The following is a 115,343-nucleotide window of genomic DNA, read 5'->3' on the forward strand; positions in this document are numbered from 1 at the left end:
GCTTCGCGTACTGTATTTCTGTCCGTAAAAGGCTGCCGAAATAAGCAGGCATGCTACACAAATTATAATTTCAAGATATCTGTTCATAATGCCTTTATTTTAATTTTCCAATAATCCATCTTCATACCATTGCACGATAACATCTACTTTTGACTGAGGCATCCTGCCCGTTTGCGGCATAACTCCTGCCTCACTGTTTTCGCGCTGTACACGGCTAAGAAGATCTTTTGTTGCCATAGCATACTTCACTTCTTCATAAGTAGTAAGCGGTGTATAACCTGCAACTTCACCAACTGCATGACAACTCACACAATTGCTGTTTATAATAGATTTCACGTTTGCCTCGTAGGTTACCTTGCCTACAATTACCTGTTGTTCTTCGATCTCTTCATATGTATGAGAATCACAACTATAAAAAGCTGTTACCATTACTGCAAGACCTATGTATATTTTCGTTCTCATATTAAAATACCCTGTATAAATTAAACCCAAAGAAAAAATCTCCTTTACCCCAGTCTCCCGCTGCATTTGTTATGTAGCCACCTTCTGTCATTGCCTGCGAGTTTGTAAACAATAACTGAAAAACGTGTCCTCCGGTTTCTATATCCAACCCTACAGATAAAGGATTAACATAAAAATCAGGCTTATCAAAATTGTACACATATTCCATATTAAGGGAAAGCCTTTTAGTAAGTTTCATTCTTCCACCTGCTCCCAATGAAAATTGATTATCATTTTCAAATTCCGGCTGATACAGGTTTTTATGTATATAAGAAGGTACAATCTCGAGTGAAAGTTTTTCTGTAACCTTTCTGGACACCAAAAGCTGTGTTATATAAGTAAGCCTGTCTGAAAATTCCATTTTCGGATAATCGTCTTTATCCAGAAGCGAGTTTACATCAATAGTATTATAACCAACTATATCTACCGGAAAATCGTCGCTTTGCCGCACCAGCCTGTATTTTGCTCCCACTTCATATACCTTTAGCAGGGTATGTCTCGAAGCGCTTACCGAAAGCCAGTCGGTAACACCATATACAGTCCCGATTTTTGTTGTGGCTTTATCAAGTCCAAAAAATTCAGAAATACCGTCTTTTACAGTTCCAAAACGGTGGGACACCACAAAATAAAATTCATTGGCAGCAGCCATCTTAGTACTTTGCAGGGTTACTACCTGTAATCCTTTAAAGGCTGCCGTAGCATAAGAATCCGCTACTTGGGTAGAGTCAAGTTCAGAAAGCAGATCTTCCTGGCTATAGGCAGTTGCCATTCCAAAAAAACATGCTGTTAAAAGTAATAATCGCTTCATGTATCTGTTATTGTTTAATTGTGCACTGATCGAGTTTCACTTCGCCAAAAAGCTCGTCAAACCCAATACATCTTCCTTTTACGGTTATAGTTTTATTCAGGATAATATTGGCAGGTTTTGTATCAAATCCGCAAACTACTTTTGTATCAAGCAGCAGTAAAGAATCTCTTATTTCAGTTACATTGCCCTTTACTTCCAGTGTCTGGTTAAGATATTTAGAGTCTGCCGCAGCAATATTTACAGCATACTCATCTGCTATAGCATTTGCAGATGTTTTATAAGCAGATGTTTCACTGCTTATATCTCTGCCCTGTTTATATAAAAAACCATAATAGCCGTACAATACTCCCGATAAAATTACCAGCAGCAGCAGTACCACTATTTTAAAATTTCTCCTTTTCATTATTTTGGGGTAAAAAAATGATCCTAAAACTACATACGTGTTAATACAATATTTGTATTTACTCTTTTTAACAAAAAAACAAAAGATTAAAAATACGAAGCTTATTAAAAAAACGAAATTAGTTATAAATTCACCCTTATTTTTAACGATTTAGAATTCGGCAGGTTTGATTGAGAATTGGTATTATACTGTCGAGAAAAAAAATAGTTAAAACCCGTTTTAATTAAAAAACCCCCTTTTCACTAATGGAAAAGAGGGTTTTTTGATTAAACTAAACCTACTAAACTATTTTTATCTTTCTATTTATCTATAAGCAATATGTTTTATGTTATACCTGATTTTGTTGTAGCGAAAATATGACACAGGTGTAAAGCATACGTTACCCCGCCATTATCCTTACTTCAATACAACTAAAAGAAAATGTTATTAGGACTTTTTTTATGTTAACAGCTTTTTTATAAATGCAAATCTTTCTGAATTACATTATTTTAAAGCAATATTAAACACTAATAAACAACACTTTACAGGCAAAAACAGTACTTTCATCTGCTATTTAGAAAAAAATCAGGTAGATGTACCTAATCTAAAAACTGGTATTTATACGCGATTTTTTCACCCTTATTATTTATAGCTTGCAATAGTCAATCGATTGATATTATAAGTGGAGACAGAAACCACTTTAACAAACGTGGCGTTTTCTGAAAAGCCTTACGAGTAAGAAAATCAACTAAAAAAACTTAAAATTATGTCAACTCAAAATTCAGTAGAAGCTCCGGTACTTGGAGGATGGACAGCTTATCACAAATTAACACCACAAGATCAAAAAGTGTTTGATGAAGCAATGAGAGGATTTGTAGGAGTAAAATATACTCCCCAGTCAGTTTCAACACAGGTTGTTGCAGGCACAAACTATCGTTTTAAATGTACAGCTTCAATGCCGCCATCAGAAGTAATGTGGGAGGCCATTGTGGAAATATTCCAGCCATTAAATGGTAATCCGTACATTACAGGTATAGTAAGATTATAATATTTACATAATCACTTAACTAAAGGAGGCGTTTGAAATAATTTCAAGCGCCTCCTTGTTGTAATGTCTGGTCTTATAACTGATTTATATTGTCTTCCACCACAATTCTTTCCAGTCTTTCTGCTCCTGTTTCGAAAGAAATGTCCAGGCTACAATACGTGTAGATTTATTTCCGGTTCCCATAGGAATGGTTTTTACCTGATGAGCCTCCAGCTTTTCCAGTGATTTATAAATTCCTTTAAGGTTAGATTGTTTAGATACCAGAGTAGAAAACCAATAGCAATTTTTAGCATTTTGCTTGCTTTCTGCAATCATAGCATGAATAAACGCATGTTCTCCACCCTCATATATAAGTTCATTACTTACTCCTGCAAAATTCAGCTCGGCAGTTTTGTTCCTTTTCCCCGACAGGTTATTTACTTTTCTCTGGGTTCCCTGTTGAGCATCTTCAGCAGAAGCATGAAAAGGAGGATTGCAGATAGTAACATCTATCTTTTCTCCCTCATTAATTATACCCCTAAAAATAAATGACGGATTTTTTTGTAACCTTAATTCTATCTTATCCGTAAGTGACTTATTAGCATTTACAATTTGCTGTGCAGATGCTATAGAGTCAGTATTACTATCGACACCAATAAAACTCCAGTCGTACTCTGTAACACCAATAACCGGATAAATACAATTAGCCCCTACCCCAATATCAAGGCAGGTAATTTTATTTCCTTCCGGCATTCTTCCAAAATTACTCTCCCCTAACAGATCGGCAATGTAATGAATGTAGTCTGCCCTGCCCGGTATGGGCGGACATAAATTCTCATCGGGAAAATCCCAGTGTTTTATTCCATAATAATGATTAAGTATTGCCTTATTTAAAAGTTTTACGGCTACAGGATTTGAAAAATCTACAGAATCTTCACCTGATTTATTTGGCTTTAAGTAATTTGCCAATTCATGATTTGAATGTAGTAACGCAACAAGATCATATCGCTCCCTGTTTTTATTTCGGGGATGCAGTTCTGTTTTAATCTGTTTTTTTTCTGACGACATGATGTATTATGATTTCTATAGAAATGGGAAACTTCTACAATTTAAGAAGTCACAAAATTCGTCAAAAAAATGCTTTAAAGCTAATACCTTATTAATTCTTAGAACTAAACTCTTAACATACCGCGAAAACCACGTGCAGCATAGTACGATTCTGCACCATTGTGATAGAGAAAAACAGTATCATAACGGCGATCGCAAAACACCGCTCCCCCAAGTTTTCTTATAGCATCGGGAGTTTTTATCCAGCTTGAAGTTTTAGTATCAAATTTACCCATTGTTTGCAGTTGCCTGTACTGTTCTTCCGTTAAAAGTTCAATTCCCATCATTGCAGCAGCATCTACAGCATTATCTTTCGGTTTATGTTCTTTTCTTGCTTCAAGTGCTGCACGGTCATAACAAAAACTCCTGCGCCCTTTAGGACTTTCTGCTGCGCAGTCATAAAAAATGTATTCGCCTGTTTTTTTGTCATAGCCTACAATATCAGGCTCGCCACCAGTTTCCTCCATCATATCAAGCGACCATAATTTTTCGGCATTGCCTTCCAGCTTAGCCTTAACATCAGCCCACTTAACATCCTTATGCCTATTCATGTTTTTCTCAAAACGAAGCGCTAATACTTTAAGCAGTTCTTCAGCCTGTTCCTGAGATAATTGTTTTTTATTACTCATGTTGTTATACTATTATATTACAAGTTTTCGTGTCCGTAGTCTAAATGTAAGAAATAAAATTGTTGCTCTTTAATAACAATGTAAGTTAAGGTTAAACATTTATTGTTATAGCTATGATTTTTAATTAATAATAATCGTAAGAAAAATAAAAGTCCCATAAGTAAGTTATTGTAGTACATCTTTAATCCTATTATGAAATCTGCACTTATACTTTTCATCTTTTTATTTATGTACAAAGGAAATTCTCAGGAAATCTTCAGCTATGAAAAGAGAGCTGACAGCCTGCGGATTTATAATCATAAAGAAATTGTTTTTTTTAATGATATCAGTAAAATTAAACTATCAGGGACTTTAATCGAACCAAAAGAAAACTATGAGAAAGTAGTAATAATTGTTCCCGGTAGTGGAAAAGATACAAGGCATTCACATTTTATCTTAACGGAAAACCTATTAAAAAATGGAATAGCTGTATTTCGTTTTGATGAGAGGGGTATTGGTAAATCAGAAGGAATATATTCTGAACTGGCTGGTGATTTATCTCAGGATTTATGTTTCGGTTATAAATATTTACACCAAAACCTTAAACATAAAAGCATTGGATTTATAGGGCATAGTTTAGGAGGTATTGCCGTACTCGAAGGCATGCAAAAAGGTGAGATAAAACCTGATTTTCTGATCTTAATTGAAACCCCAATTATTAAAAACGGGGCTTTTGTTTTAAATCAAATTAAGATGGACTATAAAAATAGTATCCCTGAAATTATGAAAAAAGGGAAAACAAAAGAAGAAGTTATGCTTTTTCTGGAATCATATTTTACAACAATTTCAAATGGCTCTTTAAAATCAAAAAAAGAAATAAAGAAATTTATAAAGGAAAAAGGTTTTAATAGTAAATTCATAGTATTAATGAATGACGATTTTTTAATGGAAATGATTAATCTTGATATTGAAGAAACATTAAAAAATATAACTACTCCTACTCTTTATTTATCAGGTACAAAAGATAAAATAATCAATCATACAGAAGAAATTAAGTTAATTACCCGGTTTAATAACAATTATATTGATATAGAAACTTTCGATGGGCTGAATCATTGGCTAACAAAAAAAGATGCTCCTATTGGAACATCTCTCTATTTAATGGATGATCTTGCAATGAAGAAAATAATAGAATGGACACTTTCAAAATAACTTATTAATATTCTGATACTTATTTTATAAGCCGAATAAAAGCATTCTAAATATAAAAAGGCAACTTAGTTAATCCTGATTATTGCCATTGGGATCAAATTCAACAATCCACTCAATGCCATACCTGTCCCTTAACATTCCGGCGTATGTACCCCAAGGACTGTCGCCAATAGGCCCTTCAACATCTCCGCCTGCCGACAGGCCGTTAAATACTTTATCAGCTTCTTCACGGGTTTCTGTGCTCACTGCTATTTTTGACCTGTTTTCATTTTCGTTTACACGTCCCATAAAATCCGGAACATCATTAGCTATTAATACATTATTCTTTCCTATGGGCAGGGAAATGTACATTATTTTATCAGTCTCATTTTCCGGTACCTGCAACTCATCACTTGCCAGGTCTTTGAAACGTACAACCTTTATGAACTCTCCGCCGAAAACCGATTTATAAAAATTGAATGCTTCCTCGGCATTTCCATTAAAGTTGATCCACGGGTTAATTGCTTTCATGATTTTTAGATTAATTCATTTATTAGGCAACTAATATATAAAAAAACAAAACGTAGGTATGGATATTTGTACAAACGTAAGTTTTGGTTAAAAACAGTTATTACTGTAATACATGTAAGTCCCTTGTTTAAAATTGTTGTTATAAATCAATTATTATATTTGCAAATAAACCTAATAATACCATGAAACTATTCTTAAAAACTTTTGTAGTCACTTTTATTGTATTCTTATTTTCAAATGGTGTAGCGGCTCAGCAAAAGAAAACTATTCAAACAGCAACAATTAAAACAGCTATATATTGTGACCATTGCAAAGCCTGTGAAACTTGCGGACTAAAGTTTAATCAAACCCTACTAAAAGAGAAAGGTGTGCAGATGGTTGTTCTCGACGAGAAAGAAATGACAATTAAAGTAACCTACAACTCTAAAAAAACAGATCTTACCAAAATAAAAACAGCAATAAGTAAACTTGGTTATGATGCTGATGATGTGAAAGCCGATGCCGTAGCTTATGAAGCATTGGACGGGTGCTGCAAAAAATAAATATTAGAATGATTAGCCAATTAATAGCCAGCTATTTCGGGCTAATTACTCATTTCTATGGGAGTCGTAAAAAGATCCTTATCTAATTTAACCCCATTCTCATCAAACAATGGAATAATCCTTAAAATTTCAGACTCAAGCATTTCTTCAAAAGAGTTCCAGCTATAAAGTGAAGTAGCATCCCATCTGGCACAAAAATGGACTTTCCCATCCGCTTTATCAATGTATAAATGCGAACCATCCCAGTTGTAGCCTCCAATAAAAAAATAACTTTCTTTGGCGTTCTTAGGCCGTTCATATAGATTCACTGTATCTAAAGAATAAGGTTGACGCGAAGCTTCTATTGAACGCCCTATATTTTTCCTAAGTCCGTTTAAATAAAATGTTGAAACAAAAAAACTTAAACCATTACTATATTCCTGCAAAAATACTTTATAGCTTTCAGGAATATCGGTTTTTAAATCGTTCGAAAGTTTACTTATTTCTTCATCTGTTAATGGTTTGTATATTGAGTGTGACCATGCAAATTTAGCAATATGAGGAGCCCTCCCGATCAATACAGCGCCATTTTCACATACTTCAGAACCTAAATATTCAAATTTTCTGATTTGTTCATCTATAGTTTTAAATCTGCTCTTTTCAAATTTTTTAATTAATCTGCGAAGTTTACTGATAAATTTTCTATCGTTCATACGAGAAGTATAATAAAAAACCGCAGCTATTTACAGAGAAATAAGCCACGGTTTATGTTTGTGGAGAAGATGGGAGTCGAACCCACGACCTCTTGCATGCCATGCAAGCGCTCTAGCCAGCTGAGCTACATCCCCATTAAGTTGCAGCAAATATAATATAAATACCATTCAACAAACAAGTGCTAAATATAATCTTTTAAAAAAATGCTGTGCTTTTTTTGGCAATTGCATTATTTTTATACTCTAAAATAACTTTATGACAACTACTACAAGGCCAAATGGCTCTTTATATACAAAATACGAAAATAATATTGCAATTGTAGAATTCGGTCACCCCGCAAGTAATTCTTTCCCTGGTGAGCTATTACAGCGACTTACAGATGAATTAAACACACTAAGCAATAATCCTCAGGTTAATATTATTGTTTTAAAAAGTGAAGGTAATGGAGCGTTTTGTGCAGGTGCTTCATTTGACGAATTACTGGCTGTGCAAAATCTGGAGCAGGGCGCAGTATTCTTTTCCGGATTTGCCAATGTTATAAATGCCATGCGTAATTGTTCTAAACTAATTGTAGGACGCATTCATGGTAAAGCTGTTGGTGGAGGCGTAGGCCTTGCTGCAGCATGCGATTACGCCCTTGCAACTGTAAACAGTGCCATAAAGCTTTCAGAACTTGCCATAGGCATAGGCCCGTTTGTAATTGCGCCTGCTGTAGAAAGAAAAATGGGCAAAGCAGCGTTATCTGAAATGACACTTGCCGCCCACGAATGGAAAAATGCTTACTGGGCTCAGGAGAAAGGACTTTATGCAAAAGTTTTTGAAGATATCAAAGAACTAGACAAAGAACTAGACATTTTCACACAAAAACTTTCAAACTACAATCCTGAAGCATTAGCCGATATGAAAAAAGTTTTATGGGAAGGTACTGAAAACTGGGACACAATTTTAAAGGAAAGAGCTAAAATATCAGGGCGTTTGGTATTGTCAGACTTTACCAAAAACGCGTTAGCACAGTTTAAAAAATAGCTTCACCTCTTGTTTTCAGCCAGCCGGTAATACTTAAGCGTTCCCTTTTTACCGGCTTCACTTCGTGTTCCAGTATCTGGCTTTCAAACACAACCATCCTGCCCTGAAGCGGATAAATATTTACCGTTTTTTCAGTTCCATTTTCATTTAAATATATGGCAAGCTCACCACCATATTCAGGCTGCCAGTCTTCATCATTAAGATAACAGACCATAGATAGTTTACGTCGGCTGTCATTTTGAAAAGTATCCAAATGGCGTTTGTAAAATGTCCCTTCAGGATATACCGCATAATGAAATTCTTTTTCATTAATACCCATAAAACAGGTACGGTTAAGGTAATCTTTAAAGTTGTTTAACTTAGAAAAAAAGCGTGCTTCCGCTTCGTCAGTATTTTGCTCATCCAGCCAAAGTATAAAATCACCACGAATAGCACCAATAATCTTCTCGTTAGCCTGATTGCCAATAGCCGATTTTTTAAATTCATCCTCTTCATATTTTTGCAAAAGAGAAGCTCGTAGATCCAGCACCTCTTCCTTCGTAAAAAACTCATCAACAATACTATATTGTTGTTTCATAAGGTCATATATAACCTTCTCATATAACGGATTCAGCAGATTATCATCCATAGTGGTGCGTGTAAAAAAGCGGTCAAAGATAGTTTGAAAACCAATACGTTTACAATAAATCGATACGATGCATAATATTTAGTAAATTTGCACCCTAATACATCTATAATGAGTAAGATCAGGATCACTAAACAGTTCACTTTCGAAACCGGCCATGCGCTTTATGGCTATGATGGCAAATGCAAAAATGTACACGGCCATAGCTATAAACTTTCGGTCACGGTTATCGGATCTCCTATAACAGATTCTAATAATGTAAAGTTTGGGATGGTGATTGATTTTGGCGACCTGAAAAAAATTGTAAAGGAAGAAATAGTTGATATTTTTGACCATGCTACTGTATTTAATAAAAATACTCCTCATGTAGAACTGGCACATGAACTCGAGCAACGCGGACACCATGTAATACTTGTAGATTACCAGCCAACGAGTGAAAATATGGTAATAGATTTTGCCGGTAAAATTATTAAACGGCTACCTGACAGTATTACACTCCATTCTCTAAGGCTTCAGGAAACTGATACTTCCTTCGCCGAATGGTTTCAAAGCGATAACATATAGAAGGCCTCCTTATCGGAGGCTTCTTTTTGAAATAACTTCTTACTACTTTACGTATGCTATAATTATTGAATAAACAAGCCTAAATAGCAAATAGAGTTTCTATGCCGCATTAATTGCAAGATAACAGAGGGGTTACTTGTAAAAAGAAAATCCTGCCCAATGGGCAGGATTTTTAATATAGATTGGTTTGTTAAGAAACGCTTAATGTTATTTCTTCACGATAAGGAATTCACTCCTTCTGTTTTGTGCATGCTGCTCTTCTGTACAGTTGTCGCCACAGTTAACTTTAGGCTCGCTTTCACCGTAACCCTGACCTGAGATACGCTCTTTAGCAATTCCTTTAGAGATAATGTATTGTACTGTAGCTTTAGCCCTGCGGTTAGATAGTGCCATGTTGTATTTATCTGAACCTCTGTTATCAGTGTGAGATTTCGCCATGATAACCATTTCCGGATTAGATTTCATTGCTTCAACAAGTTTATCTAACTCAAATGCAGCCTCTTTTGTAATGTTGCTCTTATCAAATTCGAAGTATATAGCATTAAGTACAACTTCAGTTGGTTTAACAATAACTTCAATCGGATCAAGATTAGCCGCAACATCAACCGTACCACCGTTAGTTTTAGCTATCGGGAAGCTGCCGTTTACATATCCTTCCATAGATGCCTGAATAGTATAAGCTCTGTTACAATCTACACTGTACGTAACTTTACCATCTGCACCTGCAGTTCTGGTTTCAATAACGTTGTTTCTGTCATCAAGTATAGCAACTCTTGAACCTGCAAGAATTTTACCTGTTTTAGCATCTCTCACAGCTACTACAGCCTCTACGCCACATACCGGAGTTGCAAGGTAAAGTTTATCTACACCGCTGCGGTTACTTGAGAAGAAACCAATATTTTTAGTTGTGTTAAAGCTAAATGCAAAATCATCATTAGCAGTATTTACAGGAGCACCAACATTTTTAGGCTCTGTACCTTTATTTTGGTCAATTACAAATACATCAAGTCCGCCAAAACCATCAGGTCTGTCTGAAGAGAAGAATAACTTGTTATCATCAGTAATGAAAGGGAAGCTTTCTTTACCACCTGTATTTACTTTAGGACCAAGGTTTACAGGCTCGCCATAGCTGTTGTTGCCTTTAACTTCTACTTTCCAGATATCCTGGCCACCTAAAGTACCGGTTCTGTCAGAAGAGAAATATAACCATTTTCCATCTTTGCTTATTGATGGATTCTGAGTAGACCACTCTTTACTATTGAAAGGAAGCAGTACAGGCTCACCCCATTTGTCACCTTCTTTAACCGATTTATAAAGGAATACCTGACCTAATTTAAGGTTCATATCCCTGTCTCTTTCAAATTGCTTGTGCTCGTTAAAGCTTTCGCTGTTAAAGTACATTGTTTTCCCGTCTGCACTCACAGCAGCAGGCCCATCATGCCATTTTGTATTCAGGTCTGATACCGGAGTAGGCTCACTGAATGTTCCATTAGCATTGTAGGTAGAGGTATAAAGGTCCAGGAACGGCTGTTCGTTTGTTCCGTATTTTTTTCTTGCCGTGTTTCTTGAACTTGAAAAATAGAAACTGTTATCATCAGCAAGTACTCCGCCGAACGATCCGTATTTGTCATCATTGATGTCAAGTACTTTCTCGTCATACATTTTTGTTTGATTTCTAAGCTTAGGCAGGTAGTTAGGATCCTGGTTAAACTGAATTGCTCTCTGGTCCTGTGGTGCCATAGAAGCAAATTTCTTCATTTGGGTATTAGCCTCTTCATACTTGCCCTCAACCTTAAGCATTTGTGCATAGTGGTAATACACTTCTGCTTCCTGAGGGGTAGCTGTTGCTTTTGCATACCACTGCACCGCCTCTTTTGAGTTGAATATGTTGTAGTAGCTCTCTGCTATCTGCTTGTAAACATAAGGGCTGCCATCCAGTTTCTGGTATTCTTTGGCTGCATCTATATAATCAAGCTTAGCATAAAGTTTGTCTGCTTTCTCTGTTTCCTTGGTCTGAGCTGTTACCGCCATAGTGGCAAGCATAAAGCCTAGGGTGATATATAAGTTCTTCATTTTCTTTTAGTCGCTTTAGATTAGAAATAACGTGGTGAACGTGATACTTTTTTAGGGAAGTTCAAATCAAACAACAATATGATCTCGTGAGATGCAGGTGTTGTTACATTAAGGTCTGATACAATGTGGTCATAAGCATAACCTAATCTCAGGTTAGGAGTTATAGCATAGTTTACCATACCGCCAAAGCTGTCATCAAGCCTGTAGGTAGCTCCTATCTCAAAGCGTTCGAAGAATAAAAAGTTAAGTGACCCGTCTATAGAGGGGGAAACACCAAATGCCGACTTAACCATAAATGATGGTTTCATCTTCAGGTTGTCGTTAAGCTGGAATACATATCCACCGGTAATAAAGTAGTGTGATTCCTCTGATCCGAACTGCTGGCTTGCCGGCTTGTAATCAAGGTGCTTGCTTTTTAGCATATTCGGTACAGATGCTGCAAAATAGTATTTGTTGGTGTAGTAGAAAAATCCTGCTCCAATGTTGAAAAACGTATTATTTACGTTAGAAGAGAAGGCAGGGTCGCCTGGTGCTGGTACGTGGCCATCTCCAATATCGCTGTATAAGCCAACATTATGAAAAGTAGCACCGGCTTTTAAACCAAGAGCTAAACGGTGTTCGCCACCAAGGTTTAGTGTGTATGAGAAATCCGCATAGGCGTTAGTCTCTTCTACAGGCCCTATCTTATCATTGATAACCGATAATCCCAAACCTACATTCTTACCTACAGGGCTGCTCCCTGAAAAGGTCATCGTAGTTGGAGAATCTTCAATATCTACCCATTGCTTACGGTATAGCAATCCAAAAGAAAGGTTTTCTTTTGAACCCGCATAAGCAGGGTTAATAACATTCATGTTATACATGTACTGTGTGTAGTGTGGGTCCTGCTGTGCCGTAGCATCTGCAAGGCCGCCCAGAGCCAATAATGCTGCAAGGTAAAGTTTCTTCATGTAATGTGTGTTGGTTAATTTGCAAAAAAATAATAGGGCAGATTTTTTAAATACAATCCCTGAAAAATCATTTACTAAGTGGTTAGACTTTAAAAATCGTAAAAGGTTTAATCAGTAATTGAAAAAATCTGCCCTATTTTATAAAAAAATTATTATTCCTGTCTATTTATATAAACCCATCCGGTTTTAGTTTCTCCGTTAGAGCGTTCTATCATATAGAAATAAGTTCCTGTAGGTAGCTCGTCGCCGTTGCTGCCCTGACCAATCCACTCATTAGTATAGTTAGATCTGCTGTAAACTTCCTGTCCGTAACGGTTAAATATTTCAAGTTTTTTAACATCTAATGTAGTTAAATCAAACTCGTCATTCTTACCATCACCATTAGGAGATATACCACGCGGAATTAAACAGGTTGTATTATCTATCTGAGCTTCAACCGTAACCGGACAATTTTTATCCTGTCCTGCTGGCGTCACTGTCAGATAGTAGCTTCCCGGATCTGTAATTGTAAGTGTAGATTCAGTTCCAAGAGAAGTACCTGAAGCATCTGTCCATTCAAATGTTACATTATCAACATTATAAATGTCGTCAGCATCGAATACAGCTTCTAATACATAATCGTTACCATGACACATTTCAGAAACAGATACCATAGCTGTTGGTATAATAGTTACTGTAAAGCTGTTTTGAGCAACACAATCTACAGATTCTGCACTTTTAGCAACTACATATATTGTTTGAGATGTTGTTATAACATCACCAACGCTAAGCTGAGTTCCTGTTCCGCCCTCACCTGTAAAATAACCATTATTTTCGCTAAGCGCAGGTAGTGTATAACTTGTACACTCAACAACATCAGCAGGATCATCAGCAACAGGAGTTGGAATAACTGTCATCACAACTGAATCTGTAGCAGTACATCCCTGGTTGTTTACAGTAACTTCGTAAGTACCTTCAGCATCTACCGTAATAGAAGAAGTTGTATCAGGCATTACATCACCATTAAATGTCCATGTGTAAGTAACTGTTGCAGGATCGTAATTAGCAGGATCTGTTGTAGGCGTAGCACTAATAGTTGCTGAAGTATGCTCACAAATAGAGAAGTCTTCATTAACTGCAAACGCCGGTGTAAGATCTTGTACTACAAGACTGAATGACTTAATACCCACACAACCTTTAGCATCTTCAATTCTTACATAAATTTCCTGTAAGCCCTGAGTTTCATTTTCAAAATCAGTTTCAGGGAGAGCATCAGCATTATTCTGAGCATCTTCTTGTGAACGGTGATATGAAATTGTATAATCAGAAGGATTAGATACTCCGTCAAGGATTGCCGGTGTGTTATCCGAAAGATTAAATGTAGCAAATCCGTCAGCATCACAAATAATTAACTGTACAGGATCTCCGGTTACTTCTTCTACAGGAGGGTAGAATTCTACAAGAACTGAATCTGAAGTTTCACAAACTCCTCCGAATGAAGCCACAACTGAATATTCACCTGATTCAGTTACAGTAAGTGTCTCACCTGTTTCACCAGGAATAGGGTCTCCACTACCATCTTTGTACCATGTAAATGTATAATCTCCAGCAGGAAGATTACTTTCAATAGTGTAAGAAGCATCACTACATACACCATTACCATCTGCAATAGTAAGGTCAACACCAAGATCAGGATTACCGATGTCAAATGCACCAATAAATACGGCAGAGTCCATACTATTATCATTTCTGTCAGCAATAACCAATTTAATATGGTACGTAGTATTTGGCGTTACTGCAGATTCAGCAAACATTTTTACTGTTGTACCTTTAAAGTGTACTGGTGCCAGCATAGGATCTGAAGCTGCATCCGGGTTTTGTATATCATCATTACCATAGTAAGCATCAAAATATGCTTCATTGGCAGAAGGACAAGTATCGTATATAGTATTAAAATTATCATCTCTTATAGTGATAACCGATACCGGAGCATTTGTATCTGGCACAACTGCAAGATTAGTTGTCGCTCCTACAGGATTTCCATCAGCATCAAGCTCTGTAAGGAAGAAAGCAAATGCATCAGAATAATTACACTGATACTGACCATACTCATCAGAAGCAAAAACAAACGGGAATCTTAGTTTATTAGCAAGTGGTGTAAAATCAAATTCCAGAATAGTTGCATCATTATAATTATATAAGTTAGGATCTATACCTAGACCTGTGATATAATCAAATAATTGCTGATCTCCAGGCCAGTAGCCATCGCTGCTAGCCCCACCAAGGTTAGGACCGGCAACCGTAGCAGCATTACCTGTTTTTAATACCACACCTTTTTCTATACCAAATGTAGAAAGGCCTTTTTCGAAGTATGCGATACCATTATCATATCCAAAATCACTACCTGTACTTGAAGTAATATTTTGAATATTCGCACAAGTTTCAACAACAAGGGCATTATTAACTATGTCTTCAACACTCATAGTAGCATCAACAATAATTGGCGCAGGAGTAGATATACAAACACTAAAGCTTGAAGGCTCAGATGGGTTTGGCATATAAGTAGCGTATAATTGTACGTAATATGTGTTACCAACTGTTAAACCGTGAACAACGCCTTTAGCACCTGAATCAGGGTAAACAGCTGTTGCACAGGCAACCTCAGTTAAACTTCCACAATCAGCACCTTCATACACTGCATAACCCGCTTCAACTCCTGTTGCATCATTTATTGCTATTGCAAGATCTGTAGATGTAGCAGTAAATGAATACCAAACATCATAGTCAGGAGTAGACCAGTAACAACTTGGAGCCAAGCCCGAAGAAGTTGCACCTGTAAGAGTACCTGCAACACTCTCTGTACATTCAAGACCTGCATTAACAGGAATATCTATTGCAGCATCACAATTGTCATTTTCTATAGCTGTAACAAATGTACGAGGCTGAGAAATAGTACTGTAACCATCTCCGTCACAATTTGCTCTTACATAATATACATACGGTGTACCTGATACTAAGTTCTCCCACACATATGGATTAGTAGTTACTACAGTTCCAGGCGTAGTTGCAGGATCCGGAGCAGGTGAGCCATAAGGCAATACCCAAACTTCCCAGCTGGTAGCAGTAGATCCCTGAGCATTCCATGATAATTCAACTGAATTAAGCTGAACATCAGACACAACAAGATCAATTGGCTTAATACAAGCAGGAGGATCACATGTTACAGTACCAGAGAATATTGTATCTCCCTGAGCACCTTCACCAAAGTCTTTTACAAATACATCTTCCCAGTAAGGAGAATATATATGAAGTCCTTTTTCGTAATCATCCCATCCGCCTACGTTCCAAACAATTTCAATTGGAAGGTCCGGACATAAAGGAACATCCATTATATATGAATACATATCTGGCGCACCCCAGGTAAATTCAGGGCCTAAAACGGCAACAGGAACACCTGATTGGTAAACTGTCATAGTATTGTCTTCATAACCCCATCCGTTTTGGCTTAACAGTTCAAAATGGAATACACATTTATCTGCTTCCTCACAAGCCTCAGAGTGTATTGCATACGGACCTGCCCAAGTACTTGTAGGCTCACTTGCACCTGTACATACTACTCTTACATAGTATTCATAGTTTGTTGCAGGAGCATCAAGAGGTACAGCAACCGCAGGGTTTGTTGTAGTTGCAACACCAGGTGTAGAAGCTGTTGGTGCAGGACTGCCTGCAGGAAGTACAATATATTCCCAGTCTCCAGTTGCAGGGCCATCCCATGCAAGATCTATAGAAGTAGTAGTACCGTTAGATGCGGTAAGACCAGTAGGAGGCAAACATGCAGGATGCTCACAATCTACATCAGCAGAGAATATTACAGTATTTACTAAACCGCTTGAATAAATAGGAAGATCGAAAAGGATCTGGTCAAAATTATTTTTAACCTGAAGACCTACGTTACCTTCCCAGCTACCACCGTCATTCCAGAATATTTCAAAAGGAACACCTGAACAAAGAGGCACTATAACTGTCTGACTTGTACCACCACTTTCAAAAGATGAACCTATAGTAGCAACATTAGTTCCGTCTTGTCTGATAGTCATTTCAGCTCCCTGCCAGCCATCCCAGCTAGCATTCATTATAAATTCGTATTCACATTTTGTTGCAGGATCACAAACTGATGAACTAAACGGAAATGCTTTACTCCACTCACTTACATCTGTACTTGAGTTTTCACAATGCATTCTAACATAGTACTCATAGTTGGTTGAAGCCTGTAAAGGACCAGCCGCTATAGTAGGATTAGTAGTTGTAAGAACACCAGAATCAGAAGCTGTAGGAGCAGGATCGCCTGCAGGAACTATATAATATTCCCACTCACCTGTAGCGCTACCTTCCCATGCTAAATCTACAGTAGTTTCTGTAGCATTGGTAGCAGTAAGTCCGCCCGGAGGTAAACAGTAAGGCATATCACAATCAACTACTACTTCATAAAGAAGTGTATTTTGCGTTCCTTCCCCGAAATTCTTAACATAAATTGTTTGTCCAAAAGAGTTTTTAACGCTCACGGCAACTTCGCCTGCAGCCCATGAAGAACCGCCTGCATTCCAGTACAATTGTACCGGCATACCGTTACAAACTTTAACAACCTGATCTACAGGATCTCCTGTAAAGTCCGGACCTGTTAATGTAGCAAGCGTTATACCATTTTGCTTAACATCCATTGTCTGTCCATTCCAGGTGTCATACATATCCCACATTGTAAATGTAAATTCACACTGAACATCTACATTACAGATCATAGAATTAAATTGATAAGGACCTGCCCATGCACTAAACGTACCGTTACCACAGTCTGCCCTTACCCAATATTCATATGGAGTTGAAGCTGTTAAGCCAGTCCATAAATAGTCAGTATTGTCAGTTACAGTAGTACCTGCACCTTGAGGTACACCTGTACCCTGAGGCTGAACTACAACACCCCATGAAGTTGCTCCCGTAGGATTATCCCATGATAATTCTGCAGAAGTCATACCGATATTATCGGCTGAAAGGTTAGTAGGCTCATCACAAGCTACAGCCTGTATAGTAAGCATATAAGGAGTAGTAGGATTACTATAGCTTGAAATTACTATATAATAATCTTCTCCGTTAACAACCGGAAAATCTTCAAGCGAAACAGGAAGGCCGTCAAAACCTGCCACACCACCCGCAAGACATCCTGTACCTATATCTGAACATTCATTATATACAAATACACCTGAATACTGTCCGTTTTCAGTAAGATCTATATTAATTGCGCCTGTAAATGTAGCTGTGTATTGATAAACAACATCATTACCGGAAAGATAATCTTCCCAAGGACTGTTACCACAGCCCGTACCCGGCATACCATTATAGTTGTCGGCATAATTTACAGTATTATCCAACCCTGAAGTATACGGAAGAGACGCAACAGGAATCGGAGCAGAACAAGTATCTCCTAAACCTTGCGTACAGAAATAATATGCACCTACCCAGTCACTCTTACCTCCGCCGTCACAAAGTGCACGAACGTAATATTTGTAACAAGTATCTTCATCAAGATTTGCTACATGATAAGGAAGAGTACCTGTATATGTTACACCAGTACCTGTAGGAATATCTTCATCCCCAACAATCTCAATTTCCCATGAAGTAGCGCCACTTGGGTTTTCCCAAGAAAGATCTGCTTCAGTAAGGGTTACATTAGCAACGGCAAGAGTTGCAGGCTCAACACATTTAGCAACAACCTTTACATTGTCAATTAACCAACGGTCACCATTATCACCTGCCATCATGAAAGCAATACGAACTTCTGAACCTATATAAGTTTCAGGAAGCTCGATAATTTTTTCAATATAGTCCGTGTTAACCGGGTTAATTTGAAGTTCAGTCCACGACTGAAGTTCCGTGTAAGAAGCCGGTGAGTTTAAATCTGCCGTAGGGTTGGCAGTAAGGTCAAGGATAAACACCTTATAAATACTTCCCTGATCTCCAGCTTGTGTAAGGCGCGAAAAGAACCTTAACTCCGGTGCATCAGGAACCGTAAATTGTGGTGTTACCAAATAATCTTCAGGTATTCCTGAAGATACATTCTCTTTTTGAAGGTAAGCCGCCCGCTCACCCTCATAAGCAGGCTGGGTAGAACTATTTGCAGCTCCCTGTGCCCACTTAACGTTCAGTCCCACGCCGTTTTGCATTTGAAACCAGCCCGTGGTGCTTGTGCCTGTATCGGCAAGCGTCCACCCTGTTTCAAAACCTTCCTGGGCAAGCTGAGCAAAGCCGCAGAAAGATAACAACGACATGAAAATTACTAAGGTAATTTTTTTCATAGACGAATAGTTAATTAGTAGTTTATGTTTAATGTGGGGAAAATTACTAAAAATTTTTATTCAATCCATACTGATTATTGAAGATAATTCATTTTTTTCTTAAAAAAAACAAAATCAAAGTCAATTGTTATGAATATAAAAATACACAATGCATTTTTAGCTTAACATTCTCATAAATAATTGAATCCGGAAAATAGTTTTATCTTTGCAGGGTCTTAAAACTATATGAATACAAATCAACGCATATATTTTGCTTCAGACCAGCATTTTGGAGCACCAACCCCCGAATTAAGTTTTCCGAGAGAACAAAAGTTTGTTGCATGGCTTGACGAGATTAAGCAGGATGCCACTATACTTTTTCTTTTAGGCGATCTTTTTGATTTTTGGTTTGAGTACAAAACCGTTGTACCTAAAGGTTTTATACGTGTGCTTGGAAAACTGGCAGAACTACGCGATAGCGGTATTACTATATATTTCTTTACCGGCAACCATGACCTATGGATGAGCGACTATTTTGAAAAAGAGCTTAACATACCGGTATTTCATAAACCTCAGCAATTTACTTTTAATAATAAAGTTTTCCTGATTGGCCATGGAGATGGACTGGGCCCCGGCGATAAAGGCTATAAAAGAATGAAAAAAGTATTTACTAATCCTTTTTCCAAATGGCTTTTTAGATGGCTTCACCCCGATTTGGGCGTAAAACTGGCACAATACCTTTCGGTAAAAAATAAACTTATATCAGGTGATGCCGATGTAAAGTTTTTAGGAGAAGAAAATGAATGGCTGGTTTTATACTCAAAACGCAAACTGGAAACAAAACATTATGACTATTTTGTTTTTGGACACCGCCACCTGCCTATGACTATTAAAGTAGGAGAAAATTCAACGTACGTTAACCTGGGCGACTGGATAGGCTATTTTACCTACGGTGTTTTTGATGGCGAAAAACTTGAGGTTATAGAGTATAAAAAATAATGCAGTTATTTAATTTCTGCATACATTATTTATATAGTTATGCAGGTCCATATTAAAGAGTGTACCTTCAACGAGATCTTTTATAAGAAAAAGTTCGCTTCTGGATACCGCCAGATCTACTTGCTGTAGTGGTGTTTTAAGCAGATACTTATAGCATTTGCTACGAAATGAACAACTATTACAGATCATTTCTTCACAAGTGTTATCTATTATTTGAGCAAAAGCCTTTATTTCATCATACGAAAGATAAAATCCGGTTTCTTTAAACACTATCTGAACTTTATGTGTCAGTACCCTATCATTTTTCTTCCAGTGAAAAGCTACACCAAAATCATTATAATATATTTGTTCTACTTCTTTCATAGTACTTTTGGTTTCAAACAAAAATAGCAATTATTTAAAATCATTCTAAATTAATAATAGTAAATTTAACCGAAGTTTTCAACAATGAAAAACACAACTATTCCTCACATCGTATATCTCTTAACCGCAATTGCAGATTAACCTGACCGTTCCATTCATTTTCATCAATAGAATAGGCAGCGTCAAAAGCTTTTCCATCGCAGGCAAGATCCATCTTTTTAGCAAGACCGAAACCAATAGCTGCAAAACCTTCCGACTCACCCTGTTTAACAAACAATCTAAGGTGGGTTTCATCAGCACCAATAGGTTTCCCGTAGCCGGTATCTTTAATATTGCGCGACATGAATACAGGCGACATATTACCGGGGCCAAAAGGCTCAAATTGTTTTAAAAGACGGTGAAATTTCGGTGTTATATCAGCAAAATCAATTTCAGCATCAATACTAATCTCGGGTATAAGTAATTCAGGAGTTATGGTTTGCCCAACTACTTCTTCAAATTTTTGCCTGAAAAGCGGATATTGCTCCTCTTTCAAAGTTAGTCCTGCAGCATACATGTGCCCTCCAAATTGTTCAAGATGTTCAGCGCACGCCTCAAGTGCATTATATACATCGAAATCTTTTACCGAACGTGCTGAAGCTGCCAGCTTATCACCGCTTTTAGTAAAAACAAGCGTTGGCCTGTAATAGGTTTCAATGAGCCGTGATGCCACAATACCTATTACCCCTTTATGCCAGTTCTCCTGATACACTACCGTAGTATAACGATCATGATCGTTATTTCTTTCAATCTGCAACAGAGCCTCAGCAGTAATTTGTTTATCAAGATCTTTTCGGTCTGCATTCAGGCCTTCAATTTGCGAAGCAAATTCCTCTGCCTGTTCTATATTAAATTCAGTTAAAAGTTCAACTGCATAATTACCATGCTTAATACGTCCCGCAGCATTAATTCGCGGTGCTACTATAAAAACAACATCACTTATAGTAAGCATTTTCTTTTTTACATTCTGAATGAGTGCCTTAATGCCCGGTCTGGGAAAAGTATTAATAACATCAAGTCCGAATTTAGCCAATACGCGGTTCTCTCCGGTTATGGGTACAATATCGGCAGCTATAGCAGCAGCAACAAGATCGAGATACGGAACAAGGTTTTGTATGGTTTGCCCCCGGCGTGAGGATAATGCCTGAATCAATTTAAAACCTACCCCACAGCCACAAAGCTCATCGTATGGATAATCGCAATCGGCACGTTTAGGGTCTAATATAGCAACCGCATCCGGCAATATATCGCCCGGGCGGTGGTGGTCGCAAATTATAAAGTCGATACCTTTTTCATTGGCATACGCTACTTTATCAATAGATTTTATACCGCAGTCTAACGCTATAATTAAAGAGAATCCGTTATCATCGGCAAAATCAATTCCGGCGGTAGAAACCCCGTAACCTTCATTATACCTGTCGGGAATATAAGTAGCCACATTAGGATAATACGATCTTAAATAGGATGACACTAACGACACTGCCGTTGTACCATCTACATCATAATCACCAAAAACCAGTATGTTTTCCCCTGCTGCTATAGCAGCTTCTATACGCTCTACTGCCCTATCCATATCTTTCATTAAAAAGGGGTCATGCAAATCTGAAAGCACAGGGCGGAAAAACGTTTTTGCCTGCTCATACGTTTCAATACCACGTTGCACAAGTAGTGTAGCAACAACAGCATCTACATTGAGTACATCAGCAAGGTGTTTAACTTTAAGAGGGTCGGGTTTTGGTTTTAGGTTCCAGCGCATTTATAATCAATTCTATTAAAAAACTCCCTAATATATTCACTATAAATCATGATTTTAGAACTTCAGAATATATTCTATTTCTATAAATATTCGCATAAGGTAATTTAGCATTTTTTAATTCTATCTCTTCCCTAACCAATGGATAACTATTAAAAAAATGACGTATTGAACGACCATTTCCTCCAGGTGAAGGTAAGATAGAAGTATTATATCTTTTGTTATAAATTATAATATCTTCTGTTTTTATGTTTGAAAAATTTAAGTCTATTATCTTGCAAAACATTCTTTTTGCCAGCACACTAGTAAATATAATATGATCAAGATTTTTCATATTCTTAATCCAAGTGATTAAAGATAAATTATATTCAGGATTTTTTAAATCCTTATCACTAGAAGAATATTTTTCTCTAATGATCTTAGAATACACATCTGTAATAAAAATATTATTTCTATTAAGATATTCTATTGCTTCAAATTCATCGTTAGGAATATTATTCTTAAAACAAGAAGCTAAATAATTCCAAAAGCTATTTAAACGACTGCCATAAAAAAATTTAAATCTTGCTTTTTCCAAATAGTTTTGACGCAATTCAATCCCTTCTTCTTCTACAGGATTGGAATCTGCAATACAATAAATCGGAAATGTGCCAACAATCATTTTATTAATTAAGTTCGAAGAAAAGCTTTTAGAATTAGATTGTAATTGTAAATAAGGGTGTATTTCAACTTCTTTTAAAGGCATAATAATATAAAATATTTAACTTAAATATACAAGCAACCTTTCTAAAATAAAATTTGATTCGTATTTATTTTTCTTACAAATAGTATAAGTATTGATAAACAGCTAATTAATCCAATCTTCCTCTTTATACTTCTTCTTCGAAGCTTTCCCCTCCGGTACAAACCCTCCAACAATAACCACGATTTCCCCTTTAGGCTCCTTCTTTTCAAAATGTGCCAATACTTCGGTTGCAGTACCGCGAACGGTTTCTTCATGTAGTTTACTTAACTCACGCGATACAGAAACAGGACGGCTTTCACCAAAGTAATGAATGAATTCGGCTAAGGTTTTTACCAGTTTGTGTGGCGATACATAAAATATCATGGTACGGGTTTCTTCGGCTAAAGCCAAAAAACGCGTCTGTCTGCCTTTTTTGTCGGGTAGAAAACCTTCAAAAACAAACTTATCGTTTGGCAGTCCGCTATTTACCAATGCAGGCACAAAAGCAGTAGCACCCGGAAGACATTCTACCGAAATATTGTTCTCTACACAGGCACGTGTAAGTAAAAATCCGGGATCGGATATTGCAGGTGTACCCGCATCGGATATCAAGGCAATGGTTTCACCATTATTAAGCCGCTGAATAATGCTTTCCACCGTTTTATGCTCATTGTGCATGTGGTGGCTATGCATGTGCGTACCAATATCAAAATGTTTTAATAGTTTGGCACTGGTACGGGTATCCTCGGCAAGTATAAGATCTGCTTCTTTAAGCACTTTAATAGCACGAAAAGTCATATCTTCAAGATTACCTATAGGTGTAGGAACTATATATAGTTTAGACATTAATCAAATTTTTTCTCAACGATCTCCATAAAACGCTCTTCATACTCCTCTTTATCTTTCCAGTCGTTATAGTCAGGTTTTACTAATTCATTAATAAAGTCTTTAGCCTCCTTAAAAGTATGTATGGTATTAAGTTGCGACAGCACACGGTTAAGATCGTCGGCACTGCCTCCAAAAAGATGTTTCTCAAATGCTATACGGTCATTAAGCCCTAATGAAATACTTTTCCCCAAAGCATCATTAAGCGATCTTGGTTTTTCGAAATCAGAACGCGAAGCAATATTGCCTTTTACTGTACTTTCCTGCTTTGGTTCTTCTTTAGGCGTTTCCTGTTTAGGTGGCTCAGGTGTTTTAACCTCCGCCTTCACTTCCTCTTTTGGCGCCTCTTTTTCTTCAGATTTTGCCGGCTCCCAGTCGCGCCAGTCCCTATATCTTGAATGTTTTTCTTCTTCAGGCTCTTTTACTGCTTCCGGTTTAGGTTCCTCTGCTTTGGCGGGCGAGCCGTTATCATCTTTTTTTACAAATTCAGGCTCTACATAATTATGATAATCTTCAAAAGTTATCTCTTTTTGATTGGCAGGCTCTTCGGGAGCTGCTGTTCTTTCAAAAGCAAAATCAAATCCCAGTCCTGAATCTTCAGTCTTAGTTTCTTTATCTGGTTCAATAGTCACAATTGCAGCATCGGCAGCTTTTTCCTCTTCTTCAATAGTGCTGTCTTCTTCTTTTTCAAATACAGCAGTAGCCGCTTCTTCCATTGCCTTAACCTCTTCAGCAGGTTTTTCAATCTCAATTTTAGCTTCAGGTTCTTCTTCAGCATCCTCTTCTTCAGGCTGTTCTTCGGCTTTTTCTTTTTCAGATTCCTGTTTTGGTTCTTCAGCTTCCGGTTCAACAGGTTTTTCTTCAGCTTTAGGAGTTTCTTTTTTCTCCTCTTTCACTTCCTCTTTAGCCTTTGCCGCTTCTTTTTCCTGTTTTGCCGTTTCTTCTTTGGCTTCTACCTCGTTAGCCTTAACTTCGGGCTGCTCTTCAAGTCCGTATATTTCTTCAAGCGCTTCTTCTGCCGAAACTTTCCCTATAGTAGGTTTTACATCGCTAAAATTATCTTCCACAAATCGCAATACCGAAATCTTCTCATATAATTTCAGTGTTTCCTGCTGAAGCTGATCAAGCTCTGCCCTGTTCTTTAATTTAAGTATCCTATGGGCGATGCTTATCAGTTCGGCTTCTAATTTTTTCTTCATAACTTTTAGAATTATAGGGAATAGCGCAATACTTTTTTAATAAATTTGTTTTATACAAAGTAAAACAAAACATTTGTGTTTTACATCCTGAAAATTACAAAATGTTTCTTGAAAATACAGTAAATCATAAAGAACAATTCGGGTGGATAGAGGTTATCTGCGGGTCGATGTTTTCGGGAAAAACCGAAGAACTGATACGCAGGCTTAAAAGAGCACAGTTTGCCCGGCAGAAGGTTGAAATATTTAAACCCGCTATAGAAACCCGCTACCACGACGAAATGGTAGTGTCTCACGATGCCAATGAAATTCGTTCTACCCCGGTAACCTCATCGGCTATGATGAAGCTGCTGGCACAGGGCTGTGATGTGGTAGGTATAGATGAAGCCCAGTTTTTTGATGATGAGATTGTAACCGTATGCAACGACCTTGCCAATAGTGGAATACGTGTTATTGTTGCCGGACTGGATATGGACTTTAAAGGCAACCCTTTTGGACCAATGCCTGCACTTATGGCTACTGCCGAATATGTTACCAAAGTACATGCTGTATGCACCCGTACCGGAAACCTTGCCAATTACAGTTTTAGAAAAGGCAACAGCGACAACCTTGTACTGCTTGGCGAAACCGAAGAATATGAACCTCTGAGCAGGGCAGCATATTATGCAGCAATGAGGGAAGCTGCACCTAAGACACACAATAAAGAAACGTCTGTACCAAAAGACGACTTAAAATAATAACCCTTGAGCTTAACAACCCATACTATAATTCCCGCGCTGCATTCCCGCTTTGATGGGATACAGCCCGATATGGAAATAGATAATGTTTCTATAGACAGCCGATCACTGCAAAACAACAGCACAACATTGTTTTTTGCTCTTCACGGGCAAAACCACGATGGGCATCAATATATCACGGAGCTTATAAACAAAGGGGTGCTTAATTTTGTAGTGACCCAAATTCCTGCCGGTGCTAAAGGTAAAGCCAACTTTTTTATTGTAGATGATACTCTTAAAGCGCTTCAGGATTTCGCTATATATTACCGTGTTATTTTTCAATTTCCGGTAATAGCGATTACCGGCAGCAGCGGAAAAACCATAGTTAAAGAATGGCTTAACTATTTACTGAGCCCCGACTATAATATTGTTAGAAGCCCCAAGAGTTACAACTCACAAATTGGCGTGCCGCTATCTGTAATTGGCATCAATCAAAAACACAACCTGGGTATTTTTGAGGCAGGCATTTCACTTCCTGGTGAAATGGATAAACTGGAAGCTATAATACAACCCGAAATAGGCGTATTAACCAATATAGGCAGCGCGCATGATGAGGGGTTTAGCAGCCGCGAAGAAAAAATACGCGAAAAGCTGAAACTGTTTCGAAACGTAAAAGTACTTATCTGCCAAAAGAATGATGTTGTTGCTTCTCTATTAAGTCCGGACATTAAAACCTATACCTGGGATTATACTACCGGTGCCGATGTTACTATTACAACGAGCCAAAAACAAGGTACAACAACACTTACTGTAAAACAACCGAAGGATAGTTTTGAAGCCGAAATACCTTTTACCGATGCGCCATCTGTAGAAAATGCCATAAACAGTATGATGGTAATGCTATATTTGGGTTATAGCCACAGCCTTATAAAAGAAAGGCTGGCAGGGTTGTACCCTGTTGAGCTTCGCCTACAGGTAAAAAACGGTATTAACGGCTGCACTATTATAGATGACAGTTTTAGCTCCGATTATCAGTCGCTTAAAATAGCCCTCGACTTTTTAGAGCAGCATAAAACACACGCCAAAAAAACGGTAATATTATCAGATATTTTTCAGAGCGGATTTGAAACCGATGAACTTTATGCCAAAGTAGCTAAATTATTGTCGGGTCATAACATCAGTCAGGTTATTGGCATTGGCGAAACCATAAGCAAGCAACTGGCAGACTACCCTAACTTTTTCTCTTACAATACTACGCAGGAATTTTTAGCACACTCTAAAGCCACAACGCTTGAAAACGAAACTGTACTTATAAAAGGAGCCAGAAGTTTCCGCTTTGATGAGATCGTGGCTTTTCTGGAAGAGAAAACCCACGAAACAGTTTTAGAAATCAACCTTAATGCTATAGTACACAACCTTAACTTTTATAAGAGCCTGCTAAAACCCGAAACCAAAATTATGGTTATGGTTAAGGCCTTTGGCTACGGTAGTGGCAGTTATGAAATTGCCAAAGCACTATCGCACCAAAAAGTAGATTATTTAGGTGTAGCTTTCGCCGATGAAGGCATAGCCCTGCGCAATGCAGGAATAACCACGCCTATAATTGTAATGAACCCCGAACATAGTGCCTTTGCTGCAATGGCGGCTTATAACCTTGAACCTGAAATATATTCTGCTAAAGAATTAAAAGCGTTTATAACAGTAGCTCAACAAAAAAACCTGTCGGACTACCCTATACATATTAAGCTGGATACCGGCATGCACCGTTTGGGCTTTATGAAAAACCAGCTTGATGAGCTTATAGACCTGCTTCGTAACAATAATTTTGTTTCGGTTAAAAGTATATTTTCTCATTTATCGTCAAGTGATGTACCCGACTACCGTGACTTTACACTAGGGCAGATAGAAAACTTTGAGCAGTGGTCATCAAAACTGATTGCTGCACTGGAAATAAACCCTATCCGTCATATACTAAACACATCCGGAATTTACAATTTCCCCGATTCACAGTATAACATGGTACGCTTGGGTATTGGGTTGTATGGTGTAGGCAATGATGAAACGGAACGCCAAAGCCTGCAAACGGTTGGCACTTTAAAAACGGTTATCCTACAGATAAAAGATATTGAACCCGGCGAAAGCATTGGCTACAGCCGACGTTTTATAGCCGATGAAAAAATCCGTATAGCTACCCTGCCCATTGGTTATGCTGATGGGATTCCGCGTGCATGGGGCAACCAAAAAGGCTATGTAACAATAAACGGCAAAAAAGCCACGATTACCGGAACCATATCTATGGATATGATGATGGTAAATGTAACAGGCATAGACTGTACCGAAGGCGACAGGGTTGTAATATTTGGAGAAAGCCCCACAGTTACCGAGATGGCAGCGTTATTAGGCACCATACCCTATGAAATTTTAACAAGCATTTCGCAACGTGTTAAAAGGGTTTTCTATAAAGAATAAAATTGTTTTTGTATATTAGCTTATAACCAAAACATTATTCAAAACCTAAAAATTAAGCTTATGGGATTAATGAAAGAATTTAAAGCGTTTGCCTTAAAAGGTAACGTATTAGACCTTGCAGTGGGTGTTATTATCGGTGCTGCTTTCGGGGCAATTACAAAATCTTTAGTAGAAGATATTATAACGCCGCTAATACTTAATCCGGTACTTAAAGAGGCTAATCTTGAAAACATTAAAGACCTTACCTGGGGAGCCGGGGTAAAATACGGCAACTTTATATCAAACGTGCTCTCCTTTTTAATTGTAGCCTTTACATTATTTTTAATTGTTAAAGGTGTAAATGCTTCACGTAAAAAAGAAGCTGCCGCGCCTGCTGCGCCACCAGCACCTACAAATGAAGAAAAACTGCTTATGGAAATAAGAGATGCCCTTAAAGCAAGGCCATAAACTATAACTGTAACACGCTTGTTATAAAATACGTACCCGCTACGCTATATATTCTATTGTTTAACAAAACCGCTCTTAAAGGCGGTTTTTCTTTGTTATATTTTTGTGTTTTGAAACACTTTTATAACTAATTTTGCCCAAAACATTATAATTAATAACATCTAAATTTATGAAAGTTGCTGTTGTAGGCGCTACCGGAATGGTAGGCGAAGTAATGCTTAAAGTACTGGCAGAAAGAAATTTTCCCGTTACGGAATTAATACCTGTTGCTTCTGAGAGATCGGTAGGTAAGGAAATTGAGTATAATGGAAAGAAGTATAAGGTGGTAAGCCTGGATACTGCTGTAAGCATGAAGCCGCAAATAGCGCTTTTTTCTGCAGGTGGAGACACCTCTAAAGAATGGGCTCCTAAATTTGCAGAAGCAGGCACTACTGTTATTGATAACTCAAGCGCATGGAGAATGGACACTACTAAAAAACTGGTGGTTCCTGAAATTAATGCAAGTGAGCTTACTAAAGACGATAAAATTATAGCTAACCCAAACTGCTCTACCATACAAATGGTACTGGCACTGGCACCGCTGCACAAAAAATACAACATTGAACGCGTAGTAGTTTCTACTTACCAGTCGGTTACAGGAACAGGTGTTAAGGCTGTTAAGCAGTTAGAGAACGAATATGCAGGCATTGAAGGTGAAATGGCATACAAATACCCTATTCACCGAAATGCTATTCCTCAGATAGACGTTTTTGAAGAGAACGGCTACACCAAAGAGGAAATGAAAATGACGAAAGAAACGAAGAAGATATTATCTGACGATTCTATAAAAGTAACGGCTACAACGGTACGCATACCAACCGTAGGCGGACACAGCGAGGCGGTTAACGTAGAATTCTCTAACGATTTTGATATTAAAGAAGTGCGTTCTATTCTTGAAAACACACCGGGTATTACCGTTCAGGATGATATTAGTGCATTCTCTTACCCAATGCCTCTATATGCAGAAGGTAAAGACGATGTTTTTGTTGGGCGTATCCGTCGTGATGAAAGCCAGGACAATACCCTTAATATGTGGATTGTTGCTGATAACCTTCGTAAAGGTGCTGCTACAAACGCGGTACAAATCGCGGAGTACTTGGTGGCTAACAATCTGGTTTAGAACAAAAATATAGTATATTTGAAACCCGCAGCCGAAAGCTTTGCGGGTTTTTTAATTATATATTATGAAATTTTTTTTCTTTTTGACTTGCATTTTATTATTTCTTACAAGCTGTAAAGAAAGTACTTTGCAACCCAAGAATACCTCAGCCGAAAAAGGTTTAGCTTTAGACAAAACCCTGTTGTCTGTAGATACTACTACAACAGTTCCTCTTAAACATGATTCAAAATGGTTGGCAAAAGATCTATTTGATGCTGATGATGAAAATTACTTATTACAATCTGTTGAAATTTTCAGGAAAAGGTTTGATAGCATTATGAAACATAATGAATGGGATCTTAGGTTAGGAAAAGGAGTTTATGAAAGCAAAAACACTTACGATATATTTACCATACCTTTAGATAAGAACATAAAAATAATAACAAGATTGGATAAAAAATATCACAGAATAACAAAGGTCTTTTTACTTGCTGAAGGCTATGGAGAAGATAGGTATTACAGTGTACTAATAAAGGTTATGAAAGGATTAATACTTACAACACTGAATTCCAATTTTGACACGGAAGATGCTGAATTAATAATTCATCAAATAAGCTTACTTAATGAGGGTTTCTCTGGCCCTGGAGTTTTACAACTTGATGGACATAGGTATGAAGCGCATAAATATGAAAATCTAATGTATTTTGGCATTCGCACTTAGAAGCATTTAACGCAACACAATTGCATTTAATTAAATTCTTTTTATACCTTTGCTGCAATGAAAAGAAAGTTCGCCATATTTAACCTGGCTCTGATGGCATTAGTGCAGCTCACTATTGCCTACCAGTCTTTTCATGCCTTTAGTCATACCCATGAGCCGTTTGCGCATCACGAACTAAAGAAAGAAACCAAACAACTTACAGTAGGCACTAACCATCATGAAGATGACTGTTCTGTCTGCGATTTCCATTTTGACTACTTTATTCAGTCACAGCAGTTCTGCTTAAGGCTTGACTTTCCTTTTTTTGAAATCCCTTACAGCTTTAACAGCGTAGAAGGTACTGCGGCATTCGCCGGAAGTTTATTTTCCCATAGGGGTCCGCCTTTAGCTTAAGGTCCTCTCCCCGAACCCCTCTCCAAAGGAGAGGGACACTCAGCATGCTTAATTCTATGGTACAAGATCATTATACAAGCTATAATGTAACTAGTCCAACCCACAATTAAAAATACAATTTTGCTCAGGCCCCCTCTGCTTTGGAGAGGGTTGGGGTGAGGATTTATTAGTTGTTTAAAGCATTCTGTTTTGGGGATTTTGAATATTCTATTCATTTCAGAACAACATTACTATGCGATTTTACTATTTAATCCTGTCGGTTTTTATGGCAGGCAGCCTTTGTGCGTATTCCCAAAATACCATTAGCGGAAACGTAACTACAAACAAAAATGCTCCGCTTGACGGCGCGCACATACATATTGAACAACTGCATGCCGTTAGTAATCCGGACGGGACGTATGTATTGCATAATGCGCCTTCGGGGCAGCACCGTGTGGTAGTTACCTATGTAGGCTATAAAAGCCTTGATACCTTACTTACCATAGCAGCCCCAATGCGCTTTGACGTGAAGTTGAAACCCCAGGCAGAACAACTTGACGAAGTAGTGCTTACCGAAAATAATGCTATACCTAAAAATGCCATATATGAGGAGAAGCTAAGAACCGAAACCATAGAAAAATACAGCAATGCCAGTTTGGGCGATGCTTTAAAAGAGGTTGCCGGAGTATATAGCCTTAAAACGGGAAATACTATTGTAAAGCCTGTTATAAACGGACTTCATAGTAGCAGGGTACCGATAATATCTAACAATGTGCGAATGGAAGACCAGCAATGGGGAACCGAGCATGCGCCAAACCTTGACATTAATTCGGCAGGTAAAATTACGGTTATAAAAGGGGCTAATGCTTTACAATATGGTGGCGATGGTATTGGCGGAATGGTATTGGTAGATCCGGTAAGTGTATTAAAAGACACTTTGTTTGGAAAAACAATTATGAATTTAGCTTCAAACGGACGCGGAGGCAGTATATCATCAAGCCTGCATAAAGGAGCCGAACAGGGCTGGGCATGGAACGCCACGGGCACTTATAAATACTTTGGCGACAGGCAGTCGCCCGATTATGTAATTTCTAACACCGGAAACCGCGAAAGCAATTTTGCCGGAGATGTTAAATACATTGGAGACACTTATGATATTACAGCATCGTACAGTTTATATAATGCTACTATAGGTATTGCAAAAGCAACACATATTGGTAATACATCCGATCTGGTTAACGCTATAAATAGCGGACAACCCGCCGTTATTGAACCTTTTACTTATAAAATAGGTGCTCCGAGGCAGGAGCTTACCCATCATTTAGCCAAAATTAATTTTACTAAACGGTTTAATGATAATTCATCATTGTCTGTGCAATATGCTTTTCAGCACAATAGCAGGCAGGAGTTTGACATAAGGCGTGGAGAATTTAAAAACAAACCGGCACTAGACCTTACCCTGATTACGCATTCTGCACAAGCCGACTGGAAGAAAGAAGTTAACAATGTAACCCTAAAGGCAGGCGCAAGTACAGCTATACAGAAAAATACGGCCGATCCGCTAACCGATATACGTCCGCTTATTCCTAACTATAACAGGTTTGATGCAGGTGCTTATGGTATTGCCAGCTATGCTTTTTCAAATACATTAACTGCAGAAGCAGGGTTGCGTTATGACTTTTCTAAAATGGATGCCTCTAAATTCTACCAGAAATCAAGATGGACAAGCCAGGGCTATGATGGGGTTTTCGACAAATTTATAGTTGCCGATTACGGGTCGCAATGGCTTACGAATCCTGAATTTACATTTCACAATGTTTCTGCAAGCCTTGGTATAAGAAAGCAGCTTAACAGCACAATGCAGCTATTAGTAAATGCAGGGCTTGCAATGCGTAACCCCAATCCGTCGGAGTTATTTAGTGACGGACTGCACCACTCAAACGGAACAATTGAACTTGGTGATCTTCGCACACAAAAAGAAAAAGCATACAAGTTTTCGGCTACGCTGCTAAAAACAGATGGCAATTTTACATTTGAAGCAACACCATACCTTAACCTGATAGACAATTTTATATTTCTGCAACCTACAGGTATAGAATACACCATAAGAGGTTCGTTTCCGGTATATAATTACCGCCAGACCAATGCACTTATGGCGGGGCTGGATTTGCATACCACATGGAAAATAAACAGCCACTGGCAGCACAATTTTTCGGGTGCATACATTTACGGACAGGACGAGACGAACAACCTGCCTCTTATAGAAATGCCTCCGCTTAATATTGTAAATACAATTCGCTATACAAAAGAAGACTGGCACAGCCTGTATTTAGAACTTCGTAGTGAAGCGGTGTTTAAACAAACCCGATATCCGGACAATAACTTTATGACCGACATTCCTGTTAATGGCGAAACAGTATCTACATTGGTAGATATAAGCACACCGCCCAAAGGTTACCATATGTTTCATTTTTCATCGGGCATGCAATTTAAAACTTCCGAAAAAACAGGACTCGCCGTTGGCTTTACTGTACTTAATATATTCAACACAAAATATCGCGATTATCTTAATCGCCAGCGATTATATACTGACGATATAGGCCGCAATTTTCAACTGCAATTAAAATTCAATTATTAATCCATTTAAATATTCATCAAAATGAAAAACTTAAAAATTTCTGCATTTGCATTACTAACCGCTATCACTTTTGCTTCATGCAGCAGTGACGATAATACGGCTACTATAGTAAACGAAAATGAAGTGATTACAACCGTAACCGCAACTTTCACTCCACAGGATGGTGATTCAGCTATCGTATTAAAATCTCAGGATCTGGATGGCGACGGCCCTAATGCTCCTGTTGTTACTGTTTCGGGTAATTTTACCAGCGGTAAAGTGTATAATGGAGCAATCACATTTTTAAATGAGCTGGATAATCCTGCCGATAATATTACTCTTGAAGTACAGGAAGAAGGTCATGAACACCAGATATTCTTTCAACAGTCAGGTCTTGGCACTATTGCCTATGCAGATACTGATGTGAACGGAAAGCCTATCGGGCTTAACTTTACCTACACTGCAACTGAAACACCTAAAACAGGGAACCTTACAATTACATTACGCCATGAGCCTAATAAAGCCGGCGAAGGTGTAAACCAGGGCATTATTACCAATGCAGGCGGCAGTACCGACGCTGAAGTAGTATTTAATGTAAGGGTAGAGTAAATTTATTATGCCACGAATGAGAGGGAACACTGAAATTATAATTATAAATTCCTTTATCATTCGTGGCATTTTTCATAAACAGAATATTTAAGATTTCAATTTCTTAAATAAAATCTTAAAACATTAATTATAAATTCATTAACTTTAGGGTAAACATCATTTTTTCTTAAAATTAAACCCTATTGCCTATGAATTCAAAATTTACTCAAATTGTAAGGATACTGCTTGGGCTTATCCTTATTGCCTTTGGCGCAAATAAAATATACTCTTTTATTCCGTTGCCACAACCCCCTGAAGAAGCCGCAGACTTTATGGCTTCTATGGCTAATACCGGCTATATACTTACACTGGTGGCTATATTCGAAATTATTATCGGTTTATTGCTTATCCTTAAATTGTGGGTTCCGTTTGTATTGCTGCTGCTGGTTCCTCTGTCAGTTAATATACTACTGTTCCATCTTTTCCTGGATATTCCGGCGATAGGCACGGCACTGTTGGTAGTGGTACTAAACGGCATAATGCTTTATAAGTACAAACAGAAATACAGGCCTTTATTAACATCTTAAAACTTTGGTTTTGCTATTTTTGTGTATCTAACCCCGCAGAGATGAAAAAAACTATAACATTTATGGCTGCTGCCTGCAGCCTTACCATTAACGCACAGATGCACGAAAATAGCAAAACCTCTATTAAATATCCTGAAACAAGAAAAGCAGACAATACTGATACCTATTTTGGAACTGAAGTACCCGACCCTTACCGCTGGCTTGAAGACGACCGTTCTGAAGAAACAGCAGCATGGGTAAAAGCCGAAAATGAAGTCACCTTTAATTACCTTTCTAAAATACCTTTTCGCGATGCTATTAAGGCAAGGCTTGAAAAGCTATGGAACTATGAGAGGATAGGCGCACCCTTTAAAGAAGGCGACTATACATACTACTATAAAAACAATGGTTTACAAAACCAGTCGGTACTATACCGTAAGGACAAAAACGGCAAGGAAGAAGTATTTCTTGATCCTAATACCCTTTCTAAAGATGGCACAACATCTTTAGGCGGTACAAACTTTACCAAAAAAGGCGACCTAATGGCGTACTCCATCTCTGAAGGAGGAAGCGACTGGCGCAAGGTCTTTATTATGGATACCGAAACTAAAAAACTGGTAGGCGAGCCTATTGTTGATGTGAAATTCAGCGGAGTATCATGGAAAGGCAGCGAAGGCTTTTATTACTCCAGCTATGACAAGCCCGAAGGCAGTGAGCTTTCAGCAAAAACAGATCAGCATAAACTATACTACCATAAACTGGGCACTCCGCAAAAAGAAGATAAAGTAGTATTTGGCCTGGATCAGAAAAGGCGTTATGTAGGCGGCTATGTTACCGAAGATATGCATTACCTTATTGTTTCGGCAGCCAACTCTACATCAGGCAATGAACTTTATATTAAAGACCTTACAAAAACCAATAGCGATTTTATTACTATAATAGACAACTTTGAGACCGACAGCAATATTATAGATAATGACGGTAGTACACTGTTTATTGTTACCAACTACGAAGCCCCTAACAAAAAAATTATTACGGTAGATGCTGCCAATCCGCAACAGAAATACTGGAAAGACCTTATTCCGCAAACCGATAATGTGCTTTCTGCTTCAACAGGTTCAGGCTACATTTTTGCCGAATATATGCAGGATGCCGTATCGGTAGTAAAACAATATGATTATGACGGAAAGCTTATACGCAATGTATCGCTGCCCGGCATAGGTACCGTGGGTGGCTTTGGCGGCAAAAAAGAAGAAAAAACACTATATTATTCCTTTACCAATTATATTTCTCCGGGTACTATTTATTCTTACGATGCCAAATCAGGAAAATCGGAAGTATATCAAAAACCAAAAGTAGATTTTAATAGCGACGATTATGAATCACAGCAGGTATTTTATACTTCAAAAGACGGAACTAAAATACCAATGATAATTACACATAAAAAGGGAATTAAACTTAATGGTAAAAACCCAACTATACTATATGGTTATGGCGGGTTTAACATCAGCCTTACCCCAAGCTTCAGCGTACCTAATGCTGTATGGATGGAAAACGGCGGAATATATGCCGTAGCTAATCTTAGGGGCGGTGGTGAATATGGTAAAAAATGGCATGATGCAGGTACTAAACAACAAAAACAAAACGTATTTGATGATTTTATAGCTGCCGCCGAATATCTTATAAATAACAACTACACTTCGTCTGACTATCTTGCTATAAGCGGAGGTTCTAACGGCGGACTGCTTGTTGGTGCTACTATGACACAGCGACCAGACCTTATGAAAGTTGCTCTGCCGGCAGTAGGCGTGCTTGATATGCTTCGTTATCATACTTTTACGGCAGGTGCCGGATGGGCATACGATTATGGCACAGCCGAAGACAGCGCAGAAATGTTTAATTACCTGAAAGGGTATTCGCCTGTACATAATGTAAAACAAGGCATCCACTACCCTGCAACATTAATAACAACAGGAGATCATGATGACCGCGTTGTGCCGGCACATAGTTTTAAATTTGCAGCAGAGTTACAGGCTAAGCATAAAGGTGACAACCCTGTACTAATAAGAATTGGGGTAAAAGCCGGACACGGAGCAGGAAAATCGGTAGCGCAGATGATTGACGAGTACAGTGATGTGCAGGCATTTACACTTTACAATATGGGCGTAACTCCTAAAGTAAAAAAATAATTCAGTCCGGATTTTATAAAAGGCCTGTCTCATGAGTAATTCCTAATATTACTCTTGAGACAGGCCTTTTTATTTTAAGCAGTATAACTACAGTAAATAAGAAATCTGGATAGACCCGTAATAAAATCCGGTTATTACATTATTGGAAAGCTCTTTACCGCGATAGTTAAATGAGTAGGAATAATTCCAGTTATTATAACGATACTTTACACCTACTTCGGCATTAAACCTGAATGGTATAAGCGGATAAGTTACCGGGCTGGTATCGTTAAAATGACTGCCCTCTATAGTGGCATCATACTGCATATACTGTACATTAGGGTTCAAATACAAGAAAAGTTCCCTGTGCTGTTTATACACTTCTTTATCATGACTAAGTACTGCATTATGCAAACTTGAATTATACATAGGCTGAAGCGGTCTTTTAAGGCTTATGCGCATCATTGCCCCTGCACTGGCACTATTCCATATTGTTCCGGCATTAAGTTCGCCCAGCAAATGAAAATCTACTTTTTCTTTAAAACGATTACCCAGTACCTTATGTGAATAATACGCTCCTAACTGTGCCGCAACCGAAGTTGTTACCTGATATTGCCACCCCTGCACAGTATGATACCCAATAAGTTTATGAAGACCTTTCTGCACGACTTCCGCCTGAGCTTCCGGCCCCATTACACCTCCCTGAATATTTAGTTTGAGTACACTTTCATTAGTGTAGTAGTAATTGATGCCAAACTCACCGAAAAGGTATCCTGCAAAAGGCCTGTCGTTCACATCAATATCTGCTGCACGGACTGACTGCGGATTATAAATATATTGTCCGATACGGAAATCGTATATTTTTTTAGCAAGCTTTTCAGACTGATGATCACTCAGGTAGCGATAAAAGAATTCCATACCTGCGGTATAGTACTGATCGTTTATAGGAGATGTATAAAGGTCATTATCTGTAATAAGACCAATTTCGGCAGGCTTTTGTGCATAAGAAAGCGTAAAGCACAAAAGTGCAGTTATAACAATTATTTTTTTCACTGTTCGTAATCAAGCTTAACGTAACGCATCAGTTTTATAATTCTGCCTTTACGCCTTTCGGTATAACCTGATGAGCGTGTAGCCCTGAACCTGCGCGGATTAGGTAATATTGCCGCAATTCCGGCAGCTTCGTATTTAGTTAGGTCTTTGGCATCTTTACCATACCAGTGCTGCGCAGCAGCCTGAGCACCATAAACGCCATCGGCCATTTCTATACTGTTTAGGTACACCTCCATAATGCGCTCTTTGCTCCAAAGCATTTCTATTAGCACTGTAAAGTAAGCTTCCAGGCCTTTACGAAGATAACTTCTGCCCTGCCACAGAAATACATTTTTTGCAGTTTGCTGACTTATAGTACTGCCCCCTTTTATTTTTTTACCTTTTTTATTGTTTTTGTATGCCTTATACATGGCATCAAAATTAAAGCCGTTGTGCGTAAGGAAAAGGTCATCTTCACTGGCAATGACTGCTTTTTGGAGATTAGGTGATATTTCTTCCAGAGGCACCCAATCGTGGCTTGAAGTCATTTCTTTACCATTTTCTTTTTGCTCAAAAGCTCTTGATATCATTAACGGTGTAAAAGGAACCGGTACAAAACGGAACACGAGTACAAAAAACACCGACAGGGCAATGAACCATAAAAAAGCCTTAAATAGAAAACGGAATATTTTTTTGAACATAAAGCAATTGGTTAATAGACACCAAAATTACGAATTAGTTTGAAAGGCAAGTAATATGATTCATTAACAAATAGAAAAAATGTCAATTTTGATAAATGCCCAAAATAATAATTGAGCACCATTTAAAGTTATTATAGCAAATCACCAACTATGAAATTAAAGTTAGTATTACTATTTTGTAGTCTTTATACTATTGCATTAGCACAAAAACTTCATAGAACAGCTATAGATACAACTCTTGTAGTAAATGAATATGGAGGTTTTTGGGACGATATGCAGCTATTGTATGCAAACCTTCCAAGAATTAAAAACTCACCTTATAAATATCATTTTAGGTATAGGGAAAATAATCAGGTAGCAGACATTTATAGCAATGACGGCATTAATTTTAAAGGACGTATTCTTAATAATGTCATTTTAGAAAATAGTGACACTATAAAAAGAAAAGAAAATCTACGTGACACTTATATATTTCGTTATACCAATGTAAAATCAGATAAAGCATCGCAAATTGGTCAATTCATAATTCGCAATAAAATAAACACAATTCCTTCAAGGGAGAACTTTCCTCAATGGAATATATACTCTATAGGTGGCGGAGGTATTTCATTTGATTTCAAAGCCGATGAAGCTATCACCCACACAATTTACGATTGTCCCCGATGCCAGGACAATACACATGAAGATGTCCTAAAAATTAAGAAATTATATTTTGATCTTCGGTCGATTTTAAACTGGAATCAATTGTTCGTGAATTTTAATGATAAACTCGAACCTGGAAGATATTATTATGATGGTTTCTTTTCCTGGGATAGCCCAATCAAAGACAAAGTACGCAAATGGAAAAAAAGACGGAGAGCCGAAGGAAAGATAGCACCTTATATAAAGGTTATTGAAGAGCACCTGACAACCGCACTAAAAAACACTAACCGGTCAGAGTTACCCGCAGATGGTCGCTATAAGATCTATTTTAATAAAAAAGGGAAAGTAAAAAAAGTAGTTTATGATGCTGACAGGTATATAAAAGTTTCTTCTTATAATGCCAAAAAAATAAAAGCCATTTTTAAAAATAATGGCATTAAAAACCTGAATTTAAAATATGGATTTGTTCAGGTTCTGTACACTTTTGCAAATAGTAACCCATTTATGAGTCGGTTTTATGGTGGGGGCTACTATCCAAAAGAAGAACATTACTAAATTTCATATTAAACCAAGTCCGCCAGCTCAGCACCAATCATACTGCCTATTGCTACACCCATACCGCCAAGGCGAACGCCACAATATGTATTTTGCGATAACTGCTCAACAATAGGTTTTTTATGGTTGCCCATACCCATAATACCACTCCAGCGATGGGCAATAGTAAAATCGGTAGTTGGTAAAATTACCTCTCGCAGCATTTTTTCAAGTTGCTGCTGAATGATGTCCGTTTCGCCAAATTCAGCAGTAGTTTCACCTTCAAAGTCAAGATTACGCGCGCCGCCAAAAAGTATGCGGTCATTTATATTCCGAAAGTAATAATACCCTCTGTCAATATGGAAAGTTCCTTTTATATCCAGATTAGGAATTGGCTCTGTAATAAGCACCTGAGCACGCGCCGGCCTTACGGCATCATTGGTTAATTTTGAAGCAAAACCATTAGTAGCAAAAAGCAGTTTTTTAGTAGTAAAAGTAAATTCGCCCAGAGCAACTTCTACTCCGTCAGCTTTTTCATGATGTGCAGTAACTGTCTGACTGTTAAGGATAAGAATATTATTAGCATAAGCCTCTTTGAGCAATGCCTGCATCATGTTACCTGTATCAATCTGCCCTTCAAACGGATTGAAAATTAGATATTCATGAATTCCTTTAAAATCAAACCGATCTACTTCCTTAGCAAACACATCTGTTTTAAAAAGTGGCTTAAGCACTTCATTTACAAAAGGCATCCGGCGAAGGCACTCTTCATAGCCTGCGGTATCATTTTCAAGAAAAAGCTCATAGCCCCCGAAAGGTTTAAAGTCTATAACAGCATCACCAAGACGTTTACGTAATAACTGCAGTCCGGCCCAGCGTTTGTTAATCAACTCTAAAACTTCTTCTTCGGTATGAGTCTTTAGGTCGTCGTTAATTTCAGAAAGGCTGCCAAAACAGGCAAACCCTGCATTTTTAGTGCTTGCTCCCTGCGGAAGCGATCCACGTTCTAAAACAAGTATTTTACTGTTCGGAAAACGTTCGCGAAGGCGTAATGCGGCATGGAGGCCTACAATTCCGCTGCCTACAATGGTGTAATCTACACCGGAAAACCAGTTCTTAATTTCCCAGTAGCTAAACATTACATTGGAGGTATAATGTTAGAATCGTCGTCATCGTCAGCCTCTCTCTTAGCTTCTTCCTCAGTTACCTTTTTACCTTTTATAGCATTCAGCACCAAAGGAACAGTAGTAATAAGCACAATACCGATAATTATTATTTCGATATGCGATTTAAGGTCTATTTCAAATTTATCAAGGAAAAGCTTATACAGGTAGCGCCCTGAAAATATCAGGGTAAAAGACCAAAGGAAAGAACTGATGATATTAAAAAGCATAAATCTCTTTTTATCCATCTTAACAATTCCTGCAATGATAGGAGCAAATGTTCTTATAACCGGAAGGAAGCGTGCAAAAATGATAGCACGCCCACCATGCTTTTCAAAAAACTCATGCGACTGCACCAGGTATTTTTTCTTGAACCAGAAAGAATCTTCTTTAGTGTAAAGATAGGTTCCGCTTCTTGACCCGAACCAATAGCCAAAAGTATTGCCTAAAATTCCGGCAAGCCCAACAAGCAATGATAATGACAGTACGTTAAAAAAATCGCCTTCTATTGAAAAAAGCGTAGCCATAAGCTCTGAGCTGTATATCCCTGCAAGGAATAAAAGGCTGTCGCCCGGCAAAAAGAAACCGGCAAAAAGCCCGGTTTCGGCAAAAACAATAAACAATACAACGTAAATACCTACCGGTACCCCGCCTATGTGGAGATTAATATAAAACTCTGGGTTTATTAACTGCGTCCAGTGAAAACTGTCCATATAAAATGTATCTTTTTTTGATGATGAATTTAGTCTCTTTTAGCTTCCCATTTATCAACCGCACTGGTAGCAAGTGCGTTGCCCAGTACGTTGGTCATACTGCGCGCCATATCACAAAAGTGATCAATAGGCAATATAAGTGCAATGCCTTCAGGCGGAATGCCAAACATGGCACAGGTAGCCACAACCACAATAAGCGAAGCCCTGGGAACCCCCGCCACACCTTTACTGGTTAACATAAGTACCAGCAACATTAAAATCTGTTTTTCAATAGGCATATCTATACCATACACCTGTGCAATAAATAAACTTGCAAAGGTCATGTACATCATACTGCCGTCAAGGTTGAAAGAATACCCCAATGGCAATGTAAACGAAACTATTTTTGGGTCGCATCCAAAACGTTCAAGCTCTTCCGTAAGTTTAGGAAAAACCGCCTCGCTGCTTGTAGTAGAAAATGCAATAAGTAAAGGGCTGGCAAGCCTTTTAAGCAAAGCCCATAACCTGTTGCCTAAAATAAGGTATCCTACAGCCAGCAATATAACCCATAAGCATAATATACCAAAGCCAAACGCCACAAGATAATTGGCATACAGTTTCCATATATCAAAACCATAAATAGCCACAGCTCCTGCTACCGCACCAAAAACACCAAAAGGCGCTACCCACATAATATAGCTAACCATTTTAAGCACCACGTGCGATACTGTTTCTAATGTGCTTATTAACGGTTTTGCATACCTGCCAATTGATGAAAGTGCAATACCGAATAGTATAGAGAAAATAACAATTTGCAGTATTTCATTGGTGGCCATAGCCTCAAATATACTTTTAGGCACAACATGCTTCACAAACTCTTCAAGCGAAAAAGAATGGGTATTTTTTACTAAATCATCCGCAGATTTTACATCTGCCATAGAAACAGAAGCATCTTTACCCGGCGCAAGCCAGTTTACAAGCATCATACCCAGCATTAGTGACATTAATGATGCCGAAAGAAACCACGCCATTGCCTTACCCCCTACGCGGCCCACCATTTTCATATCGCCCATTTTTGCAATACCTACCACAAGGGTAGAAAATACCAATGGTGCAATAATCATTTGTACCATACGAATAAATATAGTACCTAACAGCTTTATATTTTTGGCAAAGCCCTCACCGCTTTCAGGATACTGATAGTGTACCAGGCCACCCAAGGCTACCCCAAGAACAAGTCCTGCAACTATAGCAATAAAGAGTTTATTGTTGCTTTTCACTAATATGAGTTTTTTAAGTGCGTGAAAATACTCATATTTTTTCAAATGTGGGTTTCCTTATTTTTTTTACCTGATTATTTTGCAGTATTTACAAACATTTAACACGGTATGTCAAAATAAAATCATTTCTATAACAAAAATCTGCATACATACACTAATAATACAAATCAAAGAAAATCATTACTTTTAGGGCCTATTAAAATTGTGCAACAATGAAAAAACTTTTACTACTAACGGTAAGCATCATGGGATTAACAGCTTCGGCACAGCAGGTCATGTCACCCGAACTACTTTGGAAACTGGGCCGTGTAAGCGCGCTTGGCATTACCAAAGACGGAAAAAATATTGTTTATAAAGTATCTACCCCAAATATTGAGGAGAACAAACTGGCTTCAAAATTTTACACTATTCCGGTAAATGGAGGCAATGCAACAGAAGTTACCGAGTACAAAGAACTTCTTAACGATAAATATGTTTCGGCTGACGGAAAATGGATGCTTACTTCTAAAGAAGTAAAAGTTGGCAAGGCTCTGGGTGAAGATTATTACCCGGAACTGGACAAAAGCAATGTAAAAATTTATGATGGGCTTGATTACCGCCACTGGGATACCTGGAACGACGGGACTCATAACCATGTGGGCTATACTCCTGTAGGGGATAAAGACAACTTTACCGACATAATGCTTAATGAACCGTATGACTCACCTCAAAAACCTTTTGGCGGAGAGGAAGATTATACCTGGTCGCCGGACGGAAAAAGCATTATATATGTAAGCAAGAAAAAAGAAGGTACAGCTTATGCAACAAGCACAAATACCGATTTATATGAATATAACCTGGAGTCTAAAGCAACGGTTAACCTGACACCAAATAATCCGGGTTATGATACTCAACCTGCTTATTCGCCACAAGGCGATCTGACGTGGCTGCAAATGAAGCGCAATGGTTATGAGGCTGACAAAAATGATATTATTGTTCGTTTTAAAGGAACAGACATTAACCTTACTGCGGGCTGGGATGGCACAGTTGACAGCTTTAACTGGAGCCCGGATGGTAAAAAAATATATTTTCTTGCGGCTACAGATGGTACAAAACAGCTTTTTGAGGTTAACTTTCCTGGGTTAACAAAAATTGCAATTTCTGTAAGGCAGCTTACCGATGGCATTTTTGATATTAATGGTATTACAGGTTTTAACGGCGACAAAATAATTGTAGAACGTACCGATATGAACCACGCCAGCGAAATTTACAGCTATGACCTTAAAAAGAAAAAATGGGCTCAGATAACTAAAGTAAATGATGCGGCTTATGCCGGAATTGCCCTTAGTAAAACAGAAAAACGCTATGTTAGCACTACCGATGGCAAAAAAATGCTGGTATGGGTAATATTACCTCCAAATTTTGATGCTTCAAAAAAATATCCTACCCTTTTGTATTGCCAGGGAGGACCTCAAAGTGCATTGACACAATTTTATTCTTTCAGATGGAATTTCCAGGTTATGGCAGCACAGGGTTATATTGTTGTTGCGCCAAACCGTCGTGGCATGCCGGGCCATGGTGTAGAATGGAATGAAGCAATAAGTAAAGACTGGGGAGGACAACCAATGGACGATTACCTTTCAGCTATAGATGATGTAGCCAAAGAATCTTATGTAGATAAAGCAAGGCTTGGTGCTGTAGGGGCAAGTTATGGCGGTTACTCTGTTTTCTATCTTGCGGGCATTCACAACAACCGTTTTAAAACATTTATTGCACACGCCGGGGTGTTTAACCTGCAGAGTATGTATGGCACTACCGAAGAAGTTTTCTTTACCAACTGGGACAGCGGCGGGCCGTACTGGGAAAAAAATAATGCAGCAGCGCAAAAAACTTATACGCAATTTAACCCCATAAATAACGTTGATAAATGGAACACTCCCATCTTTGTAATTCAGGGAGGCATAGATTACCGCGTACCTATAGGGCAGGGCCAGGAGGCATTTCAGGCAGCACAGCTAAGAGGGATAAAGAGCCGTTTTATGGTTTTTCCTGAAGAAAACCACTGGATACTTAAACCGCAAAATGCTTTAGTATGGCAAAGGGAGTTTTTTAAATGGTTGAAGGAAACTTTATAGAATTTGCAAAAAAATGAGCTATTTTGTAAATTTTCAGTATTTTAGCGCTCACAAAAAAACAATAAAAACTAACAGTTTAAGAATGTATAATTTTTCAGTTAAACCACTTGTAGCAGCAGCGTTGCTATTTGGGGGAATGCAGACAGGAATTGCACAAGATTATCTTGTAAATTCACTTAAAAATAACCAGAGCGCAAACAGCGCAGAAGCATTTAAATTTTCAGATGTTATCAATATCGAAAATACTCCGGTAAAAAATCAGGGATCATCAGGTACTTGCTGGAGTTATTCAGCAAACTCTTTCCTTGAATCAGAAATGATACGCATGGGTAAAGAGCCGGTTGAAATTTCTCAAATATATACTGCACGTAACGCTTATATAGAAAAAGGTAAAAATTATGTGCGTATGCATGGTGCTATTACACTTGGTGATGGTGGCGCACTACATGATGTAATTAATATGTACCGCCAATATGGTGCATTGCCGCAAAGTCTTTATACAGGCCTTAACTATGGCACTACAAATAACAAATTTGCAGAAATGCAGGCAATGGGACAGGGTGTTCTTGAAGCAGCGGTAAAAAACCCTAACGGAGAGCTTTCACCAAACTGGATAAAAGCTTATACATCTGTTATAGATACTTATCTTGGCGAAGTACCTCAGTCTTTTGAATGGAAAGGTAAAAAATATACTCCGCAGACATTTGCAAAAAATGTTATAGGAATTAATGCAGACGATTATGTAGAGCTGTCTTCATTTACAGACCATCCTTACTACTCTCAGTTTGTACTAATGGTGCCGGACAACTGGTCGCTTGACTTAGTATATAACGTAAAACTAAACGATCTTACAGATATTATAGATAATGCTCTTAAAAAAGGTTATACTGTAGGATGGGCCGGAGATGTTAGCGAAAAAGGATTTAGCTGGAAAAATGGTGTTGCTTATGTTCCGTCAAAAAACTTCAGCGAAATGACTCCAGAAGAAAAAGAAGGAATGTTTATCGGGCCAAAAGAAGAGCTTGAAATTACTCCTGAGCTTCGCCAAAAAGCTTTTGATAACTACAATACTACAGATGACCACGGTATGCACATTGTAGGGCTTGCAAAAGACCAGACAGGTAAAGAATACTATATTATAAAAAACTCATGGGGTGCATCTAACGATTATAAAGGGTACATGTACATGACTAAAAACTTTGTAAAATATAAGTCTACAGCTATTTTGCTTAACAAAGGTGGTTTACCTTCTGCAATAGCTAAAAAACTTGACATAAAGCAGTAAAAAACGCTTTTCATCTTAATTAATTCATAAATCCCGAAAGTTATACTTTCGGGATTTTTTATATCCGCTATTTATACTCTTTCTAGCATAAAGGCGCCAAAATACTTGCTATCTTTGTTAATCAGAGTATATTTCACAACAAACTAATTGTTTTCAACTCAGGAAAACACAATACTTAGCTGCTAATTATGAGAAAAGTATTTATTCTTTTTACCATTACCTCTTTATCAATTATTGCCCTGCTTACTTATATTAACTGGAAATCAATCCTTTTACTTCTCATCTTCCTTCCGCTGATAGCTATGGGATTTTATGATATGTATCAGTCTAAAAAATCCATAAGGCGCAATTTCCCTTTATTGGGCAGGATGCGTTATCTGCTTGAATCTATAGGCCCGGAAATACGACAGTATTTTATTGAAACCGATTTAGATGGAAAGCCGTTTAACCGTTTACAACGAAGCCTTATTTACCAACGCAGTAAAAAAGAAAATGACACTACCCCTTTTGGAACCCAGCTTAATGTGTATGACATGGGGTATCTGTGGATAAACCACAGTATAAGAGCCTTGCCTTTAAAAGATATAAATCATGACCCGCGAATAATGATCGGGTCTGAACAATGCACCAAACCTTATAGTGCGAGCTTATTTAATATTAGCGCTATGAGCTATGGCTCATTAAGTAAAAATGCCATACTTGCACTGAATGCAGGTGCTAAACAGGGAAACTTTTATCACAACACAGGCGAGGGCGGATTATCTCATTATCACTTAGAACCTGGAGGTGATATTGTATGGAACATTGGTACAGGTTATTTTAGCTGTAGAGATGCTGATGGCAATTTTTCTTATGAAGAATACGCTAAAAGAGCCGTGCTTGATAAAGTAAAAATGATAGAAATAAAATTCTCGCAGGGTGCAAAACCCGGACATGGAGGAATTTTACCAAAAGAAAAAGTAACTGATGAAATTGCAAACATCCGTATAGTAAGTAAAGGAAGGGATATTATATCGCCTGCTTATCACTCTGCCTTTACCACTCCGCTTGAGCTTATGGATTTTATAAAACTATTGCGTAAAGGGTCGGGAGGCAAACCTATAGGAATGAAGATATGTATCGGCAATAAATCTGAATTCCTATCTATCTGCAAGGCTATGGTTAGCACTAAGACCTATTTTGATTTTATTACTGTAGACGGCGCCGAAGGAGGAACCGGAGCAGCACCACAGGAATATTCAGACCATGTAGGTATGCCATTGCGCGATGCGTTAGCCTTTGTACATGATTCATTAGTAGGTTTCGGTGTCCGCGAACAGATTAAGATTATATGCAGCGGAAAAATTGTTACAGGCTTTGATATTATTAAAACGCTTTCAACCGGAGCCGATCTTTGCAACTCTGCCAGGGGAATGATGTTCGCTCTGGGCTGCATACAGGCGCTGGAATGCCATAAAAATACATGCCCTACAGGTGTAGCCACACAAGACCCAAAACTTGTTAAAGGGCTTGTTCCTGAAGAAAAAAGTGTTCGTGTATTCCGCTTTCAGCAGGAAACCGTTAAAAGTGCTATGGAATTAATGGCATCTGCCGGTATAGCACACCCTAATAAAGTAGACAGAAGCGTAGTAAGTATGAGGGTTGACAGAACCAGAATAGTGACTTTAGAAGAAACCTATCCTGAACTTGAAAAAGGCTGTCTTATACATGAACAGACAGTACCTGAAAGATGGTCTTACTTCTGGAAGAAATCATCTGTAGAAAAATTTTAAATAAAGCCAAAATAAAAGCCCCGGTAACGGGGCTTTATATTTATTACTTATTGTGCTTTTTCTTAGCAATATCAATAAACTTTTTAGCATCTTTCTTGTTGTCCTTTGCAACATTGATCCTTGTTTTAGATCCATCATTCATATGAACTAAAATCTGGTAATTCTTTTCGACCATTACTAAAGACAAAATAGTAAAACCAAGTGCTATTAATGCAATCAGGGAAAAGATCCATCCTTCAAGATTTCTTTCTAAATATAGAATAAAGAAAAATGAAGAGGATATAAGTACCCATAAGAGCGATTTTATACTAACCTTGGTTACAAATTCCAATTTCTGAACAGACTCAAACTTAACATGGTTTTCCCGGTGTGGAGAAGCTAAAATTATCCTATCGTTAAATATCTTCCCGCAGCTATTGTTAAACAATGGCATCATATCCATTTCCATATTCAAAACAATTTTTTATGTAAATTAATTTTTTCTCTTTCGTACACAAAATAACAGTTACCAATTAAAATACCCTACATTTTATTTAAGATTTTTTTCACAAAAAATTAAGAAAAGAGTCATTGATAAAGCTAAATATCTGTGTATAAATTTCTTACATAAAAAATTTTAACATATTGAATTACAGTACTTTTATAACGCAATGCATTTCATCGGATTTAAATGCATTTAAAGTGTTAACGAAATCTTAAAGAAAAGATAAGACAGCCATTTTTAACAATACAATACAGCACTAAAATGGCAAAAACTTCAGAAATTCAACTCTGAGGACAGTTAGAAATAGAAAAAGCCCTGCTTACTTAGGCAGGGCTTTTAAAAAATTAGATCTTATACTACAATCCTGCAACATCTTTTAGCTTACGGATATTATTTGCTCTTGCAGCTGCATATTTTTTATATTGTGTAGCCGTTAGTACAGACTTTAGCTTAGTATCTCTCTCTTCATTTATAGCATGTGTTTTTTTTGCTTTAGCCGAAGCATTATCTGCCGATTCATTACAGTCTTTTACTTTTTTAAGATATGCCTTGTTTACTTCAACAACCTGTGTATACTGTGTATCATTAAGTCCCAGCTGATTTTTCATCTGAGCAGCAACCGCTTTAGAGCTTTCCGATATTTTATCTGTTTCCTGAGCTGCAGCTGTGGTTGTTACAGCAATTAATAATACAGCTGCTCCTAATATAGTTTTTGCAGCGCTAATAAATCTTTTAATCATGATTTTGGTTTATAGTTAATAAAATGCGGAAAAGCCGCTATTAGCAAATATAAAAGAAAAGTGTTTATATGGGTATAAAAAAATCCCCTGCTGGGCAGGGGAAGAAATTATGATTTTTTTACCGGAGCCGTCTGAACTTTCATTTCTTTCCTGTCTATTCGGCTTTGTTGAAATCGCTGTGTTTTTTGTGCCTTGTTATCAAGATAAGTTTTAAACTGCTCTTCAGTAAGTACAGCTTTTAATTTTGCTTCTCTTTCTTCATTAAATGCTTTAACTGCCTTAACTCTTTCTGCTCTTGCAGACTGATCTGCATTAGCCTTTTTAGTTTCCATGGTTTTGCTGATAAATTCCTTATTAATTTCATGTACCTTGGCGTACTGGTCATCATTTAAGGTCAATTCAGTTTTCATTCTGTCTGATAAACGTTTTGCGCCCGTTTCGGCACGGTCCTGAGCAGATACCGTATTAGTAACTGCAATAAGCAGTACAATAGCAGCGGCCATTGTTTTAACTGCAGAAATAATCATTTTTAACATCTTTAAATATTTTTTTGGTTTATTGAATTTGAGCAAAACAACTATTGTACCATTTTTTTGCCGAAGGCTAATATAATAAAAAAAGCCTCTGAATACAGAGGCTGAATTTTTATTGTACAGGATCTTTCATTTTAAAAGATTCCATGAATTTTGTAGTGTAATTACCTTCTACATAATCCGGCTCATCCATTAACTGCCTGTGGAAAGGTATAGTTGTTTTAATACCTTCTATCACAAACTCATCAAGAGCACGCTTCATTTTATTAATAGCTTCTTCCCTTGTTTGGGCAGTAGTTATTAATTTAGCGATCATTGAATCATAGTTTGGCGGAATTGTATAACCAGAATAAACGTGAGTATCTAAACGCACCCCATGTCCGCCCGGCATATGCAGTGTAGTGATTTTACCAGGAGACGGCCTAAAATCATTATATGGATCTTCAGCGTTGATACGGCACTCTATAGAGTGTAGTTGCGGCAGATAGTTTTTACCCGAAATAGGCACACCTGCAGCCACTAATATCTGCTCGCGTATAAGGTCATAATCAATTACCTGTTCTGTAATTGGATGTTCTACCTGTATACGTGTATTCATTTCCATAAAGTAGAAATTTCTGTGTTTATCTACAAGAAATTCCACAGTACCTGCTCCTTCATATTTAATATATTCAGCAGCTTTAACAGCAGCTTCACCCATTTTAGTACGAAGTTCATCGGTCATGAACGGAGAAGGCGTTTCTTCAGTAAGTTTCTGGTGGCGTCTTTGTACCGAACAGTCCCTTTCAGAAAGGTGGCAGGCTTTACCAAAAGAATCTCCCACAACCTGTATTTCAATATGGCGAGGCTCTTCAATTAGCTTTTCCATATACATACCATCGTTGCCGAAAGATGCTGCAGCTTCCTGTTTAGCACTTTCCCATGCTTTTAAAAGCTCATCCTGTTTCCATACAGCCCTCATACCTTTACCACCACCACCGGCAGTAGCTTTAAGCATTACAGGATATCCGAATTCTTTAGCCAGCTTTTCTGCATGCTCATAAGAATCAAGAAGACCGTCAGAACCCGGTACACATGGTACACCGGCAGCTTTCATGGTAGCTTTAGCCGTAGCTTTATCTCCCATTTTATCAATCATATCCGGCGAAGCACCAATAAACTTAATACCATGCTCACCACATATTTTAGAGAATTTAGCATTCTCAGACAGGAATCCGTAACCGGGATGTATGGCGTCTGCATTAGTAATTTCAGCAGCAGCTATAATGTTAGATATTTTCAGGTAAGAAAGATTGCTTGGCGGCGGGCCTATACAAACTGCCTCGTCGGCAAATTTTACGTGAAGGCTTTCAGCATCAGCAGTAGAGTAAACCGCTACGGTTTTAATACCCATCTCCCTGCAGGTTCTTATTACACGAAGTGCAATCTCTCCCCTGTTTGCAATTAATATTTTTTTAAACATCTTTTCGAAATTATAAATTTTGAATTATAAATTTTAAATCTTCCCGATACTAAAACAGTATCTGAAATTCATCATTTAAATTCCTTATGATGGATCTACTAAGAATAAAGGCTGATCAAATTCTACCGGAGAAGCATCATCAACTAAAACCTTAACAATTTTACCCGATACTTCAGATTCGATCTCGTTGAATAATTTCATAGCCTCGATAACACAAACCACATCTCCTTTAGAGATAGTGCTTCCAACTTCTACAAACACAGGTTTGTCCGGAGATGGTTTTCTGTATAGTGTACCAATAATTGGCGACTTAATTGTAATGTATTTTGAATTATCATCTGCAACAACCGGAGCTGCGGCAGCTGGAGCTTGTGGTGCAGCCGGAGCAGCTGCCGGAGCCATTGCCTGTTGTACCGGCTGTCCCATAGGAACGTGCTGAACATAAGTTGTAGTTTCGGCAGCTCCTGCTTCAGTTGTTTTTATGGTGATTTTAAAATCATCCATCTCCAACTTAACTTCTGTAGCTCCGGATTTTGCTACAAACTTGATTAGGTTTTGAATCTCTCTAATATCCATAATTTCCGTTATTTTGTATAGTTTGTTTGATTATTTTTTATCGTATGCCCATTTAAGGTAAATAGAACCCCATGTAAATCCGCCTCCAAAAGAAGCAAAGATAAGATTATCTCCCTTTTTAAAAAGGTGCTCGAAGTCATTTAACAGTAATGGCAGTGTTGCCGATGTTGTATTACCGTACTTTTCTATATTAACTAATACTTTAGCTTCGTCAAGATTCATTCTTGAAGCAGTTGCATCAATAATCCTTCTGTTAGCCTGGTGTGCAATAAGCCAGTTAACATCGTCATTATTAAGATTATTGTTTTGCATGATCCTTTCACTTACATCTGCCATGTTGGAAACCGCATATTTAAATACAGTTTTACCATCCTGATGAACAAAGTGCTGGCCATTATCTATAGTTTCGTGGGTTGGAGGCAGTAAAGAACCTCCCGCTTCAATTTTAAGGAATTCGCGGCCTATACCGTCACTTCTTAAAATTTCATCCTGCAGGCCAAGACCTTCTTCATTTGGCTCAAACAATGCTGCTCCGGCGCCATCGCCAAAAATAATGCATGTTGCCCTGTCAGTATAATCTATAATTGAAGACATTTTATCTGCTCCGATAACCAGTACTTTTTTATATCTGCCCGCCTGAATGTAAGCTGCCGCGGTACTCATACCATATAAAAAACTTGAACATGCTGCCTGTAAATCGTAAGCAAAGGCGTTTACCGCGCCTATTTGTGATGCAACATAAACTGCTGTTGCCGCAACCGGCATATCCGGAGTTGTGGTTGCTAAAAGCACCATATCAATCTCTTCAGGATTTGTGCCTGACTTTTTAAGTAAGTCTTCGGCTGCTTTTATTGCTAAAAAGGAAGTTCCTTTGTCTTTATCTTTAAGAATGCGCCTTTCTTTAATGCCTGTACGGGTAGTAATCCATTCATCGTTAGTATCTACCATTGTTTCTAACACCTTGTTAGATAACACAAAATCTGGAACATATCCCCCTACTGCTGTAATGGCGGCTGTTATTTTACTCATAGGATAAATTTTTCAATCTCAGTTGAGGAATTTGAAAAGTGGTGGAAATTACAAAAAAAATGCAAATTGAGATGTAATAAGCCCCGTTAAATTAAAAAAAATGGGTATGTAATAAAAAAACTCTCACGCTGTGAGAGTTTTTACCCTATTTTTTACTGCAATTATGCTACAGCTTCTGCTTTGTCTATTACAACCTGGCCTCTGTAATACATTTTGCCTTCATGCCAGTAAGCTCTGTGATATAAATGTGCTTCTCCTGTTACAGGACATGTAGCAATTTGAGGAACAGACGCTTTATAATGTGTCCTTCTCTTATCTCTTCTGGTTTTCGAGGTCTTTCTCTTAGGATGTGCCATTTTACTATATTATTTATCCGTTAATAGTTTTTTTAATTCGTCCCAACGGGGATCTGTATCTTCTTTTTTATCTTCTTCTCTTTGCTTTTCCTTTGGGGAAAGCTCGTTAAGTTTGTCTAATATGTCGGCGGCGACGGTACCGTCCTTAACTCCCGGATGTATTCGTTTTGAAGGAACCGACAGTACTATCATCTCATAGATATACTGCGATACATCTACCTGAAATTCGCCATGCGGCAGTATGAGCATTTCATCGTTATCATCATTATACTCATCACCAAATTTCACTATAAGGTCAAGCTTGCCTTTTACGGGCAGGTCAAAATCCTCATTAGTAATATCACAAGGCACATTTACAGTACCTTTATGCTTAAAGCTTAACTCAAGCATTGTGATTTTTTTCTCCAAAACAAGATTCACTTTGATGTTGACATCGTTATACTCATCAAAACCAAAGTCATCAAAGAACGCTTTATTAATCTCAAACTCAAACTGGTGCTTACCTTGTTTCAACCCCGCAAAAGGAATCAAAAATTCTTTGTTCACTTTCATTTCCAGTCGGTTTTTATTTTGTTAAACTCGATAATTACGGCTTAAAACACCGCAACTCATTTCGTTACAACAGTTTTGAGCGTGCAAAGATATAAAATTATTGCAATTCCAAAACGGTTATCAACATTTTTTTGTTTATAACTGTTTTTCCTTGATTTTCAAGGGATTTTTAGTTATTTCTGCATACTCAGTCCTCGAATGAAATATATCAAGTGCCATATATACAGCTTCTTTAAACGAATTAAAATCGGCTATTCCCTTACCTGCTATATCATAAGCCGTGCCATGATCGGGCGATGTTCTTATTGCCTCAAGGCCTGCTGTATAGTTAACTCCGCCGCCAAAAGCCAGTGTTTTAAACGGTATAAGTCCCTGGTCATGGTAAGCAGCTATTACCGCATCATATTTTTCATACTGTCCGCTCCCGAAAAAGCTGTCTGCCGAATAAGGCCCGAAAACAAGCACACCTTCTTCAAATAATTTTTTAAGGGCCGGTTTTACAACTGCATCGTCTTCTTTACCAATTACTCCATTGTCTCCGCTGTGTGGGTTTACCCCTAATACTGCAATTTTAGGTTTATTTATTCCGAAATCCTGTTTAAGCGAATGATTTACAGTAAGCAGTTTTTTTCTTATAAGTTCTTCTGTTAAATGTGCCGAAACCTCATTTACAGGGATATGATCTGTAAGCAGGCCTACCCTAAGATTATCCTGAACCATAAGCATTAATGCGTCGCCTTCCAGTTCTTTATCCAGATAATCAGTATGTCCCGGGAATTTAAAATCTTCAGACTGTATGTTATACTTATTAATAGGAGCTGTTACCAGCAGGTCTATTTTATGCTGTTTTAATGCTGCAACAGCTTCGGTAAACGATTTAATAGCATATTTACCTACTATCTCATCGTTTTTACCAAACTCAATATTTACACTTTCGCGCCATATGTTAAGTACGTTTATTTTACCAATAACTAATTGGTCAAGATTGTCTATACCATGAAGATTGCAGTTAAGCTCAAGATTTTTCTTGATGAAAGACAGCACTTTTACGTTACCAAAGATAACAGGCGTGCAAAACTCCAGCATGCGGGTATCTTCAAACGTTTTTAAGATTACCTCCGGTCCAATGCCATTAAGGTCGCCTATAGATATCCCCACGATTACATTTTCTGCCTTTTTTGTCATAATGCTGTTTTATTGTACTTTTGAAGCTACAAATTTAGCAAAATAAATCAGCATGTTTACAGGAATTATTGAAACTCAGGGAACGATAAAAGAAATAACTAAAGATAATGACAATATTAACATTGCTATAACATCATCTATAACCCACCAACTTAAAATAGACCAGAGCGTAAGCCATGACGGAGTATGCCTTACCGTAGTAGCCATTAATAACGACACCTATATTGTAACCGCAATTAAAGAGACGCTTGAAAAAACTAATCTTAAAGAATGGAAAGTGGGTGGTATTGTAAACTTAGAACGCGCAATGAAGCTTGGTGACAGGCTTGACGGGCATATTGTTCAGGGGCATGTAGATCAGACCGGAGTTTGCAAATCGGTAAAAAACGCAAACGGGAGCTGGTATTTTACTTTTGAATATGACAAAAACGCTAACAACATTACCATAGAAAAAGGTTCTATTACTGTAAATGGTGTAAGCCTTACCGTTGTAAACTCAAAAGAAAATGAATTTAGCGTTGCTATTATTCCTTATACTTATGAGCATACCAACTTTAACACAATTAAAGAAGGCACTACCATAAATCTTGAATTTGATGTTGTAGGCAAATATGTAGCCCGACTGCATGCCTTAAGAAATTAATAGTTGAGCCTTACTGTAAAGTGAGGCTTTTTTTATAATTCTTAAACCCACTTTTCCAAAAACTTCCTTCGTACATAGAACTTTTGTATTAAACAACTTTTCAACACCTCTCACATTTAACAATTGTTCAGTTTCAGCAGGAATGGTTATTGCTTATTTTTGTAGAAACACTCCTCATTATGTACGACAGGATTAGAGAGAAGCTTGGCATACTTGCCGATGCAGCAAAATATGATGTGTCCTGTTCTTCGAGCGGAGGCACCCGCAAAAACGACAACAAAGGTATTGGCGACAGCAGCAGCAGTGGTATTTGCCATACCTATACTGAAGACGGCCGATGCGTTTCGCTGCTCAAGATACTTTTAACCAATCATTGTATTTACGATTGTGCTTTTTGCGTTTCACGAAAAAGCAACGATGTTAAACGCGCCGCTTTTACCGTAGATGAAGTGGTAGAGCTTACCATGAGCTTTTACCGCCGTAATTATATTGAAGGATTGTTCCTTAGCTCCGGTATTTTTAAAAATGCCGATTTTACTATGGAACGCCTTGTGCGTATTGCCAAACGGCTGCGCCTGGAAGAACGTTTTAACGGATATATACATTTAAAAACCATTCCGGGGGCAAGCCAGGAACTGCTTACTGAAGCTGGTTTGTATGCCGACCGTATGAGCATTAATCTTGAAATGCCTACCGAAACCGGATTGAAACTTCTGGCGCCCGAAAAATCGCATGATGATGTAAAAATGCCTCTTGGTTTTATTAAAGATACCATTACCCAGTTTAAAGACGAGAAAAAAACCGGACTTATAAAAAGCGTACCAAAGTTTGTGCCAGCCGGGCAAAGTACCCAGATGGTTATTGGTGCTACACCGGAAACCGACATGGAAATTATGTACAGTGCCGATGAGTACTACAAGAACTTTTCGTTAAAAAGGGTTTACTACTCCGGGTATATACCTATTAGTTATGATAATCGTATGCCGGTAATAGGTAGCCAGCCTCCGCTGCTGCGCGAAAACAGATTATACCAGACCGACTGGCTGATGCGTTTTTATGGCTTTAATGTAAAAGAGCTTTTAAACAGCACAAATCCTCATCTGGATACTGACATTGACCCTAAGCTTAGCTGGGCACTTCGTAATCTTGACCAGTTTCCTATAGACATTAATACAGCCGATTACCGTATGATTTTGCGTGTACCGGGTATAGGTGTGCAATCTGCTAATAAAATTGTACAGGCACGTAAGTTCGGGAAGCTACGAAGTGATCAATTGCAGAAAATAGGTATTGCCTACAATCGCGCAAAGCATTTTATCCGCTGTGCCGATAGCCCAATTATTCTTAATGAGCCTGATGCACCTCATTTAAAAAATATAATACTGACTGAAAGCAGCAGTAAATATTTAAAAGTACCGCAAAATCAACTGAGCCTCTTTTAGGTTTACAAAACCTTTGTAAAAGATGACAACTTATATCTTCGACGGTTCTTTAGAAGGACTGCTTACAGCAATTTTTGAGTTTTACGACCGAAAAGAAAAGGCCGTGCAATTGATATGGAATAAACATTATCAGCCATCAATGCTTGACGAAGCACTGGAAATAATAAATGATGAAACCAAAGCTAAACGTGTATGGGAAGGGCTTAAGAAAAAATTAAGCCCCGAATGGCGTACCCGTTTTTATAAAGCCTACCTGTCTGAAGATCCGCAGACATTTCAGGATCTGTTCGATTTTGCCCGTTATATTTTTAATAGTGCAGCAGGAGCCGAAGCCAACTTTGGAAATCCGCATGTAATGGCTGTTTCTAAAATGGATAAAAAAGTTAATCGGGAAAAACACCGCATGAAGGCGTTTATCCGCTTTCAGCAAACGGCAGACGGAATTTATTACTGCCCCGTTGAACCCGACTTTAATGTACTTCCCCTAATTGCTTCATTCTTTAAGAATCGTTATGCCGACCAGCAATGGATTATTTATGATATAAAGCGCAAATATGGCTTGTTTTATGACCTCAACAAGGTTGAGGAAATAACCTATGAATTTGTTTCTGAAATAGACACCAAAAAAATTACACTCCCGTCAGCACTTACCGATGCTAAGGAAGAACTTGCCTCTGTTTTATGGAAAGATTATTTTAACAGCACTAATATTCCTGCACGTAAAAACATGAAGCTCCACATTCAGCATGTACCAAAAAGGTATTGGAAATACCTGAATGAAAAGGAAGGAAAGAATTGATCTGTTATTTATGGATTTAATTGTTCAATATCAATAAATGTAAGATTTATTGATTCACTATCAGGGCAAATAACCAAATCCACAAATAGACAAATTCACAATAATTTGTAATTTTGCCCACTTATATTACTATTATGCTTGGATTAAAACTTTTAACCGACCCACGCTGGGCAAACATTGCAGAATCTAACCTGGAAGAAATACTTACTGACCACGCATGGTGCGAACAAAAAGCGGCAGCCAACGCCCTTTATATAATTACAAACAATTCTGAGCATATAGACCTGGTTGAAAAAATGGCAGAGATAGCCATTGAAGAAATGGATCATTTTAAGCAGGTCGTTGAAATTATAAAACAACGCGGTTATACTCTTGGCAGGGAAAAAAGAGATGATTATGTAAATCAGCTCTTTAAGTTTAGTAAAAAAAATTGCAGCCGTAATACCTCATTTATAGACAGGCTTCTTTTTGCGGCAATGATAGAGGCCAGAAGCTGTGAGCGTTTTAAGGTGCTTTCACAAAATATACAGGATAAAGAGCTGGCAAAGTTTTATTATGACCTTATGGTTTCGGAAGCTACACACTATACTACCTTTTTAAATTTTGCCCGAAAATATGCTGAAGATGTAGATGTAGAGAAACGATGGGCAGAATGGCTTGAGTTTGAAGGAGAGTTAATTCAGAGCTACGGAAAATCGGAGGCCATACACGGGTAACGCTTACTCTTTTTTACCACCCAGTTTTACCTTAACTTTTCCGTCTTTATCATCTTCTGCAGTAAGGTGTACTACTATACCGCGATTACGCCTTTTGGCAAGTTCTTTTTTATCGGTTATATCTTCATCTTTTTTCGGATTGCGCAAAGGTACATCTACATATAGTTGCGTACCGGCACCAAAGGAATAGACCCCTTGTAAATCCATATTAAGCACGCTGGAATTAATCTGCATTGGCGCTATGGTAATTTTTTCCCCTGCTACTGCAAAATCACCCTTAAGATTATCAAATTCTATGGTATTCATATCCCTGAAAGGAAAAACAAATTTACCTACATTCCGAACCGGGTCAAAATTAAGAAGCTTACCGTGTTTCAACTGAAAAGATAAATTACCATACATAGATTTTGAAACCAATTCTCCTTCATCGGTTATACTGCCGGATATATCAGCTTTAGCAGATACCCTTCCTTTAAGATTATCAGATTGTAAAGACTCCATACCAAAATTATTAAAGGCGTAGAAAAATTTACCAATATCTACATTCTTAACCATGGCATTAACTTTATACTTATTATACCTGCCATTTTCATTCATACTTCCGCTTACTGTTAAAGCTCCCCCTGCATGGCTTAATCCTGCATTTTTCAATAAAACACCGCTATCAGTCATTAAAACATTGGCCCTGACATTTGTTGCTAAAAACTTTTTATAATAAAGCTTGTTTACATTAAGATGTATGTCAACATTGGTTTTAGCAAAAAAATCATTCATTTCTTTGGTAAAATTACCCTTCCTGTTTTTTTGTATTGCGGCTTTAGTTGTTTTGCGGCTGCCTAAAAACTGCATAAACTCGCCCACATTAAGCTGTGAGCTGTTTACATTCCAGTTTAATACTATCTTTTCAGGATCGGTATAATACAGGTTCATGAAATTTTTAATATGCCCGTCCATGTTTATAGTGCTATGTTTTGTTTTTAGCGCTATAGTACTTATGGTAAGATCTTCACTTGTAAAATTAAGCAGTACAGATACATCTTTAAAAGTCATTTTCCTTGGCATATATGTTATATCAGCATCTTCAATGTCAATTTTACCTTTTATATATGGCCTTGTAATTTTATAATCTACAATATCTGCCCTAAAATCTACTTTTACATTTGCAGTACCCGATGAAAAAGCAAGCAGGTCATCATCAATAATACTTTTAAGTTTAGGCATCTCAAATTGGGATGAGAAATCGCCAACGGCAACAGGCTTATCTAAATTAAGTATATATACCTTTTGCATGGCAACGGGCAAGCCTGCATACAAGCCTTTAAAATTATTAAGTTTAATAGCTGAATTTTCATCGCTAAGTCCTTTGCTCTTTATATAGTTGTTAGTAAACACACCATTAAAACTACAGCTGCTTACTAATCCGCCGGGTGTTTCCAGTTCATTGTCTTTAATTTCAGCATTAACCAGTATGAGCGGATCACCTTCTGCATTAAAGTCACCTACAAGATCACACTTTACCTTAATTGGTTTACTAAGATTAAACATACCCAGCTTTACGGTAATATTAGGAGAAAGTAAACGGGCAGCATTACTCCACAAAATACTCTCATTAGCAATGTTTATTGTAAATTTTGCAACTTCATTGTAAAAATAAAATTTACCGCCTATAACAAAATCATCTCCTCCAATTTCAAGATTATTAGGTTTAACTACCAGAGAGTGGTGTTCTTCGTTAAAAATTGCTTCAAACTTACCTTTAAGGGTTTTGTTTTTAATAAAGCTTCCTCTTTGGGTATTAAAGGCAAGGCTATAGGCAAGGGCATTAAGTTTGGCATCTGCCTTAATGCCGGATGACAGGTATTTAATGTGTCCGTCAAGGGAATTTACCCTGAATTTGTATAACTTATTTTTTTGACGGTTATCTATAATAAGTGTTACATTTTCCAGTAAAATATTTTTTAGTTCAGGAAAGCTTCCTGCCTCATTATCATTTTTATCCGTTTTATCTTTTTTAAAAATATTGGTATTGCTATATCCTTGTTTATCTGTAAACATATCTATAACCGCATTGTTTATAGCTATCTTTCTTATAGCAATAGTACCTCTAAGCAATGCCATTGTGTTAATGGTAACATCAAGTTCTCCTGCTTTAAGTAATATATGATTGTGAATATTGATGTGGCTGTCTTTTAAAACTACTTTTTCCAGCCTGAGTGAAATATTAGGAAAGCCTTTAAGAAATGTTGGATCCATTTCTTCTAACGTAAGCGATCCGCTAAGCCCTCCGTTAAGTTGTTTCAGCAAACTTGCCTGAACTTCATTTTTGTTTGAATTTATGTACCAGGCTAAGCCAACATACATAACTATTGTAAGTAAAAATAGTATCAGAAATATGCGAAAAAACCATCGCATACCTTTTGAAAAGTAGAATTCAATAAAAAACTGTTTAATTTTATTATCCATATTTTAATGATTAATCTACCTTATAAATAATACATATTCAATTATTAAATCTACACCTTAATTTTCACAACTTTTGTTAAATTTCAATATTAACCCAATAGTATAAAGTTAATTAACAAAGCTTTAAGCTTTACAGGGCTTTGTTATATAAATATTTAAATATTAAATAAAGTGTTATACATGCAACAATTTTAGCTCTAAATGTTATTGTTCAAAAAGCCAGTAATAGCAGGTGCTTTCAGAAATCTCTATTTTACGGTTTTCCTCATTAGCATTTCTTTAACAAATTGTTATACAATAATTTAGGTAGTTTTAAGAATGTTTAACATTTAAAAAAAACCAATTTAACCATGAAAAATTACCTTACACAAAAAAAAATACGGTTTTTACCGTATTTGTGTTGCCTTTTCTGGCTATTGTTATTTAACAATTTAAATGCCCAAAACATTTCCCTTACATGGGATGTAGAATCGGGATGTCAAATCTATAAACCCGGAGAGCGTAAAGACTTTCAGGAAGATATAGGTAGTGGCGCCTGCGTTAGGGTATGCGAATTTAGTGCTGTAAAATATACCGTAAACAACTCAAGCAGTTCCTGGCCGGCTGTATGGTCTGTTACAGGCGGTACAATTACATCGCAGAACAATACTAACTGTAATGTTACCTGGGGAGCTTCAGGATGGGGCTTTGTATCAGTTACTGTAACTACCCCTGACGGGCCACGAACTGAAGAAGTTTGTATTGAAATTATAGAAGGGCCGGAAGCCCAGTTTACAATTTTTCCGGAAAGTCCGGGTGTTATGGATTATAAAGCCTGCCTTGAGCAGGAGTTATATTTTACAAACCTTTCTACAGACGGAGGCGGTACAGAAATAGTTTCTTATTTCTGGGATTTCGGCGATCATGAGTATTCATCAGAATTTGAGCCTTCACACGCTTATACACACCCTGGTGACTATACTATTATTTTATCGGTAACCAACGCGTGTAACTGTACACAGTATATTAAAAAAGAAATTCATATCTCAGATATGGTTTCTTTTCCAATAAGCTGTAATTCGGTGCTTTGCGAAGGCGGCTCTGATGATTATACTATCCCTGATTATATCGCACAGCAATGTAATGAGTTTAACTGGAAGGTAGAAGGCGGAACCATTACCTCAAACTATCCTTACGGGCCAAGCATTAATGTAGTTTGGGATAATGTTGACAGTACAGGTTTTGGCTATGTAACTTTTGATGGCTCTGCCTGTAATCTTGATTGTTCGGCAGTAACTATAAAAGTACCTATAGTTCAGTCTGTAGGCGCTATAGTAGGTGATGCCGTAGTATGTGCCTACAGCCAGTATAGGTATAAGCTGCCGCAATGGCCAACAACCGATTTTATCTGGTCTGTAGTAGATCCGGGAGGCACAGGAGCTACTTTTATTAATACCGATCAGCGTAATGAAGTTATAGTACAAACAGGTGGTGCGGGTGATATTACACTACGATGCACTTACCAGAATACTATGCTAAAATGTGGTGGTTCAGCAGAATTTAATATTCATATAAGAGATATGGGTGTTGTATCTGGCCCTACTGCCATTTGCCAGTATGACAGTGCAACATATACTATGAATAATGGTTATTTTGCCAACTGGACATTAAAACGACCTGATAATTCTACAGCTACGGGTTCAGGAAGCAGCTTTACAAGCACTTTTAACATTCCGGGTAAATATACACTTACTGTTACAGGAAATGATTTCTGCCAGCCGGAACAGCCTTTTGTAATAAGGGTTGACAAAATACCGCCGCCGCCAAATGTATCAGACATTGTAGGACCGGATAAAGTATGTATGTCAACTCCGGTAGAATACAGCCTTGTTAACACAGAACCGGGCACCGTGCTTGCATGGCAGGCTATTAATGGTACTATAAGCGGTTCTAATTACGGTGAGCATGTTACTGTGCAGTTTACTCCTGGTTTTAGTTCTTATGGAATTAAAGTATGGAGAGAAAACACTAAAGCCCCTCATTGCCCTTCGGCTGCTGTAACAAAAACAGTTATGGAGCATGTTGTGGTGCTAAACATGAGCGGCCCTCAAACTAATATTTGCCCAAGCTCTGTAAGCGGGCCATATACGGTAAGCTATACAGAAGGTGAAACGTATGAGTGGACTGTTACCCCTGCAGGTGCAGGCAGCATTAGTGCAGGTCAGGGTACCAATAGTGTAAGTGTACAGTGGAACAGTATTCCTGTTGCAGGTACTTCGGTAAATGTAAAAGTGCGTAAATGTAATGCTTACCATACGGCAAGCCTGCCAATTACAGTAATACCAATACCTACTTTAAGCATAATTAATGTACCTGCCAATATATGCCCTAACACTTTTGTTACGCCTTACTTAAGCGCTACACCGGCACTTTCATCAGGTACAATAGTTTGGGATTTTGGAGACGGTTCGCCTACAGAAACTGTTCCGCTTGGAGGAGTTCCTACTGCGCATCAATACAACAATCCTGCAACAAATACAGGATATACTATAACAGCTACAGTGCTTAACCCTAACGGATGTACATCTCCTATATCTGTTACACAATCATTTACTGTAATGCCAGCCCCGGTAGCATTTGTATCACCTGATGCAAATCGCGTATTTTGTAGCACGGTTACCCCTTTCACGCTTACAGCGACAATTAATATAGGAGGTTCGGGCACATCAACAATACAATGGTATAATGGCGGCTCACCAATATCCGGAGCCACAGGATTCACTTATAATGTAACAGGCTTTGGAAGCTACAGTGCCTATGTAGCAAATGCCAATGGTTGCGGCAACTGGACAAACACAGTATATGTAACAGATAGCTGTGGGCCGGGATGTAGTATAGTGCCGGCTCCGTCTGTATCTTTAAATCTTACACAAACAGCATGTACTGATGTTTTAGCTACTGTATCTGCAAGCCCGGCACCTGCATCTTATGCATGGAGTATTGGTAATCAGGGAGCTTTTGTAGGAACTAATACATCTACTACAGCTAATATAGAATACAGTAAAGCAGGAGAGCATGTAGTAATTTATTATGCTACTTATAATACCCCAAGCGGGCCTTGTACAAAACAGGTATATGAAAGCATAATAATTCCATTTATACCTAAAATTAAGTATGATGTTGTTTGTAATGCCTCATCGGGTACTTATGATATAGTAATAAACGATTTCTCTCAGTACTACCCTGCTGCTCCTGCCGATACAAAAACTTTCTTTGTAAATGGCACGCCATATTCTGTTCCGGTAAGCCAGTCATCTTACACAGTGTACGGAGTTCCGGGTGGCAGTTATACTTTGGGTATAGAGCTAACAAAAGCAGGCTATCAGACATGTAGTTATTACTTATCAGACTACCTTCCGCTTATACAGCCTGTAACTATTACTTCACCAACAAGCGCGTGCGACGGCACAGGCTTTACATTCAGTTCTAATGTAGCTCCTTCTCCGGGACTTTATTATGACTGGAATTTTGGGGATGGTACGCATAATAATAACCCTACGCCTACCAAAATATACTCGGCACCGGGAACATATACGGTAACCCTTACTATTTATACACTTGGCGGATGTTCGGTACAGGATACTCAGGTAATAACAGTAAATCCTAATACTCTTGATGGTAACCTTACCTCAACGTCACCAAACTGTGAAGGCGACCCTATTATTATAACATTTAATAATACAGGTACAGCTCCGGCTCCATCATCATATACATGGATGAAAGATACCAGTGTAGTAGGTACAACTACTACTCCTAACTTCTCGGTAAACGAATCTGGTGCATATTGGGTAACTTTAACCAACTCTAACGGATGTATTAAATACATTGAAACTACTAACGCAGAGTTCATTATGACTCCTGACCCTGTTATAGAAGGTCCGGACGGAGTTTGTGTTGGTGTACCATTTGAATTATCAGGATACGCAGGAGGCGGCAGTCTTCAATACAGATGGTTAAGAAATGGTGTTCAGATAGCCGGATGGAGCAGTTCATCATTATTAAATTATACTGCTACAACTCCGGGTGCTGCTACTTATAAAGTTGAAGTAAGAGTATCAGACGGTTCGGGTGGTTACTGTGTAAGTTCTGCAACATATGTTGTTACAGCTTATACCAACCCTCCTATTCCATCCATTTCATTTAATGTAGTGAACTGTGATCCTTATACTATAAAACTTAATGCAAGTACCGGTGTAGCGGGTACATACAACTGGAGCAACGGTATGAGCGGACAAAGCATTATAGTAAATGCAGGAGGGCCGTATATGGTAACCTTTACAAACCCTGGAGGATGTACATCTACTTATCAGATCGATGTTCCTAAAGATCCTGAAGTTTACTTATGGATTTTCCCTAGCGGATGTTATGATTTCTGCTTTAAAAAAGGAGAACAAAACGGACCGTTTGATCTTCTTGGACCTGCCCCTACAGTTTCATTTAACCATTGGAACTGGATCAAAGACGGATCTTCAGACCTTGCAGGCTCAGGCTTGGTAAGCAATTATAACGTATCTCAGTCAGGCACTTATGAATTGGAACTTGATAATGGTTACTGCCATAAAATTTCTGACAAAATGGAAGTTAAGATCACTGACTGCAGATGCTCTGTACGATTTGAGATTAAGAGTATAAAAATGGATACTAAACCATTCTGCCATTACATAATAGATATGTACATTGATAACCCGTACAGCTATCCTATTACTGTAAATGTTGATGGCGGTATTGGTACAGGTGTCTTCCAGCCAGGATCTGTTACTGTACCACCGGGCGGCGGAAACTTCAGCCTGAATTTTGTTCCAATTAACTTTAACGGAGGTCTTCTGTCAATAACACTGACTACCACAACCGAAAAAGGTGAACTGTGCAGAACGGTAAGACAATTTGAGTTCCCTCAATGCGGACAGGTAAAATCACGTAATGGTGAAAATGACGAGTTTGATGCAAACGGTATGGCAAAAATGATGAACAGCCTTGTTGTTTCTCCAAACCCTACTACCAGCGCAACAGGACTTAATTATACTTTTGAAAATGAGACTGCACAAAGCAGAACTATTGAAATTTACAGCCTAATGGGTGTATTACTTGAAAAATATACTCCGGAAAACCAAAAAGGTGTCTGGAATGTAGATATGAGTAAATATGCTTCAGGCCAGTACATTGCTGTAATGAGGGAAGATGGCACTGCCATAGCCCAAAAAGCAATAATGGTAAAATAATTCATTAACCTAAACCACTAAAGGGATGCAGATTGCATCCCTTTTTTTATTGCATTAAAAATGCGGCTTCAGCTGAAGCCGCATTCCCCAAAAAATAAATAAAACCCAAACTTACATTTCAGTAAGATCAACCTCTCTTTTCGTATCTTTTAACTTCGTTTTTAATAGGCTTAAGCTGGTGCAGATAAGCATAAATTGCTTCAAGATCTTTTTCTTTCATACCTGCATACATAGCCCAGGGCATGGGTGTATTAATATCTCCCTTCTTTAGTGCAGCAGGTTTATAACCGGGCTTAGTGTACATTTTAAAACGGGCTGTAAACATTTCCTTTGTCCACGATCCTATTCCGGTTTCCGAATCAGGGGTGATATTTGGTGAGCGCACTATGCCCCCCGGCTGCGCAAACTCCATACCACCGCCAAACTCAGTACCCGGTATAACTTTTCCTTTATCTATTTTGCTGTGGCAATCAACACATCCGGTAGCATTTATAAGATACGCACCATAATTAACCACATCTTTTTCATTGGGTATTTTTTGATAATCTGCCTTAAGAGGCATAGTATTAATTAAAATATTTACCGGAAAATCAGCTTCAGATTTTGCTATATCTTTTTTCACAGGCTGCAGCGTTCTTAAATATGCTACCATACTATATACATCTTCTTTATCCATTTTGCCAAAACGATGATAGCCCATAATAGGAAACAACGCCTTTCCATCTTTATTTACTCCTGTAGTAATAGCACGCAGCAACTCTCCATCAGTCCATTTTTCAAGGCTGTACGGAGTAATATTTGGAGCATAAAATGTACCCGGGAAACCCATTTCATGATTAAATACTTCACCTCCCGAACCCAAAGTGGCAGGATCCATAGGGCCGGCATATAATCCCCAGTTTCGTGTACTATGGCAATCCATGCATACAGCAACGTGATTAGCAAGATATTTACCGCGCTCAATACGCTTCGCTGTTTTCTGGATAGTCAGGTAGGGTGCCTGTCCGGTATTTGGCAATGCAATTTTTATATAAGCAATAGCGCCAATTACAAAAAGTACAATTACAGCCAGTATAATACCTGTAATTTTAAATAGCTTTCTCATTTTACTTTTATTTTTGGCAAAGATGGGCTAACCTATATTTATACCATTGAATAAAAGCGACATAGAAAATAAATATTTAAAATATGAATAATTAGTAGTAAACTGCTTTAATCAGATAATCAGGTTATTATGCGCCTGTAAATTCAAAAGGTTTTTTATAATACTGATAGGTATTATTAGCAACACGCCTTGGTGCCTCACCTGCAAACTGCCTGAATTCTCTAATAAAATGAGCCTGATCGGCATAGCCGAGATCATACGTTATATCAGCCCATTCCGGTACTTCTTTAAGGCAGGTAAGCGCATTGCGGAAACGTATTATCCTAACATACGATTTTGGACTTGTACCCATATTTTCTTTAAAGCTACGCTGAAGCTGGCGCATACCTACTGCTACAGTGTTGCTAACTTCTTCTATAGTAATATTACCCTTGGCATTGCGAATAAGATTAGCAGCAGCAACTATATAATTATTCCGCTTTTCCATCAGCGTAAGCCTTTTTGAAAGAAACACCTCGGTTTGAGCTATAATAGCAGTTATATTTTCTTTATCAAAAAGGGCATGTATCAATTCGTCTGCCTCTTTACCTAAAAAATTTTCCAATTGCACATAACTGCAGTATAGCGATGCGGCCGGAGCATCAAATAATTGCGAAAACGTCTCCGGTTTTAGGCGAATGCCAAAAAGCCTGCCGCAACCAGGCATTTTCCATTCCACCGACTTATCATAAATACCTGTGAAAAAATTACGCGGAAGCGGTTCCCATATACCATTGTTGTAGATTAAGCCTATGTTTTCATCAATAAAAAACAGCATTTCATACATGCCAATAGGCAGGCATTTCTGTACAGGCGACTCTTCGTTGCTGCCACCTTCAAAAGAGTGCATCCAGTAACATTCTACATAAGCCTTAAGGTCCGGCGAGGGTTTATATTCATGGTAATCTATTTTCATTTTTCTTTAAAGCAAATTTAAATTCTGCGCAAAATTAGCAGGCTTATAAATTCAAAAAATACCTAACAATAGGTAAATCAATTGTTTAATTTAAAATTACTTCCAATAAACAGTATCAACAGTAAATCCCACACCAGCAATGCTCATTTTATTCCATGTACCCTGGCTAGTTTCGCGTGCAATTATAGGGGTTGCAAATAATGCTGCCGAAAACCATATGCGTTTACTGTTTGGCGCATCTTCAATCCATTCCAGACTTACCAGAAAATCATCTTCAACCATTATATTGTAAGGCGTAAGATCTACCACCAGCTTACCCGAATTTTTGGGCGTATCAACAATTATATTTTCATTAATCAGTAGTTTATCGGGCATGCCTTTTTTATCAAGGCTGTAAAAATTAAGGCGCATTTTTACGGGAGGATTATCATCTGAAGCTATAGATGCCGAAAAAGTTTTCAGCAGGGCGATATCGCCTTTAATCTTCATTACCGTACCTACCTCGTTACCCAGTTTGTTAGACGTAAATGCAGCCGTAACACTTTTAGATTCTGTTTTGTTGCCCAGCAGTTTTTCACCCGATTTACGATTAGATACTACAACAGGTTTAAGCTCTGTAGCCTGCTCTTTCATTTTAATTTCATTATTATCTGCAAGGCGGGCAGCCATATCGTCAACAATAAAATCACGTGTAGCATACCCAATCATAGATATACGCACCGTATCTGAAGAATGCCCTTCAGGAACAAGTAGTGTAAAGCGGCCGTCCTCGCCAGATACTGTACCTATATTTTTATTAAGTACACCCACATTTACATAAGGGAGAGGTTCACCGGTGGCTGCATCTTTTAAAACACCTTTAAGCGTTTGTGCCTGTAGGGCAAAAGCAGAAAACAGCAAGGTTAAAAGCAGAAATAATTGTTTCATTGGTAAGGTTTTAAGTGTAAGACGAAGATTTTACATAAATGTTACACACCTCCTTATAAGTATCTGCTATCTTTGTAAGAAACAATGCCTTTTTATCAATGCCGCAAGAGAACCTTTATTTTATAGCGCTTATTCCGCATGATACTGTTGCGGGTGAAGTAACCGGATTTAAAAACGATATTGCCCAAAACTATAACAGCAGTAAAGCACTTAGAAGCATGCCGCATATTACGCTTAAGGCACCCTTTAAGCTTGCGGCAAGAGAACACAATAATTTACAGCTTTGGTTTGATGGCATTCGCCCGATGACAGAATCTTTTATTGTAGAGCTTGAAGATTTTGGAAGTTTTGACAATAAAAACAACCCCGTAATATATGTAAAACCGGTTATGACACCGTCTTTAGAACGATTGCAAAAACAGATACTCTCTTCGTTTGAGCATACGTACCCGCATATCAGCATACCTTATACCGAACGCACTTTTCATCCGCACATGACTATTGCCTACCGCGACCTTACTCCAGAACAATATGCCCGCGCTATAGATGTTTATCAGCATAAAAAGTACAGCGCATCCTTCAGGGCAGATAAATTTTATTTGTTACAGCACGATGGCAGCCAGTGGAATGTTATTGCAGAACATGTGCTTAGTTAAAATATGAATGAGTTGCTAAACCTAAAAAAGTGGTTGTCTCAAAAGTACTTAATTACTTTTGTCATTCTGACGCAGGAAGAATCTAATGAAATTTAGATAGCAGAGATTCTTCACTTCATTGCATTTCGTTCAGAATGACACTTTTTGAGACACCACTTTTATTTTCAATTGCAGATTGCTTATATAAACATTCCTCCCGATACTTCTATCCTTTGGGCAGTAACCCACTTGGCATCATCGGTGCAAAGAAAAGCCACAACGCCGCCTATATCATCAGGAAGTCCTACGCGGCCAAGAGCCGTTTGCGAAGCTAAAAATTTATTCATTTCGGCATTATCGCGCACAACGCCACCGCCAAAATCGGTTTCTATAGCACCCGGTGCTACAATATTACTGCGAATACCCCTTGCACCAAGCTCTTTTGCCTGATATTTGGTAAGCACCTCCATACCGCCTTTCATAGAAGCATAAGCGGCAAATCCGGGCGAACTGAAACGTGCCAGTCCGGTAGAGATGTTTACAATTCCACCGCCGTCATTCAGCAATGGCAATGCCTTTTGTGTAATAAAAAAAGGTGCTTTAAAATGAATATTAACCAGTTCATCAAACTGTGCAATAGTAGTTTCAGCAAAAGAAGCATGAACGCCAACACCCGCATTGTTTACCAGATAATCGAATTTAGCAGTGCTAAAAACCGAAGAAAGTGTTTTGGTTACCTCAGCAAAAAACGGATCGAAATTAGCTGCATCAGAAACATTAAGCTGTAATGCCGCTGCCTTTTGCCCCATTGACTGTATTTCTGCTACTACAGCATCGGCTTCATCTTTTTTACTGTTGTATGTAATAATTACATCGAGTCCTTTTTTAGCGATCGCTATCGCCATGTTTTTTCCAAGTCCCCGGCTACCGCCGGTTACAAGTGCTATTTTATTTGACATCGTATTGATTTTTAATATTTAACAATACAAAGTTAACCACTATCCGTACCGCAAAAATGGTGAAGACTTCAGTTTTTGGGATGAGATTTCCCCTATCATCGAAATGACAAGCATGATGTCAATACTTTCTGTCATTCTGAGCGAAGTGAAACGGAGTCGAAGAATCTCAAAAGACTATATTGGAATATGAAGAGATTTCTACTATCATCAAAATGACTACTACAATACAACTTATTTCTTTAAACCCTTTCTGTACTGTAATGGCGTAACACCCGTCATGCCTTTAAAAAATTTAGTAAAGTTAGTTGCTTCGCTATACGCAAAACGCTGCCCTATGTCGGCTATAGAAAGATCGGTTTCTGTCAGTAAAATATGTGCTTCTTCTATTATACGGCGCTCCATGTAGTCGCAAACCGAAGCCCCCGTAGTAAGTTTAAGCGTAGTAGTAAGATGGCGCGGATGGATAAACAACAGCTTGCCAAAGTCTGACGCGCTTAAACGCTTGGTGTCTTTTCCTGCCATAAGGTTGGTAATATGATTTTCGGCGGAAGCAATAAAATCGGCAGTGATTTCGTCTTTTCGCGAAAGTACTTTTTGGGGGAGTGTATTTATAGTTTCAGCTTTCAAACCGGCAAATGTTTAATGTAGTATTGCTAAGGTACAAAAAGATTTTCAAGGCCATTGTATTGTGATACCAGCGATGTATTAAAATTAAAAGAGATTTCTACTATGTCTAACCAACCACCCCACCTTTCAGGCACCCCTCCAACGGAGGGGAATGTGCCGGGTTCATAAAAATGAGTTAACCGTTACTGACAGCCAACAACTAAAACCAAAAAAAACTATTTTTGCAGTCACAGAAAAAACAATGGCCAAAAAGAACAACACGCAATTAACCCTTTTTAATGAGAACGTGTACGAGTACTTCGTACTGCTCTCCCCTTCCGATACTGTTAAGGAAGCGGTAGATGCTTTAAAGGAACAACTGCATGCACTTATTGGCCTTGAAGATTACAACCGGAAATCGGTGGCGCATGTATCGTTGTTTAAAACCCGCGCCACTACCGACAGCCAGGTACTTAAACTCATAAAAAAAGTAGCTGCTGCACAACAGCCCTTTACCATAAAGCTTGCCGGGCACGAGGTACTTAAACACGGTGGCGCCTCGCGCACACTGTGCCTTAAAATTGAAGACCCCGAACCTGTAAACAACCTTATGGCACTGCTAGACCCTAAGCCCATAGCCAAAAAAAGCTACCGCCAGACAAGTATTTTAGATAAACCGCAACGCGCCAAAAAGGTAATACACCCACACGTTACCATTGCCCGCACTATTGCTACGGCCGACTTTGACCGTATTGAAGATTTTACACCGTTTGATTACCACGACGAATGGCTGTGCGACCGCATTACTGTTTTACGACGCCTTGAAGGTACCACCGGAATTTTCAGTCCGGTGAAGGAGGTGATGTTGGGGTAGGGTTTGATTTGATTTCTTCAAATTTAACAATAAGTTCTATTGGAAAGAAGTTTAATTTCTTCAAAGCTTTATAAGTTGTCCCATAATTTACGGCACTATTAAAAGACCTATTGTAAAGATTATTTAGAATATGTTTTCCCTTTCTATGTAATAGCCATTTAGGATACATTAATTTATTTCCAGTTGTGAATAATACTTCTACCTTTATAGTTTCTTCACTTCTTATAAAATCTGGAAACACAGTTTCTAAATTCGAATCCACTTCCTTAAAAATATAATCCGCTATTTTCTGCATATCTGAATCACAAAGAGATTTCAATTTATATTCTTCTCCAATATGAAATTTTAAATTCTCAATTTCAGGATTTCTTTCCTTTTCAATTAATGCTGCATATACAACAATTGGATCTGATAAGTAATTTTCAATACTATATCTATCAATTTTGTATATTCCTTCTGTTATAGGATTACCATTATCATTATCAATTAACCCATGTATTATATTTGTTAGACCAGAATTCTGCAATTTATTTACCCATGATGAAACAACCGTTTTACCCCCCGATGTTTCTTTATTTGAAGCAGGTATAAATACTAAAGGTATATTTGGTTCAATTTTATTATCTAATACTAATTGATCATAAATGTAAGTATAGAAATCTTTGTCGTCATTATCTTCTACTAAAATATATTTTGTTCCTTCACCAACATATACCAATCCTGATGTCAACAAACTAACAGCATGATTTTTACTTATTGCCTTATTAATCCTTGGTTTTTCCCTAGACATTATATAAATTGATTCATCAGGCGATAGAATAACTGTAGATGGAGAATGCGTCGTCATAATAACCTGAACTCCATATGTCTCAACTAACACTTTATTAATTACATCTATAAATTGTTGCGCCATAGCTGGATGTAGATGAGCATCAGGTTCATCGAGTAATAATATTTTTGGAAAAACCTTTCTTTCAGATGAATTGTATAAATAAAACACTAAAGACATCAGAACTTTTTCGCCTGAAGATAATTCGCTAAAATTTATTTCTTCATTAGAATGGATATCTGTTAGCTTTAATTTAAAACTATCTCTAAAACCTTGCTCACTCGGATCATTTATATCGAATGGTAACTTTGATGTTTTAATAATTTCCCTAACAATTAGCCAGGGTTTTTCACCTATTTTAGATTTTATTTCTGCATTAGAATATTTCTTCGCTAATAATTCCATTTCATCAAGTCTATATTCAAAAAATAATTCGCTGATTCTTTTAGCCATCTTATCTTCAGCTTCATAGAAGTTGGAAAAATTTTCGAAAAAGTTTTTTTTATCTGGATATTTTTGATAGAAATGCCTTAAATTTTGTAAATATAATTCATGCTTAAAGTGCGCGTCAGACAGTGATTGCCCCTCTCCGAAATGACCTTGATTAGAAATTTGGTTAAATATATTATTTTTGTTGTTTAGTAAAACTGATAGATCAACATCTTGAGTATTTTCTAATTCCCATTCACCTTTTAAATAACCAACACTATCTGGCTCAAAATTATTAGTGAATATTACTTTTGATTCATCATTTCGGATAAATGAAGACCCAGATCTTTCTTGTACAATGCTTTTATATATAAGCTCAAGAAGTTGACTTTTTCCTGATCCATTAGGTCCTGTTATTACGACGAATTGTGGAATATTTAACCATTCAAAATCAGTTATTGATTTATATTTGCCTTTAAACGTAATATCCATAAAAATAAATTTTCTATCAAACCTAATAAATTTTCTTACAAAGTAGTTACGGAAAACCACATTATCACAAAATAAATTAGGCTTGTCTATGGTTTGTCTATACCTGATAATGAGTAAGATGTAAATTTAACCGAATCTAAATTGCATTTATTACAGTCGTATTTTCAGCAAAAGCTTGGTAAACCACTATTTTTATCAACAATAACCTTTTCGTAACCATCTAAACTGTAATTTTATATATTACATTAAAATATTAGTGTAATTTTGCAGCATGAAATTAAGTTTACTACCGCTTGCACTGGGCGGGCTTACCATAGGCATTACCGAGTTTGTAATGATGGGGCTGCTGCCCGACATTGCCCACGACCTGAATATATCAATCCCACAAGCGGGGCACCTTATATCGGCTTATGCTATGGGTGTAGTTATTGGCGCCCCTGTGCTGGTTATAGCGGGGCGCAATTTCCCGCCTAAAAAAATGCTTCTGGCAATGGCACTTATGCTTACGGTATTCAATGCACTGTCTATCATCGCTCCGGGGTATAATTTGCTGTTTGCCTCTCGTTTTCTTTCCGGGCTTCCGCACGGTGCGTTTTTTGGTGTGGGTGCTGTAGTTGCCAGCCGTCTTGCCAATAAGGGTAAAGAGGCGCAGTCTATTGCCATAATGTTCTCGGGGCTTACTATTGCCAACGTTATTGGTGTACCCATAGGTACTTACATAGGGCATAATTTTAGCTGGCGTTACACCTTTGTACTAATTACTGCCATTGGGCTTATTACCCTTATTGCCTTATTGTTATGGATGCCTAATCTTGAATCTAAAAAAGTTGACAGCATTAAACAGCAGCTTAAATTCTTCGGCAGGCTCGATGCGTGGCTTATCATCTCGATAGTAGCCATTGGAACAGGCGGGCTGTTTTGCTGGATAAGCTATATCGCTCCGCTGCTTACCGACATATCACACTTCTCAGCAGAAAACGTTCCGTATATCCTTATGCTTGCAGGCGCAGGAATGGTAGTAGGCAACTTTGTTGGCGGCCGCCTTGCCGATCGTTTTTCACCAACCACCACTACACTGGCGTTACTTATTGTAATGGCCATTAACCTGCTGGGTGTATATTTTTTATCGGGCAACCAGACGATATCTCTTATACTGGTTTTTGTTACGGGCAGTCTTTCATTTGCCGTTGTTGCGCCCATACAAATGCTTATGATACAAGCCGCCAAAGATGCCGAAATGATAGCTTCGGCTTCGTTACAGGCAGGTTTTAATATTGGCAATGCGCTCGGGGCTTTCCTGGGCGGACTCCCGCTCGTTATGGGTTACAGTTATGCATCGCCCAATTTAGTTGGCGTTGCAATGGCGCTAACAGGGGCTTTAATTGTGGGCATTATTATTTCCAGGTCCCGAAAAACCGTGACAATTAACACTGTGTAACTTTTCTTTAATTATAAAAGCACCAAAAGTCCTGCAAATTGCAGGACTTTTATGTAATACTAAATGGCAGCCATTAAACACATCTATAATAAATGTTAAAATATGGTTTCCCTCATTATAAAATTGTACAAAATTTGTTATAATATGTGGTGTTTGGCTTATTGTTAACTATAAAATGGTTTACATTAGCAAATTACTAGGTAACCCCCATGCTTAGATCACCTGCTATGGAAAATAATAAAGAAATGAATATTACAGCTTCACTAAAGCTTACCGCTTCTTTAAAACAAGCGTTAGAGCACTATATACATGGTAGTGGAAATGCTATTATAATTTCTGATTACCAAATACCTTATGCTTCTTTTTTCAGCGACAGCCAAAAAGAAATGTATGGTGAAGATATAAAAACACTTGAAAAATGTGCTGATGATGTATTGCAGTCAGCTACCCGAATTATAGCGCTTTATGATGATGGCAACGTTGCTGAAGCGCAAAAACAAAAAGAGTATTTTGATCTTAAAGCCGATAATCTTGGCTTACAGATTCAGCTTTTAGACTTCAAAACAAAAAGCAATACTCCTGAAAAACAGGCAGAAACCGAAGGCAACGGTGAGTGGGAACATCATTCCGATCTTACCAACAGCATAAAAGATATTAACAGCCGTTATGCAGAAACCGATGAAAAGCTGCCACTGCTAGATAATTACTTTAAGCAGGCACCTATAGGTATATGCATTCTTAGCGGCCCTGAATTTATTGCTAAACTTGCCAATCCGCTTTATCTTGACCTTATACAGAAAAGCAGTGGTGATTTTGTAAACAAACCTTTACTTGAATCATTACCCGAACTGAAAGGCCAGCCCATTGAAGGTATTATCAGAGATGTTTATATCACAGGCAAACCTTATGTGGGCAATGAGCTTGGTGTTTACCTTGTGCGCAATGGTAAACGTGAACTTACTTACTTTAACTTTGTATATCAGCCTATATTTAACGAAGATAGATCGGTTAGCAGCATTATTGTTATTTGCAATGAAGTAACAGATATTGTAATTGCAAAAAAAGAGCTGCTTTATAAAAAGAAAGAATTCCGCAATATTGTTATGCAGTCACCCATTGCCATAACAATACTCAAAGGAAAGGATTTTATTATAGATATAGCCAATGAGGTTATGCTGAACCATATCTGGCGTAAAGATTTTAAAGAAGTTGTAGGCAAGAGCCTGCTTGAAGTGTTTCCTGAACTTTATGAACAGGATTATGTTAAGCTTTTAAAACAGGTAATGAATACGGGAGTGCCACACCGTGCTTTGGAATCTCCGGCTTATATAGATTCTCATGACGGGAGGAAACTTTATTATCTTGATTATGAATATGCACCGCTTTTTGACACCGATGGCACTATTGACGGTATTATGTGTACCGTTAACGATGTTACTGCGAGTGTAAAGGCACGCGAAGCTGAAAAAACTGCCCAGAAAAGACAGGCACACCTTATAGAAACCCTGCCGGTAGCCATGTACACCATAGATGCAAATGGCTATATAGATCTTTATAACCAGGCAGCAGAAACACTTTGGGGGCGAAAACCGGAATTAGGCAAAGACCGCTGGTGCGGATCGTATAAAATAACCACTCTGGAAGGTGTTCCGGTACCACATGATAACTGCCCTATGGCAAGAGCCTTTAAAGAAGGCAGATCTATAGAAGAAGAAATTTATATATACCGCAGCAATGGTGACAGAAGGCATGTTATAGTTCATCCGCAGCCATTGTATGATGAGAACAAAAATATTATAGGAGCATCAAAAGTAATGATAGACATTACCGAACGTAAAGCTGCTGATGAAGCCCTTCGCCAGAGCGAAGAAAAATTCAGGCTGCTTTCTGCTTCTATACCTCAATTTATATGGACACTTGATGCCGAAGGCCAGCTTGATTATTTTAATGATTCTGTACTGCACTACTCAGGATTAAGCGAAGAAAAGCTAAGAAATGGTGGGTTTTCAGAAATGGTGCATCCTGATGACAGGGAAAATAACCGTGCCAAGTGGAAACATTCATTTGCCACAGGCGAAGAGTTTAACATAGAACACCGTTTTTTACGCCATGACGGAGAATACCGCTGGCACCTGTGCCGGGCTTTGGCACAAAAAGATGAAAGCAGCGAAATACTTCAGTGGGTAGGTACGAGTACCGACATTCATGACCATAAAACATTTCAGAAAACACTGGAGAAGCTTGTTGAAGAACGTACCAACGAACTTAAAAAAGCCAATCATGAGCTTGAAAACATGAATAAAGAGCTTTCGTCTTTTGCCTACATATCAAGCCATGACCTACAGGAGCCTCTTAGAAAAATACAAACTTTTGGAGGTATAATAATGGCCAACGAATTTGAGAACCTTTCAGAAACAGGCAAGCGTAATTTTACACGTATGCAGGTAGCCGCAGGCAGAATGACAAAACTTATTCAGGATCTGCTAACCTACTCGCGCTCTAACGCTTCTGAAAAGACTTTTGAACAAACCGACCTTAATATCATACTAAGAGAAGTGATGGCAGATTTTGCCGAAACAGTGAACGAAAAAAATGGTGTAATATCTATAGGGCCTATGCCTGTTATAAATGCTATTCCGTTTCAGATAAGGCAGATGTTTAATAATCTGGTATCTAATGCGCTTAAATTTACAAAAGAAGATGTATCGCCGCAGATAACTATATTATCTGAAAATATTTCAGGAGCAGATATTGATAACCCTAATGCAGTACCGGAAAAAGAATACCTGCATATTTCGGTAGCTGATAATGGTATTGGCTTTAGTCCGCAGTATGCATCACGTATATTTGAAGTTTTCCAGAGGCTGCATGGCAAAGGCGAATATGAAGGTACAGGTATAGGCCTTGCTATCTGCATGAAAATTGCCGAAAACCATAATGCTATACTCAACGCTTCATCACAACAGGGTAAAGGAGCAGTGTTTAATATTTATTTTCCTTTAAATTAATTTTAGTATGGATTATAGAGTTAAGCCATAACTCTTATATTTGCTATATCCTATTAATCTTACTTTATTGAAAATGAAATTAAAGCAATCCATTTTACTACTGCTTCTTGCCGGTAATGCCGCATTAGCACAAACTATAGCTGTAAATACTACTGATGCTGCAACAGGTACAAAAGTTATTATTACAAAAAACCATAAAGGCAAAGAAATAGAGGTAGATGACAGTATTGCAAAAAGCGGACTGGCATTTTTTTCGGCCGGGTACCAAAGTACAACTGTAAAAGGCAAACCTGTTGAAACGTACTTTATAGACCTTGATATGTTTCATAACAACAATAAACTAGGCTGTATAGAACAATCAGCCAACAATCTAGAACTTACACTTGAAGATGGCAGCGAAATAAAATGTTTCCAGATGTCTGATACTGAATGCGGACAGGAGGCCTATAAAGCAGCATTTGTTTTATGTTCAAAAGACGGCAGTATGGCCCAAATGGAAGATAACTTTAAAAAACTGAAAACTGTAGGTATTAAAAGAATTAAAGTAACAACTACCGAAGGAGTGCTTGATTACAAAATAAAAGGCAAAGCATCTGACTACATAAAGTCTCATTTTGCGCTTATTGACAAAACCATTAAAGGGTAGTTATTTTACCGGAAGCTTAAGTAAAATATCTTTTTGCTCATCATTACCCAGCATAAACATATGGCTCCCAAATGGCATAAAACCATTTTTAGCATAAAACTGACGGGCATTACTATTCTTATCCCAAACGCCAAGCCATAAATATTTAAGGCCGGCCTGCAAAGCTATATTCAGGGCAGCATCCAGAAGGAACTGCCCTGCTTTTTTACCCTGGTGTTCCTTCAGTATATAAATGCGCTCCAGTTCAAGACTTTCAGGATCATTTATATCGGTTTGTGCGGCAGCATAATTCACTTTTATATAGCCAATGGCAGTGTTACCCTCCATAGCAAAATAAAACCCGGAATAAGGGCTGTTAACACCCTCCGCCAATTTATCACTAAAAAATTCAGATGCAATATAATTCTGCATGTTCTCTTCGGTATTATATTGGGCGTAGGTTGTTGTAAAAGTTGCAATGCTTAACTCCCTCAGCATTTCAAGGTGCTTAATTTCCGCTTTTAAAAGTTGTAAATTATACATACTATAAAATTAAGAGTATTATTTAAACTGCTTTTTCAGCTCTTTTAAATTAATAAGTACTACAGATAATATAATTATAGCTATACCAATCCATTGCAGCCAGATTACTTCTTCACTAAGCAGAAAATAAGCCATACAAACCGACACAGGTATTTCTATAGAAATTAGTATAGAGCCAAGCCCCACACCTGTTTTAGGCATACCCATATTAAAAAGTATAGGAGGCAATATGGTACCAAAAAGCGCCAGAGGCAAACCCCATTTCCAGAATACAGAAATATCATAATGCAGCGGCATATTAAAACAGCCGGCAATAAGCACAGTAATAACACCGCCAAGCAATATCCATAAGCTTTTTTTATGCGGATGCATAGTAAGTGCCAGTTTGTTAGACACTAACAGCATAATAGTATACATTACTGCCGCAGCAAAACCCCAGATTATTCCCCTAGCATCAAGCTTATTTATATTGGCAATAGCATTCGTGGCCATAACAGTTCCTGCAAGTACCATAATAACGGCGGCAGTTTTAAAGGCATCGGGCATTTTCCGGGCTAAAACAGCTTCGGCAACAATCCCCATCCATATAGCCTGCATAAGCAGCACTACAGCCACCGAAACAGGTATATAAATAACCGAGAGATAATAAAAAAATCCGGTTAAACCAAAGGCACATCCTCCCAGCATAAGCTTTAGATTTATATATTTATAAGTTGCAGAACTGTCATTTTGCTTGGCTTTATTATTAAATAAAACCAGCATACCAATTGCGGCAAGTCCTATAAGATATTGTGAAGTTACAACTTCGGTAGTGCTAAAGCCCTCACGGTAGGCTAATCCTACAAGTGTGGCAAGTATGCCATAGCTTGCAGCCCCTATTCCAACCAAAAAGATTCCTTTTATAAGAGAATTATTCATTAATGCTTATATAATTCCGGCAAAAGTAAGGCGAATAGCGGTATGAAAATTTATTATTATAGAAATAACTAAAAAAACAAAGGCTCCGCATTGCTGCGAAGCCTTACTATCTTTTCACTAATCTGTAGCTTAAAGGGCACTAATAGTATATTCCTTAAAACCTGATTAATAAAGGTCTTAAGATTCTACAGTAACATTTACTGCATTTAATCCTTTTTTACCTCTTTCAACTTCATAAGATACGTTATCGTTCTCTCTTACTCTGTCAACTAAGCCAGTTGTGTGTACAAAAACATCATCTCCACCAGCATCTGGAGTAATAAAACCGAAACCTTTTTCTTCGTTGAAAAATTTAATTTTGCCTGTAGCCATACTATTTATTATTTATTGGGTGCAAATATGTAACAATAAAATGATAAATAGCTCTTTTTCAGCATTTATTATTTAAAAAAACTTAAAAAGCCTTTGTTTATTGATAAAAGACACCTACTGCCAGCGCCAGATTTTGTGTAAAACACTTGTTTTCAAACAACTATTAAAATAAAAATGTAAGAAATAAAAAATAGTACTGTAAGATTTTTGAATATTAAAATGAGTGATATGTACTAAATACTTTCTTTTATTCCATTTTTAAAATTTGATAGACTGCGGGCATTAACTCTAACCCTGCATGAGAATGCAGTCTGAACATAAAAAAAACCTTCACATTGCTGTGAAGGCTTTTGTAAAACCAGTGGTCCCACCTGGGCTCGAACCAGGGACCACCTGATTATGAGTCAGAGGAATATATTTTTCTTTTATTTTCATATTCTTTCAAAACCATTGAAAAATAGAGGATTTACAAATTTGAATTTTCTTTTACTTTCCAATTTTTTCTCATTTTATCTAAATTTGTTGTACCTATGTTGTACCCAAAAATTATACGCTATGATTAACACTAAAATAGTTCAAAGAGCAAAACCGCTTTCTAATGGCACATATCCTATTTATTTAAGGGTAACTAAAGATAGAAAAACCAAATTCATTTCCCTTAAGCTATCCTGTGAAAAATCACAATGGAATGAAACTAAATCTGAATTAAGGAAAAGTGCTTCAAATTATTCACAACTCAATAAATCTCTAGATGAAATAGGTAAAAGAGCAGAAAAAATAGTTTCTGATGCTTTGGGCAAAGGAGATGATCTAACACTTGATGAATTTGAAGCACAATTTTTCAATTTTAAAACAGACAAGAGAATCACTGTAAATGAATTCTGGGATGAGCATATCGAAGATATGAATAAATCCGGGCGTACCGGTAACGCAAGATTTTTTAAAGATTCTAAAAATAGTTTTTTTAAATTCTTAGAAAACACTAAAATATACTTTAAAGACATTACACCCGCACTACTAGATAAGTATGAAGTATTCCTAAGATCTAATGGAGGCATAGATAGTGGAATAGCAGTAAAAATGAGAGCTCTCAGAGCATTATATAATAGTGCTATAAAAAAAGGCTATGCTCAAAAAGAAAACTATCCTTTTGATGCCTACAAGCTATCTAAACTTAAAGGAAAGGGGAATAAACGTGCTATAAGTTCTGACGATATAATGAAAATTAAAAATCTCAATACTGAAGAGCATCCTACTCTATTGAATACTAAAAATTATTTTGTCTTCAGTTATTATACAGGAGGGATGAATTTCTTCGATATGATGAAATTGACCTGGGATAATATCGTTGGGGATAGGATAATCTATATCCGAAGTAAAACTAAAGGAAGGTTCACTATTAAAATACTTGAACCAGTTCAGGAAATACTGGATTATTACAAAAAACAGCAGCGTGATACAAATTACGTTTTCCCTATAATCTTACGTGATGATTCCACACCAATTCAGCTTGAATACAGGAAAGAAAAAACTTTAAAAAGGTTCAATAGCGATTTAAAGAAAATTGCTGACATATGCGAAATTGAACATAAAATAACGAGTTATGTGGCTCGACATAGTTTTGCTACCAATTTAAAACAAAAAGGGGTTTCTACTGATGTAATTTCTGAAGCAATGGGACACCAAAATTTAGCTATTACACAGGCATATTTAAAAGAACTTGAAAACGATGTCATAGATGATGCTTTTTCAAAACTCCTTTAAGTCCTTAAGTGCCATTTTATTCGAAAACTTTTTTCTAAAAACTAATCACTAATAATCCTTTAAAATTATTCAGAGTAATCTGAATGTAAAATAGTAAGCAGCTAGTACTTCAGCGTATTAGCTGCTTTTTTCATTTAAATATTAATCATTTTAAATATTAAAATTATGAAACTTAGACCATCAGAAAGAAGGCAGGTAAAGCTACGCTTAGGCATAAGCGGAGCTTCAGGCTTTGGTAAGACTAAGTCAGCCTTATTATTAGCCTATGGTATGACAAATGACTGGAATAAAATTGCAGTCATAGATACAGAAAATTCTTCTGCCTCACTATATTCAGATTTAGGCAGTTATAATGTACTTGATTTATCTCCTCCCTATAGCCCTGAGAGATATATAGAAGCTATTACACTCTGCGAGAAAGCTAAAATATCAGTTGTTATTATTGACAGCATCACCCATGAATGGAATGGTTCAGGAGGATGTTTGGATATCCATGAGAAATTAGGAGGTAGATTTCAGGATTGGGCTCAAGTTACTCCAAGACACCAGGCATTTATAGATAAGATACTTCAATCAGACTGCCATATCATAACTACAACTCGTAGAAAGATAGAATATGATATTGACAGAGATGCCTCAGGTAAACTTAAAGTACAAAAGCTTGGCACAAAAGAAATCACTAAGGAGGGTTTTGAGTATGAGCTAACTGTAAACTTTGAACTTATCAATGAGAATCATCTTGTAAGAGCAAGTAAGGACAGGACTGGCTTATTTATGAATAAACCTGAATTTATCATTACTTCTGCCATAGGTAAGATGATATTAGAATGGTGCAATAGTGGCACTAATCTACAGGATGCTAGGAACAAGATTAAAGAGTGTGATAATCTGGATGACCTTAAGATTCTCTATAATAACTATGCACAATGGAGAGAACTGTTGGAGTACAATTTTAAGCAACAAAAAGATGCTATTATATCACAAGAGTATACGTTAAACCCACAAAATTTTAATAATAATGGAAAATCCCAATATCAATCCTAGTAATAATTCTGCTATGCAATTAAAACCTGTTATAAGACAGAATAATTATAATATACCTACAACGCCTCTGAGCCTTATGCAAGCTACAACAGAAGCTCCGAAGGAGTTACGTCATACTCAGGAACCAATAAAGGTATCTACACCTAAAAGACCTTTTATAGAATCTAATACTTCACAAGTGGAATTGAAACATTTAAGTAATGATTGTATAATACCTGTGTTTTCAAAGGATAATGAAAAGACTATAGCTCATCAGGAATTTATTGAAGCAGTACAGGAAGCTACTTACAGAGCATTTCCTAATGCAAGGTTTGAAACATCAGAGATAAGAGTTAGCCACCAAATCAAAGGCAGAGTGCCAACAGCAATACATAAGCCCGTCAAAGAGTTACTAGAGTATGAGAAAACTATATATTATGAAAGGATGGCATTTATAATGAAATCTAATATATCTCAGAAAATCGGAGGTAATGAGTTACAGCTTACAGTAGGAGGAGTTAGGTCACTTAATCAAGAAAATCTCTATAGTAAAAAGTCTGCTGAAAAGTTTAAATTCTTTATTGGCTTCCAAAATCAGGTTTGTTTAAATCTTTGCATAAATACTGATGGTTTATTAGAGAATCTAAAAGTAATGCATACAAGAGATTTGCAAGAGAAAGCCTTAGAAATAATGCAAAGCTATAATGCAGAATTGCACTTAAAGAAGATGGAACAATTTACAAATTATACTCTTTCCGAGAGTCAGTTTGCAACCCTATTAGGAAGAGCAAGGTTGTACAATCATATTCCTAAAAAATTAAAATCTGAAATACCTAATTTAGATTTCAATGATGGACAGTTTAACACAATTGCTAAAGATTATTATCAGGATGAAAGTTTCTGTAGGGATGATTCAGGAAACATCAACCTTTGGAATGTATATAACCTGTTTACACAGGCTAATAAGAGTAGCTATATTGATACTTTTCTTGAAAGGAATGTCAATGCCTTTGATTTTAATCAGGGTATTGTAAAAGCACTAAGTGGTAGTTCGCACTATGCTTGGTTTTTGAGTTGAATTAATCCTAGCTCTGTGAGAGAGCTAGGATTATACTAATTTATCCAAATCATTAATATATAAAGAAGAGATTCCTCCTTTTTCAATCTTATCATTTTTATGGCCTATATCTTTTCTAAATTGTTTCATTAAGTTTTCTTGTTTAAGTATAAGAATCTTCAAGTTTTCATTTGAATTATTTTCTGAAAAGAAGCTTAATTCATTTTTCCAGTCAATATATGACTTAAGGATTTCATTAGGAAACCAAATTATTGCCTTTTGATTGAATTTTTGAAAAAAAGCCACCATCTCATTGTGGCTCATTTTTTTCCATTTTTTGTGCCAAATATTACCTTAAAGTAGAATTCGAAAAACTCTTCATAAATTGGAATTTTCTTATTTCTTATTTGGAATTCAATTTCTTTTTTTCTCTCAAGATATCTGGTCACATAATAGCCTAATAAGGTTACTGTTGCACCTATTATTGCAACAATTAAATTGATATCTAATTTCATATGATAAAATAATTACTTATTGAATTTTGGAGCATCCATTTAATCCTAACCATTCTGATAATATAGAAGTTAATTCGTCTATACTATATCCCTCTACTTCCGTAAAAAATTTCAATTTAATACCATTATATTTTTCTTCAACAGCATTACCATTTAGGTACTGTCTCAATATGCTATTGTCAACAAACCAATATTTATCACTTGATTCGTGACCTAAGATCCATCTCAGATTTGTCTCAAAATAGTCAATATTTGTTTTTAGTACTTCAGGTTGAAATCCACCTCCTTTGCTATGACCAAAGCCTAATCTACCATGATTAATTTTGTGATATTTAATTTCAAGAAAAAACAAAGCAGGATTAGTATTATTACGCGCAATAAGGATGTCTACAGCTTTCTTAAAGTCAAATATCTTATAATTCGGATTATTAGAGACGAGATTATTTAAAATGTCTTGACGAATATGCTTTTCAAAATCAGACTCATTTGATATACCTATCATTTTGCAGTTTCAGATTTTTCAATTAGTCTATTAATACGTGCTTGTTTTCGTATAATTTCTAAAAATACTTTATTACGAGCTTCAGCATCATAGATTAATGTTTTAGCACTTACAACATAAATGGAAATTCCTATTTTATCGTAGTGTCTATGATAAATTGGAGCCTCAGAAGAAAATAATGGTACATAATCATCTATTTCTAATCTGTCAGCAAGTTTTTTATCAATATCAGTAATTAAATAACCATATACTTCCTGAATATTCTCCTTTTTTTTAAATGCCTTAACATAATCAATTAGCTGTTGAACACCATTAAATTTTTTTCTATCTGATTTAGTTGAAAAGTCAAATGGTTTTATTTCAACCATTACTGATTTTAGTCTTTCAGGATTATTTGGATTATGAGAAAAGAATAATGATAAGTCAGGTTTGTCATTTAATATGTCAACATCTTCTAATGTTTCCTTTATATCAGTCAGTACTTCTATTATTCTTTTATCACTTGCTGCATAACTATAAGTGGTAAATCTATCATCTAAGAGCCATAAGTTATTTTTGCCCACACTGAAGTAATTATCCTTAGTGTATTTCTCCATAAACAAATTATGTATTATAGACTCAACACGCTCACTTTTATCAACTAATGCTTTAAGTCTTTCAATTACAATTACTCGATCATTAATATATGATACTAATTCATTTTGGGCTAGCTGTATAGCGTCATTCAATTCATCATCACTGTATTCTTCTTTTCCGGCATTAATTAAAACCTTTTCTTTAGCTGTATCAAAGCGCTTTTTTGCTTTTTCAATTATAGCTCTTTTATCTAAGAAGCCAGCCATTTGGATGTCTTCTTCCTCAATGTATTGTACTAAATAAGGCCTCTCTTCTTGGATTTGTTGTATTTTTTCAGAATTGATTCTTTTTGTTTCAGGAACTCCTTCTTTAACTATTTCGCTGAAGTGTTTTCTCAATTCAGCATTAATCATTTCCCAAGAAAGTGTAGAAAATATATCTGTTCTAACCGGATAAATGTCAAAGTCATTTCGCTCGTTATTTACCTTCTGATTGAAATATTCAGATTCTAAAAGCATAAAGCCTGAATATCCATAAGGCATTGATATTTTGAAGTCTTTATCTTCAAATTGGCAAACGGTTCTATTATTTGCACAATAATAAGTATAAAGTAAGCCAGGAGTATTTTCAACTTTATAGTTAAGTAGGAATTTAAATGCAATTCCATCTGAATTTTTAATTTCAAATGGTTTCTTTAAAAAATCAGGAACATCATCGGGCTTAATCTGTACCGATAACTGATGGAATTCATCTATAAAATCAATAGTAATATTTGTTCCTTTTTGTTTGTAGAAAAATAAAGTTGGTATCAGATTCATTAATACCTTTTCGCGAATATTATGTAGATCTAGCTCAATTCTTTTGTCCTGTTTCTTGTCATTTTCACTATCAAAATATTGCTTGGTAAGATTACTTAAGAATATTTGTGTTTCATTATCTAAAACTTCTGCTTTTTCTTTTTGTAAGTTTTCAGTATCAAAATCAAAGTCAAAATTTATTGATCGTTGTTCCTGAATAGATTTTATTTTGCTTGTGTAATTTGCAGATTGATATACTTTTAAGAATACAAATCTCCCTACACCTTTACACCCTAAAGCTTTTTTAAACTCTGTTCTGTATTTTGAAAATGATTTATAGTTTTCATCAGTTAATCCATCACCATTATCAATGATTTTAATAGTGTCAACCCTAATAGAACCAATCTCTTTCTCATCATCTGTGAGTTGGCTATCATTAGAGTTTAAATAGCATTTAATATTAGTTGCATTTGCATGAATTGAATTTGTAATAGCTTCAAACAACACATCGTATTGAGTAACTCTATTACTAATATCTTCAGTTACAATCCTACTAATTTCGGCTAACATTTGACTCATGATGTATCTTTTTAAATAATTGTTTCTAATTTCTCTACAATACTTCCAATATAATACAAACGCATATTCACTTGAGTAGAATAATAGTTATCCTAAGAGTTTTAAGCTAAACTGAATAATATCTTAAAAGTAACACTCGGTGTTTTAAAGATGTCCTCAATTATCTTTTTATTTGGTTGAGACCATGTTCCTTGATGTAACATGAATTTTTCCAGGTCCTAATAATGTATTAATTTATTCATTAGCCAATGCATTTATTCTGCTTTGTATTGTTGAACCATCTCTGTTATATGTCATTTCACTTTCAATAGAGATTTCATTTTTAATTTCAAGTTCATCACAAATTTCTTGAACTAAATCTTTAATTGATCTTTTTTCGATTTTTAAATTTTTTTGCTCACTTCCATTATCACTAATATATGAAATATATGCCTTGCAAAAATTTGAAGCTCTTTTGAATTCACCTTTTTTTTCTATTATTTTGATGTGATCCGTAATTGTAATACCAATTATATAATCATTACCATCTGCTTTTTTAAATTTTAAAGTAAATGTATTTTGAGGTTTATAGATTGATATACTTCTTTCATATTTTTCTAATTTTTCTAAAACATCTTTAACTTTTATTAACTCTATTCTATAAATTGGAGAATTAATGTCATTGTGAGCTAATGAGTTTAATATTACACTTTTATATGTTTTTAAATCTTTAAATTCTGAATAATCAATGCCTTCTTGATTACAAAAAAACTCTAAATTTGATATTTTATCATTAAGGCTTTGTAATTGCGTTTCATATATTCCTTCATTATTTTGTTTTAATTTATATTTTTCTTTATCTGGATATAAATTATCAAAAATCTCTTCACATCTAATTCTTAAATAAATGCCTGCAGCTGGATAGTCGTGGTTTAATATAAAATAATCTGCTTTTTTGAGTTTATTAGGTAATGAATTAATGAAAGGTTTTTTATTTGCACTATCTGCATAAATCTCTTTGATTAACCATTCTTTTTCAAAACCAATATTTTTTATTTTATCAAGGGTGTAATTAAAAAAACCTCTTTCGTGAGTAAAAAAGTAAATCTTAAATCGTTTAGAATAAATATTTAATATGGCATCAAGTACAACATCTCGATTGCTCATGTCCAAACTAATTAATAAATCGTCTAAAGCTAAAAATTGCCCAGGGTAATCTGGCTTAATAGTTTTATGAAGTAAACTAAAACGAATGGATAAAGCTATTTGTGTAATTTTCGCTTCGTTTAAGTAGGCTTGTGGCCTATGAATTAATGAAAAGGTACCGTCCTGATTTTTTCTCCTAATATTTAGTATTAATTTTGGATTATTAAAGCCTGCATAACCTGTTCCCTGAATATAAGTTATACTATCTTTTACAAATTCGTTATTTTTATAATGTTCATAACGAAACGGTTCTGAGTATTGAATATATATTAGAATTTCATCTTCAATTTTAAGCTCATTTTTATAAACATCATTAGCAATAACATTAATCCTACCTATCCAATATTCAATATCCTCGTTTAGCTTCTTAATTTCATCACTGATCCACTTTTGACGAGATTTACTTTTAGAGCGCTTAAATCTTTTAGTAGCTATATTTATATTAAATGGGGGATTATTTTCTATTTCTTTTAGTTTTTGCCATAAGGTAAGATCACCCTTTCCCCTATCTATGCGCAGAAATGGAAAAAAATCCCGTACAAAAACTTCCCAAAGATTGATTTCTTTGGAGTTTCTGAAATTATAAAAATTAACCAATAACCTATGAGTAATAAAGTCACTGTGGCGGTGTAAGTCTTGTATTTTATTAATTATACTTTCATAAATGCCATCTTTATCAATTTTTAGTGAAGTACCATCTTCTAATAGTACTTCTACTTCTGCATTTTTACCTATATCAGTCGGATTTGTAATTTTACCATCCGCATCAGTCTTGAAGTCAGGCCTATGATTAAGGTAATTGAAATTTAGTAGTTGTTCATCATGAGTAGGAGTAAAATATTTTGCAATTTCCTCAGTAGATTTTGTTTCAGATTGAAATAAAGTGTATAGTGCCCAGTAAATTGAGCTTTTACCACTACCGTTTTCTCCATACATCAGTAAGTGTTTACCATTCAATACAATTTCATCAGGTTCTGTACTGGTATAAAAAGCTTTAAAGTTATGTATCCTAATTTTATTTATCGCACTCATATTAGCTCTGTAAAATTGGTTTCAAAATTTCAGGACTTTTGGTTACAAAGTCAGTCATTTTTATCTGTACAATTCCAGTGCTCATTTCTTTATATAACTCCCAAATCTTTTGTTTTTTAGTTTCTTCATTTATTTTTTCAAAATCTTCTGTTAGACCACTTTTCTGAAGATAATTTTTAACATCATCAATTATATTAATGTCTTTCTCCTCCATATGTTCTTCAAAATATAACTCAAAAACACATCCATCAATAATTTCTTCGAAAAAATTAGAAATGAAATTGTTTTTAATTACATTGGATATTTCTGTTTTAAGTTCATTATTGAAAAAATGTATTATTTGAGATAAAATATCAATTACTGATTGATTAGCTTTAGTCATTTCAATCAAGGGGAATTCTTCAATAGTAGATTTGTTTATAGCTAAATAACCTCCGGCTAAGTGCTTGTCTTTAAATTTTTTTCTAAAATAATAACTATAAAATTTACTATTTAAAAGTCCCGTTAAACAGTAAGGAGAAAAGTTTCCAAATTCATATATTCCGTATATTCCTACACCCAGTCCTAATTCGCTTTTGACATATACAGCTTCAATAACTTTAGTCATTCCAGCAATTACAATTTTTGGTCTTTCCCAAAATGCAATTTTGGTGTTTGCGATTGCATTATTTTTTTCAATATAGGCTTCAATATATGTATCTCCCATATATTTTACTTTTTTATTATTCCATTTATAACGGTCAATATTTCCACTTACAGTGAAAGGAATTGAGTTTTCGGTTGGATTATCATAAACAAATTGTTTTATTTCTTTTGCTTGAAACCCTGTTGCTCCTGAATTTATTTTTAAATTAAAATCTTTAAATTTTTTGTAATCAGGGAGTTCTTCCACTTCTTCAAATTTTCTATATAATAGGTCGGAAAATTTATTGATTTTTAATTCTTTATAATTGTTTAGTTGATTTGAATTTCCAAATAAAATGATTGGATAGACACCTATACCTTTAAAAACGTCAAAATTTGAAACATTCAGTGAATACTTCAAAGATTTTTGAATTAATCTCTCTTTTGTTTTTTTCGAATAATTTGCTATTAAAAACTTATTAGGAATAATCCAGCAATAAATTCCATTTTCTTTCATTAGTTCTTCGCCTCTTAAGAGAAATAATAAATATAAATCATAAGATCCGGTAGCTTCAGGGTATTGCTTTTTAAATTCGCTTTTTTCCAAATCAGTTCGTCTCATATTTACAGCAGAAACATAAGGAGGATTGCCGATTACGATGTCAAATCCTGTAAAATCTCCATCTTCATTGAGAACATCTGGGAATTCAAATCTCCATTCGAAAGATTCTTCAAAAAGTTTCCCTTTTTCCTTATCATCACGTTGAGTTTCTAAATATTCTAATCTTTTTTTTGCTTTTAAAACATCTTTTTTATTTCCCTTTTTTTCACCAAAAAGATTATCTCCAATTAAATTTTGATATTGACCTCTAGCAATTGAGATATTATTTATTTCTTTGTTGCTTAAATTGTACGTAAAAGCTGATTTTATTTCATTGATTAAATGCTTGAAAACTGTTTTTTGGTGAGGATCTGTAGCATTTAAATATTCTTTCATTAAGTTTTTATAGTGTGATATATCAACTTCTTCTTTTTTTTCTTTTTTTCTTTTAGAATTTAAGTCTTTGAAAACATTATTAATCGAATCTCTGACATTGAAACGGCTTAAAATAGAATTTCCATGTACAATTTTAAAATCAAGATTAGGAAGGGGTTTAGGTATGTCTTCATCTACAACTAGCGATAACCAAAAACGTAAACGTGCAATATCTACTGCGTCATTTTCTAAGTCTACTCCAAATATTGAATTTTGAATAATCTCTTGCTTAATTTTAGCAGGCTCCCATGAACTTATATCTCTATCAAGTTTGAAATGAATCAAAGCTTTAAGAGCAAAAATTTCTTGAAGCAAACCCATGGGAAAGGCACCAGATCCAATAGCAGGATCACATATCTTAACCTCATCTATTAATCTCTCAACTTGTATTAAATGACTATCTTTAAAACCAATTGAGTTATGATGTTTAACTAAATTTTCTATATTTTCTCGTGAATGAGGTAGATTTATTTTTAGATATTCTATTAAACTTTCCTGAGTCATGTATTGCACTATCTCTTTTGGTGTGTAGAAAGTTCCTTTATCTTTATTATCTTCTAGTAAATTCTCAAAAATACGCCCTAACATTTCTGGATCAACCGCTATAGTATGGTCTTCGGGACTGTTTTCAAAAATGGTAAAATTGTAACTGTTAAAAAACTTAAATAGTAGCTCAAATAGTTTAGGTGGAAATTGAATTTCACGATGTTTATTTGGTTCCTGATTTTCTTCAAAAAGTCCACCATTAAGAAAGGGAATCCATACATAGTCACCATGAGGTAATTTAAAGCTATCATTTAATCTATTAGGTGTATTGAGAGCATTAAAAAACAACTCACTCAACCATTTATTGTAAAAATTTATTCTACTTTCATTATCATGATTAAATAAGTTATATAAAAAATTAGTGTCACCGTCATTGTAGTTTTTATTTGATGCTCCCAACCAACGTTTCTTTTGTAAAAAATATAGGAATACCAAACGACCTAATAATCTTTTTACAAAATTTCTAATGTCTTTTTCCAGTTCTTCAATAGTAATGCCTTCTTTTTCAAAGATTTTTCTGCTTTGTTTGTTATTGCTTAACTCAGAAATGAAATCGTGATAAAAGTTATTATATTCTTTAAAGAAATTATTTGATACCGGTTCTACATTGAAAGCCTCAAAGAAATCCTCCAGCCTAAAACGAGATTGTTCTAAATTGTATAATCGTTCTAAAGCTGTACGATGCTCTTCGGGTGTTCCGAATATATAGGTGTATTTTTTAGGGTTGGTTTCTACACTTTCTAATTCTGCAAAATAATCACTGCCACCAAATTTACTGATAAAGGAAAAGCGCCATTCTTTCTTACTGTATTCTTCTTTGTAATGAAAGGTAACAATCGCTCCTTTGATAGCATCTTTTAGAATATGCTTTTTAAGCAAGTCATTAACGCCAACACGATTATATTCTATTTTAATGCCATCTTGCAATGTAGTATCGTAAATAGGTAAGGAAATACCGTCTATAGTTTTTAAAGTGCCTAAACGAATTATGTCAAAAACAATTTCCTTAGCTTTTGCCGATTTTATTATCTCTGGTTTTGGTTCTAATGAAATAGATAATAAATTTTTATTACCAGAAAGGAATTGCAGGGTTTTGATCCATTTTTCACGACTATATGCACCTTGTAATACTTCTTTTAGTTCTTGAATTTTCATTATGCAAAGGTTTCTGTAATTACAATTTTTGGTTCTTCAAATTGATTATTTTGCTCTTTTTCGTTTTCCCAACGTAAACTATCCATTCTGGCAATCTGTTTAATAGGATAATTATTCATGATGTTATTTAACTCCTGAACAATTTTTGCTAATGGATACCTTTTCTTCTTTTGTCTTGCTGCCAAACTTGCTATTTCGTTACGAAACTTTCTGAATACACCCATGTAAATTATTTTGAGTGTTGTTTGTATTAGTTCTTCAAAATCATCAGAAATTTCATTTGGAAAGTTTTTCTTTAAATCAATAAGACTATTCAGGAATAAAACTGAGTTTCGTTCCTGAACCGAAAGGTTAGAGGTGTCATATTCTTCCGTAGTGAAAATGGTGTTGTATACTTTTTTAAAGTGTTGTGTCGCTAAATTAACAGCATCAAAATGATTTTCTATTAATGTCGTGCTTTTTTCTTTTGATGTTGCTTCAAATAATTTTACTGCCTGAATAAATGTAATTTCCACACAGTTTTTATTGTTACAAATGTAGAAGCCTTCTTTTATATTATTTCTCAAATAGCACAAAACCCCGTTTTCAATACTCTGACCAATTACTTCCTCCGCTAAATTATTTTTTATAATTGCAAAACGACCTACACGGCTTTTCATGGGTAAATCGTGTAGACGTTTGTATTCTTTATAATTGTCATTATAGAGTTCTCTAACAATTTCAAGGTACTGCAAACGCTCATCAACTTCTTCTTTGGGTTGTAAATTACCTAAAGTTCCTTCAATTAATTCTTCTTGCTCAGAGTAGATTTTACTATCTTCACCAAAAGCAGTATGAAAACCCTGTAGCTTTTTTAAGGCTTTTTCATTTAGTTCAATTAAGCTGTTTGATTGTGCGGTAGGATAAAAGTTATATACTAAAATTTCTTCAGCTTTGGTACCAATACGGTTTACACGACCTATTCGTTGCATCAGTCTAGTAGCATTCCAAGGTATGTCATAGTTTAAAATGACATTACTGCGATGTAAATTGATTCCCTCAGCCAATACCTCAGTAGTAATTATTATATTGAATTCATTCTCATGCTTTTCCGGATAATTGGCATCAAAGTTTTTACGAATAGTATTATAGCGTTGTTTTTGGTTTGCGGCACTAATAGCTAAGACATCTTTACGACCTGTTTTTTCAAGTTCACCAGCTAAATAGTTCACTGTTTCTTTACTTTCTGAGAAAATAACCAGTTTTTTTTCAAGATTTTTTTCTCCTAATAAAGTTTCATTTAAGGAGGCTATAAATTTTTTAGTTTTAGGGTCAGTTTCAATATCATGCCATTGATTATATAAATTGGCAAGAATTTCTTGGTCTCTTTTTAAGCCTTCTAGCAATTGTGAATCAAAATCTTCAGCTTTATATACTTTATTATTAGGTGAATTCTCGTTTAATTTATTGATTTTGTCTTCAATCTCATCTTCTTTACCCTCATCATATAATTTGTTTAAATCCAAATCCGGGGCAACAAAAATTTTCCCGTTTTTAAACATATCAATCATACGTTGATTTGAAACATAAAAACGATTTAAGGAGCTTTTGAAAGCAAAAAAACTACTTTCCAAACGTTTTACCATTTGGGTTTTCATAATCATTGAAAGCTGACGAGAAATTAATTTTGCATTATCATAGAGGTCTGCATATTCATCATTAATAAATTCAATTGCTCTATAACGGTAATATCCCAAATCATCAATCAGACTAGTGACAGTATTAAAAAATAATTGCTCTAAGTTATCATCGAAATGATATTCAATTTTTTTAGGGTCATTAACTTCAGGAAATGACATACCCTGTGACTTGACATCTTCGTTATATCGTTTGATATTTTTAATATCTGCTCTTGTTCTGCGAATTACCAGCTCTGTGAAAATCTTATCTCTAATTGGTAAATAAATATCTTTAACTTTCTGAATAAGTTCTTTATGATCACTTATTTTATATAATTTTTTATATTCTTCAGCTTTATGAGAAAAGAAGGATTGTAAGTTTGGAACCCCTTCAATAGTTGATTTGCGAGAATCTTGAAATAAATATATTTGGTTAGCAATATCATCAGGGCGATTATTTAGAGGAGTCGCGGTAATTAACATAACTTTTTTCTTTCTATTTATGTCATTACCAACAGTTATTCTAGGTGTTTTACATATTAATTCTAATAATCCATACATATTAGAACTTGAGGTTCTAAATTTGTGAGCTTCATCTACAACTATTAAGTCATAATCTTCTGGATTGTGATAGTTAGCATTTTCGCCATCAATAATTTTATGTAAACTGCCATTTGAAACAAATTGGATATAATTTCCTAATCCAAAGTCTTTGACTGTATTTTTCCAGTTTATTTCCAAAGCATTTGGATATACTACTAACACTTTAGTGTTGTATCCGTTTTTCTCAATATATTTCTTGATAATTCTCGTTGCAATAATAGTTTTGCCAAGACCTACTACATCGGCAAGAATAAATCCGTTATGTTTCATGAGTTTATCAAACCCTTCAACTACCGCATCTGCCTGATATTGTAGGTTTGTATAACCTTCAGGTAGATCCTTTCCTGAAATTTTATCTCTAATAACAGCATCGCCAAAGTACTCAATGAGCATTTTTATATATAACTCATATGGAGTAATATCTTCATTAAGATAAGTTTTCTTTTTTAACCCTTTTATATCAACGGGCAACAATTCTGTAGCCTCTGCCCACAACTCTTCGAATTCGTTTGTGGCAAACTTTACATCTTCATAGTCTTTCAATAATACATTAAATTCATAATTCGAATCCTGGTTTGTGCCTAAACCTGCTTCAGTCAAATTTGAAGATCCTGTAATTACGCTTCCTGTTGTATGTTCATTAAAGGGGTTAGGGCGGAATATATAAATTTTAGCGTGTAAAGCTCTTTTCCCATGGGCTTTAATCACAACTTTTTTTGAAATGATATCTTCTATAAATTGTAAAATACCTTGTTCAGTCTCTTTTTTGTAAGATGCTTTTGCAATATCCTCAGCTATAAAATTTAAATATTCCTCTTTAGTTTTGTCAGTATTCTCAAGATATAATTGTCCTTTACGTTTTGCTTCGGCAGATAATTCGTCAACATTTATACCTACTAATATTCTTATTTCAGAAATATTGTCAAGAAATGGTCTTAAATTGAAATAACCAGAGGCTCTAAAGTAACCAATTAGTGCATCGAAATAATGAATGTTTTGATGTTCAAATACACCTTTAAACTTATTAATTAGGCTGTTAGAATCCTTGTTGGTGAAAAATTTTGTTGACATTTAATGGAATATGATAAAACTCAAAATTACTATTTTATTCACTATGTTACCTCGATTTGTACTTTTATTCCTAAATGGAATAAGATGGACCTTCTAAATTTTTTAAAAAAAAAAATATACATGCGTATACTACCTTATAAAACAGCCCCGTTGTCTTTTTAAAAAGGAAATTCCCCCCGTACCTTTTTTATAAAGTATATTTTTCAAAGCAGATATATTAATCTATGCAATTTATTTGAAGGTTTTCTCTTTACTTACATCCACAATCTTAGCCTTAAATTCTACTCCACTTTTCTCGGAAAAATATAAATTATACATCTTATGGTGTCCTGAGCATAACGCAAGCAATCATTCAAACTATAATGTATTTCTCTTAGTAAACCTCAGCAACACACAGCACCACACTAAACACCCCCACTTATTTGTGCAGGCTATGCAGCCTGCCATTATGGATTAATGTTATTCCATAGTGTTATTATTAAACTCGAAAACCTTTAAGTATTATGGTGCGAATTGTAAACTACAAACAGAGACAGGCTGAAGATGGCAAAGAATTCTTTGTATTAGAAATCACTGGTGGAATTGAATTAGTTCCCAGCCAAAGTACAGGCCAATTTTATGCAACAGCTAAGAAAGCCTATATTGCCTCAACCTTTGATGAAGAAACCTGTAAAGCTCTTGTTGGCTCAGAAATGCCAGGAAGTATTATTAAAGCAGAATGTGACCCGTATGAGTACACTATTCGAGACACAGGAGAAGTAATTACCTTAAGCTACAGGTATGTGTATCTTCCTGAGGAAATGAAGAATTTACATGCAAATGTAAATGCCTTTTCCAAAAATGGACATTATGAAGAACTTCGAGAGCAACAAATCTAAAGTGCAATAAGTGCTAAAGTGCCTTTTTATCCGAACATTTATTTTGGTGGTTTTTAAAAACTGCTGAAAAATAGTTTCAGATACAAGCGGCACTTTGGCACTTTTTAATTTTAAAATTATGCAATTAGCAGAAATAAAAGTTTCCTATACTAACCAAAGTACTCAGAGACAAAAGATAATGCATAGTAAAGATATTTACAAAGCAATATTACCCACATGGAACTTAGAGACAATAGAATATATTGAAGAGTCCAAAATAATACTTCTTAACAGGGCTAATGAAATCCTCGGGGTATATGAATTATCCAAAGGAGGTATCTCAGGTACTGTGGTAGATATACGTGTAATCCTTGGAGTAACGTTAAAGTGTAATGCCAGTGCTCTGGTACTGATTCATAACCATCCTTCAGGTAATTTACAACCTAGTGAACCAGATAAAGGAATTACAACAAAACTCAGGGAAGCATGTATGCTATTAGATTTAGCACTTCTTGATCATCTTATAATATCTAAAGAGTATTATTACAGCTTTGCTGATAATGGTACTTTATAAAATTAACCTTTATAGTATCTCTGCTTATATCTTATTTATCAACTATTATTACTCCCTACTATCTCTTTACTCTACTATGTTGCCACTTTTATATTTCCCTATTATAGTAGTAGAAATTGTAAAATGTGTTTAAATATGAAGGAATGGATTAAAGCCTGTATTTAATCTAAATTCTTACTGAATTAAAAATTCAAGATATAATAATATAGCGAAAAGTTGATATAAAACAGATTAAAAAAGGTCTTTCTAATAATCCTGTTCTATTCCTTAAGATAAAACTCAGTAAATAGGCTTGTAACTAACAAATAGCCAAATGCTACAGTTCGAAAGTAAAGAATTCCTGCAACGAGATTTCTAAAGCACTACAAATTTTATATAAAGTAAATGTATTTATACTTGTATTTCCTACTTCTATTCTATTCATATTAGATTTTTCAAAATTGCATAGATGCGCCAATTCAACTTGGGTAATGCTTTTTGATTCCCTAAGCTGTCTAATTCTATTACCTATCTTATTTTGAAAGTCTTGTTTGTTCAACTTTTGAAAATATCTCATTCAAAAGTTGTCATATTTGATAAATAAAAGGTTATCAATATTGATAACCTTACTATATTTGTTTCATTAAAAAATTAAATTATGAAGTATATATATATAACAATCTCAATATTATTCGCCCATGCTTCTTTCGCTCAGTCTGGGATAAATGAAGAAGATATAAAAGCTTTTAAAGATAAAAGTCCATTTAAAGGGGGATTATCCAAAACCAAAGTTCCATTAGATTATAGCATTCAGAAGGAATCAAAAGTCAATGTTGATACTCTTGAGGATAACCCTTTTAGAGAGCAATTAAACAGTTGGGATAGGGTTCATTCAACATCAGAAGCCCAAACTTTAAATGATAATGATATTCCTTACCAAGCAGGAGAAGATAACACTCCACTATTAAATAGTTATAGTAAACAAAATTCAACTGATTGGTCTGGTATTATTATTACAAGTTTATTACTTGTTATGCTTTTACTTGCAGGAATCTTTTTATAAAAACTTTTAAAATAAATCATATGGCATTTATATCACGATTAAAACAATTATCTCAAGGTACTTTAAGACTACTTGTTTTTATTTCATTCCTTATTCCTATAACATTTTTAGTAGCTGCTATGGCAGTAGAGAGACCTGATGTATTTATATTAATATCAATTATAAGTTTCTTTATTTTCTGGATTATAGTGAGGACAGTATTATGGATACAGGATGGCTACAAAGAAGATGCAAAAAAATAGTTTCTCTTTATCACTTCCTGAGGATAACAAACTTTTAACAATTAAAAACTGGATTGCTGATAATAAAGGCTGTTTTCAGTTTGCTATTAAGGAAACTATTTGCAGAAAATGGGATAAATGGCACCAATTTAAAGCTACTCCTTATCCATGTGTATGTACTCAGAGAGATAAATATTGCATTGAACTTGAGTTATACTATGAATTACAAAGGGTAGTTGAAATTTGTGAACAAGGCACCTATTTTGAACAAGCCATTGAAAAGTTTAATTCAATAAATAAGCATGATAAAAATGCTGTATGTTCTTGGGTAAAGAAGTATAAAATGGTAGGTAGGAAATTATTCTTTAGTTCAACTATCACTATTTTGTGCAATGCTGAAGAAAATAACAAACTAATAATACAGCTTAATCCTGATGAGTTTGACGCTGTAATTCGGTTTCACGAGATATTTAATACAGTGTATTACTCCGAAGAATTTCAAACCAATTTTAACCAATAAATATTTAAACATGAAAAAAGTTATTTTACTTCTGATGCTAACAACATCTTTATTTACAATTAGTTGTAATAATGATGATTCAACAACTAATAATAACAATGAAGTTTACCAAAAGTTACTTGGAAAATGGTATCATGGTGAGCCAAGTCCTGATTATAATAGTGCGCTGACTTTTAATTCTAACGGAACTGTTAAATATACATACTGGACAGGAAGTGGCAATAATTATGACAGTGAAACTGGAACTTTCAGTGTTGAAGGGGATGTTATGACAATGGTTTTTCCTGAAACAGTAACATTAATCTTTGTGCAAAAGGTAGTTTTTGTTAATGCTGATAAGGTAGATTTTCAATCTACAGGGAACCCTAATGAAGAAGCTTACGAAGGTTTCTGGTTTAGAGCTGAGGAATAATTATTCTAACTCTATTATTTAATACCACCTTTTGCAGGTGGTATTTTTTATAAAAAATGAAAGAACTAAATCTACCCTTTGAGTTAGGAATGGATTATGAAGAGTTGGAGTTGTATTTAGGAGAGTTTAATAATTTTCTGAATTATATTCCATGCAGAAATGAGTTATTATTCAGTATGGATATACTCAATGGAATTATAATTACCCTTTCAAAAATACAATCTGAGAGTATCACAAACCTACTGTCAGGTTTATTGGGTAACTTCCAAACAATTTCAGAATCAGAATATACTCTCCACACATATAAGACAGGAAAGTTCACTCTTTGTGTAATAATGATAGGAGATGAAATTAAAATAGTCCTATCGAATAAAATACAAGTTATTCAAAAATTACTACTGAGCTTGATTTAAAATAATGGGCTGCTTAAAGCAGCCCTATTATTCTTTATGAAATTAAACAGCACTTTAGCACTTAAGCCCTGAAGAACCTAACCAAAGCCTGAGAATTACTTTTATAATGATAGGTGTTTAAACCCCTGCATACAGCCCAAGTATCAAGCCATTTTTTAAATCTTATTGTGGAAATATTCCTGGATTCTACAGGATATTCACTTCTAAAAGTCTCTATCAAAGTGGTTTTATTTTTTACTACCTGATTACTTTCATCTAACAGAATATTCGCATCAGCAAATTCAACAAAAGATATATCTGTCTCCAGTTTTAGCTTGTTTTCTTTCAAATTTATAGGATTAGAATATAGGATCCCTTCATTTAAATAGTTTTGACAATAGCCTATCATATCCCTATAAAACAGAGACCATTCCTTTAAATCCCAATCATCAAAAAATCTTTGACCAAATTCATCTTGAGGAGTAAAATCACTATCATAATATGGTGCGATTTCTATTTCAACCCTTCTCCTATTGTCTGAGTTTCCACCAGAGCCCTTTACCATATAATTTGAAGTGATAAATAATTTTGGGCTTAAAGTAAATGGAATCGTATATGATGCTTTATACTTTTCTTCTACAGTTAAATCACCAGTCACAACAGAATAAAAATCTTCAAAATTAAATTCAACATTTACGTCATCCAAATAAAGTACCCTGTGAGATAACGACAAATCTTGATAAAAAAATCTATTCCCTTTATGAACCAATCCTTTTCCATCTTTTTCCAGTACAGATGTAACTTTAGATACAGCTTTTCCAATTAGTGACTTACCTGTACCTCCATTAGCCTCACCACTAAAATCTAGTACTTCATCCACTAAAATTACTGCTTTTGTTAAAGTAGAATCTTTGTAACCATGAATAAGATAACCTAATGATGTAGCGAGATAGTTGTATCTGGATGTTTCATTACCTGATACATTAAATAAAAATCTATCAAAACAAGAGGGGACAGGGATATCTTCATACTCAAAACTGTAGTCATGTTCTATTATTTGTTCCTCAAACACATATCCATTGTAGTTTTGATACGATAGAAGTTCCTTTGAATCTTTTGTAACCTTAAGAACCCCGTTTTTAAAAAATAAATAAGCTGTATTTGCATCACAAATATTCAACCTAATTTGTCTGATTGTATCAAATGCTGAAGTGCTTTTTTTACTAATAAAATCCTGTTCTATAAAAGTTTCCCAAACATGATTTTTCCTATCTATATTAAGTAGTTGGTGTTTTACTTCTTGCATAAGTTCATCCGGGAAAGCTCTACTTATGATACTGTTTTGTTTAATTTTGACAAGTTCATAACCCCCTTTAGGCATTTTCAATTTTCTATAACCTTTGCTTTCCCAAAACTTAATCACGTTAGCAAGTTTTATCCTTACGCTAATTCCATTTTCAGTTTGAGTTTCTGTATAGAATGTGGAATTATTTGTTTGTGTTAATTCATTTACATTATTTATTTCCATAAGTTTTATTGTTTAAATAATCAATTTCTTTTTCTCCATATCTGTAAGCAGGGTATTGCCTGATTTTGAAAACATCGGGATACCTCTCACAGTATTTTTCCCCTGACCAATCTTTAACTTTAAATTCATGGTCATGGTAATAAGTTCCTAATTGTTTAAAGAAGATTGGAATTTTATAACTTCTCAGTTGATACATTAAAGATAGGAACCATGTCTTTTCGGTCTTTTCATACTTAAATGGCCCAGAAGAATAACCCGACATTCCGCCTATAACACCCCATTGTATTATCTTCAATTCTTTTTCTGTCAGGAATACTTCTCCAAACAATGGTTCAAATGATACCCATTTTACTTCACAAGGAATTTCTCCAAGTGTATGTATCCTATGAACTGTTTCCTGATATTCTACAGTTACACCAAGCCATACGTGCTTATATTTTTCTCTGCACCAGTCTTTAGGGAGATGGTCTTTTATCCTCTCAGGCCTTTTGGTTAGTATCAAATACGTATGCTGTGGGGTATTTTTAATAACCTCCCAGGCTGCATCTCTCCACTCATCAGCTGCATGATGGAAAAAATCACTCATTGAACAGGTGAAAATCTTCCTGCCTGACCATTGATAAGGTCTGTTAAATTCAACTTCTTGTTTGACAACAACTCTTGAATTCTGACCATCTCTTGTCATAGCTCTATCCATATAACAACCATCGCACGCTTTTGAAACTTTGTTACAGCCTTTCCATGGATTCCATGTTGAATCAGTCCAACTAATTTTTGTTTGTTGAGCCATAATTAACTTTTTAATTTATTTAAGAAATCAGAACTTACTTCATCATTGGATGGTTGTTTATTGCTCAGCATCCAACTAAGTAAATCCTCTTTTTTGAAATAGATCAGTTTGCCATTAGGCTTATAAAAACTGATAGCTCGTTGATGGGTTAGCTTGTACAGCATACTGGCAGAAATATCCAGCAGAGCTAATGCTTCCTTGAAACTGAGAACTTCTTTGGCAAGCCAACCCGGAGTGAGTGTAATTTTTGGAGTATCTTCGATTTGCATCGTAATAGTTTTTAATTCTATCAACAGGGCTTTCCTGTTTTGTACGATGCAAAGATGTAATAGAAGAGAAGCTATAATTCTTTACCATACCTATACGGTATTGTATAGGTATTGATATTGCCTACCTAAAGAATTATAGAATTTAAAATATCATCTAAACGTTCTTTTTGTGAAGGTTTTTCAGAAAAGGATTGTTTAGATTGACGAATGTTTTTAAATAATTTCCCTGAATTGTCACGGAAAACATATTCAATCATTTTATTAATTTCTGTAGTATGTTTACTCTCTAGAAATCCTTGTTCCATTAAAGCATTGATAAAATAGAATAATGATACTTTAGAAGATATTTTATTTTTACCTAGTACTATCCACTTTATACCATCAATAACTTTTCTCTGCGTGAATGCAGCAATGAAATCTTCTTTGGATGATTGAATTAATGCAGGCTCTTCTATTAGTAATTGATACAACAATTCAATTGCAGGAAGAGCATCTTCAGGATTGAGTGCATCCCATTTGAATGAATAAGGAGAGAAGTCCTCAGACACCGATAGAAGAGGAAAGTTTTTATCTCTGGTGTTTCCTTTTATTTCAAAGTATTCAGAATATTCATCCGTAATAAAGTTTACTATAAGAGCTACAGCTTTGGCGAAAATGATCTTTTCAGGATATAAAGAAATAATTTTTGGTTTAAGCTTTAAAAGTGTTGAATATTGTAACTGGATGAATTCTTTCGGGCTACTACCATTCTTAACTATTGAAAGTATTATTTCATTTATGGTATACTTGTAATTTGAAATTTCTTGTATAAGCCTATCAGTTAGAAATTTTTCAAAAGTTAGGGTTATATCTCGTTCATGTGCTGTGCCTTCTTGGTCAAAAAATACAACATTATATATTACAGTGTCGGTTAACGTATCTGTAGATATTACATCATGTTGTGACATTATCTCGTAAAAACTACTTCTGAGAATTTCAATATGATTAAAGTTTACTAAACTTTTAAAAAAATGAAGTGGGTCTTTATTTTCCATATCTCAAAAATATGCAAAATCTGAAAATAGAAGATTAAAAAATGTTGTACCTATGTTGTACCCATATAAAAATAAAAAAGCCTTACATTTCTGTAAGGCTTTGATTTTAAACCAGTGGTCCCACCTGGGCTCGAACCAGGGACCACCTGATTATGAGTCAGGTGCTCTAACCAACTGAGCTATAGGACCAGTTTTGAGGTTGCAATATTACTACTATTTTTTAATCAATGCAAATAATTTTAAAGGATTATTTATCCATTTTTTTAATACAACTCCATTAGCATTGATTATGAAGTTTTTGCAAACCTAAACAATTTCCTGACAAAGCTCTATAAGTACGCCATTAGTAGCTTTTGGGTGCAAAAACGCAACAAGTTTATTATCGGCTCCTTTTTTAGGAGTTTCATTAAGTACTATAAAACCCTCTGCTTTCAGGCGGGTTATTTCTGCTGTAATATCTTCAACATCAAATGCTATATGATGAATACCCTCGCCTTTCTTTTCAAGAAACTTAGCAATAGGGCTATCGGGTGTGGTTGCTTCCAAAAGTTCAATTTTGTTAGGCCCATTCATAAAAAAAGATGTTTTTACCCCTTCGCTGGCTACTTCTTCCATTTTATAAGCCGGTGCACCAAACAGCTTCTCAAAAAGCTGATTAGATGTTTCCAGACTGTTTACAGCTATACCTATATGTTCTATTTTTCTCATTTTGTGTATATTTATTGCTCTGTTTGTGTGCCTGCAAATATAAACTTTATGTCTGCATGCCCGAAACTTTAAACTTTAAACCTTAATCCTTTATAATTTTGAGTATTTTTGCATCATGGAAACAAATAGGCAAAAAAAGATAGGTGCCCTGCTTCAAAACGACCTTGTAGATATATTGCAGGGCGAGATAAGAAAAAATGGCATAAGCAATCTTATCATATCTATATCTAAAGTTAGCGTTACTACCGACCTATCTATAGCAAAAGTATATCTTAGCGTATTCCCTTCAGAACGTGGAGGAGAAATACTTGCTGCTGTGCGCTCTAATGCACCGCTAATTAAACATGATCTTTCACAGCGTGTTAAGCTTCAATTACGTAAAGTACCTAATTTAATATTTTACATTGATGATTCACTGGATCAGATTGAAAAAATTGACCAGGAACTTAAAGGCGAAAATAACCCTATCGCAAATCCGGAATTACTGGACAGAAGAAAAAAATCATAACAGCTAAATTATATTGAGCTTCCCTTTTTACATAGCCAGGCGCTATACTATAAGCCGCAGTAAAAGCACTGCCGTAAATATTATTACGGCAATTGCAACAATAGGCATTATAGTAAGTACGGCAGCTCTTTTTATTATTCTTTCGGTATTTAGCGGACTTAAAGATTACAGTCTTTCATTTACAAATACAATTGATCCTGATTTAAAACTTACTCCATCTAAAGGAAAATCATTTTTTGTAAATCCAAAACAGGAACAGGATATAAAAGCGGTAAAAGGCATTGCAGCTTATAGCAAAATTGCCGAAGAGCGCGTGCTTTTTTATTTTGACGGTAAAGAACAGGTTGCCTCTATGAAAGGGGTTGACAGCCTTTTTACTACGGTTACACCCATAAAATTTAGTGTTCAGGGAGACTGGCTTGAAGCAAACACGCCCCAGGCTGTTGTAGGATCGACTATTGCTAATAAACTCTCACTGGCATTTTATGATTTTAACCGGGACTTCGAGGTTTTTGTGCCTAAGGCGGGTAAAGGCGTGATACAAAATCCTGATGATGCTTTTAATAAATCCCGGCTCATACCTACAGGAGCTTATGTGATAAATGATGACGTTGACAGCAAATATGTATATGTAGATATTGGCCTTGCCCAGGATATGCTTCAGTTTAAAACCAACCAGTTTACTGCATTAGAATTTAAGCTGGCTAAAGGAGCAGACGAAGCCGATATAAGACCAAAGCTGGAATCTATTTTTAATAACACGGTAACACTTAAAAACAGGGAACAACTTAATGATTCGCTTTACAAAATGCTGAATGCGGAAAATTTGGTTACCTACCTGTTTTGTTCTCTGGTTGTAGTGTTAACCTTGTTTTGCCTTGCCGGAGCGCTTATTATGCTTATACTTGATAAAAGAGAAAACATAAAAACCCTTTTTAATTTAGGTGCAGAAGTAAAAAGCCTTCGTAATATATTTTTCTATCAGGGTATTTTTATAACCACTCTGGGTGCAGGTTTTGGCGTAGGTCTGGGCACTGCTGTTGTACTTATACAAAAATACTATTCGGTAGTAATGATAACAGGCAGTATGGCTTACCCCGTAAACTTTAACGTCATGAATATTGTAATTGTACTGTTAACAATATTTGTACTGGGCATATTAGCATCAAGAATTGCTGCCGGAAGGGTTGGCAAAAAACTGCTTAAAACTTCATAAGCCCCATGTTTTAAAATTTGCAATGCTTCCTATATAGTCGGTTAGACTGTTAACGTACAATTATTTAAAAAAATAAAAAATAGTTTTTCAATTCGCAAAAAATAGTTTTCTTTGCTGCATATTCTTTACGAACCATGAAAATTTTTGTTATCCCTATCTGTTAGGGATTACCACCTCAGCACATAAAAATTTAAGGCAATTATAATATTGTCCGGTTCATTATTTCATCAATCTAATCAAAACCAATCAACAAACAAATGACACAGGAAATTAACTCCTCAGGTGCATTATCCCGTTTTTTTGCACTGCTTAAACAATCTCTGAAAGGAGGAAACATAGACTTTACACAAGGCAGCATTCGTCGTGCAGTATTACTGCTTGCTATACCAATGATGCTTGAAATGATGATGGAATCAGTTTTTGCACTGGTAGATCTTTATTTTGTAGGGCATCTTGAAAACAGCAGTTTTGCTGTACAAACCGTAGGCTTAACAGAATCGGTATTATCTGTAATATACTCTATAGCAATAGGAATGAGTATGGCTGCAACAGCCGTTGTAGCACGCCGCGTTGGCGAAAAAGATGCTGTTGCTGCATCTAAGGCCGGTATGCAGGCAATAGTTATTGCCATAAGCATAAATATACTTATAGCCGTTGCCGGATTTGCTTTTGCTACCGATATACTGGTTTTAATGGGCTCATCGAGAGCATCAGCCGAATTTGGCACCCCGTTTATGCGAATTATGATGGGCGGAAGCTTTGTTATTATGATGCTTTTCCTTTTTAACGGAATTTTCCGCGGAGCAGGAAATGCAGCCATAGCCATGCGAAGCCTTTGGATAGCCAATATATGCAATATTATACTGTGCCCTATATTTATAAGAGGCCTGGGGCCAATACCTGCTTTTGGGCTGACAGGAGCGGCTATTGCAACCACAATTGGCCGTAGTGTAGGTGTATTATACCAGCTTTATAATTTATTTAATGGTAAAGGCATACTGAAGGTAGTGGCATCTTACTTTATTCCGGATATGAAGCAAATAAAAGCACTTATAAAAATTGCGGCGCCCGGAATATTACAGTTTGTGATAGCTTCATGCAGCTGGATATTTTTAGCCGAACTGGTAGCCACAACAGGAGGCGATGAAGGATCGGCAGGATACCAAAGTGCTTTGCGTATTATGATGTTTTTTATGCTTCCGGCATGGGGACTTAGCGGAGCCGCAGCTACCCTGGTAGGACAAAATCTTGGCGCAAAGCTGGTAGATCGTGCTGAACGATCGGTTTTTGTTACTGCAAAGTTCAATATAGCCTATATGGCAATTATTATGATAATATGCCTGCTTGCCGCCGACCCAATGATGTGGTTTTTTACTAATAATGCCCAAGTGCATGACATTGCCGTAAAGGCTATAAGAATATTAAGCTCGGGGTATTTGTTTTATGGCGTAGGCATGGTATTGCTTAACGCCTTTAATGGTTCGGGCGATACCAAAACACCTACCTGGGTAAACTTTTTCGGATTCTGGACATTCCAGATCCCAATGGCATGGCTAATGGCTAAATATCTTTCATGGGGACCAACCGGAGTTTTTTGGGCAATACCAATAGCCGAAGCATTAATGACTCTTGCAGCTGTTATTCTTTTTAGGAAAGGTCGCTGGAAACGCATTGAGGTTTAGGTCTAACAATTTTATATTTATAAGAAAATCATATATTTACAAAATATTAAAAACTTAAGCATGATTAAAAAAATACTTACCCTTTTTTTATTAATTAGTTCTTTTCTTTTAAATGCGCAGTCTCAAACAGTAAATTTTGTTACTGCAGGTGGCTCTCTTGATTACACTAACCAACCTATATCCACATCATCACAATCATCACATTCTCAAACCATTTATTACCCTTACGATTTACAATTTACAGGTACAATAAACTCATTAACTTATTTTTTAATATTTAATGTTTCTTTGGAAGGTTCTAGCATCTGGAATGTTAGATTAGGAATGACTACCCAGGAAGAATTTTCAGAAAATGACGGTTTTATTCCTCAGTCAGAATTGACTCAGGTAGTAACAAACGGAACTATAACCGTGAGCGGCACTGAAGTAACAATAAATTTCACAGAACCTTTTGAGTATGACGGTCAAAGCAACCTGGTAATAGACGTAGAAGAAGTCGAACCAGGAAACACAACCAGCAATCTTGCAGGTTTTGTAGGTGTGGAAAATTTTGGCAATCCTCCTACGCGGTCTATAATGAGCTTTAGCGGTGGAGGCGTAGTTAAGGAAAATTCATTTGCTAAAGTAAAGTTTGGCGGTAACCTTGAAAAATGCCTGCCGATGCATACTGTTAACTTTACCGACCTGTCTGCAACCTCAGTATATGCGGAATGGGCAAACCCCGATAACATACCTGCTTTCAGATATAATGTAAGTTTATATGGAGAACCAATACCTGAAACTTATGATATAATCTCGGACAGTAATGTTACCATGAGTGAACTCACACCTGCAACATACTATAATTTAAACCGAAAGGCAGACTGTGATGTAGCTTACACTAATTTCAGTATACAAAGATTTGTTACGAGGCCTTTGGACTTAACAGTACCCAGTCTGATAACTTTTGACGAAGAAAACACTCATAACTATCTACTCCCTATATTTTATAAAGGCAGTGTTTCGGTATCTCCTTATGCAGCGGCTGATAGTTCTGAAAATGGAATGTTATTTTCAGCTCCTTCAAATTATTTGATAACAAACACCTGGAGTTATGACGGAGACCCTTTTGAAAGTAATCCAAGTTTTATAACCAACTCTGTTTTTAGTATAGATCTTACCAATTATACAGGAAATCCCGCTTTTAAATTTGATCTTAAACAAAAAACAGATTCTAAACTGAGATTAAGGATAGATGGCTTTCTGGATGATTTTGTGTATTCTGCTAATCCGGATAATGACGATTTCCAAACAGTTGTTGTTGACCTGTCTGAAAAAACAGGAAAAAAATTTGACATTGTGATGGAGCATGTAGGTCGACGTACACCTGCCGATGCACCTACACAAAACTGCGCTTTTATAGATAACGTAAAACTTGAGGAAGCATGTGGAAGCCTTGCAGATATAACAGCCATTGCGGGCACGTACAATATAACTGTTGACTGGACTAGTGAGGGAACAGAATGGGAAGTTATACATGTACTTCATGGTGAAACCCCTCCAAATTCCGGAACACTGGTGACAGAAAAGCCTTATACCCTGTCAGACCTCTTACCCGCAACCGCTTATGATATATATGTAAGACAGCATTGTGAAACTGAAACATCTCCCTGGCATAAAATTTATGCCTCTACAGATCCTTTAATTATACAGGTTCCTCATGAGGAAATTTGCAGCAGCATTACAGAATATATTTCACCACAATATAATAATAGCTCTGCTATTAATTTTTATAACAACAGCCATATTATACTGAATCAGAGGGAAAAGGGAGATATATGGATAGGTGATAACACTGCTACTGAAGCGGAAGTTTGGAATGATAATAAAGAATTTACAACGGGATTAAAATTAAAAGTTAACGCCGCCAACCTGCTTAACCTACAAATGGTTATAAGAATGAAACAACAGTATTTCTATTCTGCCCAGTCTTCATGGTTTAGAATAACTGTAAACGGTGTTCAGTATGGATCAAGCAGAAATCCTACTCAAATTACTAACGAACCATTTATTAACCTTACATATGATTTATCAGAATTTGTTGGGGAAGTACTCTATATAACCCTTGAGCACTGTGGCAGACGAGGCCAGAGCTTTAGTAATTCCTCTGCAATGGATGCAACGCGAATAGATAATATCTTGTTTACCGGAGATGAAGATCCTGATGCCATTTGTGCTATTACGCCTCCTGTCCTTCAGGATATAACCGACAGTTGCCAGATAGAGTTAGAAGATATTAGTGTTCCGACAGTTACTGACAATTGTGGAAATTTAATAACCCCGGTTACAGACGAAAGTATTTTCCCGATTACACAGCAGGGCACAACAACAATTACATGGGAATATAGCAATGAAGATCAGAATATAACCCAAACCCAAAATATTATTATTCAGGGAATAGCTCCCGTACCCGATATTGCCACCCTGCCGGACTTTACTACGCAATGCGAAGTACAATATGGAAATATAAATCCTCCTACAGCCACCGACAGTTGTGGCAATATATTAGAAGGTACTACTACTGCATCATTTCCAATTATAGAACAGGGAACAACTGAAATTACATGGTTATTTACAGACGCTAATGGGATGTCTGTCAGTCAACAACAAAATATAGTTATTGAAGACACCGAAGCACCTGAGCCTGAAAATGCGACATTACCGGATATTACAGCGCAGTGTTCTGTTGCTTTAAATGATATAACCCTACCTTTTGCTTTTGATTGTGCTGGCCCCACTGTTGGAACTACATCTGCACAATTTCCTATAACCGAGTCAGGAAGTACTGTAATCACATGGACGTTTAACGATGGCCGTGGGAATATATCATATCAGAACCAAAACATAATTATTGATGATACGCAGGCACCAATACCTGTATTGGCAGTATTGCCTGATATTACGGCTCAATGTATTATAAATTCGGAAGATATAATAGTTCCTGAAGCAATTGACAACTGTTCTTCTGTTATTGTTAATACATCTGCACAATTCCCAATAGATACACAAGGCACAACTGTAATTACCTGGATGTATGAAGATGCTAGTGGAAACACAAGCTCACAAACCCAAAACATAATTATTGATGATACACAGGCACCAATACCTGTATTGGCAGTATTGCCTGACATTACAGCTCAATGTATTGTAAATTCGGATGATATAATACTTCCTGAAGCAATTGACAACTGTTCTTTAGTTAATGTTAGTACATCTGCACAATTCCCAATAGACACACAAGGCACAACTATAATTACCTGGATATATGAAGATGCTAGTGGAAATACAAGTTCACAAACCCAAAACATAGTTATTAATGATACTGAGCCACCAACCATAATTTTACAGGATTTTACAGGAAATTTGGATGAAGACGGAATACTTGTATTAAATATAGAAGATCTTGATAATGGCAGTTATGACGATTGTTCTGTTATAACATGGAATATTATTCCCGATTCATTTAATTGCGATAATTTGGGAGAGCAGGTCGCAATAATTACAGCAACAGATTCTAATGGAAATGTTTCTACCGGTACGGCTGTGATAACAGTGACAGATACAAACAATTCTTGTGATGTTACAGCTTCTGAAAAATGGAGTGCCCATAAGATAAAAGTATTTCCTAACCCGGTGAAAGATATGTTATATATATCCTCCGAAATTCAGATAAATAATATCCAGATATTTTCAGTTACCGGACAGCAAGTTTATAATGAGAAGAGTACCGTAACTAATGGTAGTATTTACAGCATATCTTTATCCGGGTTAGCATCGGGGATCTACATTATAAATATCAGATCTGATAAAGGCACGCTTCTTAAGAAAATCATTAAATTTTAAAATCAAAAATTCCTGTTTCCGGAAACCTTACGCTACCAAATTTAATAACCGGAACTTCAAATAAACTCATGAAGAAGCTTTTGTTCACTTTAGTATTTATTATTTCACTTTCTGTATTTGCACAAAAGAAAAAACCATCACAACATATAAAGGTTGAAAACAATTCAACTCTGCAAACTTTTTTAGAGGAAAACGATGTTCCTATTAATGTAAAAGATTTAGCTACATTGGATTATCTTGGTTCCTGGATAGAATTTAATAATAACGATTTTTTGCAAGTTCCAAGTGCCTATTTCTTTAATAGAGAAGGCTACAGGACTGCCAAAAAATTTGTTGGTGAAAGATGCTCACAGACCATAAAAGGAATGGAAAAAATAGATTCTTATAAAGTTGACAAAGATGAGAATATAAACGACTGGGTTAGTAAATACATGGCCTTCCCTTTTGCTTCAGAACCCATTTTTGGAGAACCTTAAGATGCTTATGTGATTATTTTTTATTGCAAATGTCTGGAGGAATTTGATGATGTTAATGCAACCGCCTTTAGATGGTATAAATCTCTTATAAACAATGATAAGGTAAAGGTTAAAGCCATTCTATTAAATCTTGATATACAAGAAAGTTGGAATATTACCGACGAACAAAAGAAAGCAATAGGAATAGAATAAAAAAAGGGTAGCAATTAAAGCTACCCTCATCTATTTACTATAAACTTATGTTTTACACAGGCCTGTAATCTGCAAATCTTTCCAGCACCTGATCAAGTACAGCATATACATCGGCAGAATCATCATGGGTAACCATTCGCTGTCTGTATTCTTTAAAGTTAGGAATGCCTTTAAAATAATTGGTATAGTGGCGGCGGGTTTCAAAAACACCCACACGCTCACCTTTCCATTCTATAGCCCATTTAAGATGATTACGCGCAGCTTCTACCCTGTCTTCAAGCGTTGGTGCAGCCAAATGTTCACCGGTTTCAAAAAAGTGTTTTATTTCATTAAATATCCACGGATAACCAATAGCCGCACGGCCGATCATTATACCGTCTATTCCGTATTCATTTTTATAGTGCAGTGCCTTTTCAGGACTATCGATATCACCATTGCCAAAAATTGGGATGTTTAAACGCGGATTATTTTTCACACGGGCAATGTGGCTCCAGTCGGCTTCACCTTTATACATCTGCGCACGGGTACGCCCGTGAATAGTAAGCGCTTTAATACCTACATCCTGTAATCTTTCGGCAACCTCATCTATATTTATTGAATCTTCGTCCCAGCCCAGCCTTGTTTTTACTGTAACAGGTAAAGAAGTACTGTTTACTACTGCTTTGGTAAGGCGTACCATAAGATCTATATCTTTAAGCACTCCTGCCCCGGCACCTTTGCATACTACTTTTTTTACCGGACAGCCAAAATTTATATCTACAATATCAGGATTTACAGCTTCAACTATTTTTGCCGAAAGTGCCATAGCCTCTTCATCTCCACCAAATATCTGTATTCCTACGGGACGTTCGTAATCAAATATATCCAGTTTCTGTCGGCTTTTCATAGCATCACGTATCAAACCTTCAGACGAAATAAATTCGCTGTACATAAGGTCGGCACCATGTGCTTTACATAGCCTTCGGAAAGGAGGATCGCTCACATCTTCCATAGGCGCCAGCAACAACGGAAACTCAGGCAGTTCTATATTGCCAATCTTTACCATTTTCTTCATTTTGTGCAAAATTACAATAATTTAAATAAATTATAGAAACGCCTTAATCTCATCATGGTACAAAAAAGAGCCAAATAACATATGTAAATTTCATTATAGAAATTTTATATGCCTGCATAGAAAACAAGAATAGCAAAACCTGATTTTCGCCAAATTGACATCATATCTTTGTAGTGTTAAAACATACAATATACATTTAACTGCCGCCCCCACCGGTTAAATATAAATGATATTGATAATTTTAGATTGGTTGATTGGTTATGAATGGTGCGTAAAGAAATCTTTATGCACTTTTCTTTTTACTGTGATTGTACAATTTCGTGAAAAAATAGCTACTCAGCTTTTTTTCAAAATAAAATGTAAATTTTTTCTGATTTGAAGTTCTTTAAAAAACACACAAAATTAAGATTATCAATAAATTATAATTGCAAATCTTACAACTACAACGTTGTAGGGCAGTATTTTGGTTATGATCAAAAAAATAACCCTGAAAAAACATTTTTGAATACTTTTTTGCTTTTCCTTTGCATAAATTTTTTAATAAATATTTAACATTGTGTTATTAGCTGTCCCCCACTGGTAACCCGATAAAATTAATTGCTGTAAATAGAATTATAGCTATTATCTAAAGCAAAAAAACAGCGTACGATGCCCCCCAACGAACGCTGTTTTTTTATTTACCGCTACCGTTTGCAACTCGCTAAGTTTAAACTATATTTGCCGATTAAATTTGCTACCTTTACGTGTAATGCGTTAAGGATTGATGCAATGTGCCTTACACCGTTAAAGCCACACCTGAAACGCACCGTAAGGGCACGCCCAAAAATTGATAACAGACGAAGATGAAGCATATTAGAAATTTTTGCATTATTGCCCACATAGACCACGGTAAAAGTACCCTGGCAGACAGGCTGCTTGATGCCACACAAACCGTAACTGCCCGCGAACAGCAGGCTCAGCTGCTGGATAACATGGATCTGGAGCGCGAACGTGGTATTACTATTAAGAGCCATGCCATACAAATGGAGTACACCTATAAAGGCGAACAGTATATACTTAACCTTATTGACACTCCGGGGCACGTAGATTTCTCGTATGAGGTATCCCGTTCTATTGCTGCATGCGAAGGGGCACTGCTTATTGTAGATGCTGCACAAAGCATTCAGGCACAAACCATAAGCAACCTGTATCTTGCGTTAGAAAACGACCTGGAAATTATTCCTGTACTAAATAAAATAGATTTACCGAGTGCAAACCCGGAGGAAGTAAGTGACGATATTGTAGATCTGTTAGGCTGTAAACTGGAAGACATTATACCTGCCAGTGGTAAAACAGGCCTTGGTGTAGATAAAATACTTGAAGCCATTATAGAGCGTATTCCTGCTCCTAAAGGAGATCCGG

General features: G+C 36.3%; 101 protein-coding genes and 2 tRNA genes (2 of these 103 cut by a window edge). 46 read left to right on the top strand and 57 right to left on the bottom strand.

Features of this window, described 5'->3' with window-relative positions:
* The 4 genes in view from NHE85_RS04375 to NHE85_RS04390 are tightly spaced (at most 12 nt apart) and all read right to left on the bottom strand, a layout consistent with a single transcriptional unit that may run on beyond the window.
* Positions 1-87 carry the 5' portion of a YceI family protein gene (locus tag NHE85_RS04375; RefSeq protein WP_252810027.1) on the bottom strand. Its footprint begins 465 nt before the window's first position, so the window shows 87 of its 552 coding nt (coding positions 1-87); its start codon is at positions 85-87; the stop codon falls past the left edge of the window.
* 12 nt (positions 88-99) lie between these two features.
* Positions 100-462, bottom strand: a complete 363-nt coding sequence (locus tag NHE85_RS04380) for a cytochrome c (protein ID WP_252810028.1) — start codon at positions 460-462, stop codon at positions 100-102.
* Between the two features lies 1 nt (position 463).
* A complete protein-coding gene (locus tag NHE85_RS04385) occupies positions 464-1,309 on the bottom strand; it encodes a DUF5777 family beta-barrel protein (protein ID WP_252810029.1) in 846 nt (281 codons plus the stop codon).
* A gap of 7 nt (positions 1,310-1,316) precedes the next feature.
* Positions 1,317-1,712: an OB-fold putative lipoprotein gene (locus NHE85_RS04390; protein ID WP_252810037.1), complete on the bottom strand. Its 396-nt coding sequence runs from the start codon at positions 1,710-1,712 to the stop codon at positions 1,317-1,319.
* 745 nt (positions 1,713-2,457) lie between these two features.
* Here NHE85_RS04390 and NHE85_RS04395 point away from each other — a divergent pair.
* On the top strand, positions 2,458-2,739 hold the full coding sequence (locus tag NHE85_RS04395; RefSeq protein WP_252810039.1) for a hypothetical protein: 282 nt from the start codon (positions 2,458-2,460) through the stop codon (positions 2,737-2,739).
* 84 nt (positions 2,740-2,823) lie between these two features.
* On the opposite strand, the gene rlmF is transcribed toward NHE85_RS04395, so the two are convergent.
* Together rlmF and NHE85_RS04405 are read right to left on the bottom strand one after the other, a co-directional pair.
* Entirely contained in the window at positions 2,824-3,786 is a 963-nt protein-coding gene (gene rlmF, locus NHE85_RS04400) for a 23S rRNA (adenine(1618)-N(6))-methyltransferase RlmF (RefSeq protein ID WP_252810041.1), read from the bottom strand.
* Between the two features lie 104 nt (positions 3,787-3,890).
* Positions 3,891-4,454 carry a DUF4256 domain-containing protein gene (locus NHE85_RS04405; RefSeq protein WP_252810043.1) on the bottom strand — a complete coding sequence of 188 codons (564 nt, stop codon included), beginning with the start codon at positions 4,452-4,454 and terminating at the stop codon, positions 3,891-3,893.
* Between the two features lie 192 nt (positions 4,455-4,646).
* Here NHE85_RS04405 and NHE85_RS04410 point away from each other — a divergent pair, with 192 nt between their 5' ends.
* The gene (locus NHE85_RS04410; protein ID WP_252810045.1) at positions 4,647-5,645 is read left to right on the top strand and encodes an alpha/beta hydrolase; all 999 of its coding nucleotides are present in this window, start codon (positions 4,647-4,649) and stop codon (positions 5,643-5,645) included.
* Positions 5,646-5,714: 69 nt separating this feature from the next.
* On the opposite strand, the gene NHE85_RS04415 is transcribed toward NHE85_RS04410, so the two are convergent.
* The gene (locus NHE85_RS04415) at positions 5,715-6,155 is read right to left on the bottom strand and encodes a VOC family protein (protein ID WP_252810046.1); all 441 of its coding nucleotides are present in this window, start codon (positions 6,153-6,155) and stop codon (positions 5,715-5,717) included.
* Positions 6,156-6,337: 182 nt separating this feature from the next.
* Here NHE85_RS04415 and NHE85_RS04420 point away from each other — a divergent pair, with 182 nt between their 5' ends.
* Positions 6,338-6,697 carry a heavy-metal-associated domain-containing protein gene (locus NHE85_RS04420; protein WP_252810048.1) on the top strand — a complete coding sequence of 120 codons (360 nt, stop codon included), beginning with the start codon at positions 6,338-6,340 and terminating at the stop codon, positions 6,695-6,697.
* A 41-nt stretch (positions 6,698-6,738) separates the two neighbouring features.
* On the opposite strand, the gene NHE85_RS04425 is transcribed toward NHE85_RS04420, so the two are convergent.
* Together NHE85_RS04425 and NHE85_RS04430 are read right to left on the bottom strand one after the other, a co-directional pair.
* On the bottom strand, positions 6,739-7,389 hold the full coding sequence (locus NHE85_RS04425) for an SMI1/KNR4 family protein (protein WP_252810050.1): 651 nt from the start codon (positions 7,387-7,389) through the stop codon (positions 6,739-6,741).
* A gap of 61 nt (positions 7,390-7,450) precedes the next feature.
* Positions 7,451-7,524 (bottom strand) — tRNA-Ala (locus tag NHE85_RS04430).
* Between the two features lie 121 nt (positions 7,525-7,645).
* On the opposite strand from NHE85_RS04430, the gene NHE85_RS04435 reads away from it, so the two are divergent.
* Positions 7,646-8,416 carry an enoyl-CoA hydratase/isomerase family protein gene (locus tag NHE85_RS04435; RefSeq protein ID WP_252810052.1) on the top strand — a complete coding sequence of 257 codons (771 nt, stop codon included), beginning with the start codon at positions 7,646-7,648 and terminating at the stop codon, positions 8,414-8,416.
* Here NHE85_RS04435 and NHE85_RS04440 read toward each other — a convergent pair.
* Complete coding sequence (locus tag NHE85_RS04440; protein WP_252810054.1) at positions 8,406-9,044, bottom strand: 2OG-Fe(II) oxygenase; 639 nt, start codon at positions 9,042-9,044, stop codon at positions 8,406-8,408. The two genes, NHE85_RS04435 and NHE85_RS04440, sit on opposite strands and share 11 nt — an antisense overlap.
* 108 nt (positions 9,045-9,152) lie before the next feature.
* Here NHE85_RS04440 and NHE85_RS04445 point away from each other — a divergent pair, with 108 nt between their 5' ends.
* Complete coding sequence (locus NHE85_RS04445; protein WP_252810056.1) at positions 9,153-9,605, top strand: 6-carboxytetrahydropterin synthase; 453 nt, start codon at positions 9,153-9,155, stop codon at positions 9,603-9,605.
* 207 nt (positions 9,606-9,812) lie between these two features.
* Here the strand turns inward: NHE85_RS04445 and NHE85_RS04450 are convergent, their stop codons facing one another.
* From NHE85_RS04450 to NHE85_RS04460, 3 genes are all read right to left on the bottom strand, one after another.
* Positions 9,813-11,678 (bottom strand): OmpA family protein, encoded by a 1,866-nt coding sequence (locus NHE85_RS04450; protein WP_252810058.1) that lies wholly within the window; start codon positions 11,676-11,678, stop codon positions 9,813-9,815.
* Between the two features lie 20 nt (positions 11,679-11,698).
* Positions 11,699-12,628 (bottom strand): type IX secretion system membrane protein PorP/SprF, encoded by a 930-nt coding sequence (locus NHE85_RS04455; RefSeq protein WP_252810061.1) that lies wholly within the window; start codon positions 12,626-12,628, stop codon positions 11,699-11,701.
* Between the two features lie 152 nt (positions 12,629-12,780).
* Positions 12,781-18,954, bottom strand: a complete 6,174-nt coding sequence (locus NHE85_RS04460; RefSeq protein WP_252810062.1) for a choice-of-anchor L domain-containing protein — start codon at positions 18,952-18,954, stop codon at positions 12,781-12,783.
* Positions 18,955-19,179: 225 nt separating this feature from the next.
* On the opposite strand from NHE85_RS04460, the gene NHE85_RS04465 reads away from it, so the two are divergent.
* Positions 19,180-19,932, top strand: coding sequence for a UDP-2,3-diacylglucosamine diphosphatase (locus NHE85_RS04465; RefSeq protein ID WP_252810064.1), 753 nt, complete (start codon positions 19,180-19,182; stop codon positions 19,930-19,932).
* A 9-nt stretch (positions 19,933-19,941) separates the two neighbouring features.
* On the opposite strand, the gene NHE85_RS04470 is transcribed toward NHE85_RS04465, so the two are convergent.
* From NHE85_RS04470 to NHE85_RS04490, 5 genes are all read right to left on the bottom strand, one after another.
* Positions 19,942-20,295 (bottom strand): hypothetical protein, encoded by a 354-nt coding sequence (locus NHE85_RS04470; RefSeq protein ID WP_252810066.1) that lies wholly within the window; start codon positions 20,293-20,295, stop codon positions 19,942-19,944.
* A 97-nt stretch (positions 20,296-20,392) separates the two neighbouring features.
* Complete coding sequence (recJ, locus tag NHE85_RS04475; RefSeq protein WP_252810068.1) at positions 20,393-22,090, bottom strand: single-stranded-DNA-specific exonuclease RecJ; 1,698 nt, start codon at positions 22,088-22,090, stop codon at positions 20,393-20,395.
* A gap of 46 nt (positions 22,091-22,136) precedes the next feature.
* Positions 22,137-22,832 carry a hypothetical protein gene (locus NHE85_RS04480; protein WP_252810069.1) on the bottom strand — a complete coding sequence of 232 codons (696 nt, stop codon included), beginning with the start codon at positions 22,830-22,832 and terminating at the stop codon, positions 22,137-22,139.
* A 102-nt stretch (positions 22,833-22,934) separates the two neighbouring features.
* Complete coding sequence (rsmI, locus tag NHE85_RS04485) at positions 22,935-23,657, bottom strand: 16S rRNA (cytidine(1402)-2'-O)-methyltransferase (RefSeq protein WP_252810071.1); 723 nt, start codon at positions 23,655-23,657, stop codon at positions 22,935-22,937.
* Positions 23,657-24,895 (bottom strand): hypothetical protein, encoded by a 1,239-nt coding sequence (locus tag NHE85_RS04490; protein ID WP_252810073.1) that lies wholly within the window; start codon positions 24,893-24,895, stop codon positions 23,657-23,659. Before NHE85_RS04490 ends, rsmI begins: the two co-directional genes overlap by 1 nt.
* Before the next feature lie 101 nt (positions 24,896-24,996).
* Between NHE85_RS04490 and NHE85_RS04495 the strand changes: the two genes are divergently transcribed.
* The 10 genes from NHE85_RS04495 to NHE85_RS04540 all read left to right on the top strand — a co-directional run bounded on the left by NHE85_RS04495 (position 24,997) and on the right by NHE85_RS04540 (position 36,715).
* Positions 24,997-25,629: a thymidine kinase gene (locus NHE85_RS04495; RefSeq protein ID WP_252810074.1), complete on the top strand. Its 633-nt coding sequence runs from the start codon at positions 24,997-24,999 to the stop codon at positions 25,627-25,629.
* 6 nt (positions 25,630-25,635) lie between these two features.
* Positions 25,636-28,077: a bifunctional UDP-N-acetylmuramoyl-tripeptide:D-alanyl-D-alanine ligase/alanine racemase gene (locus tag NHE85_RS04500; protein WP_252810076.1), complete on the top strand. Its 2,442-nt coding sequence runs from the start codon at positions 25,636-25,638 to the stop codon at positions 28,075-28,077.
* Positions 28,078-28,137: 60 nt separating this feature from the next.
* Positions 28,138-28,524: a large conductance mechanosensitive channel protein MscL gene (gene mscL / locus NHE85_RS04505; protein ID WP_252810078.1), complete on the top strand. Its 387-nt coding sequence runs from the start codon at positions 28,138-28,140 to the stop codon at positions 28,522-28,524.
* 169 nt (positions 28,525-28,693) lie between these two features.
* Positions 28,694-29,683 carry an aspartate-semialdehyde dehydrogenase gene (locus NHE85_RS04510; RefSeq protein ID WP_252810084.1) on the top strand — a complete coding sequence of 330 codons (990 nt, stop codon included), beginning with the start codon at positions 28,694-28,696 and terminating at the stop codon, positions 29,681-29,683.
* A gap of 64 nt (positions 29,684-29,747) precedes the next feature.
* Positions 29,748-30,383, top strand: coding sequence for a hypothetical protein (locus NHE85_RS04515; protein WP_252810086.1), 636 nt, complete (start codon positions 29,748-29,750; stop codon positions 30,381-30,383).
* 57 nt (positions 30,384-30,440) lie between these two features.
* Positions 30,441-30,776: a hypothetical protein gene (locus NHE85_RS04520; protein WP_252810088.1), complete on the top strand. Its 336-nt coding sequence runs from the start codon at positions 30,441-30,443 to the stop codon at positions 30,774-30,776.
* A 232-nt stretch (positions 30,777-31,008) separates the two neighbouring features.
* Positions 31,009-33,393, top strand: a complete 2,385-nt coding sequence (locus NHE85_RS04525) for a TonB-dependent receptor (protein WP_252810090.1) — start codon at positions 31,009-31,011, stop codon at positions 33,391-33,393.
* A gap of 21 nt (positions 33,394-33,414) precedes the next feature.
* Complete coding sequence (locus tag NHE85_RS04530; protein ID WP_252810091.1) at positions 33,415-33,981, top strand: type 1 periplasmic binding fold superfamily protein; 567 nt, start codon at positions 33,415-33,417, stop codon at positions 33,979-33,981.
* A gap of 188 nt (positions 33,982-34,169) precedes the next feature.
* Positions 34,170-34,547 carry a DoxX family membrane protein gene (locus tag NHE85_RS04535; protein WP_252810093.1) on the top strand — a complete coding sequence of 126 codons (378 nt, stop codon included), beginning with the start codon at positions 34,170-34,172 and terminating at the stop codon, positions 34,545-34,547.
* Between the two features lie 41 nt (positions 34,548-34,588).
* Positions 34,589-36,715, top strand: a complete 2,127-nt coding sequence (locus tag NHE85_RS04540; protein WP_252810096.1) for a prolyl oligopeptidase family protein — start codon at positions 34,589-34,591, stop codon at positions 36,713-36,715.
* Between the two features lie 87 nt (positions 36,716-36,802).
* Here NHE85_RS04540 and NHE85_RS04545 read toward each other — a convergent pair whose 3' ends face one another.
* Positions 36,803-37,747 carry a lipid A deacylase LpxR family protein gene (locus NHE85_RS04545; protein WP_252810098.1) on the bottom strand — a complete coding sequence of 315 codons (945 nt, stop codon included), beginning with the start codon at positions 37,745-37,747 and terminating at the stop codon, positions 36,803-36,805.
* A complete protein-coding gene (mtgA, locus tag NHE85_RS04550) occupies positions 37,744-38,427 on the bottom strand; it encodes a monofunctional biosynthetic peptidoglycan transglycosylase (protein ID WP_252810099.1) in 684 nt (227 codons plus the stop codon). The genes NHE85_RS04545 and mtgA overlap by 4 nt, the downstream gene beginning before the upstream one ends.
* A gap of 150 nt (positions 38,428-38,577) precedes the next feature.
* Here mtgA and NHE85_RS04555 point away from each other — a divergent pair, with 150 nt between their 5' ends.
* Positions 38,578-39,624 carry a hypothetical protein gene (locus NHE85_RS04555; protein WP_252810101.1) on the top strand — a complete coding sequence of 349 codons (1,047 nt, stop codon included), beginning with the start codon at positions 38,578-38,580 and terminating at the stop codon, positions 39,622-39,624.
* Positions 39,625-39,632: 8 nt separating this feature from the next.
* Here NHE85_RS04555 and NHE85_RS04560 read toward each other — a convergent pair whose 3' ends face one another.
* From NHE85_RS04560 to NHE85_RS04570, 3 genes are read right to left on the bottom strand one after another with little or no spacing between them, the layout of a single operon-like run.
* Positions 39,633-40,742 (bottom strand): FAD-binding oxidoreductase, encoded by a 1,110-nt coding sequence (locus NHE85_RS04560; RefSeq protein WP_252810103.1) that lies wholly within the window; start codon positions 40,740-40,742, stop codon positions 39,633-39,635.
* Positions 40,742-41,479 carry a DedA family protein gene (locus NHE85_RS04565; RefSeq protein ID WP_252810105.1) on the bottom strand — a complete coding sequence of 246 codons (738 nt, stop codon included), beginning with the start codon at positions 41,477-41,479 and terminating at the stop codon, positions 40,742-40,744. Before NHE85_RS04565 ends, NHE85_RS04560 begins: the two co-directional genes overlap by 1 nt.
* Before the next feature lie 29 nt (positions 41,480-41,508).
* On the bottom strand, positions 41,509-42,738 hold the full coding sequence (locus tag NHE85_RS04570) for a dicarboxylate/amino acid:cation symporter (RefSeq protein ID WP_252810107.1): 1,230 nt from the start codon (positions 42,736-42,738) through the stop codon (positions 41,509-41,511).
* A gap of 212 nt (positions 42,739-42,950) precedes the next feature.
* On the opposite strand from NHE85_RS04570, the gene NHE85_RS04575 reads away from it, so the two are divergent.
* The 3 genes from NHE85_RS04575 (at position 42,951) to NHE85_RS04585 (ending at position 47,909) form a co-directional block, all read left to right on the top strand.
* The gene (locus NHE85_RS04575; RefSeq protein WP_252810108.1) at positions 42,951-44,852 is read left to right on the top strand and encodes a S9 family peptidase; all 1,902 of its coding nucleotides are present in this window, start codon (positions 42,951-42,953) and stop codon (positions 44,850-44,852) included.
* Between the two features lie 82 nt (positions 44,853-44,934).
* Positions 44,935-46,137, top strand: coding sequence for an aminopeptidase C (locus tag NHE85_RS04580; protein WP_252810110.1), 1,203 nt, complete (start codon positions 44,935-44,937; stop codon positions 46,135-46,137).
* 188 nt (positions 46,138-46,325) lie between these two features.
* Entirely contained in the window at positions 46,326-47,909 is a 1,584-nt protein-coding gene (locus NHE85_RS04585; RefSeq protein WP_252810112.1) for an FMN-binding glutamate synthase family protein, read from the top strand.
* A 43-nt stretch (positions 47,910-47,952) separates the two neighbouring features.
* On the opposite strand, the gene NHE85_RS04590 is transcribed toward NHE85_RS04585, so the two are convergent.
* The 9 genes from NHE85_RS04590 to pdxA form a co-directional block, all read right to left on the bottom strand.
* Positions 47,953-48,357, bottom strand: coding sequence for a hypothetical protein (locus tag NHE85_RS04590; RefSeq protein WP_252810114.1), 405 nt, complete (start codon positions 48,355-48,357; stop codon positions 47,953-47,955).
* A gap of 392 nt (positions 48,358-48,749) precedes the next feature.
* Positions 48,750-49,133: a DUF4890 domain-containing protein gene (locus NHE85_RS04595; protein WP_252810117.1), complete on the bottom strand. Its 384-nt coding sequence runs from the start codon at positions 49,131-49,133 to the stop codon at positions 48,750-48,752.
* A 107-nt stretch (positions 49,134-49,240) separates the two neighbouring features.
* The gene (locus NHE85_RS04600) at positions 49,241-49,660 is read right to left on the bottom strand and encodes a DUF4890 domain-containing protein (RefSeq protein ID WP_252810118.1); all 420 of its coding nucleotides are present in this window, start codon (positions 49,658-49,660) and stop codon (positions 49,241-49,243) included.
* 118 nt (positions 49,661-49,778) lie between these two features.
* A complete protein-coding gene (gene accC / locus NHE85_RS04605; RefSeq protein WP_252810120.1) occupies positions 49,779-51,128 on the bottom strand; it encodes an acetyl-CoA carboxylase biotin carboxylase subunit in 1,350 nt (449 codons plus the stop codon).
* Between the two features lie 84 nt (positions 51,129-51,212).
* A complete protein-coding gene (gene accB, locus NHE85_RS04610) occupies positions 51,213-51,704 on the bottom strand; it encodes an acetyl-CoA carboxylase biotin carboxyl carrier protein (protein WP_252810122.1) in 492 nt (163 codons plus the stop codon).
* Positions 51,705-51,734: 30 nt separating this feature from the next.
* On the bottom strand, positions 51,735-52,733 hold the full coding sequence (locus NHE85_RS04615; protein ID WP_252810124.1) for a beta-ketoacyl-ACP synthase III: 999 nt from the start codon (positions 52,731-52,733) through the stop codon (positions 51,735-51,737).
* A gap of 161 nt (positions 52,734-52,894) precedes the next feature.
* Positions 52,895-53,089: a 50S ribosomal protein L32 gene (gene rpmF / locus NHE85_RS04620; RefSeq protein ID WP_026993360.1), complete on the bottom strand. Its 195-nt coding sequence runs from the start codon at positions 53,087-53,089 to the stop codon at positions 52,895-52,897.
* Positions 53,090-53,098: 9 nt separating this feature from the next.
* Entirely contained in the window at positions 53,099-53,641 is a 543-nt protein-coding gene (locus tag NHE85_RS04625; protein ID WP_252810126.1) for a DUF177 domain-containing protein, read from the bottom strand.
* 135 nt (positions 53,642-53,776) lie between these two features.
* Positions 53,777-54,826: a 4-hydroxythreonine-4-phosphate dehydrogenase PdxA gene (gene pdxA, locus NHE85_RS04630; RefSeq protein WP_252810128.1), complete on the bottom strand. Its 1,050-nt coding sequence runs from the start codon at positions 54,824-54,826 to the stop codon at positions 53,777-53,779.
* Positions 54,827-54,878: 52 nt separating this feature from the next.
* On the opposite strand from pdxA, the gene NHE85_RS04635 reads away from it, so the two are divergent.
* The 4 genes from NHE85_RS04635 to NHE85_RS04650 all read left to right on the top strand — a co-directional run bounded on the left by NHE85_RS04635 (position 54,879) and on the right by NHE85_RS04650 (position 58,426).
* Positions 54,879-55,469, top strand: coding sequence for a riboflavin synthase (locus NHE85_RS04635; protein ID WP_252810130.1), 591 nt, complete (start codon positions 54,879-54,881; stop codon positions 55,467-55,469).
* Positions 55,470-55,645: 176 nt separating this feature from the next.
* The gene (locus NHE85_RS04640; RefSeq protein ID WP_252813276.1) at positions 55,646-56,911 is read left to right on the top strand and encodes a putative DNA modification/repair radical SAM protein; all 1,266 of its coding nucleotides are present in this window, start codon (positions 55,646-55,648) and stop codon (positions 56,909-56,911) included.
* Positions 56,912-56,933: 22 nt separating this feature from the next.
* A complete protein-coding gene (locus NHE85_RS04645) occupies positions 56,934-57,710 on the top strand; it encodes a TIGR03915 family putative DNA repair protein (RefSeq protein WP_252810132.1) in 777 nt (258 codons plus the stop codon).
* Between the two features lie 134 nt (positions 57,711-57,844).
* On the top strand, positions 57,845-58,426 hold the full coding sequence (locus NHE85_RS04650; protein WP_252810134.1) for a tRNA-(ms[2]io[6]A)-hydroxylase: 582 nt from the start codon (positions 57,845-57,847) through the stop codon (positions 58,424-58,426).
* Between the two features lie 3 nt (positions 58,427-58,429).
* Here the strand turns inward: NHE85_RS04650 and NHE85_RS04655 are convergent, their stop codons facing one another.
* Positions 58,430-60,889, bottom strand: a complete 2,460-nt coding sequence (locus NHE85_RS04655) for an AsmA-like C-terminal region-containing protein (RefSeq protein ID WP_252810136.1) — start codon at positions 60,887-60,889, stop codon at positions 58,430-58,432.
* Between the two features lie 350 nt (positions 60,890-61,239).
* Between NHE85_RS04655 and NHE85_RS04660 the strand changes: the two genes are divergently transcribed.
* Positions 61,240-66,147 (top strand): PKD domain-containing protein, encoded by a 4,908-nt coding sequence (locus NHE85_RS04660; RefSeq protein ID WP_252810138.1) that lies wholly within the window; start codon positions 61,240-61,242, stop codon positions 66,145-66,147.
* A 127-nt stretch (positions 66,148-66,274) separates the two neighbouring features.
* Here NHE85_RS04660 and NHE85_RS04665 read toward each other — a convergent pair whose 3' ends face one another.
* The 3 genes from NHE85_RS04665 to NHE85_RS04675 all read right to left on the bottom strand — a co-directional run bounded on the left by NHE85_RS04665 (position 66,275) and on the right by NHE85_RS04675 (position 69,134).
* On the bottom strand, positions 66,275-67,252 hold the full coding sequence (locus NHE85_RS04665) for a c-type cytochrome (protein ID WP_252810140.1): 978 nt from the start codon (positions 67,250-67,252) through the stop codon (positions 66,275-66,277).
* Positions 67,253-67,379: 127 nt separating this feature from the next.
* On the bottom strand, positions 67,380-68,207 hold the full coding sequence (locus NHE85_RS04670) for a helix-turn-helix transcriptional regulator (RefSeq protein ID WP_252810141.1): 828 nt from the start codon (positions 68,205-68,207) through the stop codon (positions 67,380-67,382).
* Positions 68,208-68,303: 96 nt separating this feature from the next.
* The gene (locus tag NHE85_RS04675) at positions 68,304-69,134 is read right to left on the bottom strand and encodes a carboxypeptidase-like regulatory domain-containing protein (protein ID WP_252810142.1); all 831 of its coding nucleotides are present in this window, start codon (positions 69,132-69,134) and stop codon (positions 68,304-68,306) included.
* 98 nt (positions 69,135-69,232) lie between these two features.
* On the opposite strand from NHE85_RS04675, the gene NHE85_RS04680 reads away from it, so the two are divergent.
* Entirely contained in the window at positions 69,233-69,790 is a 558-nt protein-coding gene (locus NHE85_RS04680) for a 2'-5' RNA ligase family protein (RefSeq protein ID WP_252810143.1), read from the top strand.
* Between the two features lie 179 nt (positions 69,791-69,969).
* Here NHE85_RS04680 and NHE85_RS04685 read toward each other — a convergent pair whose 3' ends face one another.
* Positions 69,970-70,728 carry an SDR family NAD(P)-dependent oxidoreductase gene (locus NHE85_RS04685; RefSeq protein WP_252810144.1) on the bottom strand — a complete coding sequence of 253 codons (759 nt, stop codon included), beginning with the start codon at positions 70,726-70,728 and terminating at the stop codon, positions 69,970-69,972.
* A gap of 231 nt (positions 70,729-70,959) precedes the next feature.
* Positions 70,960-71,355 carry an AraC family transcriptional regulator gene (locus NHE85_RS04690; protein WP_252810145.1) on the bottom strand — a complete coding sequence of 132 codons (396 nt, stop codon included), beginning with the start codon at positions 71,353-71,355 and terminating at the stop codon, positions 70,960-70,962.
* Positions 71,356-71,596: 241 nt separating this feature from the next.
* Between NHE85_RS04690 and NHE85_RS04695 the strand changes: the two genes are divergently transcribed.
* Positions 71,597-72,208 (top strand): 2'-5' RNA ligase family protein, encoded by a 612-nt coding sequence (locus tag NHE85_RS04695; protein WP_252810146.1) that lies wholly within the window; start codon positions 71,597-71,599, stop codon positions 72,206-72,208.
* Here NHE85_RS04695 and NHE85_RS04700 read toward each other — a convergent pair.
* Complete coding sequence (locus NHE85_RS04700) at positions 72,177-73,958, bottom strand: AAA family ATPase (RefSeq protein WP_252810148.1); 1,782 nt, start codon at positions 73,956-73,958, stop codon at positions 72,177-72,179. The genes NHE85_RS04695 and NHE85_RS04700 overlap by 32 nt on opposite strands.
* A gap of 271 nt (positions 73,959-74,229) precedes the next feature.
* Here NHE85_RS04700 and NHE85_RS04705 point away from each other — a divergent pair, with 271 nt between their 5' ends.
* The 3 genes from NHE85_RS04705 (at position 74,230) to NHE85_RS04715 (ending at position 79,050) form a co-directional block, all read left to right on the top strand.
* Positions 74,230-75,396 carry an MFS transporter gene (locus NHE85_RS04705; RefSeq protein ID WP_252810150.1) on the top strand — a complete coding sequence of 389 codons (1,167 nt, stop codon included), beginning with the start codon at positions 74,230-74,232 and terminating at the stop codon, positions 75,394-75,396.
* A gap of 209 nt (positions 75,397-75,605) precedes the next feature.
* On the top strand, positions 75,606-78,404 hold the full coding sequence (locus NHE85_RS04710; protein WP_252810151.1) for a PAS domain-containing protein: 2,799 nt from the start codon (positions 75,606-75,608) through the stop codon (positions 78,402-78,404).
* A gap of 73 nt (positions 78,405-78,477) precedes the next feature.
* Positions 78,478-79,050 carry a hypothetical protein gene (locus NHE85_RS04715; protein ID WP_252810154.1) on the top strand — a complete coding sequence of 191 codons (573 nt, stop codon included), beginning with the start codon at positions 78,478-78,480 and terminating at the stop codon, positions 79,048-79,050.
* On the opposite strand, the gene NHE85_RS04720 is transcribed toward NHE85_RS04715, so the two are convergent.
* The 3 genes from NHE85_RS04720 to NHE85_RS04730 form a co-directional block, all read right to left on the bottom strand.
* Positions 79,051-79,572 carry a GNAT family N-acetyltransferase gene (locus tag NHE85_RS04720; protein WP_252810156.1) on the bottom strand — a complete coding sequence of 174 codons (522 nt, stop codon included), beginning with the start codon at positions 79,570-79,572 and terminating at the stop codon, positions 79,051-79,053.
* 18 nt (positions 79,573-79,590) lie between these two features.
* Positions 79,591-80,490 (bottom strand): DMT family transporter, encoded by a 900-nt coding sequence (locus tag NHE85_RS04725; protein WP_252810158.1) that lies wholly within the window; start codon positions 80,488-80,490, stop codon positions 79,591-79,593.
* A gap of 177 nt (positions 80,491-80,667) precedes the next feature.
* Positions 80,668-80,862 carry a cold-shock protein gene (locus tag NHE85_RS04730; RefSeq protein ID WP_252810160.1) on the bottom strand — a complete coding sequence of 65 codons (195 nt, stop codon included), beginning with the start codon at positions 80,860-80,862 and terminating at the stop codon, positions 80,668-80,670.
* Positions 80,863-81,417: 555 nt separating this feature from the next.
* On the opposite strand from NHE85_RS04730, the gene NHE85_RS04735 reads away from it, so the two are divergent.
* From NHE85_RS04735 to NHE85_RS04745, 3 genes are all read left to right on the top strand, one after another.
* Positions 81,418-82,626 carry a site-specific integrase gene (locus tag NHE85_RS04735; protein ID WP_252810162.1) on the top strand — a complete coding sequence of 403 codons (1,209 nt, stop codon included), beginning with the start codon at positions 81,418-81,420 and terminating at the stop codon, positions 82,624-82,626.
* Positions 82,627-82,791: 165 nt separating this feature from the next.
* A complete protein-coding gene (locus tag NHE85_RS04740; protein ID WP_252810164.1) occupies positions 82,792-83,670 on the top strand; it encodes an AAA family ATPase in 879 nt (292 codons plus the stop codon).
* Positions 83,645-84,727, top strand: a complete 1,083-nt coding sequence (locus tag NHE85_RS04745) for a DUF3871 family protein (RefSeq protein ID WP_252810168.1) — start codon at positions 83,645-83,647, stop codon at positions 84,725-84,727. The genes NHE85_RS04740 and NHE85_RS04745 overlap by 26 nt, the downstream gene beginning before the upstream one ends.
* Positions 84,728-84,757: 30 nt before the next feature.
* Here NHE85_RS04745 and NHE85_RS04750 read toward each other — a convergent pair whose 3' ends face one another.
* The 7 genes from NHE85_RS04750 to NHE85_RS04780 form a co-directional block, all read right to left on the bottom strand.
* The gene (locus tag NHE85_RS04750) at positions 84,758-85,030 is read right to left on the bottom strand and encodes a hypothetical protein (protein ID WP_252810170.1); all 273 of its coding nucleotides are present in this window, start codon (positions 85,028-85,030) and stop codon (positions 84,758-84,760) included.
* A complete protein-coding gene (locus tag NHE85_RS04755) occupies positions 85,027-85,221 on the bottom strand; it encodes a hypothetical protein (protein ID WP_252810172.1) in 195 nt (64 codons plus the stop codon). Before NHE85_RS04755 ends, NHE85_RS04750 begins: the two co-directional genes overlap by 4 nt.
* A 16-nt stretch (positions 85,222-85,237) precedes the next feature.
* Complete coding sequence (locus NHE85_RS04760; protein WP_252810174.1) at positions 85,238-85,723, bottom strand: hypothetical protein; 486 nt, start codon at positions 85,721-85,723, stop codon at positions 85,238-85,240.
* The gene (locus tag NHE85_RS04765) at positions 85,720-87,675 is read right to left on the bottom strand and encodes an ATP-binding protein (protein WP_252810175.1); all 1,956 of its coding nucleotides are present in this window, start codon (positions 87,673-87,675) and stop codon (positions 85,720-85,722) included. The genes NHE85_RS04760 and NHE85_RS04765 overlap by 4 nt, the downstream gene beginning before the upstream one ends.
* 234 nt (positions 87,676-87,909) lie before the next feature.
* A complete protein-coding gene (locus tag NHE85_RS04770; protein ID WP_252810176.1) occupies positions 87,910-89,892 on the bottom strand; it encodes a hypothetical protein in 1,983 nt (660 codons plus the stop codon).
* Between the two features lies 1 nt (position 89,893).
* Positions 89,894-93,253, bottom strand: coding sequence for an Eco57I restriction-modification methylase domain-containing protein (locus tag NHE85_RS04775; RefSeq protein WP_252810177.1), 3,360 nt, complete (start codon positions 93,251-93,253; stop codon positions 89,894-89,896).
* On the bottom strand, positions 93,253-96,585 hold the full coding sequence (locus NHE85_RS04780; protein WP_252810178.1) for a helicase-related protein: 3,333 nt from the start codon (positions 96,583-96,585) through the stop codon (positions 93,253-93,255). The genes NHE85_RS04775 and NHE85_RS04780 overlap by 1 nt, the downstream gene beginning before the upstream one ends.
* A 503-nt stretch (positions 96,586-97,088) precedes the next feature.
* On the opposite strand from NHE85_RS04780, the gene NHE85_RS04785 reads away from it, so the two are divergent.
* Positions 97,089-97,463 (top strand): hypothetical protein, encoded by a 375-nt coding sequence (locus tag NHE85_RS04785; RefSeq protein WP_252810179.1) that lies wholly within the window; start codon positions 97,089-97,091, stop codon positions 97,461-97,463.
* 118 nt (positions 97,464-97,581) lie between these two features.
* The gene (locus NHE85_RS04790) at positions 97,582-98,016 is read left to right on the top strand and encodes a JAB domain-containing protein (protein WP_252810180.1); all 435 of its coding nucleotides are present in this window, start codon (positions 97,582-97,584) and stop codon (positions 98,014-98,016) included.
* 316 nt (positions 98,017-98,332) lie between these two features.
* On the opposite strand, the gene NHE85_RS04795 is transcribed toward NHE85_RS04790, so the two are convergent.
* A complete protein-coding gene (locus NHE85_RS04795) occupies positions 98,333-98,572 on the bottom strand; it encodes a helix-turn-helix domain-containing protein (RefSeq protein WP_252810181.1) in 240 nt (79 codons plus the stop codon).
* Positions 98,573-98,653: 81 nt separating this feature from the next.
* Between NHE85_RS04795 and NHE85_RS04800 the strand changes: the two genes are divergently transcribed.
* From NHE85_RS04800 to NHE85_RS04820, 5 genes are read left to right on the top strand one after another with little or no spacing between them, the layout of a single operon-like run.
* Positions 98,654-99,058, top strand: a complete 405-nt coding sequence (locus NHE85_RS04800; RefSeq protein ID WP_252810182.1) for a hypothetical protein — start codon at positions 98,654-98,656, stop codon at positions 99,056-99,058.
* 20 nt (positions 99,059-99,078) lie between these two features.
* The gene (locus NHE85_RS04805) at positions 99,079-99,300 is read left to right on the top strand and encodes a hypothetical protein (RefSeq protein ID WP_252810183.1); all 222 of its coding nucleotides are present in this window, start codon (positions 99,079-99,081) and stop codon (positions 99,298-99,300) included.
* Positions 99,272-99,799 (top strand): hypothetical protein, encoded by a 528-nt coding sequence (locus NHE85_RS04810; RefSeq protein WP_252810184.1) that lies wholly within the window; start codon positions 99,272-99,274, stop codon positions 99,797-99,799. Before NHE85_RS04805 ends, NHE85_RS04810 begins: the two co-directional genes overlap by 29 nt.
* 10 nt (positions 99,800-99,809) lie before the next feature.
* Entirely contained in the window at positions 99,810-100,211 is a 402-nt protein-coding gene (locus NHE85_RS04815; protein ID WP_252810186.1) for a hypothetical protein, read from the top strand.
* 56 nt (positions 100,212-100,267) lie between these two features.
* The gene (locus NHE85_RS04820) at positions 100,268-100,624 is read left to right on the top strand and encodes a hypothetical protein (RefSeq protein ID WP_252810188.1); all 357 of its coding nucleotides are present in this window, start codon (positions 100,268-100,270) and stop codon (positions 100,622-100,624) included.
* Between the two features lie 61 nt (positions 100,625-100,685).
* On the opposite strand, the gene NHE85_RS04825 is transcribed toward NHE85_RS04820, so the two are convergent.
* The 6 genes from NHE85_RS04825 to mce form a co-directional block, all read right to left on the bottom strand.
* Positions 100,686-102,131 carry a DUF5906 domain-containing protein gene (locus NHE85_RS04825; RefSeq protein WP_252810191.1) on the bottom strand — a complete coding sequence of 482 codons (1,446 nt, stop codon included), beginning with the start codon at positions 102,129-102,131 and terminating at the stop codon, positions 100,686-100,688.
* The gene (locus NHE85_RS04830; RefSeq protein WP_252810193.1) at positions 102,118-102,921 is read right to left on the bottom strand and encodes a DUF5131 family protein; all 804 of its coding nucleotides are present in this window, start codon (positions 102,919-102,921) and stop codon (positions 102,118-102,120) included. The genes NHE85_RS04825 and NHE85_RS04830 overlap by 14 nt, the downstream gene beginning before the upstream one ends.
* 2 nt (positions 102,922-102,923) lie before the next feature.
* Positions 102,924-103,190 carry a helix-turn-helix domain-containing protein gene (locus tag NHE85_RS04835; RefSeq protein WP_252810195.1) on the bottom strand — a complete coding sequence of 89 codons (267 nt, stop codon included), beginning with the start codon at positions 103,188-103,190 and terminating at the stop codon, positions 102,924-102,926.
* 125 nt (positions 103,191-103,315) lie between these two features.
* Positions 103,316-104,224, bottom strand: a complete 909-nt coding sequence (locus tag NHE85_RS04840; RefSeq protein ID WP_252810200.1) for a hypothetical protein — start codon at positions 104,222-104,224, stop codon at positions 103,316-103,318.
* Positions 104,225-104,339: 115 nt separating this feature from the next.
* Positions 104,340-104,413, bottom strand: a tRNA-Ile gene (locus NHE85_RS04845).
* Positions 104,414-104,530: 117 nt separating this feature from the next.
* Complete coding sequence (gene mce, locus NHE85_RS04850; RefSeq protein ID WP_252810202.1) at positions 104,531-104,932, bottom strand: methylmalonyl-CoA epimerase; 402 nt, start codon at positions 104,930-104,932, stop codon at positions 104,531-104,533.
* A gap of 115 nt (positions 104,933-105,047) precedes the next feature.
* On the opposite strand from mce, the gene rbfA reads away from it, so the two are divergent.
* From rbfA to NHE85_RS04875, 5 genes are all read left to right on the top strand, one after another.
* Positions 105,048-105,440: a 30S ribosome-binding factor RbfA gene (gene rbfA, locus NHE85_RS04855; protein WP_252810204.1), complete on the top strand. Its 393-nt coding sequence runs from the start codon at positions 105,048-105,050 to the stop codon at positions 105,438-105,440.
* 13 nt (positions 105,441-105,453) lie between these two features.
* A complete protein-coding gene (locus tag NHE85_RS04860) occupies positions 105,454-106,656 on the top strand; it encodes an ABC transporter permease (protein ID WP_252810206.1) in 1,203 nt (400 codons plus the stop codon).
* Between the two features lie 257 nt (positions 106,657-106,913).
* Positions 106,914-108,338 carry an MATE family efflux transporter gene (locus tag NHE85_RS04865; RefSeq protein WP_252810208.1) on the top strand — a complete coding sequence of 475 codons (1,425 nt, stop codon included), beginning with the start codon at positions 106,914-106,916 and terminating at the stop codon, positions 108,336-108,338.
* Positions 108,339-108,398: 60 nt separating this feature from the next.
* On the top strand, positions 108,399-112,220 hold the full coding sequence (locus NHE85_RS04870) for a T9SS type A sorting domain-containing protein (protein WP_252810210.1): 3,822 nt from the start codon (positions 108,399-108,401) through the stop codon (positions 112,218-112,220).
* A 68-nt stretch (positions 112,221-112,288) separates the two neighbouring features.
* Positions 112,289-112,696, top strand: a complete 408-nt coding sequence (locus NHE85_RS04875) for a hypothetical protein (protein ID WP_252810212.1) — start codon at positions 112,289-112,291, stop codon at positions 112,694-112,696.
* Positions 112,697-112,940: 244 nt separating this feature from the next.
* Here the strand turns inward: NHE85_RS04875 and dusB are convergent, their stop codons facing one another.
* Positions 112,941-113,933: a tRNA dihydrouridine synthase DusB gene (gene dusB, locus NHE85_RS04880; RefSeq protein WP_252813277.1), complete on the bottom strand. Its 993-nt coding sequence runs from the start codon at positions 113,931-113,933 to the stop codon at positions 112,941-112,943.
* Between the two features lie 851 nt (positions 113,934-114,784).
* On the opposite strand from dusB, the gene lepA reads away from it, so the two are divergent.
* A protein-coding gene (gene lepA / locus NHE85_RS04885; protein WP_252810215.1) for a translation elongation factor 4 crosses the window boundary here: on the top strand, positions 114,785-115,343 show its beginning. 1,238 nt of this gene lie beyond the right edge of the window; only the first 559 of its 1,797 coding nucleotides appear in the window; it begins with the start codon at positions 114,785-114,787; its stop codon lies off the right edge, out of view.

The sequence above is a fragment of the Flavobacterium sp. NRK1 genome, from assembly GCF_024054175.1.
Taxonomy (GTDB): Bacteria; Bacteroidota; Bacteroidia; order Flavobacteriales; family Flavobacteriaceae; genus Flavobacterium.

Excerpts from the sequence above, each read along its gene's own strand:
- accB (WP_252810122.1), bottom strand. The coding sequence starts at position 51,704 with ATGGATATTAGAGAGATTCAAAACCTAATCAAGTTTGTAGCAAAATCC.
- NHE85_RS04710 (WP_252810151.1), top strand. The coding sequence starts at position 75,606 with ATGCTTAGATCACCTGCTATGGAAAATAATAAAGAAATGAATATTACA.
- NHE85_RS04775 (WP_252810177.1), bottom strand. The coding sequence starts at position 93,253 with ATGAAAATTCAAGAACTAAAAGAAGTATTACAAGGTGCATATAGTCGT.
- NHE85_RS04520 (WP_252810088.1), top strand. The coding sequence starts at position 30,441 with ATGAAAAGAAAGTTCGCCATATTTAACCTGGCTCTGATGGCATTAGTG.
- NHE85_RS04540 (WP_252810096.1), top strand. The coding sequence starts at position 34,589 with ATGAAAAAAACTATAACATTTATGGCTGCTGCCTGCAGCCTTACCATT.
- NHE85_RS04525 (WP_252810090.1), top strand. The coding sequence starts at position 31,009 with ATGCGATTTTACTATTTAATCCTGTCGGTTTTTATGGCAGGCAGCCTT.
- NHE85_RS04765 (WP_252810175.1), bottom strand. The coding sequence starts at position 87,675 with ATGAGTCAAATGTTAGCCGAAATTAGTAGGATTGTAACTGAAGATATT.
- NHE85_RS04805 (WP_252810183.1), top strand. The coding sequence starts at position 99,079 with ATGGCATTTATATCACGATTAAAACAATTATCTCAAGGTACTTTAAGA.
- NHE85_RS04675 (WP_252810142.1), bottom strand. The coding sequence starts at position 69,134 with ATGAAACAATTATTTCTGCTTTTAACCTTGCTGTTTTCTGCTTTTGCC.
- NHE85_RS04825 (WP_252810191.1), bottom strand. The coding sequence starts at position 102,131 with ATGGAAATAAATAATGTAAATGAATTAACACAAACAAATAATTCCACA.
- NHE85_RS04510 (WP_252810084.1), top strand. The coding sequence starts at position 28,694 with ATGAAAGTTGCTGTTGTAGGCGCTACCGGAATGGTAGGCGAAGTAATG.
- NHE85_RS04470 (WP_252810066.1), bottom strand. The coding sequence starts at position 20,295 with ATGAAAGAAGTAGAACAAATATATTATAATGATTTTGGTGTAGCTTTT.
- NHE85_RS04770 (WP_252810176.1), bottom strand. The coding sequence starts at position 89,892 with ATGAGTGCGATAAATAAAATTAGGATACATAACTTTAAAGCTTTTTAT.
- NHE85_RS04650 (WP_252810134.1), top strand. The coding sequence starts at position 57,845 with ATGCTTGGATTAAAACTTTTAACCGACCCACGCTGGGCAAACATTGCA.
- NHE85_RS04530 (WP_252810091.1), top strand. The coding sequence starts at position 33,415 with ATGAAAAACTTAAAAATTTCTGCATTTGCATTACTAACCGCTATCACT.
- NHE85_RS04840 (WP_252810200.1), bottom strand. The coding sequence starts at position 104,224 with ATGGAAAATAAAGACCCACTTCATTTTTTTAAAAGTTTAGTAAACTTT.
- NHE85_RS04455 (WP_252810061.1), bottom strand. The coding sequence starts at position 12,628 with ATGAAGAAACTTTACCTTGCAGCATTATTGGCTCTGGGCGGCCTTGCA.
- NHE85_RS04750 (WP_252810170.1), bottom strand. The coding sequence starts at position 85,030 with ATGAGCCACAATGAGATGGTGGCTTTTTTTCAAAAATTCAATCAAAAG.
- NHE85_RS04800 (WP_252810182.1), top strand. The coding sequence starts at position 98,654 with ATGAAGTATATATATATAACAATCTCAATATTATTCGCCCATGCTTCT.
- rsmI (WP_252810071.1), bottom strand. The coding sequence starts at position 23,657 with ATGTCTAAACTATATATAGTTCCTACACCTATAGGTAATCTTGAAGAT.
- NHE85_RS04695 (WP_252810146.1), top strand. The coding sequence starts at position 71,597 with ATGGCCAAAAAGAACAACACGCAATTAACCCTTTTTAATGAGAACGTG.
- NHE85_RS04820 (WP_252810188.1), top strand. The coding sequence starts at position 100,268 with ATGAAAGAACTAAATCTACCCTTTGAGTTAGGAATGGATTATGAAGAG.
- NHE85_RS04465 (WP_252810064.1), top strand. The coding sequence starts at position 19,180 with ATGAATACAAATCAACGCATATATTTTGCTTCAGACCAGCATTTTGGA.
- NHE85_RS04495 (WP_252810074.1), top strand. The coding sequence starts at position 24,997 with ATGTTTCTTGAAAATACAGTAAATCATAAAGAACAATTCGGGTGGATA.
- NHE85_RS04635 (WP_252810130.1), top strand. The coding sequence starts at position 54,879 with ATGTTTACAGGAATTATTGAAACTCAGGGAACGATAAAAGAAATAACT.
- NHE85_RS04460 (WP_252810062.1), bottom strand. The coding sequence starts at position 18,954 with ATGAAAAAAATTACCTTAGTAATTTTCATGTCGTTGTTATCTTTCTGC.
- NHE85_RS04425 (WP_252810050.1), bottom strand. The coding sequence starts at position 7,389 with ATGAACGATAGAAAATTTATCAGTAAACTTCGCAGATTAATTAAAAAA.
- NHE85_RS04685 (WP_252810144.1), bottom strand. The coding sequence starts at position 70,728 with ATGTCAAATAAAATAGCACTTGTAACCGGCGGTAGCCGGGGACTTGGA.
- pdxA (WP_252810128.1), bottom strand. The coding sequence starts at position 54,826 with ATGACAAAAAAGGCAGAAAATGTAATCGTGGGGATATCTATAGGCGAC.
- NHE85_RS04700 (WP_252810148.1), bottom strand. The coding sequence starts at position 73,958 with ATGGATATTACGTTTAAAGGCAAATATAAATCAATAACTGATTTTGAA.
- NHE85_RS04720 (WP_252810156.1), bottom strand. The coding sequence starts at position 79,572 with ATGTATAATTTACAACTTTTAAAAGCGGAAATTAAGCACCTTGAAATG.
- NHE85_RS04810 (WP_252810184.1), top strand. The coding sequence starts at position 99,272 with ATGGCTACAAAGAAGATGCAAAAAAATAGTTTCTCTTTATCACTTCCT.
- NHE85_RS04560 (WP_252810103.1), bottom strand. The coding sequence starts at position 40,742 with ATGTTTAGCTACTGGGAAATTAAGAACTGGTTTTCCGGTGTAGATTAC.
- NHE85_RS04420 (WP_252810048.1), top strand. The coding sequence starts at position 6,338 with ATGAAACTATTCTTAAAAACTTTTGTAGTCACTTTTATTGTATTCTTA.
- NHE85_RS04600 (WP_252810118.1), bottom strand. The coding sequence starts at position 49,660 with ATGATTATTTCTGCAGTTAAAACAATGGCCGCTGCTATTGTACTGCTT.
- NHE85_RS04615 (WP_252810124.1), bottom strand. The coding sequence starts at position 52,733 with ATGAGTAAAATAACAGCCGCCATTACAGCAGTAGGGGGATATGTTCCA.
- NHE85_RS04585 (WP_252810112.1), top strand. The coding sequence starts at position 46,326 with ATGAGAAAAGTATTTATTCTTTTTACCATTACCTCTTTATCAATTATT.
- mscL (WP_252810078.1), top strand. The coding sequence starts at position 28,138 with ATGGGATTAATGAAAGAATTTAAAGCGTTTGCCTTAAAAGGTAACGTA.
- mce (WP_252810202.1), bottom strand. The coding sequence starts at position 104,932 with ATGAGAAAAATAGAACATATAGGTATAGCTGTAAACAGTCTGGAAACA.
- mtgA (WP_252810099.1), bottom strand. The coding sequence starts at position 38,427 with ATGTTCAAAAAAATATTCCGTTTTCTATTTAAGGCTTTTTTATGGTTC.
- NHE85_RS04410 (WP_252810045.1), top strand. The coding sequence starts at position 4,647 with ATGAAATCTGCACTTATACTTTTCATCTTTTTATTTATGTACAAAGGA.
- NHE85_RS04390 (WP_252810037.1), bottom strand. The coding sequence starts at position 1,712 with ATGAAAAGGAGAAATTTTAAAATAGTGGTACTGCTGCTGCTGGTAATT.
- NHE85_RS04395 (WP_252810039.1), top strand. The coding sequence starts at position 2,458 with ATGTCAACTCAAAATTCAGTAGAAGCTCCGGTACTTGGAGGATGGACA.
- NHE85_RS04670 (WP_252810141.1), bottom strand. The coding sequence starts at position 68,207 with ATGAAAATAGATTACCATGAATATAAACCCTCGCCGGACCTTAAGGCT.
- NHE85_RS04725 (WP_252810158.1), bottom strand. The coding sequence starts at position 80,490 with ATGAATAATTCTCTTATAAAAGGAATCTTTTTGGTTGGAATAGGGGCT.
- NHE85_RS04830 (WP_252810193.1), bottom strand. The coding sequence starts at position 102,921 with ATGGCTCAACAAACAAAAATTAGTTGGACTGATTCAACATGGAATCCA.
- NHE85_RS04405 (WP_252810043.1), bottom strand. The coding sequence starts at position 4,454 with ATGAGTAATAAAAAACAATTATCTCAGGAACAGGCTGAAGAACTGCTT.
- NHE85_RS04665 (WP_252810140.1), bottom strand. The coding sequence starts at position 67,252 with ATGAGAAAGCTATTTAAAATTACAGGTATTATACTGGCTGTAATTGTA.
- NHE85_RS04625 (WP_252810126.1), bottom strand. The coding sequence starts at position 53,641 with ATGAAAGTGAACAAAGAATTTTTGATTCCTTTTGCGGGGTTGAAACAA.
- NHE85_RS04645 (WP_252810132.1), top strand. The coding sequence starts at position 56,934 with ATGACAACTTATATCTTCGACGGTTCTTTAGAAGGACTGCTTACAGCA.
- NHE85_RS04575 (WP_252810108.1), top strand. The coding sequence starts at position 42,951 with ATGAAAAAACTTTTACTACTAACGGTAAGCATCATGGGATTAACAGCT.
- NHE85_RS04490 (WP_252810073.1), bottom strand. The coding sequence starts at position 24,895 with ATGAAGAAAAAATTAGAAGCCGAACTGATAAGCATCGCCCATAGGATA.
- NHE85_RS04555 (WP_252810101.1), top strand. The coding sequence starts at position 38,578 with ATGAAATTAAAGTTAGTATTACTATTTTGTAGTCTTTATACTATTGCA.
- NHE85_RS04780 (WP_252810178.1), bottom strand. The coding sequence starts at position 96,585 with ATGTCAACAAAATTTTTCACCAACAAGGATTCTAACAGCCTAATTAAT.
- NHE85_RS04580 (WP_252810110.1), top strand. The coding sequence starts at position 44,935 with ATGTATAATTTTTCAGTTAAACCACTTGTAGCAGCAGCGTTGCTATTT.
- NHE85_RS04760 (WP_252810174.1), bottom strand. The coding sequence starts at position 85,723 with ATGATAGGTATATCAAATGAGTCTGATTTTGAAAAGCATATTCGTCAA.
- rbfA (WP_252810204.1), top strand. The coding sequence starts at position 105,048 with ATGGAAACAAATAGGCAAAAAAAGATAGGTGCCCTGCTTCAAAACGAC.
- rlmF (WP_252810041.1), bottom strand. The coding sequence starts at position 3,786 with ATGTCGTCAGAAAAAAAACAGATTAAAACAGAACTGCATCCCCGAAAT.
- NHE85_RS04385 (WP_252810029.1), bottom strand. The coding sequence starts at position 1,309 with ATGAAGCGATTATTACTTTTAACAGCATGTTTTTTTGGAATGGCAACT.
- NHE85_RS04450 (WP_252810058.1), bottom strand. The coding sequence starts at position 11,678 with ATGAAGAACTTATATATCACCCTAGGCTTTATGCTTGCCACTATGGCG.
- NHE85_RS04440 (WP_252810054.1), bottom strand. The coding sequence starts at position 9,044 with ATGGATGATAATCTGCTGAATCCGTTATATGAGAAGGTTATATATGAC.
- NHE85_RS04755 (WP_252810172.1), bottom strand. The coding sequence starts at position 85,221 with ATGAAATTAGATATCAATTTAATTGTTGCAATAATAGGTGCAACAGTA.
- NHE85_RS04435 (WP_252810052.1), top strand. The coding sequence starts at position 7,646 with ATGACAACTACTACAAGGCCAAATGGCTCTTTATATACAAAATACGAA.
- NHE85_RS04480 (WP_252810069.1), bottom strand. The coding sequence starts at position 22,832 with ATGCCTTTAAAAGAAGTTGAAATACACCCTTATTTACAATTACAATCT.
- NHE85_RS04715 (WP_252810154.1), top strand. The coding sequence starts at position 78,478 with ATGAAATTAAAGCAATCCATTTTACTACTGCTTCTTGCCGGTAATGCC.
- NHE85_RS04705 (WP_252810150.1), top strand. The coding sequence starts at position 74,230 with ATGAAATTAAGTTTACTACCGCTTGCACTGGGCGGGCTTACCATAGGC.
- NHE85_RS04785 (WP_252810179.1), top strand. The coding sequence starts at position 97,089 with ATGGTGCGAATTGTAAACTACAAACAGAGACAGGCTGAAGATGGCAAA.
- NHE85_RS04535 (WP_252810093.1), top strand. The coding sequence starts at position 34,170 with ATGAATTCAAAATTTACTCAAATTGTAAGGATACTGCTTGGGCTTATC.
- rpmF (WP_026993360.1), bottom strand. The coding sequence starts at position 53,089 with ATGGCACATCCTAAGAGAAAGACCTCGAAAACCAGAAGAGATAAGAGA.
- NHE85_RS04415 (WP_252810046.1), bottom strand. The coding sequence starts at position 6,155 with ATGAAAGCAATTAACCCGTGGATCAACTTTAATGGAAATGCCGAGGAA.
- recJ (WP_252810068.1), bottom strand. The coding sequence starts at position 22,090 with ATGCGCTGGAACCTAAAACCAAAACCCGACCCTCTTAAAGTTAAACAC.
- NHE85_RS04835 (WP_252810195.1), bottom strand. The coding sequence starts at position 103,190 with ATGCAAATCGAAGATACTCCAAAAATTACACTCACTCCGGGTTGGCTT.
- NHE85_RS04790 (WP_252810180.1), top strand. The coding sequence starts at position 97,582 with ATGCAATTAGCAGAAATAAAAGTTTCCTATACTAACCAAAGTACTCAG.
- NHE85_RS04660 (WP_252810138.1), top strand. The coding sequence starts at position 61,240 with ATGAAAAATTACCTTACACAAAAAAAAATACGGTTTTTACCGTATTTG.
- NHE85_RS04735 (WP_252810162.1), top strand. The coding sequence starts at position 81,418 with ATGATTAACACTAAAATAGTTCAAAGAGCAAAACCGCTTTCTAATGGC.
- NHE85_RS04740 (WP_252810164.1), top strand. The coding sequence starts at position 82,792 with ATGAAACTTAGACCATCAGAAAGAAGGCAGGTAAAGCTACGCTTAGGC.
- NHE85_RS04870 (WP_252810210.1), top strand. The coding sequence starts at position 108,399 with ATGATTAAAAAAATACTTACCCTTTTTTTATTAATTAGTTCTTTTCTT.
- NHE85_RS04445 (WP_252810056.1), top strand. The coding sequence starts at position 9,153 with ATGAGTAAGATCAGGATCACTAAACAGTTCACTTTCGAAACCGGCCAT.
- NHE85_RS04595 (WP_252810117.1), bottom strand. The coding sequence starts at position 49,133 with ATGATTAAAAGATTTATTAGCGCTGCAAAAACTATATTAGGAGCAGCT.
- NHE85_RS04380 (WP_252810028.1), bottom strand. The coding sequence starts at position 462 with ATGAGAACGAAAATATACATAGGTCTTGCAGTAATGGTAACAGCTTTT.
- NHE85_RS04730 (WP_252810160.1), bottom strand. The coding sequence starts at position 80,862 with ATGGCTACAGGCAAAATTAAATTTTTCAACGAAGAAAAAGGTTTCGGT.
- NHE85_RS04590 (WP_252810114.1), bottom strand. The coding sequence starts at position 48,357 with ATGGAAATGGATATGATGCCATTGTTTAACAATAGCTGCGGGAAGATA.
- NHE85_RS04565 (WP_252810105.1), bottom strand. The coding sequence starts at position 41,479 with ATGGACAGTTTTCACTGGACGCAGTTAATAAACCCAGAGTTTTATATT.
- NHE85_RS04680 (WP_252810143.1), top strand. The coding sequence starts at position 69,233 with ATGCCGCAAGAGAACCTTTATTTTATAGCGCTTATTCCGCATGATACT.
- NHE85_RS04655 (WP_252810136.1), bottom strand. The coding sequence starts at position 60,889 with ATGGATAATAAAATTAAACAGTTTTTTATTGAATTCTACTTTTCAAAA.
- dusB (WP_252813277.1), bottom strand. The coding sequence starts at position 113,933 with ATGGTAAAGATTGGCAATATAGAACTGCCTGAGTTTCCGTTGTTGCTG.
- NHE85_RS04875 (WP_252810212.1), top strand. The coding sequence starts at position 112,289 with ATGAAGAAGCTTTTGTTCACTTTAGTATTTATTATTTCACTTTCTGTA.
- accC (WP_252810120.1), bottom strand. The coding sequence starts at position 51,128 with ATGTTTAAAAAAATATTAATTGCAAACAGGGGAGAGATTGCACTTCGT.
- NHE85_RS04795 (WP_252810181.1), bottom strand. The coding sequence starts at position 98,572 with ATGAGATATTTTCAAAAGTTGAACAAACAAGACTTTCAAAATAAGATA.
- NHE85_RS04865 (WP_252810208.1), top strand. The coding sequence starts at position 106,914 with ATGACACAGGAAATTAACTCCTCAGGTGCATTATCCCGTTTTTTTGCA.
- NHE85_RS04815 (WP_252810186.1), top strand. The coding sequence starts at position 99,810 with ATGAAAAAAGTTATTTTACTTCTGATGCTAACAACATCTTTATTTACA.
- NHE85_RS04745 (WP_252810168.1), top strand. The coding sequence starts at position 83,645 with ATGGAAAATCCCAATATCAATCCTAGTAATAATTCTGCTATGCAATTA.
- NHE85_RS04515 (WP_252810086.1), top strand. The coding sequence starts at position 29,748 with ATGAAATTTTTTTTCTTTTTGACTTGCATTTTATTATTTCTTACAAGC.